This is a genomic window from Erwinia sp. Leaf53 (assembly GCF_001422605.1).
GTDB lineage: Bacteria > Pseudomonadota > Gammaproteobacteria > Enterobacterales > Enterobacteriaceae > Erwinia.
In genome coordinates, this window is the sequence record NZ_LMLK01000022.1 from 57672 (window position 1) to 173014 (window position 115343).

General features: G+C 59.4%; 96 protein-coding genes and 2 pseudogenes (2 of these 98 cut by a window edge). 44 read left to right on the forward strand and 54 right to left on the reverse strand.

What is annotated here, in order from left to right; translation table 11 throughout:
- From ASF13_RS14100 to ptuB, 4 genes are all read left to right on the forward strand, one after another.
- Positions 1–676, forward strand: partial view of a type 1 glutamine amidotransferase domain-containing protein gene (locus ASF13_RS14100; protein ID WP_056237295.1) — the 3' portion only. It extends 5 nt beyond the left edge of the window; only the last 676 of its 681 coding nucleotides appear in the window; its start codon lies beyond the left edge, outside the window; the stop codon is at positions 674–676.
- Between the two features lie 314 nt (positions 677–990).
- Complete coding sequence (locus tag ASF13_RS14105; protein WP_056237297.1) at positions 991–1923, forward strand: retron St85 family RNA-directed DNA polymerase; 933 nt, start codon at positions 991–993, stop codon at positions 1921–1923.
- Positions 1920–3575 carry a retron Ec78 anti-phage system effector ATPase PtuA gene (ptuA, locus tag ASF13_RS14110; RefSeq protein ID WP_056237301.1) on the forward strand — a complete coding sequence of 552 codons (1656 nt, stop codon included), beginning with the start codon at positions 1920–1922 and terminating at the stop codon, positions 3573–3575. Before ASF13_RS14105 ends, ptuA begins: the two co-directional genes overlap by 4 nt.
- Complete coding sequence (gene ptuB / locus ASF13_RS14115; protein ID WP_056237306.1) at positions 3572–4207, forward strand: retron Ec78 anti-phage system effector HNH endonuclease PtuB; 636 nt, start codon at positions 3572–3574, stop codon at positions 4205–4207. The genes ptuA and ptuB overlap by 4 nt, the downstream gene beginning before the upstream one ends.
- A gap of 175 nt (positions 4208–4382) precedes the next feature.
- Here the strand turns inward: ptuB and ASF13_RS14120 are convergent, their stop codons facing one another.
- Both ASF13_RS14120 and ASF13_RS14125 read right to left on the reverse strand, forming a co-directional pair.
- Positions 4383–4793 (reverse strand): cupin domain-containing protein, encoded by a 411-nt coding sequence (locus ASF13_RS14120; RefSeq protein ID WP_369814380.1) that lies wholly within the window; start codon positions 4791–4793, stop codon positions 4383–4385.
- A gap of 428 nt (positions 4794–5221) precedes the next feature.
- Positions 5222–6127 (reverse strand): LysR family transcriptional regulator, encoded by a 906-nt coding sequence (locus ASF13_RS14125; RefSeq protein WP_056237310.1) that lies wholly within the window; start codon positions 6125–6127, stop codon positions 5222–5224.
- A 95-nt stretch (positions 6128–6222) separates the two neighbouring features.
- Between ASF13_RS14125 and ASF13_RS14130 the strand changes: the two genes are divergently transcribed.
- The 7 genes from ASF13_RS14130 to ASF13_RS14160 all read left to right on the forward strand — a co-directional run bounded on the left by ASF13_RS14130 (position 6223) and on the right by ASF13_RS14160 (position 15226).
- The gene (locus tag ASF13_RS14130; protein ID WP_056237313.1) at positions 6223–7362 is read left to right on the forward strand and encodes an alanine racemase; all 1140 of its coding nucleotides are present in this window, start codon (positions 6223–6225) and stop codon (positions 7360–7362) included.
- Positions 7363–7411: 49 nt separating this feature from the next.
- Entirely contained in the window at positions 7412–8884 is a 1473-nt protein-coding gene (locus tag ASF13_RS14135) for an aldehyde dehydrogenase (RefSeq protein ID WP_056237315.1), read from the forward strand.
- A 79-nt stretch (positions 8885–8963) separates the two neighbouring features.
- Positions 8964–10295: an FAD-binding oxidoreductase gene (locus ASF13_RS14140; RefSeq protein ID WP_056237318.1), complete on the forward strand. Its 1332-nt coding sequence runs from the start codon at positions 8964–8966 to the stop codon at positions 10293–10295.
- 35 nt (positions 10296–10330) lie between these two features.
- The gene (locus ASF13_RS14145; RefSeq protein ID WP_056237321.1) at positions 10331–10723 is read left to right on the forward strand and encodes a RidA family protein; all 393 of its coding nucleotides are present in this window, start codon (positions 10331–10333) and stop codon (positions 10721–10723) included.
- 136 nt (positions 10724–10859) lie between these two features.
- Positions 10860–11183: a helix-turn-helix domain-containing protein gene (locus ASF13_RS14150; protein WP_056237324.1), complete on the forward strand. Its 324-nt coding sequence runs from the start codon at positions 10860–10862 to the stop codon at positions 11181–11183.
- Positions 11184–11299: 116 nt separating this feature from the next.
- Positions 11300–12487, forward strand: coding sequence for an MFS transporter (locus ASF13_RS14155; RefSeq protein WP_056237329.1), 1188 nt, complete (start codon positions 11300–11302; stop codon positions 12485–12487).
- A 471-nt stretch (positions 12488–12958) separates the two neighbouring features.
- Entirely contained in the window at positions 12959–15226 is a 2268-nt protein-coding gene (locus tag ASF13_RS14160) for an FdhF/YdeP family oxidoreductase (RefSeq protein WP_056237332.1), read from the forward strand.
- A gap of 217 nt (positions 15227–15443) precedes the next feature.
- Here the strand turns inward: ASF13_RS14160 and uraH are convergent, their stop codons facing one another.
- Together uraH and uraD are read right to left on the reverse strand one after the other, a co-directional pair.
- Positions 15444–15779, reverse strand: coding sequence for a hydroxyisourate hydrolase (gene uraH, locus ASF13_RS14165; RefSeq protein WP_056237335.1), 336 nt, complete (start codon positions 15777–15779; stop codon positions 15444–15446).
- The gene (gene uraD / locus ASF13_RS14170; protein WP_056237337.1) at positions 15776–16276 is read right to left on the reverse strand and encodes a 2-oxo-4-hydroxy-4-carboxy-5-ureidoimidazoline decarboxylase; all 501 of its coding nucleotides are present in this window, start codon (positions 16274–16276) and stop codon (positions 15776–15778) included. The genes uraH and uraD overlap by 4 nt, the downstream gene beginning before the upstream one ends.
- 538 nt (positions 16277–16814) lie before the next feature.
- On the opposite strand from uraD, the gene hpxO reads away from it, so the two are divergent.
- Entirely contained in the window at positions 16815–17969 is a 1155-nt protein-coding gene (gene hpxO, locus ASF13_RS14175) for an FAD-dependent urate hydroxylase HpxO (protein ID WP_056237341.1), read from the forward strand.
- 139 nt (positions 17970–18108) lie between these two features.
- Here hpxO and ASF13_RS14180 read toward each other — a convergent pair whose 3' ends face one another.
- A complete protein-coding gene (locus ASF13_RS14180) occupies positions 18109–19026 on the reverse strand; it encodes a LysR family transcriptional regulator (RefSeq protein ID WP_056237344.1) in 918 nt (305 codons plus the stop codon).
- Between the two features lie 117 nt (positions 19027–19143).
- Here ASF13_RS14180 and hpxD point away from each other — a divergent pair, with 117 nt between their 5' ends.
- Together hpxD and ASF13_RS14190 are read left to right on the forward strand one after the other, a co-directional pair.
- Positions 19144–20175 carry a molybdenum cofactor-independent xanthine hydroxylase subunit HpxD gene (hpxD, locus tag ASF13_RS14185; RefSeq protein WP_056237347.1) on the forward strand — a complete coding sequence of 344 codons (1032 nt, stop codon included), beginning with the start codon at positions 19144–19146 and terminating at the stop codon, positions 20173–20175.
- A gap of 9 nt (positions 20176–20184) precedes the next feature.
- Complete coding sequence (locus tag ASF13_RS14190; protein ID WP_056237349.1) at positions 20185–21147, forward strand: PDR/VanB family oxidoreductase; 963 nt, start codon at positions 20185–20187, stop codon at positions 21145–21147.
- Between the two features lie 182 nt (positions 21148–21329).
- Here ASF13_RS14190 and ASF13_RS14195 read toward each other — a convergent pair whose 3' ends face one another.
- From ASF13_RS14195 to ASF13_RS14220, 6 genes are all read right to left on the reverse strand, one after another.
- Positions 21330–21887 (reverse strand): C40 family peptidase, encoded by a 558-nt coding sequence (locus tag ASF13_RS14195; RefSeq protein WP_056237352.1) that lies wholly within the window; start codon positions 21885–21887, stop codon positions 21330–21332.
- A 613-nt stretch (positions 21888–22500) separates the two neighbouring features.
- Positions 22501–22932, reverse strand: coding sequence for a PTS sugar transporter subunit IIA (locus ASF13_RS14200; protein ID WP_056237358.1), 432 nt, complete (start codon positions 22930–22932; stop codon positions 22501–22503).
- Positions 22929–24365 carry a sugar porter family MFS transporter gene (locus ASF13_RS14205; protein WP_056237359.1) on the reverse strand — a complete coding sequence of 479 codons (1437 nt, stop codon included), beginning with the start codon at positions 24363–24365 and terminating at the stop codon, positions 22929–22931. The genes ASF13_RS14200 and ASF13_RS14205 overlap by 4 nt, the downstream gene beginning before the upstream one ends.
- Before the next feature lie 401 nt (positions 24366–24766).
- Positions 24767–27910: an efflux RND transporter permease subunit gene (locus ASF13_RS14210; RefSeq protein ID WP_056237361.1), complete on the reverse strand. Its 3144-nt coding sequence runs from the start codon at positions 27908–27910 to the stop codon at positions 24767–24769.
- Between the two features lie 115 nt (positions 27911–28025).
- Positions 28026–28376: a helix-turn-helix domain-containing protein gene (locus tag ASF13_RS14215; RefSeq protein ID WP_056237364.1), complete on the reverse strand. Its 351-nt coding sequence runs from the start codon at positions 28374–28376 to the stop codon at positions 28026–28028.
- 148 nt (positions 28377–28524) lie between these two features.
- On the reverse strand, positions 28525–28779 hold the full coding sequence (locus tag ASF13_RS14220) for a YdgH/BhsA/McbA-like domain containing protein (protein WP_056237366.1): 255 nt from the start codon (positions 28777–28779) through the stop codon (positions 28525–28527).
- Positions 28780–29063: 284 nt separating this feature from the next.
- On the opposite strand from ASF13_RS14220, the gene ASF13_RS14225 reads away from it, so the two are divergent.
- Positions 29064–29957 (forward strand): LysR family transcriptional regulator, encoded by an 894-nt coding sequence (locus tag ASF13_RS14225; RefSeq protein WP_056237370.1) that lies wholly within the window; start codon positions 29064–29066, stop codon positions 29955–29957.
- 219 nt (positions 29958–30176) lie between these two features.
- Here ASF13_RS14225 and ASF13_RS14230 read toward each other — a convergent pair whose 3' ends face one another.
- A complete protein-coding gene (locus ASF13_RS14230; RefSeq protein WP_056237372.1) occupies positions 30177–30536 on the reverse strand; it encodes a helix-turn-helix domain-containing protein in 360 nt (119 codons plus the stop codon).
- 101 nt (positions 30537–30637) lie between these two features.
- On the opposite strand from ASF13_RS14230, the gene ASF13_RS14235 reads away from it, so the two are divergent.
- On the forward strand, positions 30638–31492 hold the full coding sequence (locus ASF13_RS14235) for an SDR family oxidoreductase (protein WP_056237376.1): 855 nt from the start codon (positions 30638–30640) through the stop codon (positions 31490–31492).
- Positions 31493–31637: 145 nt separating this feature from the next.
- On the opposite strand, the gene ASF13_RS14240 is transcribed toward ASF13_RS14235, so the two are convergent.
- Positions 31638–32411: a MurR/RpiR family transcriptional regulator gene (locus tag ASF13_RS14240; RefSeq protein ID WP_056237379.1), complete on the reverse strand. Its 774-nt coding sequence runs from the start codon at positions 32409–32411 to the stop codon at positions 31638–31640.
- A gap of 529 nt (positions 32412–32940) precedes the next feature.
- On the opposite strand from ASF13_RS14240, the gene ASF13_RS14245 reads away from it, so the two are divergent.
- The gene (locus tag ASF13_RS14245) at positions 32941–34371 is read left to right on the forward strand and encodes a glycoside hydrolase family 1 protein (protein ID WP_056237382.1); all 1431 of its coding nucleotides are present in this window, start codon (positions 32941–32943) and stop codon (positions 34369–34371) included.
- Positions 34372–35453: 1082 nt separating this feature from the next.
- Here the strand turns inward: ASF13_RS14245 and ASF13_RS14250 are convergent.
- Entirely contained in the window at positions 35454–36281 is an 828-nt protein-coding gene (locus ASF13_RS14250; RefSeq protein WP_056237386.1) for a sugar phosphate isomerase/epimerase, read from the reverse strand.
- A 352-nt stretch (positions 36282–36633) separates the two neighbouring features.
- Here ASF13_RS14250 and ASF13_RS14255 point away from each other — a divergent pair, with 352 nt between their 5' ends.
- A complete protein-coding gene (locus ASF13_RS14255) occupies positions 36634–37557 on the forward strand; it encodes a substrate-binding domain-containing protein (RefSeq protein WP_056237390.1) in 924 nt (307 codons plus the stop codon).
- 83 nt (positions 37558–37640) lie between these two features.
- Here ASF13_RS14255 and ASF13_RS14260 read toward each other — a convergent pair whose 3' ends face one another.
- Positions 37641–40739 (reverse strand): multidrug efflux RND transporter permease subunit, encoded by a 3099-nt coding sequence (locus ASF13_RS14260; protein WP_056237391.1) that lies wholly within the window; start codon positions 40737–40739, stop codon positions 37641–37643.
- A 504-nt stretch (positions 40740–41243) separates the two neighbouring features.
- On the opposite strand from ASF13_RS14260, the gene ASF13_RS14265 reads away from it, so the two are divergent.
- From ASF13_RS14265 to araC, 5 genes are all read left to right on the forward strand, one after another.
- A complete protein-coding gene (locus ASF13_RS14265; protein ID WP_072166405.1) occupies positions 41244–42218 on the forward strand; it encodes a VirK/YbjX family protein in 975 nt (324 codons plus the stop codon).
- 165 nt (positions 42219–42383) lie between these two features.
- On the forward strand, positions 42384–44360 hold the full coding sequence (locus ASF13_RS14270; protein ID WP_056237397.1) for an autotransporter domain-containing esterase: 1977 nt from the start codon (positions 42384–42386) through the stop codon (positions 44358–44360).
- A gap of 137 nt (positions 44361–44497) precedes the next feature.
- On the forward strand, positions 44498–46531 hold the full coding sequence (locus ASF13_RS14275) for a beta-galactosidase (RefSeq protein ID WP_056237401.1): 2034 nt from the start codon (positions 44498–44500) through the stop codon (positions 46529–46531).
- The gene (locus ASF13_RS14280) at positions 46528–47949 is read left to right on the forward strand and encodes an MFS transporter (protein ID WP_056237404.1); all 1422 of its coding nucleotides are present in this window, start codon (positions 46528–46530) and stop codon (positions 47947–47949) included. Before ASF13_RS14275 ends, ASF13_RS14280 begins: the two co-directional genes overlap by 4 nt.
- A gap of 86 nt (positions 47950–48035) precedes the next feature.
- The gene (araC, locus tag ASF13_RS14285) at positions 48036–48911 is read left to right on the forward strand and encodes an arabinose operon transcriptional regulator AraC (RefSeq protein ID WP_056237407.1); all 876 of its coding nucleotides are present in this window, start codon (positions 48036–48038) and stop codon (positions 48909–48911) included.
- A gap of 307 nt (positions 48912–49218) precedes the next feature.
- Here araC and ASF13_RS14290 read toward each other — a convergent pair whose 3' ends face one another.
- From ASF13_RS14290 to zinT, 3 genes and pseudogenes are all read right to left on the reverse strand, one after another.
- Positions 49219–49377 (reverse strand): type I toxin-antitoxin system Hok family toxin, encoded by a 159-nt coding sequence (locus tag ASF13_RS14290; RefSeq protein ID WP_056237410.1) that lies wholly within the window; start codon positions 49375–49377, stop codon positions 49219–49221.
- Positions 49346–49438, reverse strand: a pseudogene (locus ASF13_RS25235) (DUF5431 family protein); the annotation flags it as partial. The pseudogene ASF13_RS25235 and the gene ASF13_RS14290, both read right to left, overlap by 32 nt.
- Before the next feature lie 252 nt (positions 49439–49690).
- Entirely contained in the window at positions 49691–50338 is a 648-nt protein-coding gene (gene zinT / locus ASF13_RS14295; protein WP_056237412.1) for a metal-binding protein ZinT, read from the reverse strand.
- A 291-nt stretch (positions 50339–50629) separates the two neighbouring features.
- On the opposite strand from zinT, the gene ASF13_RS14300 reads away from it, so the two are divergent.
- The 5 genes from ASF13_RS14300 to ASF13_RS14320 are packed head-to-tail and all read left to right on the forward strand — an operon-like array spanning position 50630 to position 57472.
- Positions 50630–52453, forward strand: coding sequence for an iron ABC transporter permease (locus ASF13_RS14300; protein WP_056237416.1), 1824 nt, complete (start codon positions 50630–50632; stop codon positions 52451–52453).
- Position 52454: 1 nt separating this feature from the next.
- Positions 52455–53567, forward strand: coding sequence for an ABC transporter ATP-binding protein (locus tag ASF13_RS14305; RefSeq protein WP_056237419.1), 1113 nt, complete (start codon positions 52455–52457; stop codon positions 53565–53567).
- Positions 53564–54667 carry an ABC transporter substrate-binding protein gene (locus ASF13_RS14310; protein WP_056237422.1) on the forward strand — a complete coding sequence of 368 codons (1104 nt, stop codon included), beginning with the start codon at positions 53564–53566 and terminating at the stop codon, positions 54665–54667. Before ASF13_RS14305 ends, ASF13_RS14310 begins: the two co-directional genes overlap by 4 nt.
- A gap of 53 nt (positions 54668–54720) precedes the next feature.
- A complete protein-coding gene (locus ASF13_RS24960; RefSeq protein ID WP_056237427.1) occupies positions 54721–56307 on the forward strand; it encodes an inositol monophosphatase family protein in 1587 nt (528 codons plus the stop codon).
- The gene (locus ASF13_RS14320; protein WP_082502356.1) at positions 56294–57472 is read left to right on the forward strand and encodes a substrate-binding domain-containing protein; all 1179 of its coding nucleotides are present in this window, start codon (positions 56294–56296) and stop codon (positions 57470–57472) included. Before ASF13_RS24960 ends, ASF13_RS14320 begins: the two co-directional genes overlap by 14 nt.
- An 87-nt stretch (positions 57473–57559) precedes the next feature.
- Here the strand turns inward: ASF13_RS14320 and ASF13_RS14325 are convergent, their stop codons facing one another.
- From ASF13_RS14325 to ASF13_RS14345, 5 genes are all read right to left on the reverse strand, one after another.
- Entirely contained in the window at positions 57560–58813 is a 1254-nt protein-coding gene (locus tag ASF13_RS14325) for an MFS transporter (RefSeq protein WP_056237429.1), read from the reverse strand.
- A 60-nt stretch (positions 58814–58873) separates the two neighbouring features.
- Positions 58874–61957: a beta-galactosidase gene (locus ASF13_RS14330; RefSeq protein WP_056237431.1), complete on the reverse strand. Its 3084-nt coding sequence runs from the start codon at positions 61955–61957 to the stop codon at positions 58874–58876.
- Positions 61958–62118: 161 nt separating this feature from the next.
- A complete protein-coding gene (locus tag ASF13_RS14335; RefSeq protein WP_056237434.1) occupies positions 62119–63201 on the reverse strand; it encodes a LacI family DNA-binding transcriptional regulator in 1083 nt (360 codons plus the stop codon).
- A gap of 200 nt (positions 63202–63401) precedes the next feature.
- Positions 63402–64286, reverse strand: a complete 885-nt coding sequence (locus ASF13_RS14340; RefSeq protein ID WP_056237436.1) for an Abi family protein — start codon at positions 64284–64286, stop codon at positions 63402–63404.
- A 259-nt stretch (positions 64287–64545) separates the two neighbouring features.
- On the reverse strand, positions 64546–65823 hold the full coding sequence (locus ASF13_RS14345) for an MFS transporter (protein ID WP_056237439.1): 1278 nt from the start codon (positions 65821–65823) through the stop codon (positions 64546–64548).
- Between the two features lie 444 nt (positions 65824–66267).
- On the opposite strand from ASF13_RS14345, the gene ASF13_RS14350 reads away from it, so the two are divergent.
- Positions 66268–66789 carry a hypothetical protein gene (locus ASF13_RS14350; RefSeq protein WP_056238385.1) on the forward strand — a complete coding sequence of 174 codons (522 nt, stop codon included), beginning with the start codon at positions 66268–66270 and terminating at the stop codon, positions 66787–66789.
- Between the two features lie 176 nt (positions 66790–66965).
- Here ASF13_RS14350 and ASF13_RS14355 read toward each other — a convergent pair whose 3' ends face one another.
- Positions 66966–67889 (reverse strand): LysR family transcriptional regulator, encoded by a 924-nt coding sequence (locus ASF13_RS14355; protein WP_056238387.1) that lies wholly within the window; start codon positions 67887–67889, stop codon positions 66966–66968.
- 227 nt (positions 67890–68116) lie between these two features.
- Here ASF13_RS14355 and ASF13_RS14360 point away from each other — a divergent pair, with 227 nt between their 5' ends.
- From ASF13_RS14360 to ASF13_RS14370, 3 genes are read left to right on the forward strand one after another with little or no spacing between them, the layout of a single operon-like run.
- Entirely contained in the window at positions 68117–68668 is a 552-nt protein-coding gene (locus ASF13_RS14360; protein WP_056238391.1) for a hypothetical protein, read from the forward strand.
- Entirely contained in the window at positions 68665–69036 is a 372-nt protein-coding gene (locus ASF13_RS25365; RefSeq protein WP_056237440.1) for a putative T6SS immunity periplasmic lipoprotein, read from the forward strand. The genes ASF13_RS14360 and ASF13_RS25365 overlap by 4 nt, the downstream gene beginning before the upstream one ends.
- On the forward strand, positions 69036–69518 hold the full coding sequence (locus tag ASF13_RS14370; RefSeq protein ID WP_056237445.1) for a type VI secretion system tube protein TssD: 483 nt from the start codon (positions 69036–69038) through the stop codon (positions 69516–69518). Before ASF13_RS25365 ends, ASF13_RS14370 begins: the two co-directional genes overlap by 1 nt.
- Positions 69519–69864: 346 nt before the next feature.
- Here ASF13_RS14370 and ASF13_RS14375 read toward each other — a convergent pair whose 3' ends face one another.
- From ASF13_RS14375 to ASF13_RS14400, 6 genes are all read right to left on the reverse strand, one after another.
- Entirely contained in the window at positions 69865–70830 is a 966-nt protein-coding gene (locus ASF13_RS14375; RefSeq protein WP_056237448.1) for a sugar-binding transcriptional regulator, read from the reverse strand.
- 118 nt (positions 70831–70948) lie between these two features.
- Positions 70949–71803, reverse strand: coding sequence for a phosphogluconate dehydrogenase C-terminal domain-containing protein (locus tag ASF13_RS14380; protein WP_056237451.1), 855 nt, complete (start codon positions 71801–71803; stop codon positions 70949–70951).
- Between the two features lie 4 nt (positions 71804–71807).
- Positions 71808–72617, reverse strand: coding sequence for a sugar phosphate isomerase/epimerase (locus tag ASF13_RS14385; RefSeq protein WP_056237452.1), 810 nt, complete (start codon positions 72615–72617; stop codon positions 71808–71810).
- The gene (locus ASF13_RS14390; protein WP_056237456.1) at positions 72614–73393 is read right to left on the reverse strand and encodes a triose-phosphate isomerase family protein; all 780 of its coding nucleotides are present in this window, start codon (positions 73391–73393) and stop codon (positions 72614–72616) included. Before ASF13_RS14390 ends, ASF13_RS14385 begins: the two co-directional genes overlap by 4 nt.
- Before the next feature lie 2 nt (positions 73394–73395).
- Positions 73396–75141 carry a dihydroxyacetone kinase family protein gene (locus ASF13_RS14395; protein WP_056237458.1) on the reverse strand — a complete coding sequence of 582 codons (1746 nt, stop codon included), beginning with the start codon at positions 75139–75141 and terminating at the stop codon, positions 73396–73398.
- A 2-nt stretch (positions 75142–75143) separates the two neighbouring features.
- Positions 75144–76475, reverse strand: a complete 1332-nt coding sequence (locus tag ASF13_RS14400; protein ID WP_056237461.1) for an MFS transporter — start codon at positions 76473–76475, stop codon at positions 75144–75146.
- Between the two features lie 99 nt (positions 76476–76574).
- On the opposite strand from ASF13_RS14400, the gene ASF13_RS14405 reads away from it, so the two are divergent.
- The 3 genes from ASF13_RS14405 to ASF13_RS14415 all read left to right on the forward strand — a co-directional run bounded on the left by ASF13_RS14405 (position 76575) and on the right by ASF13_RS14415 (position 79100).
- Positions 76575–76814 (forward strand): hypothetical protein, encoded by a 240-nt coding sequence (locus tag ASF13_RS14405; protein ID WP_056237462.1) that lies wholly within the window; start codon positions 76575–76577, stop codon positions 76812–76814.
- 93 nt (positions 76815–76907) lie between these two features.
- Complete coding sequence (gene rpiB, locus ASF13_RS14410) at positions 76908–77366, forward strand: ribose 5-phosphate isomerase B (RefSeq protein ID WP_056237465.1); 459 nt, start codon at positions 76908–76910, stop codon at positions 77364–77366.
- A 333-nt stretch (positions 77367–77699) separates the two neighbouring features.
- Positions 77700–79100: a bifunctional diguanylate cyclase/phosphodiesterase gene (locus tag ASF13_RS14415; RefSeq protein ID WP_056237467.1), complete on the forward strand. Its 1401-nt coding sequence runs from the start codon at positions 77700–77702 to the stop codon at positions 79098–79100.
- Between the two features lie 45 nt (positions 79101–79145).
- On the opposite strand, the gene ASF13_RS14420 is transcribed toward ASF13_RS14415, so the two are convergent.
- Both ASF13_RS14420 and ASF13_RS14425 read right to left on the reverse strand, forming a co-directional pair.
- The gene (locus ASF13_RS14420; RefSeq protein WP_056237471.1) at positions 79146–80543 is read right to left on the reverse strand and encodes a cytosine permease; all 1398 of its coding nucleotides are present in this window, start codon (positions 80541–80543) and stop codon (positions 79146–79148) included.
- Between the two features lie 516 nt (positions 80544–81059).
- Positions 81060–82010, reverse strand: a complete 951-nt coding sequence (locus ASF13_RS14425; protein ID WP_056237474.1) for a sugar-binding transcriptional regulator — start codon at positions 82008–82010, stop codon at positions 81060–81062.
- Between the two features lie 365 nt (positions 82011–82375).
- On the opposite strand from ASF13_RS14425, the gene ASF13_RS14430 reads away from it, so the two are divergent.
- The 3 genes from ASF13_RS14430 to ASF13_RS14440 all read left to right on the forward strand — a co-directional run bounded on the left by ASF13_RS14430 (position 82376) and on the right by ASF13_RS14440 (position 85162).
- Complete coding sequence (locus tag ASF13_RS14430) at positions 82376–83206, forward strand: transketolase (protein ID WP_056237476.1); 831 nt, start codon at positions 82376–82378, stop codon at positions 83204–83206.
- On the forward strand, positions 83199–84152 hold the full coding sequence (locus ASF13_RS14435) for a transketolase family protein (RefSeq protein ID WP_056237479.1): 954 nt from the start codon (positions 83199–83201) through the stop codon (positions 84150–84152). Before ASF13_RS14430 ends, ASF13_RS14435 begins: the two co-directional genes overlap by 8 nt.
- Before the next feature lie 428 nt (positions 84153–84580).
- Positions 84581–85162: a TetR/AcrR family transcriptional regulator gene (locus ASF13_RS14440; RefSeq protein ID WP_056237481.1), complete on the forward strand. Its 582-nt coding sequence runs from the start codon at positions 84581–84583 to the stop codon at positions 85160–85162.
- Between the two features lie 119 nt (positions 85163–85281).
- On the opposite strand, the gene ASF13_RS14445 is transcribed toward ASF13_RS14440, so the two are convergent.
- The 8 genes and pseudogenes from ASF13_RS14445 to ASF13_RS14480 form a co-directional block, all read right to left on the reverse strand.
- Complete coding sequence (locus ASF13_RS14445) at positions 85282–85677, reverse strand: hypothetical protein (RefSeq protein ID WP_056237483.1); 396 nt, start codon at positions 85675–85677, stop codon at positions 85282–85284.
- A gap of 247 nt (positions 85678–85924) precedes the next feature.
- The gene (locus tag ASF13_RS14450; RefSeq protein WP_056237485.1) at positions 85925–86686 is read right to left on the reverse strand and encodes an N-acetylmuramoyl-L-alanine amidase; all 762 of its coding nucleotides are present in this window, start codon (positions 86684–86686) and stop codon (positions 85925–85927) included.
- A 128-nt stretch (positions 86687–86814) separates the two neighbouring features.
- A pseudogene (locus tag ASF13_RS25370) lies at positions 86815–87698 on the reverse strand (esterase/lipase family protein).
- Positions 87699–88032: 334 nt separating this feature from the next.
- A complete protein-coding gene (locus ASF13_RS14460) occupies positions 88033–89658 on the reverse strand; it encodes an ABC transporter ATP-binding protein (protein ID WP_056237487.1) in 1626 nt (541 codons plus the stop codon).
- Complete coding sequence (locus ASF13_RS14465) at positions 89651–91177, reverse strand: Sapep family Mn(2+)-dependent dipeptidase (RefSeq protein WP_056237490.1); 1527 nt, start codon at positions 91175–91177, stop codon at positions 89651–89653. Before ASF13_RS14465 ends, ASF13_RS14460 begins: the two co-directional genes overlap by 8 nt.
- Before the next feature lie 22 nt (positions 91178–91199).
- Positions 91200–92093 (reverse strand): ABC transporter permease, encoded by an 894-nt coding sequence (locus ASF13_RS14470; RefSeq protein WP_056237493.1) that lies wholly within the window; start codon positions 92091–92093, stop codon positions 91200–91202.
- Positions 92090–93052 (reverse strand): ABC transporter permease, encoded by a 963-nt coding sequence (locus ASF13_RS14475; RefSeq protein ID WP_056237498.1) that lies wholly within the window; start codon positions 93050–93052, stop codon positions 92090–92092. The genes ASF13_RS14470 and ASF13_RS14475 overlap by 4 nt, the downstream gene beginning before the upstream one ends.
- Positions 93053–93117: 65 nt before the next feature.
- Entirely contained in the window at positions 93118–94704 is a 1587-nt protein-coding gene (locus ASF13_RS14480; protein WP_056237500.1) for an ABC transporter substrate-binding protein, read from the reverse strand.
- Between the two features lie 407 nt (positions 94705–95111).
- Between ASF13_RS14480 and ASF13_RS14485 the strand changes: the two genes are divergently transcribed.
- Positions 95112–96155 carry an LLM class flavin-dependent oxidoreductase gene (locus tag ASF13_RS14485; RefSeq protein WP_056237504.1) on the forward strand — a complete coding sequence of 348 codons (1044 nt, stop codon included), beginning with the start codon at positions 95112–95114 and terminating at the stop codon, positions 96153–96155.
- A 256-nt stretch (positions 96156–96411) separates the two neighbouring features.
- On the opposite strand, the gene ASF13_RS14490 is transcribed toward ASF13_RS14485, so the two are convergent.
- Positions 96412–97794 (reverse strand): aldehyde dehydrogenase family protein, encoded by a 1383-nt coding sequence (locus ASF13_RS14490; protein WP_056237507.1) that lies wholly within the window; start codon positions 97792–97794, stop codon positions 96412–96414.
- Positions 97795–97930: 136 nt separating this feature from the next.
- Between ASF13_RS14490 and ASF13_RS14495 the strand changes: the two genes are divergently transcribed.
- Complete coding sequence (locus ASF13_RS14495) at positions 97931–98800, forward strand: LysR family transcriptional regulator (protein WP_056238395.1); 870 nt, start codon at positions 97931–97933, stop codon at positions 98798–98800.
- A 100-nt stretch (positions 98801–98900) separates the two neighbouring features.
- Here the strand turns inward: ASF13_RS14495 and ASF13_RS14500 are convergent, their stop codons facing one another.
- Positions 98901–100388, reverse strand: coding sequence for an aldehyde dehydrogenase family protein (locus ASF13_RS14500; RefSeq protein WP_056237510.1), 1488 nt, complete (start codon positions 100386–100388; stop codon positions 98901–98903).
- 90 nt (positions 100389–100478) lie between these two features.
- Complete coding sequence (locus tag ASF13_RS14505; protein ID WP_056237513.1) at positions 100479–101075, reverse strand: TetR/AcrR family transcriptional regulator; 597 nt, start codon at positions 101073–101075, stop codon at positions 100479–100481.
- Positions 101076–101259: 184 nt separating this feature from the next.
- On the opposite strand from ASF13_RS14505, the gene ASF13_RS14510 reads away from it, so the two are divergent.
- From ASF13_RS14510 to ASF13_RS14520, 3 genes are read left to right on the forward strand one after another with little or no spacing between them, the layout of a single operon-like run.
- A complete protein-coding gene (locus ASF13_RS14510) occupies positions 101260–102318 on the forward strand; it encodes a sugar phosphate isomerase/epimerase (RefSeq protein WP_056237514.1) in 1059 nt (352 codons plus the stop codon).
- Positions 102315–103217, forward strand: coding sequence for an alpha/beta fold hydrolase (locus ASF13_RS14515; RefSeq protein ID WP_056237517.1), 903 nt, complete (start codon positions 102315–102317; stop codon positions 103215–103217). The genes ASF13_RS14510 and ASF13_RS14515 overlap by 4 nt, the downstream gene beginning before the upstream one ends.
- Positions 103207–104193 carry an alpha/beta hydrolase gene (locus ASF13_RS14520; RefSeq protein ID WP_056237520.1) on the forward strand — a complete coding sequence of 329 codons (987 nt, stop codon included), beginning with the start codon at positions 103207–103209 and terminating at the stop codon, positions 104191–104193. Before ASF13_RS14515 ends, ASF13_RS14520 begins: the two co-directional genes overlap by 11 nt.
- A 138-nt stretch (positions 104194–104331) precedes the next feature.
- Here the strand turns inward: ASF13_RS14520 and ASF13_RS14525 are convergent, their stop codons facing one another.
- Positions 104332–104580 carry a hypothetical protein gene (locus ASF13_RS14525; protein ID WP_056237523.1) on the reverse strand — a complete coding sequence of 83 codons (249 nt, stop codon included), beginning with the start codon at positions 104578–104580 and terminating at the stop codon, positions 104332–104334.
- 32 nt (positions 104581–104612) lie between these two features.
- Positions 104613–104870 (reverse strand): YdgH/BhsA/McbA-like domain containing protein, encoded by a 258-nt coding sequence (locus ASF13_RS14530; protein WP_056237527.1) that lies wholly within the window; start codon positions 104868–104870, stop codon positions 104613–104615.
- Positions 104871–105155: 285 nt separating this feature from the next.
- Between ASF13_RS14530 and ASF13_RS14535 the strand changes: the two genes are divergently transcribed.
- The gene (locus ASF13_RS14535; RefSeq protein ID WP_056237530.1) at positions 105156–105818 is read left to right on the forward strand and encodes a TetR/AcrR family transcriptional regulator; all 663 of its coding nucleotides are present in this window, start codon (positions 105156–105158) and stop codon (positions 105816–105818) included.
- 96 nt (positions 105819–105914) lie between these two features.
- Here ASF13_RS14535 and ASF13_RS14540 read toward each other — a convergent pair whose 3' ends face one another.
- The 9 genes from ASF13_RS14540 to ASF13_RS14580 all read right to left on the reverse strand — a co-directional run.
- Complete coding sequence (locus tag ASF13_RS14540; protein WP_056237532.1) at positions 105915–107384, reverse strand: catalase; 1470 nt, start codon at positions 107382–107384, stop codon at positions 105915–105917.
- Positions 107385–107661: 277 nt separating this feature from the next.
- Positions 107662–108453 (reverse strand): transporter substrate-binding domain-containing protein, encoded by a 792-nt coding sequence (locus ASF13_RS14545; protein ID WP_056237536.1) that lies wholly within the window; start codon positions 108451–108453, stop codon positions 107662–107664.
- 19 nt (positions 108454–108472) lie between these two features.
- Entirely contained in the window at positions 108473–109141 is a 669-nt protein-coding gene (locus tag ASF13_RS14550; RefSeq protein WP_056237538.1) for an amino acid ABC transporter permease, read from the reverse strand.
- A 23-nt stretch (positions 109142–109164) separates the two neighbouring features.
- Positions 109165–109896 (reverse strand): amino acid ABC transporter ATP-binding protein, encoded by a 732-nt coding sequence (locus ASF13_RS14555; protein WP_056237540.1) that lies wholly within the window; start codon positions 109894–109896, stop codon positions 109165–109167.
- 874 nt (positions 109897–110770) lie between these two features.
- Positions 110771–111583 carry a MetQ/NlpA family ABC transporter substrate-binding protein gene (locus ASF13_RS14560; RefSeq protein ID WP_056237542.1) on the reverse strand — a complete coding sequence of 271 codons (813 nt, stop codon included), beginning with the start codon at positions 111581–111583 and terminating at the stop codon, positions 110771–110773.
- Positions 111584–111601: 18 nt separating this feature from the next.
- Complete coding sequence (locus ASF13_RS14565; protein ID WP_056237545.1) at positions 111602–112270, reverse strand: methionine ABC transporter permease; 669 nt, start codon at positions 112268–112270, stop codon at positions 111602–111604.
- Positions 112263–113288, reverse strand: a complete 1026-nt coding sequence (locus ASF13_RS14570) for a methionine ABC transporter ATP-binding protein (protein WP_056237547.1) — start codon at positions 113286–113288, stop codon at positions 112263–112265. The genes ASF13_RS14565 and ASF13_RS14570 overlap by 8 nt, the downstream gene beginning before the upstream one ends.
- 489 nt (positions 113289–113777) lie before the next feature.
- Positions 113778–115043 carry a 3-oxo-tetronate kinase gene (gene otnK / locus ASF13_RS14575; protein ID WP_369814381.1) on the reverse strand — a complete coding sequence of 422 codons (1266 nt, stop codon included), beginning with the start codon at positions 115041–115043 and terminating at the stop codon, positions 113778–113780.
- Positions 115040–115343 carry the 3' end of an aspartate/glutamate racemase family protein gene (locus ASF13_RS14580; RefSeq protein WP_056237554.1) on the reverse strand. 368 nt of this gene lie beyond the right edge of the window, so only the last 304 of its 672 coding nucleotides appear in the window; its start codon lies beyond the right edge, outside the window; its stop codon occupies positions 115040–115042. Before ASF13_RS14580 ends, otnK begins: the two co-directional genes overlap by 4 nt.

Consider the following 115343-nt stretch of genomic DNA (forward strand, 5'->3'; position numbering starts at 1 on the left):
AATTTTAATGGTACTGACGTCACACGCCGAGCTGGGCAACACCGGCAAGAAAACCGGCTTCTGGCTGGAAGAGTTTGCGGCCCCTTACTTCGTGTTTAAAGATGCCGGTGCCGAGGTGGTGCTGGCCTCGCCGGCCGGCGGCCAGCCGCCGCTGGATCCAAAAAGCGACCTGCCGGAGTTTCAGACGCCAATGACCGAGCGCTTTAAGGCCGACAGCGCGGCGCAGCAGGCGCTGGCAAATACCGTCAAGCTGGAAACGATTAATCAGCAGGATTTTGACAGCGTATTCTATCCCGGTGGCCACGGTCCGCTGTGGGACCTGGCAGAATCGGCCACCTCGATCGCGCTGATTGAATCCTTTAACCGCGCCGGCAAGCCGATTGGCTTTGTCTGCCACGCACCGGGCGCGCTGCGCCACGTGAAGGCCGCCAACGGTGCGCCGCTGATTCAGGGCAAACGGGTCACCGGCTTTACCAACGGTGAAGAAGCCGCGGTGGAGCTGACAGACGTGGTGCCGTTCCTGATCGAAGACGAGTTTATCCGGCTGGGCGCGCACTACCAGAAAGGCCCGGACTGGGCACCTTTCGTGCTGGAAGACGGCAACCTGATCACCGGGCAAAACCCGGGAAGCTCGGAAGACGTGGCTAAGGCGTTGCTGAAGCAGGCTTTTGCCTAAGCAGGCATCATAAACAAGCGGGTAAAATAATTAATGGGTTAGACCACACTTTAACAATAACCCATTGAATAATATAATTAAAACAATGTTGTTAACTGACTCTGTGTAAGTTAAACTTGTTCAACTCTTTAGCGTGGACGTATTACGTCTAGTCGGGTGATTAGCCAGACTCTAACTTATTGAACGCATTTGGGGTTGCGAAAGTGTCGCACCCCTCACTCGTTCCTCCCTCGGGTTGCGACACTTTCGCTTCCTCCAGTAAAGAGTTGAAGCCGGCAGAGTGTATTCTGCCGGTTTTTTTTACAGGTAACGTTATGTCGGTAATCAATGGGCTGGCTGGGCTATTAAATCAGAGCGAACTGGACGTTGTCTTGTACCTGCAGAGCGCATCCAGAAAGTACAAGGTGTACAAAATCCCCAAGCGGACCACAGGATTCCGGATTATTGCCCAGCCTGCAAAAGCACTAAAAGACTATCAGCGTGCCTTTCTCCAGCTTTACCGTCTGCCTGTTCACAAATGTGCGATGGCCTATCAGAAAGGGAAAAGCGTGCGGGATAACGCACTGGTGCATGCGCAAAATTCGTTCCTGCTTAAAACAGATCTGGAAGACTTTTTTAACTCGATTACGCCTGACATTTTTTGGGAGAGCATCGAGCGTTCCCCATCAGATACCCCGCAAATCAGTGCAGAGGACAAGGGCTATGTTGAGCACCTCCTGTTCTGGCAGCCAGCGAAACGTAGCAAACGCTTGATATTGAGTGTAGGCGCCCCATCCTCCCCCGTTGTATCAAACTTTTGTCTTTATGAATTTGACAACCTGATCAGCGAATTTTGTCTGCCTCTCAATATTGCCTACACACGATATGCTGATGACCTGACGTTTTCCTGTAATACACGTGATGTGCTGGGTGTACTCCCGTTAATAATCGAGAAACTTCTCAACAAACTCTATCGGAGAAAGCTGAGGCTCAATCGTGCCAAAACCGTTTTTTCCTCCATGGCGCACAACCGTCATGTTACGGGTGTTACGATCAACAATGAAGGCGAGCTATCATTAGGCAGGGAGCGTAAACGCTTCATAAAACATCTGATTAATCAGTATCGATATGACATGATAGATGAGGCTGACAAAGCCTATCTGGTAGGCCTGCTGGCTTTTGCAAAACATATCGAGCCTGAATTCATTCTCAGAATGAACAGAAAGTACACGACTGAACTGATGGAACGTATCAGGAGGCAACAATGACAAAACAGATCGAGCGTAATGCTAGGGGGGGGAACCTGCTCTCAGCATTCGAACTGTTTCGGCAAGCAAGCAACGACAGTATGCCAGAGCATCACGATAACGCCGAAGAGTGGTTCGAACTTTGCTGGAAATATCTACAAAATGGGGGGGATACTCGGGATGGGGTATATCGTCCTGAAAATAATTTTTGCCTGCGCTCAATGATATTAACGGATTTTAGGCGTTTCTCACACCTGCCTGTAAGATTTGAAGAAGATTTGACAATCATTATCGGCAGCAACGGACAGGGCAAGTCCAGTATTCTCTCTGCGATTGCTAAAACACTGAGCTGGTTTACAGCAAGTATTCTTAAAGAAGATGGCAGTGGGCAGAGACTGAATGAATTCTCGGACATCAGGAACGGTTCTGAAAATCAATTTACCGACATCAGTAGTCATTTTTCTTTTGGTAAGGGTCTGAAAAACATTCAGCTCAGGCTATCAAGATCTGTGCCAGGTGCGGCCCAGAAACGAGACAGTGAAATCAAATCAGCAAAAGAAATCGCAGATATCTGGCGGGTGGTCAATAACAAATTCACCATTAATTTACCTGTATTTGCATTTTATGGTGTAGAGAGATCATATTCCTTTACTAAAAGCAGAACGAAATTTGAGAAACGGGAAGACAGGTTTGACGCATATACTCACGCACTGACCGGTGCTGGCAGGTTCGATCATTTTTCTGAATGGTTTATCTCTCTGCATAAGATAAGTGGAGCACAGAAAATTGCAGATCTCCACCAGTTACAGGAGCAGGTTAGTTATCTAGAGAAAGCGGTAATTACGGGGATCAGCGCAGTAAAACCGTTGCTACAGGAGGCGCAAGAAAAGCTTAAAGCTGCGCTTACTGAATATGAAGCAAAGGGTTCAAATGACACGCTGTCAGCGGAAATAAAGATGGGCATCGTATCCGATGCCATCACTTCTATAGTACCCAGTATTAGCAGGATTTGGGTAGATACTTCGACAGGTTCGGATATCATCAGGGTCATCAATGATCAGCTTAATGTTACTGTAGACCAGCTATCCGATGGTCAGAGGGTATTCCTCGGCCTGATAGCGGACCTGACACGACGCATTATCATGCTAAATCCATTACTGAGCAATCCGTTGGCAGGCCAGGGGATTGTTCTGATAGATGAAATTGAGCTGCATCTTCATCCTAAATGGCAGCAGGAAGTCATTCCCAACTTAAGATCTGTGTTCCCCAACATCCAGTTTATTATATCCACACACAGCCCTATTGTTTTATCAACAGCGGACAGACGTTGCGTACGAGAATTTACAACAAATCTGGCTGGTGAAGACCAAATTCTTGACATGCCTTCTATTCAGACAAAAGGTAGTGAAAATTCAGAAATTCTTGAACAGGTTATGAATGTATTTTCATCTCCACAAAACATCGCTGAAACACATTTACTGAGTGAATTTGAAGCATCGTTAACTGCTGATGAAGATAACCTAAGCCAGGATTCTCAGGATCTTTATAATAAAATCCAGTCTCATTTTGGTCTGCAAAGCTCCCAGAAACATAAGGCAGATAGTTTGATGCGCCTGAATAAATTAAAAAATAAAATCAGGAGATCAAAATCTGAGGGGAAAAATCAAGGATGAAAGCGCTAGTTCGCCCCTTGCCCGGACCACAGCATCTCAATGACTTCACTGGAGGGTTACATCATTGGAACTGTGCTACCAAATCTGAAATATGGCCATTTTTAGAAGAAATGCAGGGGAGTTTCTGTGCCTATTGCGAATGCTTTCTTGACAAAAGGCATATTGAGCACTTCAGAACTCGAAATTCGCATCCTGATCTTACTTTTGACTGGAGTAATTTATTTGGTTCATGTTGCGGTAAGTTACGTTGTGGGACGTTCAAAGAAAACGGAGCAGGAACCTATAATCCAGATCACATCATTAAGCCAGACATCGATAACCCTGATGACTATCTTTTATTCCTTACAACAGGGAAAGTGATACCCGCTAAAGGTCTTCATGGTCAGAAACTGATAAAAGCACAAGAGACAATCCGTGTTTTCAACCTCAATGGTGACTCTGCTTTGTTTGGCCGTAGAAGTACTGCGCTGAAATTAGAGTTAAAAAATATTCTGGCGTTGAATGACGAGGAGAATCATATTCCCGAGACGGAATTTCTGGAACTACTGCAGTCAGAAATTGAAGATGTTGAGCAGAGAGAATTTAGCACCGCATTGCGACACGGCTGGCGTTTTAATGATGCTTATGAATAATATTAGGGTCCGTAAATTCAAACACGATTATAAAAACTGAAGCCACTGCAGAAGTGACTTTTTCAGACTTTCTGGTTAACCGCTTCCAGAGAGTCTGTAACGTTCTTTTCCCGATAAATCAGTCTGCAAATACCACCAGCTCTGTGTTGAGGGTCTTTTTCACGCCCACCAGCCTTCAGGACTTCACCGGTGAGGCGTACTGTTCATCGCTGACCTGCTCCAGCCAGTCGACGACTTTACCCTCCTGCGCTTCGGCGATGGCAATATGCGTCATGCTGGTTTCCGGCGCGGCCCCGTGCCAGTGCTTCACGCCCGCCGGGATCCACACCTGGTCGCCGGGGCGGATCGCCCGCAGCGGGCCGCCCCACTCCTGTACCAGGCCTGAGCCGGCGGTGACGATCAGCGTCTGGCCCAGCGGATGGGTGTGCCAGGCGGTGCGCGCTGCCGGTTCAAAGGTAACGGTCGCCCCGCCGATGCGGGCAGGTTCGGTGCCCTGGAACGGCGCGTCAATGCGCACCGTACCGGTAAAATAGTCGGATGGGCCTTTAACAGAGGGTTTAGCACCCGCGGCGTTAATAGTAATCATTGAATTATTCTCCTGAGCTGAAACGGCTGAGACCGAAAGCGCGAGTGACAAAGCAGCGGCGGCAAGTGTCTTCATGCGGGCTCCGTGATTCAGAGTTAAGGGCAACTTGCCGGGTCAGCGGCTGCGGACGTGAAACTGAGTCAAGCGTATAGAGAAATAGAGGGGCTGATAAGAGGGTCAAATAAGAATGGGTATATGAACAGTATTCAACAATGACCGGCGAGAACCTGAATGACCTGCGCACCTTTACGTTACCTTCCCTGAGCGAGAAATCGGCCGGTACGATGCGCAATAGCCCCCAGGACCATGCGATTAACGCCGTGCTGTAGCCGCATCTTCGCGGCTACCGTCTCAATGACGCCAGCCGTCGTCAGGTCGCCCCGGCGCTGTCGCTGGTGATTGAGGCGCTGCGGTATCAGGGGTGACGGTTACTTCTCCCACGACGGCGGGTTGAAACTCTCTTTGAGGAAGTCGAGAAACTTCTGCACCCGCAGCGGACGGGCGTTTTCACGCAGGCTGGTCAGCGCCACAATATCCGCTTCCGGCAGGCGATAATCCGGTAACAGATGCACCAGGGTGCCCTGCTCAATTTCTTGTCTGATATCCCAGCCGGAGCGGATCATAATCCCCCCTCCGGCGAGCGACCATTTTTTTATGATGCGCCCGTCATTGCTGGAGAGCCTGGGGGAGATGCGGATGGCGTATTCGCGATCGCCTTTTCTGAACTTCCAGCGGGTCACATCTTCCGCATTTTCCCGGATCACCAGGCAGCTGTGGTGACGGAGATCGTCCGGGTGTTGTGGCGCCCCCGCGCGGGCAATATAGGCCGGTGAAGCGCAGAGATAGCGTCGGTTTGAGGCCAGCCGGGTGCAGTGCAGTGAGCTGTCGCGTAAATGGCCGATATAAATCACCACGTCCCACTTATCGGCGAGCATCCAGTTAGGCGCATCCGACAGGGTTAAATCCACCATCAGGCCAGGATGCTCATCGGCATACCCGGCTAACAGCGGGGCCACGTATTCGTAACCGAAACCGAGCGGAGCCAGCACCCGTAGCGTGCCGCTCACCTGAGAACGGGTGTTATCCACCACGTCCTGCAGCGCATCGATGTCGCTGAGTATCCTGGCGGCCCTGTCGAGCAGTATCTCCCCTTCATCGGTCAGAATGATTTTTCTGGCCGGACGAATGATCAGCTTCACGCCTAACTTGCTCTCTATATTTTGCAGACGCTGGGTCACCGAAGGCGGGGTGATATCCAGAAATCTGGCCACGGCGCTGAGCGTGCTGCTGCTGGCAACGGTATGAAAGAAACGCAGGTCATCGCTGTTTATCATTAGGTTTTAGCCTAATCAGTAATTGGGTTTGCTCGCATTGTAATCACTTTTTTGCGGTGAGAACATAGCGCTATTAGCCCGGAGGATCTCTGAAAATGAACAACAGCCCGCTAGCCGACCCGATGATGACGCCGTACCTGTTGCTGGATAAAGACCGCTTTCAACGCAATATCGATCGCCTGACTACCCGCATCCAGGCGCTGGGATGCCAGCTGCGCCCGCACCTGAAAACCCTGCGTTCTCTCGAGGCCGGGGCGTACCTGCTTGAACACCGGCGTTCGCCAGCCACGGTCTCCACGCTGGCAGAAGCCGAGGCGTTCGCTTCGGCGGGGTATGAAAACCTGCTGTATGCCGTCGGCATCTCGCCCAACAAGCTCGGCCGGATTGCCGCGCTGCGCCGGCGCGGTATCCAGCTCCACCTGCTGCTCGACAGCGCCGAACAGGCGCGAGCGATTGTCGGCTACGCACAGCAGCACAGCGTGGCCTTCTCGGTTTTCATTGAGATTGACTGCGACGGCCATCGCGGCGGGATCCGCGCTGACGCCCCGCAGCTGACCGGGATAGCAGAGTATCTGCACCATAACGGCGTCGAGGTCTCCGGCGTGATGACCCATGCCGGCGAGTCTTACCACGCCCGCTCGTGGGATGAAATCGCCGCCGCCGCTGAACAGGAGTGCGCGGCGGCCACCGCCGCCGCTGCGCGCCTGCGGCAACGGGGAATTCCCTGCCCGGTGGTCAGCGTCGGTTCCACGCCGACGGCACACGCGGTCAGCAGCCTGGCCGGCGTAACCGAAGTGAGGGCCGGCGTGTTCTCCACCTTTGATCTGTTTATGTCCAACGTGGGCGTCTGCAGCACCGAGGATATCGCCCTGTCGGTGGTCACTTCGGTGATTGGGCATAACCACGAAAAAGGCTGGGTGTTTGTCGATGCGGGATGGATGGCCCTGTCACGCGATCGCGGCACCGCCACACAGCGCAACGATTACGGTTACGGCCTGGTCTGCGGCAGCCAGGGAACCCCCCTCGATCTGACCATCGCCAGCGCGAGCCAGGAGCACGGCATTATCGTTATTCCGCCAGACAGCGCCTGGCAAACCACGGACTTTCCGACCGGCACCACGCTGCGCATTCTGCCCAATCACGCCTGCGCCACCGCCGCAATGCATCACCATTACCAGGTGATCAGCGCGCAGGAGAACAGCGCAGAAGTCTGGGAGCGTATTACCGGCTGGTAACCGCGCCCTGCCCCATCACGCTTATCATCGTTAACAGGAAGGTATTCTCATGTCTGATTTTGATCCGGAAAAATTAACGTTCTCATCGGGTAACTACATTAACGGCGAATATATCTCAGCGCCGGGCGACAGCCTCGGCGTGAAACGCCCCTCAGACGGCCAGCTCTATGCGGAGATCCATCAGGCCGACGCGCAGACCGTCGATGCTGCGGTCAGCCTCGCCGAAGCCGCCCGCATCAACAGCGGCTGGTCGGCCTGCTCACCGCGTGAACGAGCGGCGGCGTTGTTCCGCTGGGCCGATTTAATCGACGGCGACAGTGAGTATCTGGCAAAACTGGAAGCCGTTGGCTCCACCCGCCCGATTACCGACGTGATTAATCATGAGGTGCCGTTCACCGCCGCGGCCATCCGTTTCTACGCGGAGTGCGCGGACAAATACAGCGGTGACGTCTTACCAACCCGCAAGAACAGCCTGGGAATGCTGATCAATGAGCCCTATGGCGTGATAGGCGCCATCACGCCGTGGAATTTCCCGCTGTCAATGGCCTCATGGAAATGCGGCCCGGCCCTCGCGGCCGGCAATGCGGTGGTGCTTAAACCCTCTGAGCTGACGCCTTTTTCCACCGCCCGGCTGGCAGAGCTGGCGGTAAGGGCCGGTATTCCGGCCGGCGTACTCAACGTAGTGCAGGGCAGTGGACAGACCACCGGAAATGCGCTGGTCACCCATCCGCTGATCCGTAAGGTCTCTTTTACCGGTTCCACGGTCACCGGTGCCGCGATTATGAGCCAGGCGGCGCTGCACGGCACCAAACCGGTCACGCTGGAGCTGGGCGGCAAAAGCCCGCAGCTGGTGTTTGATGATGCGGGCGATATTGACGAGGTGGCCGACCGTATTTTCCAGGGCTTTACCGCTAACGCGGGTCAGGCCTGCGTGTCGGGCACCCGACTAATCGTGCAACGTGGCATTGCGGCAGCGCTGACCGAAAAACTGATAGCCTTATGCCAGCAGCCGCAGCCCGGCATGACCTGGCAAGCCAGCAGCCGTTACTCACCGCTGATCGACCAGCGGCAGGGGGAAAAAGTCGCGTCGATCGTTGCCGCCTCTGTCGCACAGGGGGCTGAAATTCTTGCCGGCGGTCAACGCTTTGAGCATCCCGGCGACGGGTGGTTCTGGCAACCGACGCTGCTGGCGAAGGTTGCCTGCGATAACGTTGCCGTCCAGCAGGAGATCTTTGGCCCGGTCCTGACCATTCAGGTCTTCGATGATGAACACGAGGCTATCGCGCTGGCGCGCCACGACGTGTTCGGGCTCTGTGCCGGGGTGCATACCCTGAACCTGCCACGGGCCATGCGGCTGATCAACGCCCTGGACGCCGGTACCGTATGGGTGAACCGCTACCGCAGAACCCACGACTTTATTATCCCCACCGGCGGTTTTCAGGGATCGGGCATGGGTAAAGACCTCGGCCGTCAGGCGTTTGAAGCCAGCATGCGCCAGAAAAGCGTGCTGATCGATTTCTGAACGGAACCAACAACGACCGATCCCGACGGCTACAACGTCGGCTGGCGACTGACTGAACAGAAAAGCGGAGAGAACGGCTATGCCGGCACATTTACGGTTCGTACAGGACAGCGTTCACCTTCCCGACAGCGCCGACGTGGTGATTATCGGCGGCGGGATAGTGGGAGCAGCCTGCTGCTGGGAGCTCACCCGCAAAGGATATCGGGTGGTGGTGGTTGAAAAGGGCTGGGTGGCGGCGGAACAGTCCGGCCGCAACTGGGGCTGGTGCAGACAGCAAAACAGGGACGAGCGGGAACTGCCGCTGATTATCCACGCGCTGCAGCGCTGGCGAGAGCTGAACGAAGAGACCGGTGAAGAGCTGGGATTCCGCGCCAGCGGCCTGGTTTACGCCACCCGCAACGAGCAGGATATCCGCCGCTGGGAGAGCTGGAACGAGATGGCCAGCCAGTACGGCATCCGCAGCCAGATATTAAATGGTACGCAGGCGAAGCTGCTGACGCCGGGCAGCACCAGCGACTGGCGCGGTGGCGTTCACTCACCGGATGACGGCCACGCCGACCCGTCGCTCGCCGCACCGGGGCTGATGAGAGCCGCGATCCGGCGCGGTGCCCTGCTGTTTCAGCGCTGCGCGGTTCGCGGCCTGGATATCTCATCGGGTAAGGTCAGCGGGGTGATTACCGAACGGGGGCTGATCAAAACTCAGCAGGTGGTGTGCGCTGCCGGGGCGTGGTCCTCCTTATTCTGTCGCCGGCACGGCATCGACCTGCCGGCCGGTAATGTGATTGGCAGCGCGCTGCGCACCCATCCGGCCGATGCGATCATTCGTGGCCCCTTTTATACCGATGCCTTTTCATGCAAACCGCGGCTCGACGGTGGCTATACGCTGGCACTTTCAGGCGCAGGCCGGCTGGAGCCAGGGCTGCAGAGCCTGCTCTATGCCCGGCAGTTCTACCCGCTCTACAAGGCGCGCAGGATGAACCTCAGCCTTAAACTGCGGGCCGCCTCGTTTTATCAGGGGCCGGAATCCCTGGCCCGCTGGTCGATGGATGCCGTTTCGCCGTTTGAAAAAATGCGCGTTCTCGATCCCGCAGTATCAGCCGGCGTGGTTGACGCCGCGCTGGCGGCGATCGGCAACGAGTTTCCCGCGCTGAAGGGGCTGCGCGTCAGCCAGTCCTGGGCCGGCGTCATTGACTGTATGCCCGATGACGTACCGGTCATTTCACCGGTGCCGCAGCTGCCGGGGTTAATTTTGTCCACCGGCTACAGCGGCCACGGATTTGGCATTGGCCCCGGCGCCGGGCGCTTAACGGCCGACCTGGTGACCGGCGATCCACCGATCGTCGATCTGGCCCCTTTCAGCTATTCGCGCTTTGCCCGCGGAACGCGGCCTGACGCGCCCGGCATGATGTGATCGTGTGTCATCCTTAAGCAAAATCTGAGGTCACCATGAACGACGATATTCAGACGATAAACCGCCACGACGTAGCGAACGTCGGCCATTACTCCCACTGCTGTGCCGCGCAGGGCCTGATCTTTGTTTCCGGGCAGCTGCCGGCCACCGATGCCGGCGACATGCTGAGCGGTGAATCCTTTGCCCGGCAAACCCGGCAGGTGTTCCACAATCTCGATCGCTGTCTGCAGCAGGCCGGCGTCTCGGCTGAACGGCTGGTGATGGTGCGGGTTTACCTGAGCGATATCCATCACTGGGATGAATTTAACCGGCTGTATGCCGCCTGGCTGCCGCACAATAAGCCGGCCAGAGCCGTGATCGCCGTGTCCCGGTTGCATCATGGCGTGGCCATTGAAATTGAAGCCATCGCCGCGGCCGGCAGCCGTTAAAGAAGGAAAGCGATAGCCTTTCGAGGCATGTTTAAACATTACCTCTACGTCAAAAATGGCGTTGCTGCTTTTTTAATATCCATTTTAACTCTGTAATATTGGGTGTTAACCGCCACTTACCGGATTAAGACCCAATATGCTGGATTTATCTCTCACCCGATCGCAGGAGGTCGTCAGGCTGCTGTGTGGTGGGCTACGCAAAGAGCGCCTCAGCCAGCAGATGACTCAGTCAGAGGTTGCGCGCCGCGCCGGGGTGGGCGTAAACACCGTTTCTAACCTTGAACTGGGCCGCAGCGTCGGCGTCGAGAATCTTGTGCGGGTAGCGATGGTGCCAGGGCGCGGCAAGGAGCTGGAGGGGCTGTTTATGCCAAAAATCGACAGTCTTGCAGACCTGCAACGCTATGAGCAAAGCACCACCCGGCAGCGGATCAGGAAAACGTCACGTGCCGATAGCTGTTAATGAACTCCGTTCATAAGCCCATTTCTGTTTTTGTCGGTTATCATTCTTCTTTGTTACCGCTACCCTGAACAGCAAACGGGCGTTCTGCCCTGTCTGTCTGATTAAGAGAAACAACATTGACCACCCCAATTCCTGCAGCGACCACCGGGGCCTTATCCCCACGGCTGGTTTTATTACTGGCGCTCTCCGGTGGCATTGCCGTCGGCAACCTGTACTGGGCGCAGCCGCTGCTCAATACCATCGCGGCCTCTTTCGGCACCTCGGCCAGCGCCGCCGGCACGCTGATCACCGCAACCCAGCTCGGCTACGCCCTAGGGGTGCTGTTACTGGTACCGTTGGGTGACACCTGTAACCGGCGTAAACTGATCCCGCTGCTGATGCTCTGCTCCTCCGCCGCGCTCGCCGCCAGCGCGCTGGCACCCGGGTTTGGCTTCCTGCTGGCGGCGTTAAGCCTCGTCGGCATCAGCACGGTGGCCGGGCAGCTGATTACGCCGCTGGCCAGCGAGCTGGCGGCACCGGCCGAGCGCGGGAAAATTGTCGGCACCATTGTGTCGGGCATGCTGACCGGCATTCTGTTATCACGCACCATCAGCGGTTTTCTGGCGGAGTGGCTGGGCTGGCGTTCGATCTACTTCTGCGCCGCCGCCTTAACCGCCGCGCTGGCGCTGGTCCTCTATCGCCGCCTGCCCGATGACGCCGCGCGTCCGCGGATTAGCCTGCCGCGGCTGCTGGCCTCGATCGTCACCCTGGTCCGCCAGAGTCGGGCGGTGCAGGTTACGCTGCTGCTCGGTTTCGCCGCCTTCGCCACTTTTACCCTGTTCTGGACCGGGCTGACCTTTTTGCTCAGTGCGCCGCCGTGGTCATATAGCCTCAGCCAGATTGGCTTAGTCGGGCTGGTGGGGCTGGCCGGTGCGCTGATCGCCCGCCGGGCAGGCTGGCTGCACGATCGCGGCTATTCGGTACCGGCGTCCGGCGCGGCGCTGCTGCTGGCTATCGTCTCCCTCGCGGTAAGCGCCGCAGGGGCTGGCAATATCCTGCTGATCCTGGCAGCGGTGCTGTTTTTTGATATCGCCATTCAGGCGCTTAACGTCCTGAATCAGACCCGCCTGATGGCACTCAATCCGGATAACCGTAGCCGCATCAATACCGCATTCGTCACCTGCAATTTTGTCGGCGGTGCCGTGGGTTCGGCGCTGGCGGGTACGCTATGGCAAACCGGGGGCTGGATGCTGTTAATGGCTGCGGCGATGGTTCTGTTGAGCGCGGCGTTTTGCGTGTGGTTTTTCCAGCGGAACCGGCTGTAACAGCCCCCCGACTACGCCGGGTAAGCGGTAATACGCTGCGCTGCGCGCCGGAACCGCCAGCACTGCACTGCACGTTACCGCTTACCGCTTACCGCTTACCGCTTACCGGTCGGTATACTGGCGACAGGATTAACAATCAACGACCGAGTGTAAAATCGCATTCTATTTAAGAGATTAACTCTCTAACGGCATTCAGGCATTCAGGCATTCAGGCATTCATAAATGAAGTTTAAATAATAAACTAAACACCAAATCTAAGACCTGTAACCTTTTACAACAAACTATTACTCCCATATTGAAAGTGTTAACGCATCGAACACCCGCCACACTATTACAAAATTCATGGCTACTATTGATCCTGTACCCGCGACAGATCCTGTTTCACGTCTGAGCAGAACTTCTGGAAACCTAACCAGGCCAGACGACGATCGGCGCAGCGGTTTTTTAACTTACTGTGAGCAATCAACAGCCATGAGCAAACATAAAAGACAGGTTCCCGGGGTTCATCCCTACGACGGCCCGGCGGGCGGATGGGGTGCCCTGAAGGCGACGGCCATCGCCGTGCGTAATGAGATGGAGACGGTCAAAGCACCCGCCACGCTGTTACGTACCAATCAGCCCGACGGCTTTGACTGCCCCGGCTGCGCCTGGCCGGACAAGGCGCACGGTTCAACCTTTCAGTTTTGTGAAAACGGCGCGAAAGCGGTCACCTGGGAAGCCACCAGCAAACGCGTGACGCCGGCTTTTTTCAGCGAAAATACGGTCGCCGGTTTATTAAAGAAAACCGATCACCAGCTGGAGGGATTCGGTCGGCTTACCGCCCCGCTGCGCTACGATGCCGACAGCGATAAATACTGTGAAGTGAGCTGGGATGACGCGTTTGCAGAGATAGCGTCCACGCTGAACAGGCTGCAGCCGCAGGAAGTGGAATTTTATACCTCCGGCCGGGCCTCTAACGAGGCCGCGTGGCTGTTTCAGCTGTTCGCACGGCAGTACGGTTCAAATAATTTCCCCGACTGCTCGAATATGTGCCACGAACCGACCAGCGTCGGCCTGCCGCAGTCGATCGGTATTGGTAAAGGGACGGTGCAGCTTGACGACTTCGATCGCACCGAACTGCTGATCTCAATTGGCCATAATCCGGGCACCAACCATCCGCGCATGATGGGCACCCTGCACGAGCTTTCACGCCGCAACGTGCCGATTATCGTCTTTAACCCGATGCGCGAGCGGGCGCTGGAGCGCTTTGCCGATCCGCAAAACGTCGTTGAAATGGCCACCTACGGTGCGACCGAGATCGCTTCCACCTACTATCTGGTTAAGGCCGGCGGCGATGCGGCGGCCCTGAAGGGCATCGCTAAAGCGGTGATCGCGCTGGATGCCGCCACGGGTGCCGCCGTCGACCGCGCCTTTATCGCGCAGCATACCGAAGGGTATGAAAATTTTGTCGCCGACGTGCAGCTCACCCGCTGGGAGACGATCGAAACCGAATCCGGCCTCACCCGCGAACAGCTGGAAGAGGTCGGCCGGGCCTATGTAAAATCTCAGGCGACCATCATTACCTACGGCATGGGCATTACCCAGCACCCTCGCGGCACCGAGAACGTACGGCTGATTGCCAACCTGCTGCTGATGCGCGGCAATATCGGCAAACCCGGTGCCGGTATCTGCCCGCTGCGCGGCCACTCCAACGTGCAGGGCAACCGTACGGTAGGCATCACCGAGAAGCCGTCGGCGGCGTTTCTGGACAAGCTGCAGGCGGTATGCGGGTTTTCTCCGCCGCGGGAACCTGGCCACGACGTGGTTAAGGCGATGGAGTCCGCCATCGGGGGGCGTTCTAAGGCGCTGATCTGCCTCGGCGGCAACCTGGCCGTGGCGATGCCGGATCCGACCCGCTGCTTCCCGGCGTTTAAGGCGCTGGAGCTGAGCGTGCATATTGGCACCAAGCTCAACCGTTCCCACCTGCTGACAGGCAGGCAGTCGTTTATTCTGCCCTGCCTCGGACGCACCGAGCGTGACGTGCAGGCGGAAGGGGAGCAGTCGGTAACGGTGGAGGATTCGATGTCGATGGTGCATGCCTCCAGCGGCAAGCTTAAACCGGCATCTCCACTGCTGCGCTCGGAACCCGCGATTATTGCCGGCATGGCGGAAGCCACGTTACCGGACTCGCCCACTGAGTGGAAAAGGCTGATTGCCAACTATGACCGCATCCGCGACCTGATCGAACAGACGGTCAGCGGCTTCGATCGGTACAACCAGCGCATCCGTCAGCCGGGCGGTTTTCAGATGCCGCTGCCGCCGCGCGATCGCCAGTGGCCGACGCCATCCGGTAAAGCCGTGTTCTCGGTCTATCCGGGCGTTGAGGAGGACCCGCCGGCGGACGGTGAAAACGTACTGCGCTTAATAACCCTGCGCAGCCACGACCAGTACAACACCACCATTTACGGGCTGGACGATCGCTACCGCGGCATCTTCGGCCGGCGTGACGTGCTGTTTATGAATGAACAGGACATGCTGGAGATGAATATTGAGCATGGCGATGTCGTCAATCTGGACACGGCGCTGCCCGGCCACAGCCTGCGCCTTGAGGGGATTACCGTGGTCGCCTACGCCATCGCCAGGGGCACGGTGGGCGCCTATTATCCCGAATCCAACGTGCTGATCCCGCTGGACTATATCGACCCGCAAAGCGGTACCCCGGCCTATAAATCCGTGCCGGTGCGGGTTTGTCCAATCTGAATTGAGTGAACGCTGCCCCCTGGATCTGACAGGGGGCGAACGATTAGTGATTCACTGCGAGTAACATCAGCATCGTATTTGAGGAACCTGCCTTAGAAACTCTTTTCACAGTTTATGCACGTTAGTCGCATCAGGTCTTTTCGGGCCGGCTACAGGCGTAAACACAACCCGGTCATGCAGGTTATAGAGCACCAGGCCACCTGACATGTTGATCCCTTTAGTTGCCGCGGTAGGTAGACCAGCCGCCGGGGGCGATCACAAACGGCAGATGATAGTGACCCTGCCCGGCCTCCAGCATCACTTCGATCTGCGCCTGCACAAACGGCGTGCTGATGTCACGTTGCCTGAACCAGTCGCCGGTTTCCGCCGTTAGCCGGTAGCGGCCCGGCGGCAGCTCCTGCGTACAGAAACGGGCAATGCGCCCGTTGTCGTCGGTCTGCTCGCTGCCGATCGGACTGTAGCCGTTCGGCTGATAATGCTCCAGCCGTACCATGACGCCAGCGGCGGGCCGCCCGGTGGAAATATCCAGAATATGACTGCTCAGGCTGCTCATGCGTTAATCACTCCTTCCAGACGGATCAGGGTTATCTCAGTTAACTGGGCCAGCGCTTCGGCGGTCTCCTGCGCCGGGCTGTTGTGCAGGCGACGCCGTAGTTCCTGCAGCATCTGCTCGCCGCTGCGCCCGCGGGCGCGGATCAGAAAGACATGGCCAAAATGCGCCTCATAGCGGGCATTCTCCTGGCGCAGCGCCTCGGCCAGCGGCGCGTTCGCCGCATCCACCCCCGCCTGCTCCTGCCTGGATAGCGCATGGTGTTCATCCGCGCCTGCCGGTTTGTCACCGATGCGCGGGTGCGCGCTCAGCGCCTGTTGCAGCTCCGCCTGCTGCCAGCGGCTGGCCGCCTGATGCGCCCGTTCCAGCAGCTGTTGCCGCCCCGCGTAAGGCCGGGCGCTGACCAGTTCACTGACCCACGCGGGGATCGCCACGCACGGGCTCAATAGTGCGGCCGCCTCAGCATGCGACAGCTGATTAAACTGACCGAGTGTGACCATCCTGATCTCCCTGGATTATCGTCGATCCCGGCGGGTACAGCCGGGAACGTCATGTGAAGTATATGGCCAGCGGGAACGGTGAAGAAAAAGTAGAACAGGTGCCCTCCAGAATCCCGCTGGTAGTACGTAGCTGAGCAGTTGCAGTTGCGGGCTGTAGTTATCTGCGGTCTGTAGACGACAGGTTCTGCACAGCGCCTCGACCTGACGATTCACAGGAGATTGCACAAAGCAGGCCAAATCGGATTTACCGGGAATAAATGCCTTTGCATTCCAAATATTTACGTATTATATCAATTGGTTAAATCATCCGTCACCTGCGCCAGAAAGCAATAACCCTCACCCACAGATGAAACTATAAATTCACCCTGGTCTTTAATGGCTGCTTTTGATTCAAAAAAAAGCATCCCGATGGGGTTTTGCACCCTTCTGGTGCCAGGCAATCGTTCCGACTTGCACGGCGCCGCTGATATCGCCCCCCCGGCAACGTGGTACGCAAATTGCTGGGTAGCCTTATCGGGTTGAAGAGAAGGATCGAAAGATGAAAGCACTGGTGATTGGCGCCAGCATTGGCGGCATTAGCGCGGCGGCCGCGCTGGCACAGGCGGGTATCGACTGTGAGATCTTCGAAGCGGTAGCGGAGATTAAACCGGTCGGGGCGGCCATCTCGGTATGGCCGAACGGCGTAAAGTGCCTGCAGCATCTCGGGATGGGCGCGCTGATAGAGACCTTTGGCGGCCCGCTGCGGCATATTGCCTACCGCGACGGCTTCCGCGGCAGCGTGCTGACCGAATTCAGCCTGGGCCCGCTGACCGAACGGGTGGGTGCCCGCCCCTGCCCGATTGCCCGCGCCGACCTGCAGCGTGAAATGCTGGATTTCTGGGGCCGCGAACGGGTGCAGTTTGGCAAACGGGTGGTGCGCGTTGAGGAGCAGGACGACGGCGTCACCGCCTGGTTCAGCGACGGCAGCCACGCCAGCGGCGACCTGCTGATCGCCGCCGACGGCAGCCGTTCGGCGATCCGCCCGGCGGTGCTCGGCCGCACCCCGCCGCGCCGCTACGCCGGTTACGTTAACTGGAACGGGCTGGTGACCGTCGATACCGCGATCGCGGCGGCCGACGGCTGGACCACCTTCGTCGGTGACGGTAAGCGCGTGTCGGTGATGCCGGTCTCCGACAACCGCTTCTACTTCTTTTTTGACGTGCCGCTGCCCGCCGGGCTGGCGGAAGACCGCAGCAGCCTGCGTGACGATCTGCGCCGCTACTTCGCCGGCTGGGCCGCGCCGGTGCAGCGGCTGATCGCCGCGCTGGATCCGGAGACCACCAACCGCATTGAGATCCACGATATCGACCCGTTTGAGCGGCTGGTGCGGGGGCGCATCGCGCTGCTGGGTGACGCCGGCCACAGCACCACGCCGGATATCGGCCAGGGCGGCTGTGCGGCGATGGAGGATGCGGTGGTGCTGGGTCAGGCGTTTCAGCAGCATACGACAGTCGCCGACGCGCTGGCCTGGTACGAAGCGCAACGCGTCGAACGGGTGCAGGACCTGGTGCTGAAAGCGCGCAAACGCTGCGACGTCACCCACGGCAAAGATCGCCAGCTGACCGACGCCTGGTATCGCGAACTGGCGCAGGAGAGCGGCGAACGGATTATTAACGGACTCTGCGACACCATCCAGGGCGGGCCGCTGGGCTAAAACCCGCTGCGGTGACAGGTAACAGGTAACAGGTAACAAGTGAGTGTGCCCGCACCGGTAACGCGCCAGGCTAAACCGGTGTCGACCCTCGTTCGGGAGCGGCGGCGGCATCGCTCAGCCCAGATCGACCTGACGCCCCTCAGCTCACGTGCGGCTGATGTAGTCCTTCAATCACCTTCGTCAGCTGCTGGATCGCCTGCTGCGCCGCGCGTGACAGCTGCCGCGCGGGGGCCACGCACAGCGCCAGCGTCAGCGGCCGCAGCCGGGCGTGGCTGAGCGGCACAAACGCCAGCTCACCGCGCGCCAGCTCCGGCAGGACGTCCAGCTTACTCAGCACCGCCACCCCGCTGCCCCGCGCCACCAGCGATTTAATCAGCCGCACGTCGTTGCAGCTGATCGGGTTGCCCGGAGCCAGATCGTGATGGCGGTAAAGCATCGCCACCCGTTCATGCACCATCAGCGGCGGGCCGGGCAGGATATGACGCCAATCGCTCAGCGCCCCCGGCGACAGGCTCTCCGCCCCGGCCAGCGGATGGTTCGCAGGCATCACCACCCCCATCGCCAGTTCGGCAAACGCCATCACGCTCAGGCCCGCCTGCCCTTCCGGCTCCAGCACCAGGCCAAAATCCAGCTGCGCGTCGCGGATCCGCTGGCTGATGCTCTGGCTGTCGGCCACCTGCAGATCCAGCGCCAGCCACGGCCAGCCGGCGATGATCTCCGCCAGCGCATCGGCGATCGCCCCGCCGGATAACGCCTGTACCAGCCCGACGCTGACCGAGCCGCGCTTCAGCCCCTGCAGCTCGTCGAACTTTTGCCGGGTGACGCGGAACTCGCGCTGCCAGCGCAGCAGATCGCCGTACAGCAGCTCGCCGGCGGTGGTCATGCGCAGCCCCTCCGGCAGCCGTTCAAACAGCGGCGTGCCCAGCTCCTCTTCCGCCTGCAGGATCTGCCGGTTGATCGCCGAAGCAGAGATATGCAGCCGCTCCGCCGCGCGGCGCAGGCTGCCGCTGCGCGCCACTTCGGCAAAGTAAAGGGCAAAACGGGAAAACGGGCTCATCGGTGACCTGTACGCATTTTTGCAACACCTGATTGAATTAATGCTGATGGATGCGTACACCCTATTATGACCACAATAAGCCTGCAACTACTATCGTTAACCCCGGCAGGTATCACTATGACGAAAATCACGCCCCCCGCGCACTGCACCTTTGAACCCGACGACTGGCTGCGCCTGGCGCGCTACTGGCACCCGGTGGCCCGTTCCGCCGACGTCGCCGCGGCCCCGGTCAAAGTGACGCTGCTGGACGAACAGCTGGTGATTTACCGCATCGGCGGTGAAGCGGTGGTGGCACGCGACGTCTGCCCGCACCGCGGCGTGCCGCTGACCCTCGGCTATAACGATGAGGAGGGCATTATCTGCCCGTATCACGGGCTGCGTTTTGGTGCCGGTGGCCGCTGTAACCGCATTCCCTCGTCACCTGACCAGCCGATCCCGGCCAAACTCAACCTGATCAACTACGCGGTGCAGGAGCGCTGGGGGCTGATCTGGACCTGCCTCGCCCCGGACGAGGAACATCCGGCGGCGCTGCCGACGATGCCGCACTGGGACGACGCCGGTTTTCAGCAGATCAACTGTCCGCCGTTCGAGGTTAACGGCTTTGCCGGTCGCCAGGTGGAGGGCTTCCTCGATGTGGCACACTTCGCCTGGGTGCATACCGACACCTTTGCCGACCCGGCCAACCAGCTGGTGCCCGACTACCATCCGCAGGAGACCGACTACGGCTTCTTCGCCGACTACTGGAGCAGCGTCAGCAACTACGCGGCCAACTCCGGCCGGTCGGCTCCCGCCGGTTTTCAGTGGCTGCGCCACTTCGAGATGCATCTGCCGTTTACCGCCACGCTGACCATTCACTTTCCCGGCAGCGAGCGGCTGGTGATTATGAACGCCGCCTCGCCGGTCTCCGCGCGGGTGACGCGGATGTTTGCCCCGATCGCCCGCAACCTGGATCTGCATATTCCGGTCGCCGACGTACACGCCTTTAACCAGCGGGTGTTTGAGGAGGATCGCCTGATGGTGGAGACACAGCGCCCGGAACGCCTGCCGCTCGATCTGAGCATGGAGGCGCATATCCCGGCGGATCGCAGTTCGATCGCCTACCGCCGCGGGCTGAAGAAGCTCGGCTTCGGCGAGTTTTTCCTGGTCTAAGGGGGCAGCATGGAGACAACGCTGAAGGTGGTGGTGGACGGCATCTGGCGCCAGGGCAGCCACAGCCTGGCGGTCAGCCTGGCCGCGGCGGACGGCGGCGAGCTGCCGGGCTGGCAGCCGGGCGCGCATATCGATATGCAGCTGGCCAGCGGGCTGACCCGCCAGTATTCGCTGACCGGCAGCCCGCAGCAGAGCGGGCGCTATCTGGTGTGCGTGGCGCGCGACGCGCGCTCGCGCGGCGGCTCGCGCTACGTGCATGAGCAGCTGCGGCCGGGACAGACGCTGACCATCTCCGCGCCGCGCAACCTGTTTGCCCTGCAGGAGAGCGGCCGGGTGCTGCTGCTGGCGGCGGGGATCGGCATTACGCCGCTGTACGCGATGGCTGAACGGCTGGAGGCGCAGGGCCGCCCGTTTGAGCTGCACTACTATGTGCGCAACCGGCATGAGGTGGTATTCGCTGAGGCGCTGACGCGGGCGTGGCGGTACGGCAGCTGCACGCTGCACGTCAGCGCCGAGGGTGACAGCGCCCGCAAACGGCTGCCGGCGGCGCTGCGGCAGCCGGACGGCCACCTTTACCTGTGCGGGCCGGCGGAATTTATGGCGGCGGTGACCGCAGCGGCGCAGGCGCACGGCTGGCCCGCGGACTGCGTGCACAGCGAGGCGTTCCGCCCGGCCGAAGCGGCGGCCGGCACCGCATCGCAGCAGGCGTTCAGCGTGACCCTCGCCTCATCCGGCCAATGCTGGCCGGTGCCCGCCGGGCAGACCATCGCCCGCGTGCTGCTGGCTAACGGCGTCGACGTGCCGCTCTCCTGCGAAATGGGCATGTGCGGTGCCTGCCTGACCCGGGTGGTCAGCGGCGATCCCGATCACCAGGACAGCGTACAGTCGGCGGCGGAGAAGAGTGCTGCCGAGCAGTATATCGCGCTGTGCTGCTCGCGCAGCCGCTCGCCGGAGCTGGTGATAGATCTGTAGTCACCCGGCTACCGCTGTTCCTGGCGGAGCGGGAAGCTGCGAGCATCTACGGACAGACTATGGTGACATGAGGCGGCAGAAATAACGTTGCCGTCTGGTAAACAAGCCAGTCAAGCCGCCTTCAGTGACAGGGTCACAGGTTTGTGTCGCTGCGGACTGCTGCGGCTGGCTTTTGCACTCATTCAGCCATTTTTGGCAATATGCTGCCCTTCACGATTCAGGGTGATCTGCCCGCCCATCTCCTTCGGCAGCCGTCGCGCCTGATAGTAGACTTTTTGCCAGTAAGGGTTATCCAGCGACGAGCGCATTACCCCTTTACTGACCGACGCGTGCAGGAAGTTGCGCGAGGTATCATAGAAGCCAACGTGCATGCCGCCGTCGATGCGGAAGAACACCAGATCGCCGGTGCGCAGCTGGCTCTCTTTCACCGGCTGGCCCATCTTCAGCAGATCGCCGGTGTTCATCCGCTCAACCGGCAGATTGAAACGATCCTTCAGCGTGCGCCAGACAAAGCCGGAACAGTCAACGCCGTTAAGGTTGGTGCCGCCCCACTGATAGGGGGTGTCCTGCCAGGTGTGCATCTGATCGTGCAGCGCGGCCAGCACCGGGATCAGGTCCTGCTGGGAAGCATCTTCAGCCTGGGGTGCGGGTGTGGACGATGCGGCCTGTTGATGATGTGCACAACCGGCCAGCGTCAGCAGGCCACAGCAGAATAAAAATCGGATTGCTCTTAAATTCATAATTAAATCAACAGGTAAGAAAGAGGTTTAATTTCGTGGACTTATAACACCGAATCCGCCCCGGCAACATCATGCACCTGCCCCTTTACACATATTTACCTTACCGGCGGTCCGTCAGCCCGGGATGGTGCAGATTCAGTATCTGAAATTCTGCGCGCTCCCTTCTCCCACCGACGTAAAAGGGAAAAGCGGGCTAATCATCTGAGACTGTGACGGCAATAAGGGTAATGGGAGTAAAGGTTTACGCAATACCAGCATCAAGCGTAGTCAAGGATCGCCGCGTGGTGAAGCAGGGTCCACTAAAAACCGCCGGGAAAGAGTGCAAATATCCGGGATAGTGTGACGGGTCAAGAGTGCTGCGAGGATTGCGATTGCCGGGATACCCGGATTATCTGGCTGACTGGCAAATCGGGAGGCAGTGCAGGTATCAGACTATCAGGCCGTGAGGCCGTGAGGCCGTGAGGCTGTGAGGGTTGTGAGGGTTGTGAGGGTTGTGAGGGTTGTGAGGGTTGTGAGGCTGTGAGTTCTGAGCGTTTTTTAGGTTCTGTGCGTTCTGTGCGTTCTGTGGGGATTATCCCCCACGCAGGCACACGGCCAGTGTGGGGGATTGCGGTTACCTGCGGTTAAGAATGCGCAGGAAGTCCTCTTTTCCGGAGATCAGCGACAGCGCGTTAGCGATAATCTCATCGCTGAACACCGACGCCACGTCCTTCAGCACGTCGATATGCTCTTTCTCTTTCGCCGCCACGCCAATCGCAATAAACATCACGTTGCTGCGGTCCCAGATAACGCCATCGGGGAACTGGAAAATCTCTACGCCGGTTTTCAGGATAATGCCGGTTTGCGATTTCGGCAGGTGCGGCAGCGTAATGCCGTTGCCTAAGAAGGTCGACACCTGGCGTTCCCGCTCGTCGAGAAACGCCACGCACTCCTGGCTGACGTAGCCTTTAGCCTTAAACTCCCGGCCGACCATGGCGAGGACTTCGGCCTTGTTTTTCGCCTGGCATCCAAGATGCAGGTTATCGGTGGTGATGGTCTCGATCATACTCTTTCTCCGCCTGATGAGGTGTTGATAGCGGTTTCACTGCCCGAAGAGAGCTCTTCTTCCAGCTGCTCCAGTGACTTATTGGCCGTTTCCGGCAGGGCTTTCACCACAAAGATGATGGCCAGGTAGTTAATTACCGCAAAGATCAGGAACACCGGCCCCAGCCCCAGCTTGGCCTGCAGCAGCGGGAACAGGTAGCTGACGATGGCGTTCATCACCCACATAAAGAACACCGAGATACCCATCGACAGGCCACGTACCTTGAGCGGGAACAGCTCTGCCAGCACCACCCAGGTGAGGAAGCCCAGCGTCGCCTGCATCACGCCGACGAAGAGCGCCCCGAGCAGCCAGATCACCGTTGCCTTCAGATCGCCGACCAGCAGATAGTCCGCGCCGGCAATAATCAGGTGCAGGGTGGCCATCAGCGCGAAGCCGTAAACAATCAGGGTTTTTCGTTTGAAACGGTCCACCAGATACAGCACGCCGAAGATCATCCCGCCGACCGAGAACACGCCGTTAAGCACGTTAGCAACCAATGACATTTTCTCCGAGAAGCCGGCGCTTTTCAGGATTTCGGTGCCGTAGTACATAATCACGTTCACGCCGGTGGTTTGCTGTAAGGCCGCAAAGGCCATGCCCACCAGAATCAGTTTAAACAGCCATGGCGTATTCAAAATAATCGATACGGCGCTTTTCTCGTGCAGCTTCTGCTCTTTTTCCGCCTTCATCAGCGTCAGAATATCTTCATACTCTTTAATCGCGCGTTGTTCAGGGCGGATCTGTTTCAGAATCGTCAGCGCTTCCTCATTTCGCCCTTTACTCATTAACCAGCGCGGACTTTCCGGAGAGCGCAGCATGCCAATCAGCAGGAAGATAGCCGGCAAAGCCTGCACAATCAGCATATAGCGCCAGACATCAGGCAGATGCCCAAAACCAAAGCCGATAGCTGCGTTGATGGCGAAGGCGGCCAGCTGGCCGACCACAATAGCCACTTCGTTTAAACCGGTGAGCCGACCGCGCATCTCGGTGGGGGCAACTTCAGAGATAAACGTAGGTGCGGTAACGGAAGCACCGCCAACGGCATAACCGAGCAGGAAGCGCGCCAGCAGCAGGCTGGTAACGTTTGGTGCAACGGCTGAAAGTACCGCGCCACCAAAGAACATGACGGAGAGCCAGATCAGGTAGGTACGGCGGCCGAAGAAATCCGCCAGTTTTCCCCCGCAGACGCTGCCGATGGCGGCACCGATCAGCAGGATCCCCATCACCAGCCCTTCTGTTTCCGGCGTTAGCGCCATATTGCTTTTCAGGGAAGAGAACGCCCCGTTAATCACCCCGGTATCATAGCCAAACAGTAAACCACCGAAGGTGGCCACTAAGGTTATCTGATGTAATCGCTTTCTTTGCTGCGGATTGAGACTCATCGCTAACGACATGTTTTTACCCTTCGTGTAAATGATCCGTCAAAAAAATTTACGTTCTGGTAACTAACATATCAGCAAATTTGAAATTAAAATTCTACTGTCGTCACACAATGGCGATTTGATTTCAAACTGGGCGCATTTACAAACTTACATCACCGCACTCAACTCAGGCATTAGATGCTGATAATGATGGTTTTTACTCCATAATAACCTGAGTATTACTGTGTCCTTTCTGAAACAAGTGAAAAGTTGATTTCAGAGCCCGCCTTTTTTACAAAACTTTTATTTCATATTGTGGCGCGTAGTGGAAAACTTGCTTTGCCGCTGTCGGGCAATATCGTTACCGGGCAAGGGCTGCCCGGTAACGGAGGGAACATTACCTGAAGGAACGGGAGGAGCGTGTCGCTAACCGACTATGCCTTATCATCCTCGTCGTCCTCGTCATCACACACACGCCCGCCAAAGCGGTTACGCACTACCACAACGAACAGCGGCACAAAGTAGATCGCCAGCAGGGTGGCGGCGACCATGCCGCCGATCACCCCGGTGCCTACCGCATTCTGCGCGCCGGAGCCGGCCCCGGAGCTGATGGCTAACGGCAGCACGCCGAGGATAAACGCCAGCGAGGTCATCAGGATCGGCCGCAGACGCATGCGTGCCGCTTCCAGCGTGGCTTCCACCACCCCTTTGCCCTCTTTCTCAATCAGATCTTTGGCAAACTCAACGATCAGAATGGCGTTCTTCGCCGACAGTCCGATGGTGGTCAGCAGCCCCACCACAAAGTAGATGTCATTATTCAGACCGCGCAGCAGGGTCGCCACCAGTGCGCCCAGCACCCCGAGCGGCACCACCAGCATCACCGAGAACGGGATCGACCAGCTCTCATACAGCGCGGCCAGACACAGGAACACCACGATCAGCGACAGCGCGTACAGCTCCGGCGCCTGCTGGCCCGACATCCGCTCCTGCCAGGACATGCCCGTCCACTCATAGCCGATACCGGGGGGCAGCTGCTGCGCCAGGTGTTCCATCAGCGCCATTGCCTCGCCCGAACTTTTTCCCGCCGCCGGTTGCCCGAGAATTTCCACCGCCGACAGGCCGTTGTAGCGCTCAAGACGCGGTGAACCGAACACCCACTGCGCCGTGGAGAAGCTGGCGAAGGGCACCATCTTGTCGTTGCTGGCGCGCACGTACCACTGGTTGAGATCCTGCGGCATCATGCGGTACGGGGCGTCACTCATCACGTAGACCTTTTTCACCCGACCCGCATCGATAAAGTCATTGACGTAGTTACCGCCCCACGCGATGCTCAGCGTAGCATTGATATCGGCGAGATCCACCCCGAGCGCCAGCGCTTTTTCCTCGTCAATATTCAGCCTGAACTGCGGGCTGTCTTCCATACCGTTAGGACGTACCGCGGCCAGCGTCTCGGGATGCTGCCGCGCCAGATCCAGCAGGGTATTGCGCGCGGCAGTCAGCTGCTGATGGCCGAGTCCCGCCTGGTCGATCAGCTCAAAGTCAAAGCCGGTGGCGTTACCCAGCGCGATAATCGGCGGCAGGTTAAAGGCCACCACGTTACCGTCAATAATCGCGCTGAACGCCTTCATTGCGCGGCTGACGATGCCGTCGACCTTGTTCTCATCGCCCGCACGCGCGGACCAGTCTTTCAAGCCCACAAAGGCGATCCCGACGTTCTGCCCGCGGCCGGCAAAACCAAAACCGTTGACCGTCAGCACGTTCTCCACGTTATTTTTTTCCGCCGTCAGATACCAGTCACTGACCCGATCCAGCACCGCCTGGGTACGCTCCTGGGTGGCACCGGCAGGCAGGATCGCCTGGGTGGCCAGTACCCCCTGGTCTTCCGAAGGCAGGAACGAGGTCGGCAGGCGCATAAACAGCACCGCCATGCCGACCGCCAGCACGCCATAGATCGTCAGGAAACGACCGCTGCGGTGCAGCATCCGCCCGACGGCATGGCTGTAATGGTCGGCGCTCTGGTCGAACCGGCGGTTAAACCAGCCAAAAAAGCCACGATGCTGGCCGTGGCCGCCCGTCTTAACCGGCTTGAGCAGGGTGACGCACAGCGCAGGGGTGAGGATCAGCGCGACCAGCACCGACAGCACCATCGCCGACACGATGGTAATTGAGAACTGACGATAGATAACGCCGGTACTGCCGCCAAAGAACGCCATCGGCACAAATACAGCCGACAGCACCAGCGCAATCCCCACCAGCGCGCCCTGAATTTGTCCCATCGATTTGCGGGTCGCGGCCTTCGGTTTCAGCCCCTCTTCCGCCATGACCCGCTCAACGTTTTCCACCACCACGATCGCATCATCCACCAGCAGACCTATCGCCAGCACCATACCGAACATCGTCAGGGTGTTGACTGAGTAGCCAAAGGCATCGAGGATCGCAAAGGTGCCCAGCAGCACCACCGGGACGGCAATCGTTGGGATCAGCGTGGCGCGCAGGTTCTGCAGGAACAGATACATCACCAGGAACACCAGCACGATCGCCTCTGCCAGCGTCTTAACCACCTCATGGATAGAGATCGTGATAAACGGCGTGGTGTCATACGGGTAGACCACCTTCAACCCCTGCGGGAAGTAAGGTTTAAGCTGTTCAATTTTGGCACGGATGGCGTTAGCGGTGTCGAGGGCGTTAGCCCCGCTGGCCAGCTGAATACCCAGCGCCGAGGCCGGTTTACCGTTAATTTTCACCACGAAGTTGTAGTTTTCACCGCCACGTTCAACGCGCGCCACGTCATGCAGCCGCACCTGCGAACCGTCCGCGTTGACCTTCAGCAGAATATTGCCAAACGTCTCCGGCGAGGTCAGCCGCGTCTGGGCGATAATCGAGGCGTTAAGCTGCTGCCCTTTTACCGGCGGCGCACCGCCCAGCTGGCCGGCCGCCACCTGCGCATTCTGCGTTTCAATCCGTGCGATCACGTCAACCGGCGTCAGCTGATAGGTGTTGAGTTTGCCGGGATCCAGCCAGATACGCATCGCATACTGCGAACCAAACAGGGTGGTATCCCCTACGCCGCTGATGCGGCTGAGCGGATCCTTCAGGTTGGTCGCCACATAGTCAGCAATATCTTCCATGCTCATGCGGCCGGTTTCATCATAGAAACCGGGCACCAGGAAGAACACGCTGGAGGATTTACGCACGGTAATGCCCTGCTGCTGCACTTCCTGTGGCAGCAGCGGCGTGGCCAGCTGCAGCTTATTCTGCACCTGGACCTGGGCAATATCCGCGTCGGTGCCGTTTGCAAATGACAGCGTCAGTTGCAGCGTGCCGGAGGCGTCACTGGTGGAAGACATGTACATCAGCCCGTCCAGCCCGCTCATGTTTTGCTCAATCACCTGGGTGACGCTGTTCTGCAGCGTGGCCGCATCGGCACCCGGATAGGTCGCACGTACCTGCACCGCCGTCGGGGCGACGTCAGGGTACTGTTCTACCGGCAGTTTCGTAATCGAAATCGCCCCGGCCAGCATCACGATTATCGCCAGTACCCAGGCAAATACCGGCCGATCGATAAAGAATCTGGACATCAGTTGTTGGTTCCTGTGAGCGCTAAAATAGCCAGCGCACAGAATAAATCCGCAGGCATCAGTGCCGCATGATAGAGCATTATTATTTTCTCCCGGAGACCGGTAACAGATATATTTAAAGTAGAAGGGTGATGCAGGGAGTATTCAACCGCCGATAAGTGGCGGGTGGAACCTGATATTTTTTTGCGAACGAGCGGGTAAATGACTGCTGGGAGTCGTAGCCATATTTAACGGATATGGTTATGACCTTCTCATTACTGCTTATCAGGTCATCCGCCGCCAGCGTCAGCTTACGGTCGCGGATATAATTTCCCAGACTGACGTGGGTGATGCGATAGAACATCCGCTGCAGGTGCCACTTCGAGTAACCAGAACGCAGTGCGACATCATCGATTTTCATCGGGCTGCGGATATTGTTGTCTATCCATTGCAGCAGTTCACAGATAATCGTTGTTTGTCTGTCCATTCTCACCCCGCCTGATTACAGATGCTGCAGATAAATAAAGATGATACACATGCGCAGAATCTTTGATTATGCGCAGAAAAATCAGACGTCCGAAGGTTATTGAACGGACAGTGTTATACCCGCAGGAATATTTCGTCTTTGTCCCGGCCTATTTGTAGATTTCAGCCACACCCTGCATTTTATTTTCGCCACCGGCGGCGATAATTTTCATCGAACCGGCCCCTTCCCGCTCTGCTTTAACAGCCAGCTTGCGGGTCAGGTTGTCCAGCGAGTATGCACCGCTGGCGGAGACCACGCCGATTTTGGTTTTACCGGCGGCGTCATTCACCAGTTCGACGGCAAACGCCGTGTTAAGGCTAAACAGCGCGGTCAGCGCCATAATGGCAACGGAGTATTTTTTCATAACAACCTCTCAGATAAGTCGTACCGTCAGAGGCGTCTGACAGCCGGGCAAAGAGTATCATTGCGAGTTGCACTTTATTAGCGGGGGAAAGCTGATAGGCTTTATGATTAATAATCATTAATAACCTCAAAAAACACGCTAAGGTAGCCGGGGTGAGGTTCAGGAGCTGATGCGCATCACACAAAACAGGCTGCCGTTGCAGGATTCGTGAAAATTTCACATATATTTCAGTTTATGTATATCGGTCAGGTTGAAGTCTGGCTCTCATTGACAAAGGCGTACACATGCTCAGAGAAAATTTTAACGACCTGATCTATCTGGTGATGGTCGCCCAGGAGCGCAGCTTTACCCGGGCTGCGGCGAAGTTAGGCGTTTCTCAGTCGGCCTTAAGCCACGCGATCCGCGGCCTCGAAGAGCGTTTAAACACCCGTCTGTTAACCCGTACCACCCGCAGCGTGGCCCCGACCGAGGCCGGGGAAAACCTGATCCAGAGCGTCGGGCCGATGCTGCTGGATATCGAGAAAACGCTGCTGCAGCTGACCGACAGCCAGGGCATTACCGCCGGCACTATCCGTATTACCGCCGGCGAACATGCGCTCTCTTCCACGCTGTGGCCGCTGCTGAAACCCTTCCTGCAGCACTATCCGCAGGTGAAGGTGGAACTGTCGGCGGATAACTCGCTAACCGATATTGTTAACGGCCGCTTCGACGCCGGCGTCAGGCTCGGTGAGCAGGTCGAAAAGGATATGGTGGCGGTGCGGATTGGCCCGGACTGGAAAATGGCGGTGGTCGCCTCCCCCGACTATCTGCGGCAGCACGGCACGCCCGCCACGCCGTATGAGCTGCAGCAGCATAACTGTATCAATATGCGGCTGCCGACGATGGGCGGCTTGTACAGCTGGGAATTCAGCAAGGACGGCAAAGAGATCAACGTTAAGGTTGAAGGCCAGCTGGTGTTTAATAACCTTGCGTCGCGGGTCGATGCGGCGCTGTCCGGCATCGGCATCGCCTGCGTGCCGGAAGACTGCGTGGCTGAACACGTGGCTACCGGCCGGCTGGTGTCCATGCTCGGCGACTGGTGCCGACCGTTCAGCGGCTATTACCTCTATTATCCCAGCCGCCGGCAGCATACTCCGGCCTTTGCAAAACTGATTGAGGCGGTGAGATATCGCGGTTGAGGACCACCCCGCCGCGCCATGACCGCAAACACTCAGCCGATACTGCGCGGTTTTGCTGCATGCTGGCCGGTGGCCGGGCTGCAGAAGTGAGCAGGCAGCAGGTCTGCATGGCTCGGGATCCAACGGGTAAATGTCACCCCGCGCAGCGCCAGCGGGACGTGATCGACAGGGCTGAAGAAGAGCGCCTGAGGGTTGCAAGGGCAGCCGACCGCTGAGGGGTCACCGGCCAACAATCCGGTGCACGTTGCTCTCCAGCCAGTCGGCCAGCCCGGTGACCTGGCCTTCCACCTCGTGGCCAAGCGGCGTCAGCCGGTACTCGACGTGCGGCGGCACCACCTCCCAGGCAATACGCTCAACAAAACCGTCCTCTTCCATATAGCGCAGGGTCTGCGCCAGCATCCGTTCGCTGACGCCGCCAATTTTGCGGCGCAGTTCGCTAAAGCGCAGCGTGTCGTCGCGCAGCGCCAGCAGAACCAGCACGCTCCAGCGGCTGGTAATGCGTTTGAGCACGTCGCGGGACGGGCAGTTGACGTTCAGCAACTCGCCGCGTTGAAATTTTTCACTGAGGTTTTCAGACATTTATCCTGTTCTCTGCAAACTAACATTTCTGTAAGTACTTACTAAAAGTTAGTTTATCGTCCACACTCTTTCCACACCAGATAAAACTGAAGGAGTTAACGATGATTGCGATTACCGGTGCCACCGGCCAGCTGGGCCGTTTGGTGATTGATGCCTTACTGAAAAAAATCCCTGCCGCTGAAATCATTGCCTTAGTCCGCTCGCCGGAAAAAGCCGCTGACCTGCAGGCACAGGGCGTGACGCTGCGCGTGGCCGACTATAACCAGCCTGAAACGCTGGCCGGCGCCCTGACCGGCGTCAGCAAGCTGCTGCTGATCTCCTCCAGCGAAGTCGGCCAGCGCGTCGCGCAGCACCAGGCGGTGATCGACGCGGCCAAAGCGGCGGGCGTCGACTTTATCGCCTACACCAGCCTGCTGCGGGCAGACACCACCCCGTTGGGCCTGGGCGTAGAGCACCGCGCCACCGAGGCGCAGCTTAAGGCGTCGGGCATCCCGTTTGCGCTGCTGCGCAACGGCTGGTACACGGAAAACTACGCCGCCAGCATTGCGCCGGCGCTGGCGCATCACGCCTTTATCGGCGCGGTCGGTGAAGGACGCATTGCTTCTGCGGCACGCGTGGATTACGCCGAGGCGGCGGCGGAAGTGCTGGTGCGCGACGGCCAGGGCGGTAAGGTGTACGAGCTGGCCGGTGACGACAGCTACCAGCTGGCCGATTTTAGCGCGGAGATCGCCCGCCAGTCCGGCGAGCAGGTCGACTATGTCAATCTGCCGCAGGCCGAGTTTGCCGCCGCGTTGAAAGGTGCCGGGCTGCCGGATGGCCTGGCGGAGATGCTGGCCGACTCTGACGCCGGCGCAGCACAGGGCGGGCTGTTTGACGACAGCCGCACGTTAAGCGGGCTGATCGGCCGGCCAACCACGCCGTATGCTGAGGTGATTAAGGCCGCGCTGAAAGGCTGATGTTTTTCGCTGGCCGGTCAGTACAGGAAACGCCGCCCGGCCAGTGCGCAGTTTCTGCACCAGCCAGCGGGTTGACTAAGCAAGTCATCAGCCACTCGCTGGTTTTTACTGCGCTGGTCTGACCGGCGGCGCGGGGCCGTGGCTATCACGGGTTACGCCGGGCTTTCTGGCTGTGCGGTTCAGGGTGGGCTGTCACCGGCTGGCTCATCACCGCCTTACTCAGCGATTCAATAATATAGATCACCGGCATCTGGCTGGTGATGTTGATCACCTCTTCAATGCGCGTCTGCTTCATAAAGTAACAGAGCTGCGAGTCGGCCATCTGCGCCAGCGGCGAGCGGATATCGCTGGTGATGGCGATCACTTCACAGCCGGAGCTTTTCAGCTTAGCGGCGATCTCCAGCGTCGGCGGTGACTCTCCGGAGACCGACAGCACCAGCGCAATATCCCCCTGCCACGCCGAGGCCGACACCGGAAAGGTGGCATCGTCGATGTAAAAACACATTTTTCCGGTGCTGGAGAGATAGCGCGCGCCGTACTTGGCCATAATTCCGGAGATACCGGTGCCGACGAAGACGATGTTCTTTTTGCTTTTGATTTTCTCCGCGCAGCTGGCGATGGCGCGATCCATCTCGTCGTTGTTGATCAGGGTGAAAAAGCCCCGCGCTTCTTGCGCCAGGTCCACCGCGCTGCCCTGCGGATGCGTGTCCAGATAAGCCTTTAACCCCCGCTTAAAATCACTGTAGTTTTTGTAGCCCACCTTGTGGCAGAAACGCAGGATGGTGGTGGTGGAGACGTCGCAGGCGGCGGCGAACTCGCGGATGGTCATATAGCCGAGCGTGGCGTAATTTTTAATCAGATAGTCATAGACTTTGAGGTCGGTGTTGTTGAACTCCCTGACCCGCTGCAGATCGATCATGCTGCTCCCTGGTGCTTATCAGCTGCGCCGTAAAACCCATTCTTCAGGACGGGGAGGTGGTCAACACCCGCTGAAGTGAGCGCTTATCATAAGTCGCGCTTGTTTTTGTGACAAACGTATTTAATTTTTCCAAATGAAAATAAATTTTTTACATTCAAAAAAAAGCGATCTAAATAAAACCCTCAGCAACACAAACAAAATGTTTTTTTGAAAGCGCTATTTTTCACCATAAAAAACAGGGTGTTTTTATTACGATCTGTGACGTTTTTTATCTGTGACAACAATCACACAAGGGTCGCTAACCAGCTGTTTTTACTTGATGTAAAAACCTGGTCATGCCACCGTATCACTATCGACCGCATAGCAGAATGTATTTATCAGCAACGATTAAATTCTTTAACCGGCGATCGTGGCGAATGGAATATCACTAACAACGTGTGTTCATTGCTATTTCACCATCGGTCTGATACACGCCGCTTATATTCGCACAACGTCGGTTTAACCCGTTCATCCTTCAGGAGACAGCGTGATGACTTATCAATTTCCGGAAAACTTTTTATGGGGAGCCGCCACCGCCGCCAACCAGCACGAAGGCGGCTGGCAGGAGGGCGGTAAAGGGGTCAGCATCTGCGATATCTACCGCGGCGGCGATCTGCACACCGCCCGGGTAGTAACGCCGGAAATCCAGCCGGACGTCTTCTACCCGAACCACCACGGCACCGACTTTTACCATCGCTACGAAGAAGATATCCGCCTGCTGGGCGAGATGGGGCTGAAGTGCTTCCGCTTCTCCATCGCCTGGTCACGTATTTTCCCCGAGGGAACCGAACAACAGCCGAATGCCGAGGGGGTGGCGTTCTATGACCGGGTGCTGACCGAACTGGAAAAATACGGCATTGAGCCACTGGTGACGCTGTCACATTACGAGATGCCCTACGGGCTAACCAAAGCCTTTGGCGGCTGGGACAACCGCGAACTGATCGGCCATTTTACCCGCTACGCCGAAGCGGTGATGAGCCACTTCCGCGGCCGGGTGACCCGCTGGCTGACCTTTAACGAGATCAACATACTTACCCTGCCGTTCGGCGCGTTCCTCGGCGGCGGTATGATCTTCCCTCAGGGTGAGGACTCGCCGCAGCGCCGTTACCAGGCGATGCACCACCAGCTGGTCGCCAGCGCGCTGACGGTGAAAAAAGGCCATGAGATCGACCCCAACAACCAGCTGGGCTGCATGATTGCTTACCTGACCGCCTACCCGCGCACCTGTTCACCGCAGGACATGCTGTTACAGCAGCAGTGGAACGAAGAACACAATGCACTGGCGGGTGACGTTCACGTGCGCGGTCACTATCCGGCATGGGCACAGCGCTATTTCCGTGAAAACAACGTTACCCTGCAGCAGCGGCCTGAGGATGCGGAGATCCTGCGCGACGGCGTGGTGGATTTCTACAGCTTCAGCTACTACAACTCGGTGTGCGTCGGCGAGAGAGGCGAGAACGACCAGATCAGCGGCAACGGCCATATTGACGCGCTGGATAACCCGTACCTTAAGGCCAGCGACTGGGGCTGGCAGATCGACCCGCGCGCGCTGCGCTGGGTGCTGAACGGCCTGTCACAGCGTTACCCGAACACGCCGCTGATGGTGGTGGAAAACGGCCTCGGCGCGCTGGACGAGGTGGCGGCAGACGGTGCGATCCACGACGATTACCGCATCAGCTACCTGCGCGATCATATTGCTCAGCTGGGCGAAGCGGTGGCCGACGGCGTAAACGTGATTGGCTACACGCCGTGGTCGGCGGTTGATATCGTCAGCGCCGGCACCGGCGAGTACCGCAAGCGCTACGGTTTTATCTATGTTAACCGCCACGATGACGGCACCGGTGACTTTGCGCGCAGTCTGAAGGATTCGTGGTACTGGTATCGCGGAGTGATTGCGTCTAACGGGGCCGATCTGGCGTAAGTCGCTGTGGGGTTGGCACCCGGCTTACTGGGGATTGGCTTCAGGGCCGGGACGCTTTCGGTTCAGGTGTCTGGCCTGGCGGGGGGTAGCTTCCAGGCCGGGTCGCTTTAAAAACGGTGACGGGCTTATCGGGGGGGATATCCGGAACGCGGACACGCTGTGAATGCGTCCCTGCACGCTCGGCGTCGCGCATCCCTGCGCGCCGACGGTCCGCTTATCCGGATATCCCCCCCGATTGCCTTTCATCTGTTGTGTCGCTGCTCTAAAACCTTTGTACTGGACTCAGCACTAAGCACTAAGCACTAAGCACTAAGCACTAAGCACTAAGCACTAAGCATATAAAATCCATCCTTAGCCGCAACACTTTCCTCTAACGATTAATCTGAGCCTAAAGCCCTGCCTGTAACCGCAACGTAAGTGCCAGCAAGGGAGGCCGTTGGCGAGCAGGTTAGCCGGGCGTATGCCGCACGGATGCGGCATCCGAGCCTCCAGGGATGGATTATTTTTTAAAGCCCGTACTTTTGGGCTTTAAAAAATTAACGGCGCCCCGGCGTTCTGTCGCCAGCGGCCGAACCCGAAACCAGTATATGAAGCGATGCCTTTAAGACAGCAAAACAGTAGCTTACAAGGGAGGCCGCTGGCGAGCAGGTTAGCCGGGCGTATGCCGCAGGACGCGGCATCCGAGCCTCCAGGGATGGATTATTTTTTAAAGCCCGGACTTTTGGGCTTTAAAAAATTAACGGCGTCCCGGCGTTCTGTCGCCAGCGGCCGAACCCGGAACCAGTATATGAAGCGATGCCTTTAAGACAGCAAAACAGTAGCTTACAAGGGAGGCCGTTGGCGAGCAGGTTAGCCGGGCGTATGCCGCACGGATGCGGCATCCGAGCCTCCAGGGAAGGATTGTTTTTTAAAGCCCGTACTTTTGGGCTTTAAAAAATTAACGGCGTCCCGGCGTTCTGTCGCCAGCGGCCGAACCCGGCACCAATTCATGAAGCTATGCCCTTAAAGCAGCAACGCAAATGCCAGAGAGTGAAGCCGTTTGCGGGCAGCTGGCGGGTAGCAGCTGGCATCTGACGCGGGGGTTACTGCACCCCGTACTCCCGCAGGCTGTCGCGGCACGATTTCGCGATATCGGCGAGGTCCCACTCCCAGTGCTGCGGGCTGAGCAGCTCCGGGCACCAGCCGCCCCGATAGCCGGTTTCCCGCACCGCCGCCAGCCAGGCCGGAATATCCACATCGCCCTGCCCCGGCGCGTAGTCGCGCTGCACCCACTCATCCCAGGCTTCGCCCGGACGCGCCGCGCGGCCATCGCAAAAGTGCACGCCGTAGATCAGATTAACATCCATCGCCGCCACCTCTTCCGGCCGGGTGTTACCGCCCGCGTGCAGGTGCCAGAAGTCAACCACCAGGCCGACGTTGTCGCGGCCGCAGGCGGCGATCATATCCAGCCCCTGCTGCAGCGAGTTGAAGGCGGTAAACGCCACCACTTCGATCTGGAACTTCAGCCCTAAGGGTTTACCGATATCGGCGATCGCGCAGATATTTTCACGCAGGATGGCGTTGCGTTCTGCTTCCGGCAGGTGGTCCAGCTCGGTCAGCGCCATGATCTGCACCACCGGGCAGCGCAGCTCTACCGCAGCTTCGCAGATGCGCGCGGCTTCACGCAGCAGCGCCTCACGCTCCTCCGGCCGGTGGCGGCCAATGCGTTTCAGCGCGTTGATGCAGGTGATCTCAACCTGATTTTCCGCCATCAGCTCGCGGAAGCGGGCATAGCTGCCGCCGTTCTCCAGATAGCGGTACAGGTGTTCGGGCAGCAGTTCCAGCCCGTCAAATCCGGCTTCACGCGCCAGCCGCAGCTGGGTAACGGCGTTGCTGTACCAGACAGAGACGCCGTGCAGAGACAACTTCATGTTCGCTCCTTGATGCCGGCCAGCCGCTGAGCGCATCCACGACGCGCCCCGGCGGCTGGCCGCGGTTGAGTAAGCCTGTGCCGGCACGTATTACGCACCTGCGCGGCGATTATGTGATCAGATGCACCCGGGTGCAAACTGCATTTTGCAACCGGGTGCGATTTAAATCAATTCTGTGAGCATGATTTTATTTCTGAAATGAGGCCAATTGACTAATTTTCCATCATGGCAGAGATTCAGGTTAACAGCATGTTGCCATATGCGACGTAATGTTAATTATCCGGGCTGCTCTCATTCTTTCTTGCACCCGGGTGCATAAAAACAAAACCAACTGACCTGACAGGAAATAACAATGAAAAAATTCAAGTGGTTACTGATACTCATAAGCGCCCTCAGCGTATTCACAGCCCAGGCAAAAACCTATATGGTCGGCGTGGCGCTGGCCAATCTGGATCTCAACTTTGTCTCAATCCTGCGCAGCCAGATGGAGAAGCAACTGAACGAGAAAGGGGTTAAGAGCCAGTACGCCGATGCCAAAGGGGACGTGTCGCTACAGATCCAGCAGGTCGACGACTTTATCAATCAGGGAGCCGACGCCATTATCCTCAACCCGGTGGATACCCAGGGCGTGCTGCCGATTATCAGGGCGGCGCAGAAGGCCAATATCCCGCTGGTATTTGTTAACCGCAGGCCGGAAACCGCGCTGACCGGTAAGGTCGCCTACGTCGGTTCTGACTCCGCCGTCAGCGGCAAAATGGAGATCGAGGCGCTGGCGCAGCGGATGAATCATAAGGGTAATGTGGCGATCCTGATGGGCTCGCTGTCGACTGAAGAGGCGCGTCAGCGCACCAAAGCGGTGGAAGACTTTGTCAGCGCCCATCCGGGCATGAAGGTGGTGCAGAAGCAAACCGCCAACTGGCAGCGCAATGAAGCGGTGGATAAAACCCTCTCCTGGCTGCAGGACGGTAACCAGATTGACGCGATAGTTGCCAACAACGATGAAATGGCGATCGGTGCCATCATGGCGCTGGACCAGCTGAAGAAGAAAGATGTGCTGGTGGCGGGGATTGACGGTACGCCGGACGCGCTGCAGTTTGTTAAAAACGGCAAACTGGCGGTCACCATCTTCCAGGACGCCAAAGGTCAGGCGATCGGCGCGGTCGACGTTGCCCTGGCGATGCTGGCCGGTAAGAAAACCGAAGTCTATAACTGGGTTCCTTATCAGACCATTACCCAGGCCAATCTGCAGGAGTTTAGCGATAAAAACCTGAAGTAGACCCTCATCCGCAGGCGGCCATTCCGGTATGGCCGCCGTGCAGGTTTACGCCTTTATCCGCCGTAGCGCAGCAGGCAGCAAATTCAGCGCCGGCGGGTCAGCTTCGCCGCCATCTTCGTCACCGCGATAAACAGCACCGGTACCACGAAGATCGCCAGCAGCGTGCCGCTGATCATCCCGCCAAACACCCCGGTACCGATGGCGTGCTGGGTGCTTTCGCTGGCACCGGTTGCCAGCATCAGCGGCACCACGCCCAGCGTAAAGGCCAGCGAGGTCATCAGGATTGGCCGCAGGCGCAGGCGGGCGGCCTTTACCGTGGCCTCCAGCAGCGGCGTACCCTGTGCGTGCAGCTGCCGGGCGAACTCGACGATCAGAATGGCGTTTTTGGCGGACAGCCCGATCAGCGTAATCACCCCCACCTTAAAGAATACGTCGTTAGGCATCCCGGCGATCCAGACGGCAGCCAGCGCGCCTGCCAGTCCGGCCGGTACCACCAGCATCACCGCCACCGGCACCGACCAGCTCTCATACAGCGCCGCCAGCACCATAAACACCACCAGGACAGACAGCGCGGCCAGCAGCGGCATCTGCGCGGCGGTGTCGCGCTCCTGCAGCGAGCTGCCCGTCCACTCCAGCAGGTAACCTTTCGGCAGTTCTGCCATCAGCTGCTCCATTTTGGCCATCGCCGCGCCGCTGGAAGCCCCCTCCGCCGCGCCGCCGGAAATTCTGACCGCCGGATAGCCCTGAAAGCGGTTCAACTGCTGCGGGGCCTGGGTCCAGCCGGCGCTGGCGAAGGCGGAGAACGGCACCATCTCGCCGCTTTCGTTTTTCACATACAGCTTTAATACGTCCTGCAGGTGCATACGCCAGCCCACGTCGGCCTGCACGATCACCTGCTGGACGCGGCCGTCATCGGTGTAGTCGTTGACGTAGTAAGAACCGGTCGCCGCGGAGAGCGTCTGATTGATCTCCTCAAAGGTGACGCCCAGCGCCTGGGCTTTTTCACGATCCACGTCCAGCGCGGCGCTGACGCCTTCCGGCAGACCGTCGATATAGGCATACGCCGCCACGCCGCTCTGATTGGCCAGTTCGGTTAACTGCTGCGCCGCCGCCATCAGCGCGGCGTAGCCGTGGCCAGCACGATCCTCAAGCGCCAGCGTAAAGCCGGATGAGGTGCCCATCTCCGCAATCGCCGGCGGCATCAGGCTCATCACCGTGGCGTCAGGCTGTTTGCTCATCTCTTCCTGCACGTAAGCGGCTTCTCCGGCGGCGGTCGCGCCCTGACGCTGGTCCCACTCCCTGAGGGTGGTAAACGCCATCGCGGTATTCGGGCCGGAGCCGGAAAAACTGAAGCCAAATATCGACAGGTTGCTCTCCGTGCCCGGCCGCCCGGCGACCAGCGATTCCAGATGGCCGACCACCTCACGGGTGCGCTGCTGGGTCGCGTCCGACGGCAGCTGGATGGAGGTCATAAAGTAGCCCTGATCCTCGTCCGGCAGGAACGCCGAGGGCAGCGCCCGCCAGGCAAACAGCAGCACCACGCACAGCACGCCGTATAAGGCCAGCACCCGGCCACCGCGCTTTAGCGTGGCGCGCAGGCCGGACTCATAGCCGGCCGTCAGACGGTTAAAACCACGGTTGAAGCCGCCAAAAAAGCCTTTCTTCTCATCAGGATGTCCGTTTACCGGTTTGAGAAGCGAGGCGCACAGTGCCGGCGTCAGCGTCAGGGCCAGAAACGCTGAGATCAGGATCGACACCGCCATCGACAGCGTAAACTGGCGGTAGATAATCCCCACCGAGCCGCTGGCAAACGCCATCGGGATAAACACCGCGGTCAGTACCAGGGTAATACCGATAATCGCCGGAGTGATCTCCTGCATCGCCTGCTGCGTGGCCTGCTTTGGTGACAGACCCTGCTGCGCCATCAGCCGTTCAACGTTTTCCACCACCACGATGGCGTCATCGACGATGATGCCAATCGCCAGCACCATGCCAAACATGGTCAGCACGTTGATCGAAAACCCGCTGAGCAGCATCACGGTGAAGGTGCCCATCAGCGCCACCGGCGCGACGATGGCCGGAATAAAGGTGTAGCGCAGGTTCTGCAGGAACAGCAGCATCACCAGGAACACCAGCACCATTGCTTCCAGGAAGGTGTGGATCACTTTTTCAATCGACAGTTTGACGAACGGCGCGGTATCGAAGGGCACCGAAAACGCCATATCGTCCGGCAGCACGCCGTTCAGCTCCGCCAGGCGCGCACGCACGCCGGCGGCGGTGCTCACCGCGTTGGCACCGGGCGACAGCTGTATGGCCGCTGCCGTTGACGGCTGGCCGTTCTCGCGAATGGCAAAGGCATAGCTCTGCAGGCCCTGCTCCACCCGGGCCACGTCGCCGAGGCGCACCCGCGCGCCGTTGGCCTGCGCTTTCAGTGTAATATTGCGGAACTCCGCCAGTGAATGCAGCTGCCCGCGCACGGTCAGTGGATAGGTGACGCGTTGCCCTGCCGCCGCCGGCTCATCCCCCACCCGGCCGGGTGAGATCAGCGCATTCTGCGCGCTCAGCGCGGCAATCACCTCAGAAACCGACAGGCGATAACGGAACAGCTTGTCCGGATCCAACCAGACCCGCATCGCCTTTTCGGCACCGAACAGCTGCACTTTTCCGACGCCGGGCACGCGCTTCAGCTCGTCAGAGGCATTACGGGCAAACCAGTCGCTGAGATCCGCCTCGCTATGGCTGCCGTTGGGGGACTTCAGGCCGACCAGCATTAAAAAACCGGAGCTGGCCGCTTCGACGCTGAGGCCATTCTGCCGCACCGCGGCGGGCAGCCGCGACTCCACTTCTTTAAGTTTGTTCTGTACGTCCACCTGCGCCAGCTTGATATCGGTACCGGGACGGAAGGTGATGGAGATACTGGCGCTGCCGGACGTATCGCTGGAGGACTCAAAGTAGAGCAGGTTTTCCACGCCGGAGAGATCGCGTTCCAGCAGCGAGATGACCGAGGTATTCATCGTTTCCGGCGTAGCGCCCGGATAGCTGACGCTCACCGAAAGCTGCGGCGGGGCCACCGAAGGATACTGCGCCACGGGAAGCTGCGGAATGGCGATAACGCCGGAAAGGACGATAAAAAGAGCCACCACCCAGGCAAAAACAGGGCGATGAATAAAGAACTGCGGCATCGGTAATTTCCTTTCGCGTTACCACGTGTTAACAAAAAATAAAACAGATATGAATCCCTGTTTTGCACCTGTCTGACAGGACACAGCACGAAAGGTTCATGTTACGCTATTTTTTAATTAACGAAAATGACTTCACGTTGATCCTGTTTTACCCTGTTCACATCCCCTTTGCGGTTTTATCCTTATTTAAAATTCATTCAGACGTCTGCGGCGTTTTTTTATTTTTGCCGGATTTCCCAATGAATCATAAACAAAGTGGAAACGCCTTAGTACTTCCCTGAAAACCCCGGACCCAACGTCGCAATTCGATTACTTCCAGAAAAAACGAAATTTAATATCGCATTACCGGTCATTGATGAATCATTGATAATCGCTACGCATAATCGGTTTACACCGTCGGGTCGCTTACACCGATGACGCCCACCCGATTAAAATGCGTCACGCAGTCTGACAGACTTTCCTGAAAAGGAGGTCATGCGCTGCGTTGAAATTAAGGTTAACTCTATGTCGCAACTCACAGATATCAATACCCTGCCCGCGCTGCCCACTACGCCGCTGGCCCTTTTTATCGCCTTGTGCAGCGGGAAACTGATCCCCCATTCCCTGTGGCAATCCCCGAAGTTTCGCCGTAAGTATCTGTTGCGCGGACTATTGTTGCCGGTACCGACCTACACCCTCCTGACCATGCTTACCCGTCACCCGCACTATGAGCAGTTGCTCTCTTCACAACCCCGTCTGCCGTGCCGCAACCACCGCCCCTATCTGACCAACCGCCTGGGCAGGCAGGCGGGCGCACGGGCGGTAATCCTGCATTATCAGCACATTACCGAACGCCTGGGCGTAACTCTCTTTGCTCAGCACCTTGGCGGAGCGGGGCTCTGCCTTGCGCAGATCGCCGCGAAAGACGAGCAGCGTTATGTAATGAGCCTGATCTCAACGCATACCCTCGATCGCGAAGGCGAAGCGAGCATTATATTACGGGACGCCGCCGGGCAGCTGCTCTGTGAGCTGACCTTTACCCTTTGTCAGCACCACGGGCAATTAACCCTGATGATTGGCGGCCTGCAGGGGCCAAATAACCCGGACGCCCAGCAGATCGTGCAGCAGGCGACCAAAACGCTGTACGGACTGTTCCCGAAAAGAGTGGTATTCGAAGCGCTGCTCCAGGTCAGTAAATGGCTTGACGTGAAAGCGATCTGTGCGGTTTCAAACGCCACCCATGTCTACCGATCCCTGCGCTACGGCAGCCGAAAAAAACTGATGCACGCGGATTATAACGACTTCTGGGAAATGCTCGGCGGCACGGCGACCGCCGAAGGCTATTATTCACTGCCTGCGGCGATCCCCCGCAAAGAGATGGAAGAGATCGCCAGTAAAAAACGTTCTGAGTACCGCAAACGCTATGCGCTGCTTGACCAGCTCGAACAGGATATCAGGCAGGTGCTGCCGCGGCCGCTATCCACTCACGTGAACGCTTAGCCGACGTAACGTTTCAGCCGCCCACCCACCCGTTAATTCCCTTTGAAAAGACGCCTGCCATCACGTTTCTCAGAAATGGCGGCGTCCGTCATGGAAAATTAAACTATCTCGTATAGAAGATTAAGTAGCGCTGGTTCAGCAAAAAATACCGAAAAAGAGGCTCGTATGATCGTAACGCATCAATCACTTCGTTTCAGCAGCCTGGCCATCTTCCTCGCCCTTACCGCCCCTGCCTGGGCATTTGATTCGCTAACGGTGTTTGGCGACAGCCTGAGCGATACCGGCAACAACGGGCGCTGGACATGGAACAGCAGCCAGAACCCGCTCTACGATGAACAGCTGGCCAGCCATTACGGGCTGACGTTAACCCCTTCAGATGCCGGCGGCAGCAACTATGCTGCCGGTGGTGCCACGGCGGTGGCCGCGCTGAACGCCACCGATAACAGTGCGGCTCAGGTCGCCGCGTATCTGAGCCAGAACGGCGGCCGCGCCGACGCTAACGGCCTCTATATTCACTGGATCGGTGGCAACGATCTGGCCGCCGCCGCGACGCAACCGGCGCTGGCGCAGGGGCTGGCGGTGAACAGCGCCACCAGCGCCGCGGGCCAGGCCGCCAGCCTGCTGGATGCCGGCGCGGGGCTGGTGGTGGTACCTAACGTGCCGGATATCTCTGCCACCCCAACGCTGCTGGAACTGGTGTTGACGACAGGGCTGGGGGCAGCGGCAGCGCCGGCTATCCAGGCCGCGTATGCGTCACTGAACGCCGCGGCGACGCCAGACCTCGCCAGCCGTCAGCAGGCGATCGATCGCTCACTGCTGGCCGCTGCATCGGTCGTCAGCGGCAATTCCGCCGTTCAGCAGGCTATCGCCGCCCAGCTGAGCGCCGCTTACGCCACCGCCGCCCAGCAGGCTTCTGCGCTGACCGGCCTGTATAACCGTACCGAAGAGGCGGCGTTGCAGCAGCACGGCGGTAACATCGCGCTGGCCGACATCAACGCCGTGTTCCGGGAGCTGCTGGACGACCCGCTGGCGTTTGGCCTGACCAACACCGCCGGTATGGCCTGCCCGGCCGGCGTGGCCGCCACCGACTGCACCACCAGCACCAGCGGCTTCAACACCGCGCAGGATTATCTGTTTGCCGACCATTTCCACCCCGGCCCGCAGGTACACGACATTATCGCCCGGTACATTACCTCAATTGTTTCCGCCCCGCTGCAGGTCACGGCGCTGAACCAGGGCACGCTGGCGATGGTTAACGGCAGCCGCAGTACCCTCGATAGCCGCTATCAGCAGCTGCGTCAGAACCCGGCGGCCACCGGCGCGCTCGGCGCGTTTGGCGGCTACAGCGGCGGTTATCAGCGCTATCGCGATAACGGAGAAAACGGTTCCGGCAGGGGCAATGCCAACAGCCTGACGGTCGGCGTCGACTACCAGCTGAGCGACAATCTGCTGGTCGGAGGCCTGATCGCCGGTTCGCTGGACAACCAGCGCCCGGACGACCGCTACCGTTATGATGCCCGTGGTTTCCAGACCGCGTTGTTCAGCCAGCTGCGGCTGGGCCAGGCGTGGATCGCTGGCGACGTGCACTATCTGTCGGCGGACTTTGCCAATATTCAGCGTGATATCACCCTAGGACAACTGACGCGCACCGAAAAAGGCGAGACCAGCGGCAGGCTGTATGGTACGCGGCTGACGGCAGGCTACGACTTCGCGGCGACCGACTGGCTGACCACCGGGCCAACGCTGCAGTATGCCTGGGACTATGGCCACGTGCGCGGCTACAGCGAACAGGGCAACAGCAGTACGTCAATGCGCTTTGGCGACCAGAACGGCCACTCGCAGATCGGCAGCGCGGGGTGGCGTATTGATGCCCGCGCGGGTACGATCAATCCCTGGGCACAGGCCAGCTGGCGTCATCAGTTCGGCGATGACGTGTACCGCGCCAACGGCGGCCTGAAATCCACCGCGCTGACCTTCACCCGCGTCAGCGAGAAACAGGATAAGGACTGGGCCGAACTCTCCGCCGGGGCCACTATGCCGATCTCGGACAGGGTGTCGGCGTTTGCAGCGATTGCACAGACCGCCGGGCTGAGCGACGGCAACCAGACCCGTTATAACGCCGGTATCAGCGTAAAATTCTAATCAGCAAAATGTGATGAGCCTCATAGCCCGGTCCCCGGAGCATATTTCTCTATGTTCATGGCAGCTTATTTTATCTTTGCGCTTTTCATCCCGGCTAACGTACCGCAACTGTGTACGAGAACTAACGGGGATGAGAGATGGAAAAGCTGTTATACGGTGTGGCCTATTATCGTGAGTATCTGCCGGTAGAGCGGCTGGATGAGGACATCCGGCTGATGAAAGCCGCCGGGATCAACGTGGTACGCATTGCCGAGAGCACCTGGAGCACCTATGAACCGCGCGACGGCGAGTTTGATTTCAGCAGCGTGCTCACCGTGCTGGAACGGATGCATGCTAATCAGATCGCGGTGATTATCGGTACGCCAACCTACGCACTGCCCGCCTGGCTGGCAAAAAAACATCCGTCGGTGATGGCCACCACCCCACAGGGAGTCAATAAATACGGCCCGCGGCAGAAGATGGACATCACCAGCCCGGTCTATCTGCGCTACGCCGAGCGGATCATTCGCCAGCTGTTGCAGGCTACCGCGCAGCACCCGGCGGTGATCGGTTTTCAGGTGGATAACGAAACCAAGTATTACGACAGCTGTGGCGAACACGTGCAGCGCGGCTTTATTCAACAGCTTAAACAGCGTTTTAACGGCGATCTGCAGCAGCTCAACGCGGCGTTCGGTCTTGACTACTGGAGCAACCGCATCGATGCGTGGGAAGATTTCCCGCCGCTGGAAAGCACCATCAACGCCAGCCTTGGCGCCGCGTTTCAGCACTATCAGCGCCAGCTGGTCACCGATTTCCTCGCCTGGCAGGCGGCGCTGGTGCGCGAGTACCGGCAACCCGCGCAGTTTATCACCCATAACTTCGATTTTGAGTGGCGCACCTGGTCTTACGGCGTGCGCGGCGAGGTCGATCACTTTGCGGCGTCAGAAGCGCTGGATATTACCGGCGTGGATATCTACCACCCCAGCCAGCATCAGCTGACCGGTGCCGAAATCGCCTTCTGCGGTGATATCGCCCGCACCACCAAAGATGCCAGCTACCTGGTGCTGGAGACCGAAGCCCAGGCGTTTAAAAACTGGACCCCGTATCCGGGCCAGCTGCGGCTGCAGGCCTTCAGCCATATCGCCTCCGGCGCCGGGATGATCGGCTACTGGCACTGGCATTCGCTGCACAATTCGTTCGAAACCTACTGGAAGGGGCTGCTCAGCCACGACCTGCAGCCCAACCCGGTGTATCGCGAGGCGCAGCAGATCGGCGCGGAGCTGGCACGGCTGTCACCCCAGCTGGCCGGCCTGCAAAAACCCAACCGGGTAGCGCTGCTGGTCAGCAACGACTGCCTGACCGCCATCGACTGGCACCCGTATCAGGGGCATCAGTTTGGCCGTCACAGGGAGCATCAGTACAACGACCTGTTCCGCCGCTATTACGACACGCTGTACCGGATGAACGTTGAGGTGGATATCCTGACGCCGGACGACCCGCGCATTGAGCGCTATCAGCTGCTGGTGGTGCCGCTGCTGTATGCGGTAACGGACGAGGTACTGCAGCGTCTGAACCGCTTTGTCGCCGAGGGCGGCCATATCCTCTATTCGTTTAAATCGGGATTTGCCGACGCCGACCTGAAGGTGCGTCATGAACGGCAGCCGGCCATTATCCGTGAGACGATTGGGGCCAGCTATCAGCTGTTCGTTGAGCCGCATGAGGTCACGCTGCAGTCGGAGGTGCTGGATCTGCCGCCGCAGCACGGCGAGGTCAGCCACTGGATGGAGCTGCTGGAGGTGGATAACGCCGGAGCAGAGGTGTGGGCGCGCTATCAGCACCCTTACTGGGGAAAATACGCCGCCATCGTGCACAACCGCAGCGGCAAGGGCAGCGCCACCTATATCGGCTGCGACATCAGCGAAGCGGCGCTGCAGGCGGTAATGACCCGTCTGCTGCCGCAGGCCGGCGTGCACGACGTGAGCGGTCATCGCTTCCCGCTGGTGGTGAAGCACGGCGTGAGTCGTACCGGTCATTCACTGATGTTCTATCTCAATTTCTCGGCAGAGCCGCTGAGCGTGGCGTGGCCGGCCGCCGGCCGTGAGCTGCTGAGCGGCCACAGCGGACGGCACGGTGAGACCCTGACGCTGGCCGACTGGGGCGTGGCAATCGTTGAACTGGAGAAGCAGGCATGACGCAATCAACTCTGCCGGATGAGCTGCAGCGCATTGGCCTGAAGGAGCGGCTGGCCTTTGGCATCGGTGACTATGGCACCAATCTGACCTACACCATGATGGTGACCTTTCTCGCCTATTTCTACACCGACGTGGTCGGCATCTCCGCGCTGCTGATCGGTTCGCTGATGTTCTTCGCCCGCGTGCTCGACGGGATTATCTGTATCTGGGTCGGCATCCGCATCGATAAAACCCGTTCACGCCTCGGCAAGGCGCGGCCGTGGGTGCTGTGGACCGCGGTACCCTTTGGCCTGTCGGCGTTTTTAATGGCCACGGTGCCGGACGTCAGCTACGGCCTCAAGGTGGCCTACGTTTGCGTTACCTACCTGCTGGCCAACGTCTTTTTTACCGCCAACAATATCGCCTACGGATCGCTGCTGGCGCTGATCACCCGCGATCCCTATCAGCGCGGCATTCTCAGCGTATTTCGTAAAGGGCTGTCCACCTGCGGATCGCTGACGGTGGGGGTGCTGACCCTGCCGCTGGTGGCGCTGTTTGGCGACAGCCACGCCTCATGGGTGATCGTTTTCGCCATCTTCGGCTTCTTTACCGCGCTGCTCCTGCTGCTGACCGCCCTCGGCACCCGCGAACGCATTGAGCCGGTGAGCAAGGATAACAGCCAGCGTATTACCCCCCGCCAGGTGGTCAGCTCGATGCTGGCGAACCGCTACTGGCTGATTATGTTCTTCTATCTGCTGATCACCTTTACCGGCTTAACCGCGCTCTCCGCCGTCGGCGTTTACTACTCGAAGTATATTCTCGACGACGTGTCGCTGATCGCCTACATCAGCATGGCGCAGTATATTCCCGGCCTGCTGACGCTGCTGATTATACCTTTCCTGCTGAAAAGGCTGGGTAAACGCCGGCTGGCGATGCTGGGCCTGCTGGTCAGCTCGCTGGCCTACCTGCTGCCGCTGCTGGGTAAACAGGACGCGCTGTTTGTGATTATCGCGACCGCCATCCGCAGCGTCGGCTTCTGCGGCATCGGGGCGACCATGTTTGCGCTGCTGGCAGATACCATCGACTACGGCGAGTGGCGCACCGGGCTGCGCATCGAAGGTATCCTGTTCAGCGCCGGCACGCTGGGGCAGACGCTGGGTATGGGGCTGGGCACCGCCAGCGTCGGCTGGATCCTCGGTGCCGCCGGCTTTGTCAGCGGCGGCAGCACACCGCAGCCGGCCACGGTGGTCGAAACCATCGAGTTTCTGTTTATCTTCTTCCCGCTGATCCTCGCCGCGCTGAACCTGCTGCTGCTGTGGTTCTACCGGCTGGATGAGATCTACCCGCAGGTGGCGGCGGACCTCTCCGCCGGGCGCTACCAGCAGGGCGTCAGCGGCACAGCGGTATCGACCGGAGAGCAGTTGCCCGGTCAACCGTGAGCGATAGCACAAAAGTAACCTGCGGCCTCCGGTGAGACGGGGGCCGCGGCTATACTAGCCGCACTTACTTCCGCCGGATGCCGCCGATGACCGCGTCAGACAACGCCGAGCTGTTAAACTTCTCCCCGCTGATGAAGCGCTTTACCTTTAACGCCTTTATGGTTTCCGGCTTTACGCCTATCACGCCCGGCAGCAAGCTTGACTGGTTTATTCACCGCCCCAGCGGCATGAAGGGTTATATGCTTAATCTGACCCTGAAAGGCCGTGGCGTGATCCATCACGCCGACGGGCAGTTTTGCTGCAGTGAGGATGAGATGCTGCTCTTTCCACCCGGGGTGATCCACCATTACGGTCGCGCCAAAGAGAGCCCGGCGTGGGATCATCTGTGGATCTATTTTATCCCGCGCCCCGGCTGGAGCGACTGGCTGCGCTGGGATCGCTACCAGGGCCAGATTGGACGCACGGCGCTTGATGCGACCGCCAGCCGGCAGATGGCGCTGCTGTTTAAAGAGGTGATCCGTTGGAACGCGGCGGCGGAGCCGCTGGCCGAGGCGCTGGCGATGAACACGCTGGAGCGGCTGATACTGCAGACTTTTCAGCTGCAGCCCGCCAGCAACCGGCAAAACCGCGACCCGCGCATCCAGACGGTGTGCCACTACATCAATGAACACCTGGCCGAGGAGACCCGGGTAGAGCAACTGGCGCGCATGGCTTTTATCTCCACCTCGCGGCTGGCGCACCTGTTCCGCAAAGAGATGGGCACCACCCTTTCCGCCTGGCGCGAGCAGCAGCGCGTCTCCCGCGCCTGCGATCTGCTGCAGCAGACGCAGCTGTCAATTGCCCAGGTGGCGCGCGCGGTCGGCTATGAAGACCCGCTCTACTTCTCGCGCATCTTCAGCCAGCACCGCACGTTAAGTCCACGCGAATACCGTAAAAAGTTCGATCAGGCACCGCTGTTTTGACCGGTGAGGATGATCCGGAAGCGTGGCATTACAGAAAAGGAGGCGCCAGGCTTAAAGATCACTGGACAGCGAAGTATAAAGACGCTGAGACAGAAAAGCGGAGAGAATGGCTAATGGCTAATGGCTAATGGCTAATGGCTAATGGCTAATGGCTAATGGCTAATGGCTGCCGGGTGCCGGGTGCCGGGTGGCAGGATAAACCTGACGGAAAAAGGGCCCTGAGTTCCCTCAGAGCCCTTTGTAAAAGCGCTTGCGCTGCCCGCCACATCAGTGACCGAAAGGCGGGGTTACCCCCGCCAGTGGTTCGCTACTTACCCGGTTCGCAGGTCATCATCGCCGCCACCTCCCTGAACGGATCCCGGTAGCGGATCTCACACAGCGATTTCCGCATCAGAAACGTGAATATTAACAGCGTTAAACACAGCGTTAATACGCACCAGAACAGGGTGCTTTGCGGCAGTTTCATGACCTTCTTCTCCTTGCCTTGCGGCAGGTAAGAGGATACCCTGATGTTGCGTGTCATACAGGGGCCTCGGGGTTAATGAGAATTAACTTCGGGGCTTTTCTGCATCTGCCTCACGCACATCAGCACTGCTGCCGACGACCTGAAGCAGAAGCCTCAAGCGCCGGGGTCATTATACTGCCATCTGCCTGTTCATACCTGACGATTAAGCCAGGAATCTGTCCAAAAACATAGTGTTACGGCAACGCGTTAATCGCCTCGCCCACGGATTATCGGCCCTCTCCGCCCTGGCGGAACTGCCGTTTCGTCAGAGATATCAGTGGTGCAGCATCTCGTCAACCACCTGCGCATCGTTCAGCTGATAAGGATAGTAAGTCGGCCAGTTGTCCATCTCTTTCAGCAGCGCTTCCTGAGAGGTATTTCCGGTGAAGATATGGAAATGCGCGGACTTGCGTGGGCCGATGGTGTGGTCGCTGAACTGCACAAACTTCGGTGCGCTGCTGCGGGCATCTTTGCACTCGAACAGGTAGCGCACGCCTTTTTTACCGGAGGCGTAGGTCAGAATTTTGTAGCCGGCGTAGTCGTAGCGGCAGGCGCTGCTTTTGTCGCCGCGATGGAACTCCATCACGCCGTTTTCGATACCCAGCATATCCACATCGGTGGCGTAGCCTTTGCGATAGTACTCTTTGAATTCTGCCGCCGTTTTACTGCCGTCCTGCTTAGCCTTTTTCTCAAACACCGGATCCAACGCCCCCTTCTGCAGCAGCGGATAAACCGACTGCCAGACGCCTTCCCAGTCGGTCAGCGCGCGGTCTTTCACGTCTTTATCCGCAAATACGCCTGCCGCCGCCTGGGTTTCAGCCGCGGTCAGCGGCTTGCCGTGATCGTGATGGCCATGGGCCAGCGCCTGATAGCTGAAGCATAATGTTCCCAGAACCACTGCCAGTTTTGTTACCTGTACCAAGGGGGGATCCTCTCTCTCTGTTATTTTATGTTACGTTATAACATATTGTGATGCATTTCAATCAAAGTTCCTCGATCGTCTCTAAAGTTCAGTACCGCAACGTCCTGCTGTGAAGCCGTGCGGAATGCCAGCATTGCCTGCGTGCATTAAGCCCAACCGATACACCTGTGGTTATGCCTGACTTCCTGTTTGCACTTAAAATAAAAAATGCACATATGTGCAAATGCATCGCAAAACTGTCATACGGCGTCGCTATAGTCCGCTTACTCTTTCACTGACCGAGGTCAGAGCGTGTCTTATCAAGCTGAACGCCCGACAACGATTTCCCCGTGGCAGCGGTTACGTCACGGTTTCGCCATCGCCAGCCATGAGCCGGCCAACCTGCTGGGCATGCTGCTGGTGCTGCTCTTCAGCGGATTAATTCTGGCACCGGTACTCTCGGTACTGGTGAACGCCGTGCTGGTGCAGAGCGGCGACGAGAACCGCACCGCCGCCGCAGAAGGCAGCCTCACCGCTTACTACCTGCTGCGCACCCTCACCTCACGGATGTCCGAACTGCTGCTGTGGACGCCGCTGCTCAACACGCTGACGGTGGCACTGTTTACCGTGGCCGGTGCGCTGCTGATCGGCGTGGTGCTGGCCTGGCTGGTTAACCGCACCGATCTCGCCGGGCGCAAAAGCTTCGCCACGCTGCTAATCGTGCCCTTTATGCTGCCCTCCTGGACCTTCGCGCTGGCGTGGAGCACCCTGTTTAAAAACCAGGCGATCGGCGGCCAGCCCGGCTGGCTGGAAGCAATGGGCATTCAGACGCCAGACTGGCTGGCCTACGGCGCGTTTCCGATGGTGGTAATTATGGTGCTGCACTATGCGCCGCTGGTGATACTGATGGTCGGTAACGCGCTGCGCAGGATGGACAGCCAGATGGAGGAGTCCGCACGCGTGCTGGGCGCATCGCGCCGCACTATTGCCCTGCGCGTTGTCCTGCCGCTGCTGCGCCCGGCGCTGCTCTCAGGCGCGCTGCTGATCTTCGCCGACTGCATCGGCGAGTTCGCCCTGCCCTATATTCTCGGCCTGCCGGTACACTTTGATACGCTGTCTACCGGCCTGTATCGCGCCATCGGCACCCGTCAGTCTGGCGTGGCAGCGGTGCTGGCCTCGGTGATTATGCTGATGGGGATGGTCACCCTGCTGCTGGATATGAAGATGCTGCGTGAGGCGAAACGCTTTGTCACCGTCGGCGGCAAAGGGGTAATGGAGCGCCGCCGCGGGCTGGGCAGCTGGCGCATCCTCGCCGCCGCCGCGCCGCTGGCGTTTGTGCTGCTGGGGGTGGCGATCCCGCTGCTGACCCTGTTCCTCTCTACCATCATGATCCTGCCCGGGCGCTTTAACAGCGACAACTTCACCTTTGCTTACTGGATCGGCCACAACCTCGATACCGTGGCGCTGCACAGCGGTATTCTGTTGACCGGCGAGTTCTGGCGCGCTGCGGGCAATACGCTGGTGATTGTCGGTTCGGCCTCGCTGGCCTGCGGCGTACTGGGGCTGCTGGTGGGCTATGCGGTGATGCGCTGCCACCTGCGCTGGGTCGGCACCTTCCTGCGTCAGGTGACCTTTGTGCCATACCTGGTGCCCGGCATCGCCTTCGCCGCCGCGTTTTTATCGTTGTTTGCGGTCAGCCACGGTCCACTGCCCGCGCTGTACGGCACGCCGCTGATTCTGGTGCTGGCGCTGATCGCCGAAAAGATGCCCTACGCCAGCCGCTCCGGCATCGCGGCGATGACCCAGCTGGGCAAGGAGGCGGAAGAGGCCGCTCGCGTGGCCGGTGCAGGCTGGTTGTCGCGTATCTGCCGCATCGTTATCCCGATTCAGGCCGGGCCGCTGGCCACAGCGATCCTGCTGCCGTTTATCTCCGGCATTAAGGGCGTCAGCCTGTTTATTATCCTGGCCATCCCCGCGACCGACGTGTTGACCACCTACTCACTGCGCCTGATTGATTACAACTACCAGCAGGCGGCCAATGCCGTGGTGCTGATGATCGCCCTGATTTCATGGGCCGGTACCCTGCTGATCCAGAAGATCACCGGCAGCGGGCTGGCCAGCGGACTGGAGAACTGACATGCCCTCAATTCAGCTAAGCAACCTGAGCAAACGCTATCCCGGCAGCGAGACGCCGGCGGTGAACAACGTCAGCCTGACGGTAAAAGACGGCGAGTTTTTGTGCCTGCTGGGCCCGTCCGGCTGCGGCAAAACCACCATCCTGCGGATGATTGCCGGTATAGAGCACGCCAGCGGCGGTGAAATCACCATTGGCGACCGGCTGGTCGATTCCGTGGCGCGCGGCACATATCTGCCGCCGGAAAAACGCGGTATCGGGCTGGTATTTCAGAGCTACGCGCTGTGGCCGCATATGACCGTCGAACAGAACGTCGATTTCGGCCTGCGCCTGCAGAAGCTGCCTGCACGCGAGCGCAGCGCCCGCTGCCAGGACGTAATGGAGAAGCTGCGCATCGCCGACTATGCACGCCGCTATCCGGCGCAGCTCTCCGGTGGCCAGCAGCAGCGGGTGGCGCTGGCGCGGATGCTGGCGGTTAACCCCGGCGTGCTGCTGCTCGATGAGCCACTTTCCAACCTCGACGCCACGCTGCGGCTGGAGATGCGCGCCGAGCTGAAGCGCCTGCATGCCACCTTTGGCACCACCATCATGTTTGTCAGCCACGACCAGTGGGAAGCGATGACGCTGGCCACCACCATTGCGGTGATGAGCGCCGGTGAGATGCAGCAGGTCGGCACGCCGGATGCGATTTACGCGCGTCCTGCCAACCGCTTTGTGGCGGAGTTTATCGGCACGCCGAAGCTGAATATGATCCCGCTGCATCAGCCTGTGAGCCTGCTCTCGGAACATCTGCAGCAGCGCTACCCGAGCGTTAACGGGGAGGCCTGCGCGTGCGGCATCCGTCCGGAAGAGATCGTGCTGCATGAACGACCTTATCCGCACAGCGTCGCGATGACCCTCGACAATATTATGCCCACCGGCGGCAGCTGGGTGATTGAGCTGGTCAACGGCCACGACCGGCTGTTCCACTCCACCCAGCTGCGCCCGCGCTGGCAGGCCGGCCAGCAGGTTTACTGCCAGCTGCCGGCCGATGCGCTGCACTTCTTTACCCCCGCAGGCCAGCGCCACGAGCCGGCCGCCGCCGATTTTTCACTTTTCACTCAGGAAGCAGGATGAAACAGACTCTGACCGCCCTCGCCGTTTTTGCCGCACTGACCGCCAGCCCGCTGACCCACGCACAGGACAGCCAGCTACAGGCGCTGATCGACGCCGCCCGTCAGGAGCAGCCGATTACCGTCTACGCCTCCACCGGCAAAATTGTTCAGCAGGCCAAATCCTTCAGCGCGCAGTACGGCCTGCAGGGGGTGGGCGTAAAGGCCGATGCGCCGCAGATCATTGAAATTATGAGCCGCGAAGCACAGGCCAAAAACGTGCGCACCGACGTGGCGATCGTGGAAGACGCGCCGGCGGGGATCACCCAGCTGCTGGATAAAGGCTACGTACAGAGCTGGGTGCCCGACGACCTGAAGGGCAGCATCGCCGACCGCTATCAGCAGCCGCTTACCCTGGTACTGGCCCCTAACGTGTTTGCCTATAACACCGCTCATCACGCCACCTGCCCGGTGAACAACATCTGGCAGCTGACCCAGCCGGCGTGGCGCGGCCGGGTGGCGATGCAGGACCCGGGCAGCAAGCCGGCCTACACCGACTGGTTCAGCCAGCTGGAGACCCATTATGACGCACAGATCCGCGCGGCCTATCAGCAGGCGTTTGGCAAACCGCTGCAGACGACTGAAGCTTCGGCCACCGCCGCCTGGGTCAAGGCGCTGGCGGCCAACGGCGTGCTGCTGACCCATTCCGATAACGATGCTGCCGCCGCCATCGGCGCGCCGGACGCCAAATCCGATTTTGTCGGGCTGGTCTCTACCGCCAAGTTTCGCGATAACAAACAGGGCATGACGCTGGGGCTGTGCAGTGGCATGCAGCCGTTTATCGGCTGGAACTACCCGAGCCTCGGGGTGATCGCCACCGGCAGCCGCAGCCCGAACAGCGCGAAGCTGTTTATCCGCTATCTGCTGAGCGCCGAAGGCATCGCGCCGCAGGGGGTGGACGGCAAGATGTCGACCAACCCGGCGGTCAGCCTGCCAGCGGATGAGGCCTCCGGCATTGGCGCGCACCGCGGCGAGCTGATGGAGTACCTGACCGCCACGGCGAAAGAGGACTGGCGCAGCCGCCAGGACTGGCAGGACCTCTGGAGCCTGAGCGTTAAAAAATAACCGACCGCCGCGCCGGGCGCGGCGGTTTGCTTCTTTGCAACAGGGAGTACATTTTGACTCATTTTGAGACAGAGCCGCGTGAAGCGGCGTTAAAACAGCTGATTCTGCAGGCCGGCACGACCGCACTTGCCGGTTTTAACGCGCGCCAGCCGGGCGAATACCAGCTGAAGGGCCATCAGGATATCCTTACCGAAACCGATACGCTGGTAGAGGCGCAGCTGATGCAGGCCCTGCGCGAGCGGTTCCCACAGGATCTGATCCTCGGGGAAGAGTCCGCGCAGCCGCCCGCCGACGCGCACAGCCTGTGGGTGATTGACCCGATCGACGGCACCGCCAACTTTGCCCGCGGCATCGCCCATTTCTGTATCTGTATCGCCTGGGTGCGCCACGGCGTCACCGAGCTGGGGGCGATTTATAACCCGGTCAGCGAGGAATTGTATCTGGCGCGGCGCGGCCACTACGCGCTGAAAAACGATCGCCCGCTGCGCTGCGCCGGCACCGACGACAGCCGCCGTGCCGCCTTTGAGCTGGGCTGGTCGTCACGCCACAGCCAGCGCCGCTACCTCGACGTGATGGCAGCACTGCTGAACGGCGGCGCCACCGTGCGGCGTGGCGGTTCCGGCGCGCTGGCGCTGGCCTGGGTGGCCGAAGGGCGCAGCGATGGTTACGTTGAGGCCCATATGAACGCCTGGGACTGCCTTGCCGGGCTGCTGCTGGTGGCGGAAGCCGGCGGCCGCATCGGAGTCGTGCCCGAGGATGCCGCCGGGATTTACGCCGGGCTACCGGTGCTGGCTGCGGCACCCGGCGTGGCTGCGGCGCTGGCGCAGGCCAGTGCGATCCCGCTGGCAGAGCATTCAACAAAGGATCTGAAGGCTGAACGGCATAACGTCAACGCGGCGGGCAGCGAAACAGCCCTCTTCACCGATACGCTGCCGACTGACTCTGCCAACACCGGCGGATCACCCGCCAGCCAGCGGACGGCTGCTGGCCACGCTTCCGCAGAGGGGGAGGATGCGCTGAATAACGCCGCCCGGCATTATCCTCGACCGCCGGTCAGCCTGATTGCCGCCGACCTTCCCGGCTGGGGAGTGGATATTTATATCGGCGGCTCCGACGGCGTCACCGATCTGGCCCTGCTGGACCAGCACCATATCCGCACGGTGATCAACTGCGCGGTCAATCTCGATATTGACTGGGTCAACCTTGCGGAGCCGGGCAGCGCGCCGCACCTGTTGCGCCACGGCAGCGGCAGCGTGCGCTACTACAAGCTGGGGCTGATCGACGGCGAGGGTAACGCGCCGGAGATGCTGCACGCCGGCTATCTGCTGATGCGCGCCGCGCTGCTGCAGCAGATCCCGGACAAAGCCTCCTACCGCAACCGCGAACGCGGCAATATTCTGGTCAACTGCCGCGGCGGGCGCAGCCGCTCGGTGGCGCTGGTGGCGCTGTTTCTGCATCTTGAATGCCCGCAGCAGTTTCCGACGCTGGACGCGGCGATTGCGCTGATCCGCGATAAACGTGAGCTGCACCCCGACGAGTGGTCTGAAACGCCGAAGCCATCGCTGACCCGGCTGGCAGAGTGGGCGATCGTCCGTGAACGGGCGCTGCGGGCCACGGAGCACCGCGATGACCGGGCGTGACGACGGTGGAAAGGGCCAGCCCCATGCTGGTGGATTAGCCAGTCTGGCCGATGTTGACCACGGCGACACCGGCCTGGCTCGCGCCGGTGAAACGACAGAGCAGGCCGCCCATAACGCTGGCAATAAAGGCCTGCACCACGCCGGCGCAGCGGCAGCGTGGGCCGAGGGTGTCAACGCCACAAAAGGCTTTGCCAGCGCCAGCGAGGTCGCGCGGCTGGCGGGCGTGTCGCGTTCGGCGGTGTCGCGCACCTTTACCACCGGCGGCAGCGTCTCGGCGGAAACCCGCCGCAGGGTGCTGGCCGCCGCCGAAACGCTGAACTACCACGTTAATCACCTGGCGCGCGGCCTGTCGAAGGAGGCAAGTCGCCCGGTGTGTATCCTCGGCGGCAACCTCAGTTCGCCGTACCAGGCCAGCCTGCTGGAGCACCTGACCCGCCGTCTGCACCAGGCGCAGCGGGCGGTGATGGTGATCAACACCGATGAGGGCGCGGAGAGCGCACGCGACGCGCTGGCGCAGACGCTGAACTACCGCTCTACCGCCACCATCGTACTTTCCGGCAAGCCGGACCGCTCGCTGATTGAGACCTGCCTGCAGAGCGGGCAGCAGGTGATCCTGATTAACCGCATGGGGGAGTTCAGCGGCGCTGACCATATTGAAATTGACTACCGGTCCACCATGAGCGAGGCCTTTGCCCTGCTGCGCGAGGCCGGACGTCGCCGGCTGGCGCTGGTCTCCTCTACCGCGCGCTCACCCAGTATGGTGACGCGGGAAGCGGGTTTTCTCACCGCCGCACGGCAGGCAGCCATTGACTGCCGGGTCGTACGGGCCGGGCCGGCCAGCTATCAGAGCGGGGTGGCCGCCGCGCGTGAACTGTTCGGCGGCGGCCAGCCGCCGGACGGCATCTTCTGCGTGACCGACCTGCTGGCCTGCGGCGTGCTGGACGTGGCACGGCACGAATATGGCCTGCGCGTGCCGGAGGATCTCAGCGTGCTGGGGTTTGATGATATTGAACAGGCGGGCTGGATTGGCTATCAGCTGACTACCTTCGCCCAGCCGCTGGCGGAGATGGCCCAGGCCGCCTGCGAGATGCTGCTGTCACCGGCAGCGTGGCCGCCGGGCAAACGGCTGTTTCAGGCGGCAGCCGTGCGTCGCAGGACGCTGTAAGCGCGCTGGATGAGAAACGCCATCCCTGGGGATGGCGTGGACGGCAGAGCAAAGGCAACCCCGGCCGGGTGTAAACCCGCCCGGCAACTACACCGCTTCGCGCGGACGTGATTTCATCCATGACAGCGGCCCCGGGCCGCTGAGGGTGAAGACGGATATCAGCGTAAAGGCCAGCGCCACCAGACCCATCACCAGGTACGCGCCCTGGAAACCGATGCTGTCATACATGTTACCGGCAAACACCGACATAAAGATCATCGCCAGCTGCTTGAAGAAGCAGAAGCACACCAGGTAGATGGTGGCCGAGAAACGCACCTCAAACTGGCTGGTGATGTATTTGAAGCAGCCGACGATCAGGAACGGAATTTCAAACATGTGCAGCGTCTTCAGCACCACCACCTCCACCGCGGTGGTGGCAAACGAGGAGCCGATAATGCGCACCGACATGATCATCCCGGCCAGCAGCAGCGCGTTCTTACCGCCGATGCGGTTAACGATCAGCGGGGCGAAGAACATCACGCTGGCGTTAAGCAGCTCGCCCAGGGTGGTGACGTAACCGAACACCCGCGTGCCCTGATCGGTGGTGGCGAAGAAGCCGGTAAAGAAGTTGGCGAACTGCTGGTCAAACACGTCATAGGTGCAGGAGACGCCGACCACGTACAGCGACAGGAACCACAGCTTTGGCTGTTTAAACAGCTCCAGCGCCAGCCTGACGTTAAACGTCGGCTGATTGGCCCCGACCGCATCCGCCACGCCGGCGGTGGAGTTTTTATCCGTACGCGAGAAGTACAGCAGGATAGCGAGGATCACCGCACAGCCGGATCCGAGCCAGAAGACAAACTGATTGTTGATGGTGAACATAATGCCGACGATCGAGGCGCACAGCGCCCAGCCCACGCAGCCGAACATGCGCGCGCGGCCAAATTCAAACTGGCTGCGGCGGCTGGCTTTCTCGATATAGGCTTCGATCGCCGGCGCGCCGGCGTTGTAGATAAAGCCCAGGTAGATGCCGCCGACGATCGAGCCCAGCAGAATGTTGGTCTGCAGCAGCGGGCCAAACACGTAGATAAAGAACGGCGCAAACATCACCAGCATGCCGGTGATCACCCACAGCAGGTGCTTGCGCAGCCCCAACTTGTCGGAGAGCAGGCCAAAAATCGGCTGAAACAGCAGAGCAAACAGCGAAATACAGGAGAAGATAATGCCGGTGTCGCTTTTGCTGATGTGGTTAATGTCGTGCAGCCAGATCGGGAAGAACGGGAAATAGGCTCCCATAATGAAGAAGTAGAAAAAGAAGAAGAAACCAAACATCCAGAAATTGGTGTTCTTTAAATAGTTCATGCTGAAGATCCTTACGCCAGTGACGGGCAGGGTTAACTTCCCTGCCCGCTGAGGATGCCGTTAATTATTCTGTGACCAGCACAGCTGATAGTGATAACGCTGCGCGCTGAGCAGATACTCCGGCGACACCGACGGGCTCCAGGAGTCATCGCCGCCGACCCCCATATGGAAGCCGTCAATATTCAGCCAGGTGCCCTTTTCCGGCAGCAGCAGGTGGCGATGGCTGGTGGCCATCAGCTGCTGCTGGCCGTAGCGGCCGATGCTGAACTGGAAGTCGCCGCGCCACTGGTGTGCGCCGTACCGCAGTTCGCGGGTGCCGCAGCGCAGGCCGTTCTCACACGGATGCACGTAAGGGGTGTGCATCTCCTCCAGCGCCAGATCCCAGCGGTCGAAGCAGGCGGAGGCCAGACGATCCGGGTAGTTTTCATGCGGGCCAAGGCCCAGCCAGCTGACCCGCGGCTGCACGGTCGCCAGCTGGCAGCTGAGGCCGATACGCGCCGGGTGCGGCGTATTGCGCGACACCTCCACGTCCACGTCAATCTGCACGCTGCTGCCGCTGAAGCGGTAAGTTTTGCGGCTGATAAACTGCGTCTGGCCCTGGTGCTGCCAGGCGTGCACGGTGGTCACCAGCACGGCGGCGGCAAGCGCTTCTGCCTCGCACTGCAGCAGCTGCGCTTCGCCCTGATAGTGGCCGGCGGCCTTCCAGCGCTCAACCCAGGCATTGGGATCGATGCGGCTGGCTTCGCTGACGCCGATATCGTTATCCAGCGGCGCGCGGGTAAACTGGTCGGCCAGCGGGCTGAGCAGCTGCGCCTGTCCGTTGACCCACTGCTGCACCAGCAACCCCTGCTGGCGGCAGATCTCCCAGCGGGTGCTGCCGCTGTCAATCGTAAAGCTCTGCTCGCTGACGCTCAGCTCTGGCGCCTGACCGGCAGGCTGCTCCGGCGTGGCGCTCAGCACCTCCGCCAGCGGCCACTGCTGCCAGGCGCTGATGTGCCCGGCGTCGGACCAGGCGGTGGCCTGCGGCTGTTGCACACGTACGGTGAGCCACAGATCGCCTGCGCTGGCGGGCAGGGTAAAGGCCGGCAGCGTAACAACCTGCGTCCCTTCCGGGCCGATATCCAGCGGCCACTCGCCGCTGGCGAGCTGATGGCCGTTCTGCGCCAGCGTCCAGTGCAGGACCTCGTTATCGCTGTGGCGGAACAGGTATTCGCTGGTGACTTCAATTTTCGGCGTTTCACCGTTCAGCAGGCGGAACTGGAAGAACTGCTGAGCGTGTTTCGCCTCGTACAGCGACGGGTGCGGCGTGCGGTCGGCAAACACCAGCCCGTTCATGCAGAACTGACGGTCGTTCGGCGTGTCGCCAAAGTCGCCGCCGTAGGCCGACCACGGCTGACCCTGGTCGTCGTACTTGATCAGCGACTGGTCGACCCAGTCCCAGACAAAGCCGCCCTGCAGGCGCGGGTAAGCGCGGAACGCCTGCCAGTATTTGTCATAGCCGCCGAGGCTGTTGCCCATCGCGTGGGCGTATTCGCAGAGGATCAGCGGACGCTGCTCGCCCGGCATCGACAGCCATTTTTTGATCGACCATTTCGGCACCGCGGGGAACGGCTGGTCCTGGTCGACGCGCGCGTACATCGGGCAGATAATATCGGTGGCCGCGCTGTTGGCCCCACCGCCTTCATACTGCACCGGGCGCGACGGATCTTCCGACTTCAGCCAGCGGTAGAGCGCGTCGTGGTTTGCGCCGTGGCCGGATTCATTGCCCAGCGACCAGATGATGATGCTCGGGTGGTTACGGTCGCGCTGCACCATGCGGGTAACGCGCTCGCTCATTGCCGGCAGCCACGTTGGATCGTCGCTCAGGCGGTTCATCGGCACCATGCCGTGGGTTTCGATATTGGCTTCATCCACCACGTACAGGCCATACTGGTCGCACAGGCTGTACCACAGCGGATGATTCGGGTAGTGCGAGCAGCGCACGGCGTTAAAGTTGTTCTGCTTCATCAGCAGGATATCTTTAATCATCGTCTCGCGATCCATCACCTGACCGTATTCCGGGTGGTGTTCGTGGCGGTTGGTGCCGCGGATCAGCAGCGGTTTGCCGTTCACCCGCAGCAGCCCGTCCTCAATGCTTACCTGACGGAAACCGACGTCGCAGGCTTCCGCTTCAATCAGCTCGCCGTCAGCACGCTGCAGCAGCACCACCGCGCGGTACAGGTTCGGCGTTTCAGCGTTCCACAGCGCCGGATTTTCAACCTTAAGCGACAGCGTAGTGCGGTCCGCGTACGCGCCGCGTTCGTCAATAATGTCGCTGCCCAGCGCGGAGGTAGCGCTGCCGACCTGGGTTTCCCCCTGCCACAGCTGCAGGCAGATGCGCAGATCGTCCGTTACGGTCCCCTGCACTCTCACCTGCGCGTCCAGCACCGAACGGCTGAAATCGTCGTTAAAGCGGGTGGTGATACGCAGGTCGCGCAGCCGCGTGGCCGGCTTGTGCAGCAGCGACACGTCGCGGAAGATGCCGCTCATGCGCCACATATCCTGGTCTTCCAGGTAGCTGCCGTCGCTCCAGCGCAGCACCAGCACCGCCAGCCGGTTTTCGCCCGGCTGTAAAAACGCGCTGAGGTCAAACTCAGACGGCAGGCGGCTGTCCTGGCCGTAGCCGACCCAGCGACCGTTGCACCACAGGTGGAACGCCGAGTTGACGCCGTCAAACACGATGCGGGTCTGTCCGTCGCGCAGCGCGTCGTCATCCAGAGTAAAGGTGTGCGAGTAACAGCCGGTCGGGTTATCGGCGGGAACAAACGGCGGATTGACCGGGATCGGATAGGTGACGTTGGTGTAGATCGGCGCGTCGTAGCCGTCCATCTGCCAGTTTGAGGGCACCCGCACCGAATCAGCATCGGCCAGATCGCCGCTTACCCAGCTTTCCGGCACCGCTTCCGGCTGTGAAAAATACGAGAACTTCCAGCTGCCGTTCAGGCTGCGGCGCTGGTCCGAATGGCGGTTGTCACGCGCATCCGCGGCGTTACGCCAGCTAAAGAACGGCGGGTGCGCCTCCAGACGGTTAATCTGCGTTACGCCGGGGTTTTCCCAGTCGCGGCGGGCCAGTACGGCGTTCAGTGAATCAGTGTTCAGGGTCATCGCGCGATCCTCAGTAAAATTGTTACTCGCTCACAATTTTTTCAACATAGGTTGCGGAAATGATGCTGTAAAGCAAACGATGCCCAATGAGTGAGGTGCCTCACAGATATCGTTATCTGAACGGATGATATGCGTGGAAAACTGCGCCCTGCGGCGGAAAATTAACCTTCCGGTTTCATCTGCGCCAGCTGGCGGGAGATCTGCAGCAGCGTATCCGCCAGCGCCTGCGGTGAGGCGGCATGGGCACCGGGAGCGCTCACGGTCTGTCGCTCCACCAGCGTCACTGATAACAGCTGGTTGCCGGTGATCGTTTCACCCTGGGTCATGCGCAGCAACCGGTCAACGCTGCTCTGCCCCAGCAGCGGGAAATCCTGCTTGACGGTGGTCAGCGGCGGAATATAGCAGGAGCTGTCTTCGGTATCGTCATAGCCAATCACCGAAATATCCGCCGGCACCCGCAGGCCATACTCGCTGATTGCCCGCATCGCCCCCAGCGCCATCTGGTCATTGGCCACCAGCAGCGCCTGCGGCACCGTGCCGCCGTTGAGCAGGCGGCTGGTTTGCTCAAAACCGGAGATGGCGCTCCAGTCTCCTTCCAGCTGCGCCAGCGGCTGCAGCTGATGCTGCGCCAGCCAGCGATGCCAGCCGGCCAGGCGCTGGCGTGCGGCCACCGAACTCTGCGGGCCAGCCAGCAGCGCGATACGCCGGTGGCCGCACGCGACCAGGCGCTCCACCCCCAGCCGCGCCCCGGCCTCATGGGAGAAACTGACGCTGTTGATCGGCGAACTGTCGGAGACGTCCAGAAACAGTACCGGCACGCCGCCGCAGGCGGCGGCTACCGTGGCGGCATCGTCATCTTCCAGCGGGAAATTGACGATCAGGCCGCTGACCCGCTGCCCGAGCAGGTTGTTGACCGCCGCCACGCAGGCCTGCACGCCGCTGCGCTCGACCATCGCGATCACCACGCTGGCACCGGCGCGGTCGGCGCGGGATTTGATCGCCGCCACGATCTGTGACGGGGCGTGCAGCGCCAGGTTGACGGTGGCCACGCCGATCAGCGCCGTCTGCTTGCCCGCCAGCTGCTGCGCCACCCGGTTGGGAATGTAGTTCAGCTCCGCCATCGCCGCTTCCACCCGTTCACGGGTGCGATCCGAGACGTGCTTTGCCTGGTTCACCACCCGTGAAACGGTCTGATAAGAGACCCCGGCGTGGTCGGCGACGTCGTACAGCGTAACGGGTTTCATAAGAGGTTCCTGATGGCGGTGGGGGTTGGCGGGTATCATGCCACAGCGAGGCGGGGGTGGCACAGGAATCCCGGCGTGTTGAAAGCTAAAAAACCGATCGGCGCACCGTACGGGCCGATCGATTCGAGTGAACTCATTACGAGGTGGGTTTCTTATTACTTGCTTAGCAATTGTGCTTTTAACCAAACTGACGGCGGGTATTAGTGCGTGTTAGCCGCATGGCCGCAACGTTCAGCAGCCAAAAATTCTGATATCCCCTTTTTACTCGCTAACGCCTCAAAACGACGATGATGGCCTTGTTGACGAAATGCGTGGTAGCGCACAGGGCTGACCCAGAGCAAACCTTCAAACATATCATTCCAGGCTCTATGCAATAAATTGAGCGACGCATTAAGCCCATACACCGGCCGGGTATAGTCCCGCTTACCCGTTTCATCCATCTCATAAAACTTCCAGACAGCCTCATGGTGAGCTAACCGATTACGGAGATCCCGAATGAGATTAAACTTTTTGTCGACAATATGCCGTGGCATGCCTGCAGGCGCACCGGGAAAAACGTGTCCGGTCAGATTCGGCCACAGCAGGCTGCGATTGCGCGGTTCATCATAGGCAGAACTCAAAAAGTGTGTCCAGAATCCGAAATCCAATCCGGAGATCACACGCTCAGCGGTAACAATCTTACCCGCCATTTTTATACGTTTTGCTACCTTACGGATGCACTCTTCTTCCCAGACCGTTTTCTGATAAAGAGGGGATCCCTGGCTGTACCGCCTGTTACCCTGCGCATCAAGCTGAAATCGTTTACCCTGACGGATCCAGACTTTATCACCCATGTAGCGGGGAAGATCAAAAATCCAGTTACTGTCGGTTCGCCAGAGGCCCTCAGCACCTGGTGGGGGATGATTGCGGATGGTATGGTCAATGGCATTGCGCAGCGAAACCTCCAGACAATGAAACAGCGGCTGCATTGAGCTGCCGAGCGCCTTATTCCAGTTATAGCTTGCCATCACCTGATCGGGCTTAAGCTTAAGTATCTCAGTATAAATTCTCAATCCTGGCTCAGAAATATAATCCTGCAGTTTCATCTTGCCCCTCCCGGGCCACAGAAACAGAATACCGATTGACGACCTTCATCGATCCCGGTAGATTCATGCTCGTGAAGGCACGGATTTCTTCGGACCCGTGCGCCTGAGTTAGTACCGGAAAAGCCACCTGTAAAGGTGGCTTTTCTCGTTTACGTTCCAGCACGACTATCTTCCCTTTTTCAGCCAGACTCTTGAAGTAAGAACCACAGCGCGGGGAGAGTTAACGCTTCGATTTGCGAACCCTGCCGCAATTTCAGATTTAATGCCGCTTCGCCGCCACTCGGTTATCCTCCGACGTATTGTCCGGCCGCACCGAAACCATAATCGCCACCGAGACAAACAGCGACACCGCCATCAGCACGAAGGAGAGGCTCGGGCTGCCGGTCAGGCCATTGAGTAACCCTACCACCCATGCGCCGGTAAAGGCCCCCAGCGCGCCGAAGCTGTTGATTAACCCCATCGAAATACCGGCCACGCTTTTTGGCAACAGCTCCGGGATCAGCGCGAAGAACGGGCCGTAAGGTGCGTACATGCAGGCGGCGGCAACGATCAGCAGCGTATAGGAGAGCCAGAATGCATCACTACCCACCAGCCACGAGCCGGTGAAAGCGAGACCGGCCACCAGCAGCAGCGGCCAGACGAACAGCTTACGATTCTGGAACTTGTCAGACAGCACAGAGACCGTCAGCATCAGCACGATCGCCGCCAGGTAAGGCACGGCGGCCAGCCAGCCGACGGAGACGATATCGCGGTTGGCACCGGCTTTAATGATCGACGGCATCCACATCATGAAACCGTAAACTCCGATACTCCAGAACACGTGGACCAGGCACAGGCAGACCACGTTGCGCGAGGTAAAGGCGGCACGGTAGTTTTTAACCGGCTTAATCTCCTGCTGTTCTGCTGCCATCGCCTGTTCGAGATCGCGCTTCTCGTTGGCCGTGAGCCACGTGACGTCAGACGGTTTATCGCGTACCACCCGCCACCAGATAAAGGCCCAGGCCACCGCCGGAATACCTTCGATGATAAACATCTCGCGCCAGCCCCAGGCCTGAATCAGGTAGCCGGAGAGAATCGACATCCACAGCACGGTCACCGGGTTGCCGAGCACCAGGAAGGTATTCGCCCGCGAGCGTTCGCCTTTGGTAAACCAGTTGCTGATAAAGATCAGCATTGCCGGCATCACCGCCGCTTCCACCACGCCCAGCGTAAAGCGGATGATCATCAGCATCGGAATATTGGCCACCAGCCCGGTGGCCGCCGCCAGCAGCCCCCACAGGATCAGGCTGACAAACACCAGCTTTCTGGCGCTGCGTTTGACCGCATACACCGCGCCGGGCACCTGGAAGAAGAAGTAGCCGAGGAAGAACAGTGCGCCGATTAACGATGAAATATTTTTGGTAATACCCAGATCGCGGTCGATGCCCGATGCAGCGGCAAAGCCGTAGTTGGCGCGGTCCAGATAGGCGAGGCTGTAGGTAATAAAGATCACCGGCATTAAGTACAGCCAGCGTTTATTCGAAAGTTTAGCGTTCATAACGGCACCCTGATATCACGTCATTGTGAGACAGCAAAGAGTTAACCCTTCCGGCAATCTCGTTTTCGGTGAAACGATTGACAGACCGGGAAAGCCGGGGGTGATGCTTTGTTACTGGTAACGTTAATCAAGCTAACACCGCACCCCGCCTCAGTGACAGGAAATGACGCGGTTTTTCAATGAACTGTGAAGGCGCTTAAAAATATTGGAACATCGCCAGTAACATTGCCGGGCATTGCGATTTGGCAGGCGGGTTTACGTCGCCGGGCGGTCAGCGGCCAGCTGATATCACGCTGGATTATCACTGGCATTTAAAATCGCGATTGGCTTGATATCTGGTCAGCGGCGATGATGGCTGTGCGCCTGCCGGTAGCCGATCTGTCAGGCCCCCACGTCGCGACACCCGAAGACTCGCAGAAAATATTAAGAGAGTGAATGATGAAAATGAACGCCATTATCTGGCCGGAGCACTATATTCCAGGCTTTACCGAAAACTTTGCCTCCAATGAAGTGATTGTCGCCGGCCTCAGCGCCGCAGAAGTCTGGCCTCTGCTGAGCCACCCGGGCGCCTGGCCGGGCTACTATGCTAACTCCGCCAATATCCGCTTTTACGATAATCAGGGACCGGAACTGAACTCCGCTAGCCGTTTCTATTTCGAGACCTTCGGGTTCCCGGTTGAAGCGCAATGTAATGAATTTGTCGCACCTGCCAACGGCCAGCCCGGGCGCGTGGCCTGGCACGGCTGGGCGGGAGAAGAAGGCACTGACCAGCGGCTTGACGTGCATCACGCCTGGCTGGTGGAAGATCTTGAGGGCGGCCGTGTGCGTATTCTGACGCAGGAAACCCAGAAGGGGAAACCGGCGGAAGCGCTGCACGCCGCTAAACCCAATCCGATGATCAACGGCCACCAGGAATGGCTGGACGGGCTGGTGGCGGCGGCACGGGCACGCGTGCCCCGCGAATAAACACCGTCTGTCACATTTACCCCACCTGCCGCCAGACACGGCGGCGACCCGTGGCCCCGGCTGACTGTTGCCCCCCGTCAGGCATGTATACCGTTCGCTGACCTGTTGCGACAGCAGGGATTCACCGTCGCCTGGCAGGGTTTAACGCCTTTGCGTCCAACGGCCAGGCACGGCGGTCAACCCTCGCCGACGCCACCTGTTACACAACTGCTGAACAGCAGCTGCCGTAGCCAGCGCTGCGCCACGTCGTGATGGCTGCGCGGGTGCCAGGCGGCGACTTTGACAAAGCCGGGGATCGCCAGCGGCGGTTCACACACGGCCAGCCCCACCATCCCGGCCACCAGTCGGGCGGGCAGCACGGCCACCATATCACTGGCACGCAGCACCTCCGGCAGGATCAGGAAGCTGTTCACCGACAGCGTCACCCGGCGCTGCCTGCCCTGCTGCGCCAGCGCGGCGTCGGTCACGCCGTGGAATCCGCCGCCGGTATAAGAGACCAGCGCCTGATCGAGCTGGCAGAAGCGGTCGAGGCTCAGCGCACCGCCCCCCGCCACCAGCGCCGGATGCCCCTCCCGCAGCACACAGACATAGTGCTCGGTAAACAGATCGCGCGCGTGCAGATCCGCTGGCGTACTGTCACGCGTGACCAGCGCTACGTCAATCTCCCCGCTCTCCAGCTGCCCCTGAATCTGCCGGTCGTCCAGCGCCACCAGCGCCACCTGAATCTGCGGTGCCAGCGTCTTCAGCGCGGCAAGAAACGGCAGCGCCACCGCCCGCAGCGCATAGTCGGTGGCCGCCAGAGTAAAGGTCAGCCGGGCGGAAGACGGGTCAAATCCGGAAGGCTGCAGCAGGCCATCGATCTCCCCCAGCAGCTGTTTCAGCGGCAGCTTAAGCGCCTGCGCGCGCGGCGTCGGCACCATGCCGTGCCGGGCACGCACAAACAGCGGATCGCCAAAATTATCCCGTAGCCGGGTCAGCATGCCGCTCATCGCTGGCTGGGTGACACCGATACGTGCGGCAGCGCGGGTGACGTTGCACTCCTCCAGCAGCACGTCCAGCGCCTTTAGCAGGTTGAGATCGAGGGTTCTGATATTGGTCATGGTGATGAGCACGGTTTATGGTAATCCTACAGCTTATATCATGTAGTGATAAAGGGTTAGCCTTTATTTACCCTGAATCTTTCTCTGCCCGTCGGTAAATACGCACTGCACATAAACGACCTTAATTTTTTTATAAAAAATTAATTACCTCAAGGATTTTCGGCAATTCCATGATTGCCCTTACCCGGCACATTGATAAAGTAGCTTTTAAAATCAAGGAGGAATGTATGGATTACTACAAAAACCCCGGTGAGGACGACGTAACAAAACCAGGCGGCCTGCGGTTGTTAAAACCCGGTGAAATTGTGCTGGCTGTTACGCTTTTCGGTTACAGCATTCACTATAATAAAGTGTGGGTACACAGAGGAAGCTATTTACCGTTCAATATTCAGGGTAATTTCACGGCGATGACGCCTAATGGCGAAATGTGGTTTCAGGAAGGCGTATATGAGGAGGATTTTTCTAGAACTTCAATAAAGATGCAACATATGTTTCTCCATGAAATGATGCATGTATGGCAGCATCAGCGAGGTATGTGGGTCAGAACACGAGGTGCTTTTTCATGGGCTGCTGATTACAGCTACAGCCTGGACAAAGAAAATCTACTTGATTACAGTCTGGAACAACAGGCCAGCTTAGTAAGTGATTATTGGGTATTACTGCATGGTGGTTTTTATCATACTAAAGCAAACATTAACTATAGGCACTACCCCTCATCTGAATCAGTAGAAAATCTGATAGAAAAATACAGGGATATTTTAGGGAGCTTTCCACAATGAAACTATCGCTGTTCACTGTCACCCCGCTGATCTTTTTATTGACAGGTTGCCCAGGCGAGGGCGACAGACTAATCTACAACCACTGGAGATCGATTTATCTTTCGCCAGAGAAAGTTTGTTTTAGTGTTGACAAAAAAGACGTTCTTAAAAAATATTCACTTGAGTACATCAAAAAAATATCGAGTGAATCAGTTCTTGAATCCGGTTATGGAAACCCAAGATTATCATACCCTGAAACCTGCTTTGATATAAAATTAAAGACGGGATACAAATACTACGCCTACTACATTTTGAATGACACTAAGTATCGTTATGTTTTTTTCATAGATAACAACTGGAATGTATTCAGCATGCAAAGGAGTCTCTAATGTCTTTACCCGCTTATCTTTTCTTATACAATGAAAATGGTGTACTTATCAAAGGAGACTGTCTGTTAGCAGGCAGGGAAGGCGCAATCGAGATCATGAGCAGCAGTTATGCTGTATCTCTTGGCGTGGACGCTCACAGCGGAAGTATCACCGGAACACGTATGCATAAGCCTTTTATCATTCACAAATATATCGATAAGATTTCGCCTTATCTGGCAATAGCCGTGTGTGAAAGCCGCAGGTTGCAGAAAGCAGAGATGCGATATTACGCCACTAACGACTCCGGGCTGGAATATGAAATCTATCGCGTAGTGCTGGATGATGTCGTGGTGATGTCGGTTGAAGCTTCACACAGCTATATTGCAGGATCGCGGCACCCCAATATGTTAGAAACCGTAGCCCTGAGGTTCAGGGGCATCACCTGGCACTATAAAGAAGGAAACATTCAGTACAGTGACTCATGGATGAAAAAAACAGAGTGATGCCCGCTTAAGAGCTCCGCTGACACGTTTATTCCACAGGTAAGCCCCGATACGCTGTTCAGTCACGCCGTTGTTGGTCAACGCACCGTAGCTCCGCAGACGAGCGACGGAAATTGACGTCTCAATGGCGGCATAGTCTTGTGGTTGCAAAGTCCAGCTCCCTGATGGTAAAGTTTTATGTAATGAACACGTATGTTATTCCCTGTTCCGACATAATACATGCGCAGAAAGTGGTCAGGCACCTGAATTAAGTAGGGTGTTTGTCCAAACAACAAAAGCGCCTCTGGCGCTTTTGTTGTTTACAGGGATGGTTTACGCCGCTCAGGCCACAGTTCCATGTGGCCCCCTACTTCGTCATATTCAAAATCGTGCGGATATTCTGCGCAGTCGTCGCGATAATATCGATAGCACCGGTGCGCAGCGCGCCGAGGATTGCCATCGCCTTGGTGTTTTCGGAAGCGATAGCAATAACGCAGGGGATTTTGCGGAGCTCGTCGATGCTGACGCCGATCACCCGGTCGTTCATTACCGTATCCACGTGCTGGCCCTGCGAGTTAAAGAAGTCATAGCCCGCCACGTCGCCGGTAACGCCCTGGTTGAGGCTGGCGTCGATAATCTCGTGCGGCGTAAACCAGCCCAGCTTCACCATATAGCTGTTCTCGTTCATATCGCCGATGCCGACCAGCGCGATATCGGCCTTACGGGCGCGATCCAGCGTCTCTTTAATGGTGCCGTTCTGCATAAACGCCTCTTTTAACGCGCGGTTTTCCACGTAGGCCGGGGCGTAGAGGGTTTCACTGATGCCGCCGAACTTCTTCGCCAGACGGCGGCTGATGTGGTCGGCGTTAATCGCATCGCCGGGGCGGTGGGTGCCGCCGATGCCGCTGATAAAGTGGCAGTTGCGCGTCGGTACCTGGCCGGGGTGATCGGCCACCGCCGCCACGTTACGTCCCTGCCCCACCGCCACCACCGAGTTCTCTTTTAACGTCTGCTCCAGATACCCCGACACCAGCGCGGCAACCTGGCGCCGCTGCTCATCGGCGTCCTGCAGGTCAAGGGCGATCAGCGCCCGCTGCATCTGCGGAAAGCGGTCGATCAGCTGCTGTTCCAGACCAGTGCTGAACACCGGATGGTAACGCACGGTGATCTCAACGATGCCTTCTTCCTTTGCACGTTTCAGCAGCCGCCCGACCTTGATCCGCGAAATACCAAACTTGCGCGCGATCTCTTCCTGAGTGATTTCATCCTGGTAATAGGCAACGGCGATTTCGGTCAGCAGTTCCAGGTCCTGAGAGGGCGTCTTTTTTTCCATGCGCGAGGTCCCGCAACGTATGGCCTGACTGAGCTCAGGCGGTTCTGGAAGGATTTATATCATTGATACGGTTCATATCGCCAGGCATTGGCGATATGAACCGCAGGGCGGTCACAGATTAACGACGGATGGCGTCAATCTTCAGCATGCGGGCGATAACGATGTCGAGCTCTTTCTGATCGAAGATCTGCTTCCAGTCCGGCTTAACGATCTTCTCACGGCCGTACTCCATGGCGATCATGCAGGCGTCAGAGAACGGGTTGGTGGCGCGGAAGGCCACCGCCAGCGCGATCTGGATATGGCCGTAGAGCATCGCTTTGGCCGCTTCTTCCGGCACGCCGCTGTGCTTAACGGTCTCATCCAGCGCCTCTTTCATAAAGGCGCCGACCATACAGGCCACGGTTTCCACCAGCGTCGGCTCCAGGTAGGCCAGCTGGGTGACGGTCACCCAGTGCACTGCTTCCACCGGGCCGTACATCACGCTGATTACCTTACTCAGCTCCGCGCGCTGTGCGTCGCTGCCGGCTTCATAGGAGGCCGCCACGTGCTGGATGGCGGCGATACCGCCAAAGGCGTCGGCGTGCTCTTCTTTAGTGTAGCGCTCCAGAAACACCGACGGGTGGCACGGGTGCGCCACCGCGTATTCGATCCCGTCGCGCTGGGCAATCAGGTTGGCGTAGGCGGCGGCCGGATCCAGCGTCAGCAGGATCGCGCCCGCTTTCATCTGCGGCACCACGCCTTCAGAAACCTTACCCAGTACGATATCCGGCACCGCCAGGATCACCACGTCACTGACCGGCACCACCGAAGCAGCGTCAGACAGCTCACGCCCCTGGGCGATCACCTGCTCCTGCGCCTTCGGCGAGTTCTCGCAGTAGAACACCTGATAGTCGCTTTTCTGGAAATTGGCAGAGATACGCATGCCCATTTTGCCGCCGGCACCGATCACGGTGATGGTTTTCAGTACGCTCATTTCATTACTCCTGATCTTGTTTACTACGTAAGAATTCAACGGTGCGCAGCGTCCACTCGGCTTCCCGCTGGCAGGTCAGTTCAGCATCGTCCTGCCACGGCAGCCAGTGCTCTACGATTTGGTTAATGCCTTTTTCCGCCGGGCGCACCGCGGCGATCATCCGGTCATAGTCCAGCAGCCCCTCTCCCATCGGGCAGCCGGCGTAGGTGAAACCGACCCAGCCGTCGCGGCGGGAAAAGGCGAAATCTTTAATGTGCAGGTTGCCGACCCGCGCGGCGGTGCTGGCGATGGTCTGCTCCGGCAGCTCAAGCCCGGCCACGCAGTTGGCGGGGTCAAGGCAGACGCCCAGCCACGGCGACGGGAAGCGGTCGATCACCGACATCATGTCGGCGGTTTTAACCTGCTCGTAGGTCTCCAGGCACAGGCGCACCTGCTGGCGTTCAAAGGCCGGCAGGATCTCCGCTATCAGCTGCGCGGCCTCCTCCAGCGACGGGCGGTGGCTGGCGGTGTGGAACATCGAGCGCACCACGCGGGCACCGAGGATCTGCGCCATATGCAGGTAGCGCTGCAGGTGGGCGGTGCCCAGCCCGCGGGTGCCCAGTTCGAGGGTGATGTTCAGCGCGTCGGCCTGCTGACGCAGCTCCTCCAGCTGCGCGTCTGACCAGCTTTCGATCGCCGGGTAGTCGCAGATCTGAAACACCGGTACGTCAAGCGCGGCGGTCTGCTGCAGCATCTGCAGCAGGCTCAGCGGCTGCGGCACCTGCGGCGACATGCGCCAGAAAAAGGCGTAGGTACTGAGTCCGATCCGGCTCATATACGGCTCTCCGCTAACAGGGCGCTGGCTTCATCAACAATCTGCGCCAGCGCCTGAGGATCGTGGGCAAAACGCCCGAGGAACAGGCCGTCAACGTCGCGCCCCAGCCGCTGGATCAGGCCGGGACCGGCGCTGCCGCCATAGATAATCTGCAGGTCAATGCCCTCCGGCGTCGGCAGGTCGCGCAGGCCGGCGCACACCGCGCGGATAAAGTCGTCCGGGGCCGGCTGCGGCGCACCGATCGCCCACTGCGGTTCATAGGCGAAGAACAGCGTGCCCTTCGCGCCTTCCCGCGCGGCATCGGCCAGCGCTTCACCCAGCTGCTGCTGGCATAACGCAACGGCCTCTGCCACTTCGCCCTGCTGCTCTTCACCGATGCACAGCACCGGGCTTAACCCGTGACGCAGCGACACCGCCACCTTGGCGGCGATCTGTGCGGCATCCTCGTGGAAATGGCGGCGGCGTTCGGCGTGGCCGATCTCCGCCAGGCTGCAGCCCAGCTCGGCCAGCATGCTGGCGCTGACTTCACCGGTCCAGGCACCGTTCTCCGCCTGGCAGACGTCCTGCCCGCCAACGCGCACCGGCGTACCGGCAAAGATCGCCGCAACCGCCGGGATGGCCGGATAGGCGGGCAGCACAAACAGGCCGACCTCGCCGGACCGGATAGCCGGATGGCGCTGGGCCAGCGCGGCCACTTCACGGCTCCAGTCGAGGGTCTGCTGATAACCGAAATACATCTTCAGGCTGACGCCCAGCCAGATTTTTGCCTGTGACATGCTCAGACTCCGTGCGTCGTGGTGGCCTGCGCCAGCAGCAGCCGGCCAACGGTGTTGACGATCATCGCCAGCGACACCGCACCGGCGTCCGGCGTGCCCAGGCTGCGTTCCGCCAGCGGACGGGCGCGGCCCATCTTCGGCAGCAGCTGCGCGGTGGCCTGTGCGGCCTGCTCCGCCACCTGTGCCGCCTGCAGCCAGGCGTCGGTCAGCGAATCCCCGGCCTCCACGCGCTGGTTCAGCGTATCGCTGAACGGCACCAGCACGTCGACCATGGTTTTATCCCCGACGCGGGCTTTACCAAAGTGCTGAATGCCCTGCTGGGCGGCGCGCACGCCGCTCGCCACGCGTTCGGCGCTGGGGGCCTGCCGGTCGCCGATGGCCGTACCCAGCGCGGTCAGCGCCACGCCCCACAGCGCGCCGGAGGTGCCGCCAGCCTTATCGGCCCAGGCATCCGCCGCGCGGCACAGCAGGGTGCCGGCACCGGCCCCTTTCGCCGCCACCTCACGGGCTTTCTCCACCGCGCCCAGCACGCCGCGCTCCATGCCGATGCCGTGATCGCCGTCGCCGGCCACCGCGTCGATATCACCGAGTTTTTCCGCGTTCTCCTGCAGCAGCGTCGCCACCGCCTCCAGCAGACCGAGCACGCGCTGCGCGCTCTGCTGCGATTCGGCGCTGGCGGCCGGCAGCGCCTCTTCCGCCTGGACTTCACATTCGGTGGCGCTCAGCGGTTCAGCAACGATCGCGCTGCCTTTACGGTAGGCCGGGGCGTTGGCGGGGGCGCACCAGAAGGTCTCCAGCTCGTCGTCCAGCCACATCAGCGTCAGCGAGGCACCGGCCATATTAAAGCTGGTGACAAACTCGCCGACGTCCGGCTCCACCACCTGCAGTTCCGCCGCCGCCAGCAGCTGCGCCACCCGGCGATAAACGACGAACAGCTCCTCATACTTCACCGAGCCGAGGCCGTTTAAGATCGGCGCCACGCGCTGACCGGCCACCGATGCGACGCCCGGCGGCAGTTCGCCGAGCAGGCGTTCAACGAAAATTTCCGCCAGTTCATCTGCGGTCGGCACGTCGGTCTCTTTAATGCCCGGCTCGCCGTGTATCCCGAGGCCCAGCGCCATGCGGCCGCTGGCCACTTCAAACAGCGGGTGGCTGGCCCCCGGCAGCGTGCAGCCGGAGAAGGCCACGCCGAAAGAACGGGTGCGGGCGTTAGCCCGCTGCGCCACCTGCAGCACGCGGGCCAGATCGTAACCGGCTTCGGCCGCGGCGCTGGCCACCTTAAACACCGTCAGATCCCCCGCCACGCCGCGGCGCTTTTCACGTTCGTCGACGCTGGCGCTGGAGATATCGTCGGTCACGGCCAGCAGTTCGCAGGGGATGCCTTCGCTGCGCAGACGTTCACAGGCCTGGCCAAAGTGCAGCACGTCACCGGCGTAGTTGCCAAAGGTGAGCAGCACGCCGCCGCCGTTGTCCGCGGCGCGCGCCACGTTGTAAATCTGCTGGGCAGACGGTGAGGCGAACAGGTTACCCATCGCCGCACCGTGTGCCAGACCTTGTCCAACCAACCCGGCGAACGCCGGGTAGTGACCGGAACCGCCTCCGACAATCACCGCCACGCTGCCGGGCTGGCTGCGCGTGCTGCGCACCACGCCGCCGGGCACCTGGCGTACTTTGTCGGCATTCGCCGCGACAAACCCTTCGATCAGTTCGGAGGCGAAAGCTGAGGGCTGGTTAAACAGGTACGTCATTATTATTGCTCCTGTGCGATAGAGGCCGGCTGAGGCTGGCGGCTGCGGTTCAGTAACACCATCAGCACCGCTGACAGCAACATGAATCCGCCGACCACAAACATCGGCACGGTATAACTGTGGGTGGCGTCGTGCAGCGCGCCGGTGATATAGCCCGCCGAGAAGCCGGCCACGTTGCCCAGGGTGTTGATCAGGGCAATGGCGGCGGCGGCGGAAGCACCGGTCAGGAACTGCGTCGGCAGCGTCCAGAAGTTCGGCAGCGCGGCAAAGATTGAGCTGGCGGTGATCGCAATCACCAGAATGGTGGTAAACGGTGAGTCCATGTACAGCGCCAACGGCACGCTGACTGCGCCGGTCAGCGCCGGCAGCGCGATATGCCAGGTTTTGCAGCCGCGACGCGAGGCGTCGCGTGACCAGAAGAACATCACAACCGCGGCAATCAGGTACGGCACGCCGGTCACCAGCCCTTTTTCCATCACGTTAAAGGTGGTGCCGAACTGCTGCTGGAAGCCGCCGATGATGGTCGGCAGGAAGAAGGCCAGCGCGTACAGGCCGTAGATAAAGCCGAAGTAGATCAGGCACAGCACCCAGACGCGGCCCTGGCCGATCACCGAACGCACGCCCTGATGGCCTTTGTGCTGTTTGGCGTTGTGCTCCGCCTCCAGTTCGCGGCTCAGCCACTCTTTCTCATCACTGGTCAGCCACTTCGCCTGGCGCGGTGAGTCCACCAGCCAGAACAGCGCCACGATACCGATGATAATCGCCGGCAGGGAAACGCCCATAAACATCACGCGCCAGCCTTCGAGTCCGAACAGGCCGTGCTGCTCAATAAAGGCGGCGGCCAGCGGCGCACCAAACACCACGGTCAGCGGCTGAGCAAGGTAGAACAGCGACAGGATCTTGCTGCGGTGGCGTGCCGGAACCCACATGCTCAGGTAGAGGATCGCGCCCGGGAAGAAGCCGGCTTCGGCGATACCCAGCAACACGCGCAGCGTGTAGAGCCCCTCCACGCTGCTCACCCAGGTGAACAGCAGCGACACGATGCCCCAGCTGATCATGATGCGCGCCAGCCAGCGGCGTGCGCCGAAGCGGTGCAGCGCCATGTTGCTCGGCACTTCCAGCAGGATATAGCCGATGAAGAAGATGCCGGAGGCCAGCCCGAACTGTACGGCGCTCAGGCCGAGATCCTGGGTCATGCCGTTCGGTCCGGCGAAGGAGATCGCCGTACGGTCGAGGAAGTTGATAAAGAACATCAGGGCGACAAACGGTACCAGACGCCAGGAGATCTTACGGATGGCGGATTTTTCCACCGCGGTCATAGCTTGCTGAGTCATAACGCACCTCCATTCAGGGCGCGACGAGAGGGTATTGATGGTGTTGGCAACGCTTGCGCATTGTCGGTGCAGGTAGTCAGAGCCGGAATCAGGTAACGCATGTTCGAGTCCTCAACGGGTCTTTTGATCATTGATATTGTTATGCGAACAAATGAACACTACACGGATAAATGCTCGTTACTCAAGCGCAGCATTCAAAACTGTGAGCAGGCTCAAATGAATGAAATTTTGCGTTCATACGCCGATAAATGGCGCGCACCGCGGCACGGCGGGGCCAGAACGGCGAATGGCGACGGGCTACCGCCCGGCAACACAAAAAAACAAATGATTATCCATTGAACATATGAACGATTTTATGGCAGGCTTACCGATAACAGCTTTAGCCTGCATGCGATGCAGGTACAACGCCTAACCTGCAGGAGAGTTCACCCGATGAAAACCATTGCGATTGGTGCCGACGATGCGGCAATTGAGTTCAAAAACCTGATCAAACGTCATCTGGAAGAGAAACAGTACGAGGTGCTGGATTACAGCAACGATGCGCAGAACGACCGCCCGATGTACCCGGACGTGGCCTGGGCGCTGGCCAGTGCGATTAAGGACGGCACCCACGATCGCGGTATCCTGCTGTGCGGCACCGGCATCGGCGTGGCTATCGTGGCGAACAAAGTGCCGGGCGTGCGCGCGGCGCAGTGCCACGACACCTTTTCCGCCGAGCGGGCGCGTAAAAGTAACAATGCGCAGGTGATGACCATGGGTGCGCGGGTGATTGGCCCGGAGCTGGCGAAAAATATCGTCAACGCCTGGCTGGCGTCTGAATTTGAGGGCGGCGGCTCTACCGCCAAGGTCGAGAAGATCGCCTTCTACGAGCAGCACGCGCCGGACGCATAAACGAGGCTGCCGGCCGGGCACGGCGCTCTGTTTCCCACGGCACGCCCGGCAGTCACACCGCGAATTTACCGTTCGTTACGGCATACGCCCTGACGGCTCTCCCGTCGGAGAGTTGAATTAACGTGGCCTGTCGCAATGACCTGTCACCCCCCATCCCGTCATTGCTCGTCGTGGTAATCTCTTCTTCACGCGCGATCAGGTCAGATCAGTTCATCTGGCGTAAAATGTATAATCACCTTAAGAACTCCCCCCGGTATCAACCGCCAGCATGGCTGATGACAGGTCGCTGGTGCGCGGTTGGTGAGACATTCTCCTCAGGATACCCAGCCCCCTATGAAACCCAGGAAAGTGTTCTTCGAGCAACGAGGATTAACCCTGTACGATAAGCTCTGTTATTTTTTCAGCGGGGGGAGTTATGAGAAAAAACTTCGCCTGACGCTGTTACTGGCCGGAATATTTACCTTCTTAATTGGTATGTATCTGCTCCATCTGAGCGCCATTTCAGGCAGCCGCCGTCTGATCGCCCTCTACCTTTTTTCTTCCGGTTTCGGGTTTTATGTCCTGTGTACGGCATTTTTGAATCCCCTGCGTATTAACCTGCTGATCGTCACCCACGGTTTACTGCTGATCCTGTTCTTAATGTATTTTGTCGATAACGAGCATGAAACTGACGCAAACTATAACTACCTGATTGCCCTGACCGTCGGCGCGTCGCTGGCGCTGCGCCACGAAGACCGCTACCTGAGCCTGGCGTTCCCGCTGCTGTGCTTCAGCTGTTATCTGTTTTTTGTCACCACCGGGGCAGAACTCGGCCAGCAGGGCCTGCAGATTGCCTTTCTCACCTCGCCGGCCTTTTACTACGTTAACAGTATTCTGCCGATGCTGGCGCTGCTGCTGACCATCTTCGTCTACCGCGGCGACTATTCGGAGGCCAAGCTGATCAAACGGGACCTGGCCGGCGCCATCGAACGAAATCAGTTTGAGCTGTTCTATCAACCGCAGGTGGACACCGCCAGACGGGTGACCGGCGTTGAAGTGTTGCTGCGCTGGCATCACCCGCGTAAAGGCTTTATCCCGCCGGATATCTTTATTCCCATCGCGGAAAAAAGCGGTTTAATCATCGTCATTGGCCGCTGGGTAATAGAGCACACGCTGGCGCAGATGGTGCTGTGGCAGCAACATCCGCCGATGCGCGATCTCTGCGTGTCGATCAATATCAGCCCGATGCAGATGATTGAAGAGAGTTTTATCAGTGAAACCGAAGCGCTGCTGAAACGTTATCCGGTTAATCCTGAAAGGGTGAAATTCGAAATCACCGAAAGCACCTTTATTTATAATGAAAAGCGCATCAACCAGATCATCAACCATTTCACGGCGCTGGGCGTGAAGTGGGCGATCGATGATTTCGGCTCCGGCTTCTCCTCGTTAAAGTCGCTGACCACCTTTCCGGTGCATGACGTTAAGATGGATAAGTCACTGGTGATGGATCTCTCTTCTAACCCGTCAGCGGCGGTGGTCGTGGACAAAATTATCGAGCTGTCCAGTACCATCAACATCAATACCCTGGCCGAGGGGATTGAGACCGAGGAGCAGTTTGAGCGGTTGAAAAAAATGGGCTGCCGCTACTTCCAGGGCTATCTGTTTTCAAAACCGGTTAATGCCGCAGACGTTGTGCACTACATCACCCTGCAGGCACCACCGGTGCCTTGTGTCGGGGCAGCCGGCCCGGTTTAGCCCGCCAGCACATCATCTGTCTGCCGGCGGTAGAGAGCCCTCCGGCTATTGCCGCCCTCTGCAAACCGGCTGCTGCCTTGTTGCCAGCCGGTAATACACCAGTGAGGTCAGCCCCAGGCTGACGATCCACGAGATATCTGCCCCGCCCAGCCAGGTTGCCAGCGGTCCGGTATAAAGCGCCTGGCTGAGAAACGGCACCTGCACCACGATGCCAGACAGGTAGCAGCCGATCGCCACGCCGTTCCAGCTGCCGTAGCGCCCGTTAACGTCGTACAGCGCCGGAATATCGACCCGTTCGTGCGAAATCAGGTAGTAGTCGACCAGGTTGATCGCGCTCCACGGCACAAACACCGCCAGCAGCAGCAGCACGAAGTTCTTAAAAAACTTCAGAAAGTCGGCGCTGGCGTACAGTGCGATCAGCAGCGACAGCAGGATGAAACCAAGAATATACGCGGCGCGCGCCAGCCCGGAGATCGCCTGCCCGCGGCGAAACGCGCTGACCACCGTCAGCGCCGACATAAAGCCGCCGTAGGCGTTCAGGCAGTTCACCGTCAGCTTGCCGGTGACGATCGCCACGTAGATCACCGCGGCCAGCCCCGGTGCGGCCAGCCCGCCGAGGAAGCCAACCTGATCGCTGAGGAAGTGCCCGCCGCAGGCGGCCACCAGCACGCCAAAGGTCATCGCCAGCTGCGCGCCGGTGACGCTGCCGAGCAGGGTCGGCCAGAATACCGCCGCGCGCGGCGTGTCGGCGGGCAGATAGCGGGAATAGTCGGCCACATACGGGGCAAAGGTCATCTGCCAGCCTGCCGCCAGCGCCACGGCCAGCAGCAGCGTCGGTAGCGTAAAGGGTTTTTGCCCGAACGCCGCCGCCACGTCGTACTGCGCAAACAGCTGCCAGGCCAGGTAGCCAAAGCCAATAATGGCGACGACGCTGGCGATGCGCCCCACCACGTGAATCAGCCGGTAGCCGACGATGGCAATCACCGCGGTCAGCGCGCCGAAAACGATCATGCCGGTCTGCGGCGCACTAAAGCCAAACAGCCTGTTGATCGCCTGGCCGGAGAGCACCGTGCCGGTAGCGGCAAAGCCGAGGTACATAATAATTACCAGCAGCAGAGGCAGCGCCGCACCGCGCACCCCAAACTGGGCGCGGCTGGTGATCATCTGCGGCAGGCCGGTACCGGGCCCCTGTGCCGCGTGCAGCGCCATCACGATGCCGCCGAGCAGGTTGCCGATTAACAGGCCGATGATTGCGGTCAGCGCCTCTGCGCCAAACACGATCGCCAGCGCGCCGTCAACCACCGCGGTGATCTGCAGGTTGGCGCCGAACCACAGGGTAAACTGGCTGGCGGGCGCGCCGTGCCGCTGGGTCAGCGGGATTGGATCGATGGTATGGGTTTCAATCAGTGGAGACGATGCACGGGATTCGGTTGAAGAGATCATTTACAGCCTCTCTCAGCGTTAATAACAGTGGCAACACGGGCGATCTGCGATAGCAGCGAACGGTGAGGAAAGAGGGCCTGATTCATTAAACACTCCTGGTAAGACTGGGAACGGCAAACCGTCAGTAACGACGCGCGACATATGTGTCATGTCATGTATATACAACTACATCGCAGGCAATACACCAGCAAGGGCGTAAAGTTGTGACCCGGTTAATGTTGTAGCTTTGTTAAGTAACTTGTCATGACATGTACAGTCAGGATTAGCAAGGTTTGTGCCAGACCGGCTAAAGGCACGCGTGCCGTGATGCCCGACGGCGGATCTCAAGCCAGCGGCCAGGTGAGAAGCAGAACAGTTGCACCGTTTTAGCGCGACCCGCACTGACGGCTTGCGTACTCAGGCAATGGCCTGGGGTGAACAGGCAACGGCCTGGGGTGAACAGGCCGGCCAGATCGGTGCTGAAGTTAAGACGAGGGACGCAGAAAGGGCCAGCCGCGTTATGACGCGCCGGCAAACTTACCCGGCAATCAGTAAGCGCGCGGTCGGATAGTCGGTGATCAGCACGTTAAGGTAGCCGCCCTGCAGCGCACCCTGGATAGCGGCGGCCTTCTGGCGGCCACCGGCCAGCGCCACCACGTGCGGGCAGTGCTTCAGCTGTTCCAGCTTGATGCCCACCGCCGGATCCTCCGAGGTTTGCAGCACCGGCTGGCCTGCGGCATCGTAGTAGTGCAGGCAGATATCCCCTACCGCGCCCCGCGCCGCCAGCCGATCGAGCATACCCTTATCGTAGTAGTTGCCGGAGTAACGCAGCAGCTGTGACGGCTCCATATCGCCGATACCCACCAGCGCCAGGGTGACGTCGTTAAACTTCTCCAGCACCTGGCGCACGTCGCTGTCGGCCTCCAGCAGATCGCGGCTGTCCACCGATCCTTCCAGCGACTGCGCGGGCAGCAGCCACGCTTTACAGCTGAGCATATCGGCCAGCCCCTGAGTGAGCATTGTCGCCTGCGCATTACCGTTAACGCCCACGCCGCCCAGCAGCTGGATCACCCCGGCCGCCTGCACGGTGAGCGGATGCAGTTCACTGACCATCGCTTTGATGGTGCTGCTCCAGGAGGAGACGCCGACCAGCTCATGCGGGCGCAGGCGCGTCTCCAGATAGTGGGCGGCGGCGGCACCGATCGCCTGACGCACCGCGCCGCCCTCTTCATCTTCCGGCACGTCGACAATAATCGCCTGCTGCAGGCCATAACGCTGCTCGATGCCGCGCTCCAGCTCGGAGAAGACGTTGGGCGGCTGCACCACGCTGATTTTAACGATGCCTTCCTTGACGCTGCGGTTAAGCGCGCGCGAAACAAACGACTGCGACAGGTTCAGCGTGCTGGCTATCTCAGTCTGCTTCATGCCTTCGTTATGGTACAGCGTGGCGATTTTCACCATCAGCCGGAGTTCATTTTGCCTGGTCATACGTCCCTTCACGTGGTTAAGCGGGCCGGGGCCCGTTTAGCGGATTATTAACATACTAACCTGAATATATATGCAACTAACGATATAAATGTGATTGAGATCGGACTTTTCGATCGCTGCTCTGGCTCAGTGTGCCAAAAATGAACACAATAGTGAATATTAAGTCTTGATGGAATATATATTCAATCAGGAATGAATCGAAGGGCACGGCGGCAGGTAACAGAGTGGTGTTGCTGACCGACGTACCAGTTAACTCAGTAGTGCCAGAGCAGGATGCAGCAGCTTAAGTACGCTCCGTTGCCATGGCTATACTGTACAACCATTGAATAAATATTCAATAACGAATTTGTATTCAGGAGGGCACCATGAATTCCTACGCACTCGACGTGCAGGACCTTGAGAAAAGAGCCCGGTCGATCCGTCGCCGGATTATTGAACTGAACGCCAACAGCCCGGCGGGCGGGCATACCGGTGCGGACCTCTCTCAGGTGGAGATCCTGACCGCACTCTACTTCCGCCTGCTGAACTGCGCGCCGGATCGTATTAACGATCCCGAGCGTGATATCTACATTCAGTCGAAGGGCCATGCGGCCGGCGGTTATTACTGCGTACTGGCGGAAGCCGGTTATATCCCGGTTGAGTGGCTGCCGACCTATCAGCACGCCGACTCACACCTGCCCGGCCATCCGGTGCGCCATAAGACGCCGGGCGTCGAGCTGAACACCGGCGCGCTGGGCCACGGCCTGCCCGTTGCGGTCGGCCTGGCGCTGGCGGCGAAGAAAGATAACAGCCCGCGCAAAATTTTCGTGGTCACCGGCGACGGTGAGCTGGCAGAAGGCAGTAACTGGGAAGCCGCGCTGGTCGCCGCCCACTACGGCCTGGATAACCTGATTATCATCAACGACAAGAACAAGCTGCAGCTGGCCGGTCACACCCGCGACATTATGAATACCGACCCGCTGGCGGAAAAATGGCAGGCGTTTGGCTTCAACGTCACCGAGTGCCAGGGCAACGTCATGCAGAGCGTGGTGGACACGCTGGAGAACCTGCCGGCCAACGGCAAACCGAACGTGGTGATCGCCAATACCGAAAAAGGTTTTGGCATCTCCTTTATTCAGGGCAAGCCGGAGTGGCATCACCGGGTGCCGAAAGGCGAAGAAGTGCAGCTGGCGCTGGAGGAGCTGAAAGATGAGTGAGAAAAAACACCTGGCCACCGTGATGGTCGAAGCGTTAATCGACGCGGTTAACGACGGCGTGGACGTGGTGCCGGTGGTGGCTGACTCCACCTCTACTGCCAAAATCGGCCCGTTCCTGAAGGCGTTTCCCGGCCGTACCGTTAACGTCGGTATTGCCGAGCAGGTGCTGGTGGGCACCGCCGCCGGCCTGGCGCTGGGCGGTAAAGTCGCCGTTACCTGTAACGCCGCCCCGTTCCTGATTTCCCGCGCTAACGAGCAGATCAAAGTTGACGTCTGCTACAACAACACTAACGTCAAGCTGTTCGGCCTGAACGCCGGGGCCAGCTACGGCCCGCTGGCCAGCACCCACCACAGCACCGACGATATCGCGGTGATGCGCGGCTTCGGCAACATTGAAATTTATGCGCCATCCTGCCCGGCCGAGTGCCGCCAGATTATTGACTATGCGCTGCGCCACACCGGGCCGGTCTACATCCGCCTTGACGGTAAAGACCTGCCGGTGCTGCACGATGAGCAGTATCAGTTCACGCCGGGTAAAATTGACGTGCTGCGCACGGGTAGTGACGTGGCGCTGGTGGCGCTGGGTTCGGCGGTACATGAAGCGGTGGATGCCGCCGCTCAGCTCAGCGAGCTGGGTATTCAGGCCACGGTGGTCTCCGTGTCGTCGGTTCGCCCGTGCGATACCGCCGAACTGGCCCGCGTCATCGGCGACATTCCGCAGGTGATCAGCGTGGAGGAGCACAATATTAACGGCGGCGTCGGCAGCCTGGTGGCCGAAGTTATCGCCGAAAACGGCCTGCGCGCTCGTCTGAAACGACTGGGCGTCACCGACGGCGGTTACGCCATTGCCGGCGACCGTCAGTCCACCCGCGTCGGGCTGGGGATTGATGCCGCCAGCGTGCGTGATACCGCCACCGCGCTGGTGAAGGGTGAGAACCGCGCCTGAAAATGACCGTTGAGTAGCTTAATATTTCAGCACTGCGACGTCTGAGCATGAAACCCCGCCATCAAGGTTGCGGGGTTTTTTATTGTCCGGATCGGAAGAACGGGAGCCGGAGCATGTTGCAGCGGACTGCGTGAGCTGAATCTTTGCAGGCCGCATAGCGGATACTGATGATGTAATTTTACAGCAGGCCTGCCGCCAGCGTCCGGTTACGGCTTCCTGAAGCTCTGCGTATTGAGGAAATTCCCTGTGCTGATTTTTCTGTATACGATAGCGATCACAGCCGCTTAAAATGATTACTGTAAAGTAACTTTACGCGCAATTTTCCCTGCAAAAAGGCGTGACGTCGCGCGGTTGATCCTGCCTGTGGCCGTGTTCAGGCCGCGACGAAAGATAGTCTGCGCACTGATAACTGGCTGAATGTAGAAATAATGATGAAAAAAAACCGCCGCGAAACCAAAGGCGAACGCACCCGTGAACGGCTGCTTACCGTAGCGGCAAAGCTGTTTGCCGAACACAGCTTCCACGGCACCCGCATCAGCGACATCGTGAAGGCCGCTGGCGTAACACAGCCCAGTTTTTACAGTTATTTCAGCACCAAAGAGGTGATTTATCAGGAACTGGTTTCGCGCTTTGACGCTGAACTGGAGGAGCTGGTGGTCTCCATGCTGATTGACGCGTCGCTGCCAAAGGAGGACGTGCAAAAAAACATCATTAACAGCTTTCATCGCTATCTGGAGTTCTTCACCACCCACCGCCACCTGACCCGCATCAGCCTGTTCCAGCAGCCGCAGGGGGAGGCTACCCGCAATAACCTGCTGAAGTGGATTTCACGCAATATGCGGCTGGAGCAGGAGCGTGGATTTTTCAGCACGGACATCTCTACCGCGGTGCTGGCCGCCTGCTATCTTGGCGTGCTGATCCAGACGCTGCTGGAAGATCCGGCTGAAGCGGCGCTGGCGGCGATTGCACAGGAACGCGGAAAATTTCTCTATGGCGGGCTGACCTTCTGAGGCGACTCCCGTCCGGGGTGGGAAAAGTTGCCGGATTCCCGACCACCTTCCCATTTGATATCACCGGGTATTTCTGTGATCCTGCCTGAGCGAAGTTTTTTTTTATTATTCCTTCCCGGTTAACCGCAGTCATTTTTATTAACGCTTTCACGCAAAGCGTTAAACTTCCATTTAGTAATGACATCTGCTTTCAGTACATTAACGTCTAATGTATCAAATTTCTTAAGATCGTCATCCCGGAGAAGTACTCCTTTATGGCGCAAGCCACAGAATGCGTACATTTTACTCTCCGGGGTAGATGCACGATCGGAAAGGATAATTTCAAAGATCCTGACTGCGTTTTCGCTGGAAAGTGCTTCTTCGTATAGTTTTTGCTGTGCCATAATTTTCGGATAAAATCCGTTATAGCCCATTGAGAAAACACTGACTTTGCTCAGGTCACTTTCCATGTTCGCCGCAAAGCATTTCACGCACAGAAAGATCGCTATCAGGAAAAAAAGCGCTGGATTGCTCATACCCTCTCCGTAGAATCATAAATAATTCAGGACTGCAAAAAACGTATCAACAGCAGCACGCTTTTTCAAAAAAATATGTGTCTTTAAGCATCACCGGAGAAAAAAATTATTTCACATGAATTCCCATATCGCTGCCGTGCTGATAGCGCGATATGGAAATTCCCTCAGAAAAACCTGTACTGCAGGTTCAGAATGTTTTGGATGAAGAGAGTCAGATGTCGAATCAACCCTCTGCCACCTTGATTAATTAAAAGTACTTTTCCACTAAAGCCCAGAGAATTGCGGTGGTTTCCCCATCCATACAGCCGCAGTAGTTCGATGGCCGGAAATGCAGCTGAAACGCCCTGATCAGGTTCTGATAACCTGCCGGAGTGGTTGCCCCCGAGGTGTCATAACCATATTTCTGCAGCTTTGCGATAATATCTGCCTGCTGCGGCAGCGTATTGCAGAACTGCGTCTGATACTTCTGTTTCGTGGCATCGTCGTACCAGGCACCGACTCCCGCATCATAAAGCGCTTTCCACGGAAAGAGCGCCCCCGGATCGCTCTTTCTGCCGGGCGCGATATCGCTGTGGCCGACCACGTTAACCGGCGACAGATCCGGATAACGCTGGATAATATTGAGCGCCAGCTGTTTCACCGCCTCAATCTGTTGCGGATTGTAGGGTGGGAAAGTGAACACGCCGTTATTTTCCGTTGCCAGATTGACAATCTCAATACCAATTGAGGTGTCGTTAAGGTTTCTGCGCCCTGCCCAGCTGCTGACCCCGGCGTGCCATGCCCGTTCGTTCTCATCGACCAGATTGAAAATCTTCAGCGTTTTATAACCGGCAGCGATCCAGGTCGCTTCCGAGGGATCGGGGATCAGATAGTGCACGCTGGTTGCCTTACCCGTCAGGCTGGTGACGGAATCGCGAAAGTTTTCCGCCGTATAGTGCAGAACCAGAAAACGCACCCGACGGTTAAAGCCGGCTATTGAGCGATAAGTATTGTAGTCAATGGTATACATAACTTACTCCTTGTTGAGTTAATGCTTTTTTATCCTGCTCGTTAAGTTTATGCGTTACAACACACAATGTTTTAATTTATGTATCATGACGTAACGTAAAATACTGGCGATCGGACCGCTGCCATACTTTATAGCCCTTTTGATTTCAGACGCGCCATATGGTCAACAAACAGTTTAACCGGGTCAGTGCTGCAGGTAACAACGCCGGCAATTTGATTAACGGCATCCATATGATCCATGGAATAGTCTGAGCGGATAACTTTACCGAGGTGCGTGCTGTAGCGCCCAACCAGGCCATCGTTCTGAGCGTGTTCTTTGGTGAAGAAAAATGAGAGCGCAACCAGTGCAATATGTATCGGATCAATATTATTAAGACCCTGTTCAAATGGGTTGTAATCTATCACCCCACCCCAGGAATAATAATAGACGCCATTCTCAAATTCCTGACCCTCACCACCGAATTTCGCGGGTAAGCCCTGCGGGTATCTGGCATTAAATCTGGCCACCCCTTCAGTGGTGAGTGCATCAAGCGCCGCCACACTGTCCTGGGGTAAACAAGGGTGACCGGTGATGACAGACAATACCGAACCCAGCGCATTCATCACCGCACTGACAATGACTTCAGGAAGGTGGCCGGGTTTGACCGCCAGACGAACCAGACCGGCGATCTCTGAACCAAAGTTGACGCCACATACTGACGTAACCGATGCCGTCAGTTGCGGATGGGTTGCAGCAACATAGCGGCTGGTCAGAGCGCCTTGGCTGTGACCTATCAGATTGACTTTTTTGCACCGGTTTTCTGGAGCACCTGTTTTACAAATTGTAGCAGTTGCTCACCGCGTACTTCATTACTGTTCTCAGCGGATAAAGAGGCAGTAAATACCGTAGCACCTGCCTTTTCTAACGCGCTCTGAATACCAAAAAAATAGGGGTAGACTCCGGCGATTTTATTAAAACCATTGAATCCATGAACGAGGATAATCGGGTACTGTAATTTAGTGAATGCTGACATAACTAACCACCTTAGATCGCTAATCTGACTATAAAATCAAATTAGATTTTAAGCACTATGACAATCCAGACATGTAATTGCCGCTGTATAACTTTTGAGCAACAACGACAATATAACAATCACCGGATTTGTTTTTTCATAAAATGCCAAATTTTATGTGTGGTTAGATGAAAAACATTAAAATTAAAGACGAGCGTTTTAAAACAACACAAAAAACTCATTGATTAAATATCAGGCCATCAACAGGTTAAACGCTCTCTTTTTTAAATTTTTACTTTATTCCAGACGCAGGATTCAGAATTTTCAGACCTGCGCCTAATTTCTTTCAGGAACCTCACTGCTGTTCTCTTTCCGCCCGCCGCCCCCGCTGATACGCCGGGTCAGGCCGTGGAATGCTGGCGATCAGGCTGCGGGTGTAGTCGTGCTGCGGCTGGCTGAAGATCGTCCGGGTACTGCCCTGCTCCACTATCCGCCCCTGCTTCAGCACCATCACGGAATGACACAGGCTGTTAATCACGCCGAGATCGTGGCTGATAAACAGGCAGGCAAAGTGGTACTCGTCGTGCAGATCGCGCAACAGCTGCAGGATGCTTTGCTGGATGGAGACGTCCAGCGCCGAGGTCGGTTCATCGGCAATCAGCAGTTGTGGCTTCAGCGCCAGCGCACGGGCGATGGCCACCCGCTGGCACTGACCGCCGGAGATCTCGTGCGGATAGCGCTGCTGCCATCCGGCAGGAAGCCCGACCTGATCCAGCAGCGTAGCCACCCGCTGCGCGACCTCCCGCGCGCTCAGCGAACGGTGGGTGGTAAGCGGCTCGGCAATTGACTGGGCGAGCGTCAGGCGCGGGTTAAGCGAACTCAGCGGGTTCTGGAATACCGCGCCAATCCTGTCGCGGGGGTCGCTGCGTCTCCCGGTAAGCGGCTCACCGTTAAAGCGGATACTGCCACTCTCTGCCGTGGCGGTGCCCAGCAGCGTGCGGCCAATCGTTGTTTTTCCGGAACCGGACTCGCCCAGCAGCCCGAGGAATTCACCTTTATGCAGTGAAAAGGAGACACCGTGCACCACCTCCCGGCGGCGGCCGAAACATTCACGCCAGGCGATCGTCAGATCCCTCACCTCAAGCAGCGGGACCGCATCAGTCAGCGCCGCGCGTGCGTCCGGCCCGTCACTGCCCGGCTGCGCCGCCAGCAGCTGACGCGTATAAGGCTGTTCGGGGGCGGCAAACAGCGCGTCCACCGGCTGCGTTTCCACCACCCTTCCCGCACGCATTACCACCACCCGCTGCGCAATATCGGCGACCACGCCAAGGTCGTGCGTGATCAGCAGAATCGCCATGCGGTACCGCCGGTTCAGACGGTGCAGCAGATCGAGGATTTCGCGCTGGGTGGTGACGTCCAGCGCGGTGGTCGGTTCATCGGCGATCAGCACTGCTGGCCTGCCGGCAAGCGCGATGGCGATCATAATGCGCTGCAGCTGGCCGCCGGAAAACTGGTGGGGGTAGTGCTGCAGCCGCTGCTGCGCATCAGGAATACTCACCTGTTCCAGCAGCATAAGCGCCTGCTGACGGCGCTGAGCGCGTCTGAGCGCGGGCTGCGCCGCCGCCAGCGCCTCATCCAGCTGGCTGCCGATGGTGAAAACCGGATCGAGCCCCGCCGCCGGGTCCTGAAACACCATCGCCACCTCACGGCCGCGCAGCGCGGTGCGCCCGGCGCGGCCAAGGCTTAACAGCTGGCGGCCGTTCAGCCGCAGGCTGCCGCTGACGCGTGCGCTGGCCGGCAGCAGGCCGGGGATCGCCTGGGCCACCGCCGATTTACCGGCACCGGATTCGCCGATCAGCGCCAGAATTTCCCCGGCCGCAAGATCAAAGCTGACGTTATCCACCGCACTGACCCGCCCCCGATCGCCCTGATAGATAATGCTCAGACGTTCAACGCTGAGCAGGGGCTGCGGATCAGACATCACCGGCCAGCCCGTCCTGCAGCCAGCGATCCAGCCGCGGCAGCGTGATGCCGTAGACGCCGAAGCCGCGTTTCAGGTTATCGAGCACCACAAATTCGTCCGGGCCGTGCGGGGAGCCATGCCCGGCGCGGATAAAGTCCGGGCGCAGGTCGGTAGCCTGTCCTTTAAACGTGCCGCCAGCGTGGCGGCTGAAGCCCGGCCCAAAGGTGATCGAGTTGGGCAGCACGCGGGCGTGGGTGGCGCCGCCCATTGAGAAGGGTTCAGAGCGGGTTTGCGCTACCGCGTCGTAGGTGTGCAGCAGCTGCTGTACCAGCGGGCTGTTTTTGTCGATATGCATCGGCGCATCGTCACGCAGCACGCGCAGCGAACCGCCAGTGGCTTCCACTGCCGTGCGCAGGCTGGCCTGCAGCGCGGCGGAGTCGGCCGCCAGCGGGTAGCGGATATCCAGCCAGAGCTCAAAGCCGCCCTCCGCCGGGATCGCCAGCCCGCCATTAAGGGTCAGTTTACCGGTGGCGGCGTCTTCGGCGGCGATCCCCGCGCCCTCTCCCCACGGGTCGGCCAGCAGCTTGCTGACCAGCTGCGCCGCGCGCAGGTCGGCAGGGTCATCCAGCAGCCCCGCGGCAAGCAGCGCGTCCAGCAGCAGCGGAATCGCATTCTGCGTGCCCTCCGGGAAGGCGGCATGGCCGGATTTGCCCTGCGCCACCAGCCGCAGCCCGCCTTCAGCCTCCTCCAGCGTCAGCACCGCACGCTGCGCCTCGCCCAGCGTCGCCAGCGCGGCGCTCACCTGCGCCCGCTGTGCAACCGGGAAGCGCAGCGCAGCGCTGGAAGGGACGGCATTTTCTGCCACCCCTGCGCGCAACCCCGTCAGCAGCGGCCCGGCCGGAATATGCAGCGCCAGGTTCAGCCCGCCTTTCTGCGCATAGTTAACCGGGAAGCCGCCATCGGTGATCAGCGAGAAGCGCGGCAACGTGCCGTGCTGCGCCAGGTAACGGATATCATTCATGCCGATCTCTTCCGCTCCGCCGTAGATAATCCGCAGTTTGTGACTGAGGGTAATCCCGAGGTCGCGGAACGCGCGCAACAGGTAGAGATCAACCAGCGCCGGGCCTTTGTTATCTGACGCGCCACGGCCAATCACAAAACCCTCCTTCTCAAAGGGTTCGAATGGCGCGTACTGCCAGTTATCCCCCGGCGGCACCACGTCGAGATGGGAGACCAGACCGATCTCCGGGACACCTTCGCGATCGTCGGCGTAGATCGATATCGCATAGCCGTCATGGTTTTCAGTGCTGAAACCCAGCGCCTGCGCCCGTGCCAGCACATGGTGAAACACCTCATCCACTGCGGCACCAAAGGGTTTGCCTGGCTGCGCCAGTTTCTCATCAGCAATGCTCGGGTGGGCGACCCACTGCAGCAGGTCCTGCACAAACTCTTCGCGGTGGGCGTCAAACCAGTTGTCCAGTTGTGCCGCCAGGCGGATCTCGTCTTCGCTCAGGTCAGGATCGGTAATATGGCTCATAGCAGACTCCGGTTTTTGAGGTTTATCGCAATGCGATATCGCGGACGGGGGCGGCCGGACGCGGGTTAAGCACCCGGCCAACACCCTCGCCAATCAGATTAATACTGAGGACCATCAGCACGATGGCCAGCCCCGGCGGCACCCACAGCCACCATTCGCCGTCGATCACCCGCAGGCTCTGCGCGGCAGAGAGCATATTGCCCCAAGACGGCTGCGGCTGTCTGACGCCAAGGCCAATAAAGCTCAGCGCCGCTTCGGCGAGAATGGCGTTGGCCACCGCCAGCGTCAGGTTGATCAGTACCGGCGCACAGGCATTTCTCAGCAGATGGCGGAGGATAATGGTCAGCCCCCCCACGCCGATCGCTTTCGCTGCCAGCACATAACCGCTTTCGCGCAGCGCCAGCAGTTCGGCACGCACCAGCCGCGCCAGCCCGGTCCAGTGCAGGATGCCGATAATAAAAATCACGTTCCACAGGCTGGCGCCCAGAATCGCCGCCAGGGTGATGGCCATGGCGTAAAACGGGAAACACATCACGATATCGATCAGCCGCATAATCACGCCGTCCACCCGACCGCCGCAGTACCCGGCCAGGCTGCCCAGCGTGATGCCAATCGCCCCCTGAAACAGCACCGCCGCCAGCGCCACAAAGATCGACACCTGGCCGCCGTACAGCAACCGGGCCAGCACATCGCGGCCAATCTCGTCAGTGCCCAGCCAGTAGACCGCATCAGGCGGTGATTCAATGGCAAACAGGTCGGCTTCATCCGGGTTGTGCCCCGTCAGCCATGGCGCCAGCAACGACAGAGCAACCAGCAGCAGCAGGATCGCCGCCCCGCTGAGAAAAAAGCCGTCGCGCAGCAACGCGGGGCGTGATGCCCGCCCCACCGGCGCAGCGTAGTCAGTTTCAGCGCTCATCGGATCCTTATGCGCGGGTCAACCGCGGCGTAGAGAATATCGGCCAGCAGATTAATCAGCAGCGTGACCACGGCCAGAAACAGCACGATGCCCATCAGCAGCGGATAGTCCCGCGCCTGGATGGCATCAAAACTGAGCCGCCCGACGCCCGGCCAGTTAAAGATGATTTCGGTCAGCAGCGTTGAGGAGAGCAGCGCGGGCAGCTCCAGGCAGAACAGGGTGATCAGCGGTCGGGCGGTGTTTTTAATCAGATGCGGAAAAATCACCCGCCGCAGCGGCAGCCCGCGGGCAAACAGCGCGCGGACAAAAGGCTGGCGGATCATGTCGTCAATCGCCGCACGCAGATAGCGGCTGAAGATGGCGATGTTCGCCACCGCCAGCGCGGCGGCCGGCAGCAACAGGTGACGCAGCACGTCCAGCAGATAGTCAGTGCCGGTCAGGGTGACGCCCAGCGTGGTGGCACCGGAAACCGGCAGCCAGCGCAGGTTCATGGCGAACAGCTTGACCAGCAGAATGGCGGTGAAGAACACCGGGATAGAGACGGTAATAAAGTAGTACAGCGCCACCAGCCGGTCGGTTTTACCGCCGCGCGCAAGGCCGATCCACACCCCGAGCGGCCAGGCAATCAGCAGGGCGATCATCAGCGAGCCGCCGGCCAGCAGAAAGGTGTTGCTCAGCCGTTCCGCGATCAGCGTCAGTACCGCCACGCCGTTCTGCGTCGAGTGGCCGAGGTCGCCCTGCAGCACCTGCAGCGCCCAGCGGCCGTACTGCTGCCACAGCGGATCGCGGTAGCCCGCCGCGCGCATCATCTCCTCTTTCTGCTGCGGCGTGGTTTCCGGCGAAATCATGCCGGCCAGTGGGTCACCGGGCTGCAGTTTGATCAGGAAAAAGACGATCAGGGAAATACCGACCAGCACCGGCACCGAGATCAGCAACCGGTGGAAGAGATAACGCAGCATCGCAGGTTCCGTATTCCGTAAATAAATAACCGCTTCCCGCCCGTCAGCGCGGGAAGTGCACAGGCTTAAGGTTGAACCGTCCAGCTGCTGACGTCAGCAAAAGGTTCATAAGCCCAGGAGTGATAATGCGTCACCCGTTTACTCAGCACGTAGCCCTCGTTGGGAATATAAAGCCAGACGTGCGGCACTTCGGTATTAATGTCCCGCAGCCAGCCGCCGACGCTGGTTTTTAACGCCGCCGGGTCGATGGTCGAATTAAATTCATCCGCGAACTTATCCAGCTGCGGTGATTTAAACCGTTCCCACCAGAAATTATTATCGTAAACGCCAGGACGGAACGTCCCCCCCATCAGCAGGCCGTCGTATTTCCGCTGGCCGTCCTGCAGGATCGACAGGGTGGCGTTAAAGTCTGCGGCGTTCAGCACCACGTTAATGCCTGCCGCCTTCAGGTTCTGCTGAATAATCGGTGCCGTGAGTTCGCGGGTGCGGTTGCCGGTCGGGTAATCGATAGTCAGGGTAAACGGCTTACCGTCTTTTTCGACGATGCCGTCCCCGTTGCTGTCCACCCAGCCCGCTTCTTTCAGCAGCGCTTTTGCTTTTTGCGGGTCGTAGGCATACGGGTTTAAGCCTGACGGATAGAACGGGCTCTGCGGACTCTCTTTGGTGTTAAACACCTGACCGTGACCGGCCAGCAGCTTGTCGACGATCGCCTGGCGGTTAATGCCATACGCCAGCGCCTGGCGCACACGGCGGTCCTGCAGCTTGCCGTTAGTGGTGTCCAGCGACAGATACTGGGCGGTGGTGCCGCGCTGCTCCTCGACGCGGATGCCGGCCTTCTGGTAAGCGGCCAGATCGCGCGGATTCCAGCTGGAGAGCTCGGCGATATCAATATCGCCGTTGATGATTTCATTCTGCACCGTCTGCGCGCTGGATACTTTGAAAATCAGCGTCTTCACTCTGGCTTTGTCGCCAAAGTAGTCGTCATTACGCTCCAGCTTAACGTACCGATCGGAGATAAATTCAACGAATTTATAAGGTCCGCTGCCGACCGGATGGCGCAGCAGCTGGCTGGCTTTGTTCCACTCTTTAACCGGCACCTTCTGCCAGATATGTTTTGCCAGCACCGGCTTATCGGCAAAGTGTGCCAGCGCACCGGAGTAAGGGGCGGTAAAGGTGAAGCTGACGGTTAGCGGATCGATCACCTTAATCCCGGACGGCGCCTGCGCTTTACCGCTATCAACGTCGTCAAACCCTGCCAGGCGCTTAACAAAATCCGGGCGATCGCGCGGAAAGTCCGGCGAGGCTTCGCTGGCGTAGGTAAAGGCGACGTCTTCGGCGGTCAGCGGCTGGCCGTCGTGCCATTTGACGCCAGGGCGCAGATGCAGGGTCAGCGTTTTACCGTCGGCAGAATAATCATATTTTTCCACCAGCGACGGCACCGGCTTCTGCTGCGGATCCAGGATAAACAGGCGGCTGTATACGGTGAAAATGACGGCGCGGTCATAATTAGAAAAATAGAGCGTGGGATGAAACGTACCGTTGGGATTACTCCAGATGGCGTAACGTAATACGCTGTTATCCTCCGCCGCCGCAACGGTGATGGCACTTATGCCAAATACCGCCAGCGCGGCAGCCTTAATTAACGCTTTCATCCCTACTCCCGATTATCTTTAGTATACAGTTGCGCATGAGCCAGCAGGCGCAAATTTCTCTGGCTGCCCGAGGAATTAACTCAGAAAAAAGAGGTAAGGCCGCACAATAATTGAAGCGGGAGGGAGTGACAAATGCTTAAAGCGCAAAACAATTGCCGGTAATTTCACGTGAATGATTTAACCGGCAGTGGCCGACCAAACCTGAATAACCCGCACCGCAGCTCTGGCGGGTAACTGCCGCGTATCGGTTCAGGGGGCGTCACCGGTCAGGAGGCGGTTGTCATTTTTTGCATATCGACTGCCGGATTGCTTATTTCCCCTGCGCCGACGGTCAGGACACACTCCATCGCAGGTCGCTCCCGGCCCGGTGGAGCACAGGCGAATACAAGGACTGCGTGGTTACTTTTATGGCAAAACTGGCAATTTCACATATCGCATTTCTCACCCCCGGCAATTACCCGGATGAAACGCCGCTGCAGGGGCTGGAGGAGACGCTGCAGCTGTTCGAACTGGGCGAGGCGCTCGGGTTTAACGGGGCCTGGGTGCGCCAGCGCCACCTCGAGCACGGCGTGTCGTCGGCCAGCACCTTCCTCGCCGCCGCCAGCCAGCGCACCCGGCGCATAGAACTGGGTACCGCGGTGATCCAGATGGGCTATGAGAATCCGTTCCGGCTGGCGGAAGATCTGCTGACCGTTGACGTCCTCTCCGGCGGGCGGCTGAACGCCGGCCTGAGCGCCGGTAAGCCTAACCATCTGGAGCTTATCGGGCCGTCGGTGTTCTTTGATGACTGGCAGCAGCAGGACTATTCGTATGGTCGCGTTAAGCAGCTGCAGGACAATCTGCGCGGCCACTATCTCGGCCCGGAGGGGGAAACTATCGTTTCGCCGGGCAACCAGCAGCGTCCGCGCCTGCACCCGCAGTCGCCGGGGCTGGCGGACAGGCTGTGGTACGGCGGCGGCTCGCTGCGTTCGGTCAGCTGGGCGGCGGCCAACGGCTTTAACCTGCTGATCGGCAACCTCACCTCCGGTGAAAATACCGATGACTACCACACCGCGCAGCTGGCGCAGCTCAAGGCCTACCGCGAGAACCTGCCCGCCGGCGCACGCCCGCCGCGCATCGCGGCAGGACGGGTGATCGTCCCCACCGACGGTGCCAGCGAGGCCAGCCGCCGCCGTTACGCCGGGTTTGCCGCCAGCCGCCACGCGCGGACGCTCGCCCCGCAGGGCGAACGCCGCACGCTGTTCTCAAAGGATATCGTCGGTAGCGCAGAGGAGATTATCGAACGGCTGGTGAACGATCCGGTGCTGCATCAGGTGGACGAGCTGCGGCTGGAGCTGCCGTATGAGTTCAGCGCGGCGGAGTACCGGCAGATCCTCACCGACTTTGCGACGCTGATCGCGCCAGAACTGGGCTGGCAGGCGCAACGGACGCCACTGACACGTATTGCCTGATATCCTTCACGCCCTGAAGGACGGGGATTCCTGCCGCGTTCAGACCGGAGCCTGCTGCTGACGGCGCAGCTGATAAGTCACAGGTCAGTCAGAAAAACACCCCAGGCTTCGCCGGCAACCGGCTCAGGTCAGGCGTTAAGGGGAAGTGATAACTCTCAGAAGGCCCGTAAATCCGCGACGTTGCCGCTGGTTCAGATGGCGGGATGTGGTTATCGTCGGAGATAAATCGGCCCCGTCGGGTGACGGGGCCGGGGTTTTAAGGTTGTTCAATCCACACCGTCTGCGGATTGGTAAACTCACGCAGGCCAAAATGCGACAGCTCGCGGCCAAAGCCGCTGTTTTTTACTCCGCCGATCGGCACGCGTGGGTCGGAGAAGCTCGGGCTGTTGATAAACATGCCGCCGGTCTCCACGCGCGACGCCAGCTGCTGCGCTTTCTCCAGATCGCGGCTCCACAGGCTGCCGCCCAGGCCAAATTCGGAGTCGTTAGCCAGCTCAATGGCGTGATCGGCATCTTTTGCCACCACCAGCGAGGCGACCGGGCCAAACAGCTCCTGCTTAAAGCTGGTCATCGCCGGCGTGACGTTAGCCAGCACCGTTGGCGCATACCAGTTACCCACGCCCGGCAGCGGCTTGCCGCCCAGCAGCAGTTCAGCGCCTTCGCGCAGGGTCGCCTGTACCTGACCGTCCAGCTCATCGCGCAGATCGTAACGCGCCATCGGGCCGATCCAGACGCCGCTTTCACGCGGGTCGCCAATTTTCATTGCCTCAACCGCGCTGACAAACTTGTCGCGGAAGGTGTCATACACCGATTCCTCCACGATAATGCGCTTGGCGGCGATACAGATCTGGCCGCTGTTCTGGAAGCGCCCGGTGATGGCGCCTTTTACCGCAGCATCAATGTCCGCATCCGCCAGCACGATAAAGGCGTCCGAACCGCCCAGCTCCAGCACGCATTTTTTGATGGCGGCACCGGCCAGCGCGGCAATCGCCGAACCGGCGCGCACGCTGCCGGTGACGGTGACCGCTTTGATGCGCGGGTCGCGGATCGCCTGCGCCACCCCGTCGTTACCGGCGTTGATCACCGCAAACAGCCCGACCGGCACGCCGGCATCCTGCAGCACCTGCTGCAGCAGCAGCGCACAGCCGATAACGTTAGGGGCCGGCTTCAGCAGGTAGCTGTTGCCTCCGAGTAGGATCGGCACCGCGCCGCGCAGTACCTGCCAGATCGGGAAGTTCCACGGCATCACCGACAGCACCGGGCCCAGCGGCAGGTAGTCAACAAAGGCTTTGTTACCTTCCACCAGCGTCGGTTCGCGCGCGATATACGCCGGGCCGTGCTCGGCGTACCAGTCGCACAGCTTCGCGCTCTTCTCCACTTCGGCCAGCCCCTGGTCGATCGGCTTGCCCATCTCGGCGGTCATCATCTCCGCCAGCGGCCGGGCGTGCTGACGGATCGCCCCGGCCATGGTGCGCAGCAGCTGCGCGCGATCGGCTACCGGACGGCTGCGCCAGGCCTTAAAGGCAGCATCCGTCTGCGCCAGCGCGGCGTCCACGTCGGCCTGGCTGGCAAACGGATAGCGCGCCAGCTCTTCACCGGTTGCGGGGTTACGGGATACGGCGACGGTTGTCTGGGTCATGATTGGCACCTTTTATCAGAGTTGACTGTGAAGTATGGCAGCCAGCGCCAGCTTCGAATGGACTTATCATAGGCTTGCGATACCTTCATGAAAAATGAATAATTAAGAAAATAACCGTACTAAAAAGAGAAAGATGATGGATCTGACCCAGCTGGAGGTATTTCGCACCGTGGCCGAAGAGGGCAGCATTACCGCCGCCGCCGGGAAGCTGCACCGCGTGCCGTCGAACGTCTCCACCCGCCTGCGCCAGCTGGAAGAGGAGCTGGGCTGCGAACTGTTTCGCCGCGAGAAGCTGCGGCTGCATATAACCGACAGCGGCCGCACGCTGCTCGACTACGCAAGGCGGCTGCAGGCGCTCGCGGACGAGGCGCGCGCCTGCGTCTCCGGCCAGCAGCCGGGCGGCATTTTTACGCTGGGGTCGATTGAGAGCACCGCCGCCGTGCGCCTGCCGCCGCTGATTTCGCGCTATCATCAGCGCTGGCCGCAGGTAGAGCTGGACCTGACCACCGGCCCGTCCGGGGCGATGATTGACGGCGTGCTGAGCGGCCGCTACAGCGCCGCCTTTGTTGACGGCCCGCCCAGGCATCCGCAGCTTGAGGGGGTGGCGGTGTTTGCCGAAGAGCTGGTGCTGATCTCGGCGCTCCATCACCCGCCGGTGCCGGACGCCGCCAGCATCTCCGGCGCGACTGTCTACGCCTTTCGCGCCAACTGCTCCTATCGACGGCGCTTTGAGAACTGGTTTGCCCGCGACGGCGCGGTGCCGGGTAAAATTTTTGAGATGGAGTCCTATCACGGCATCGTCGCCTGCGTCAGCGCCGGTGCCGGGCTGGCGCTGGTGCCGGCCAGCATGCTGGCGAGCATGCCGGGGCGCGACAGCGTGCGCGCCTGGCCACTGGCTGACGGTCAGGGTGCCGCCGAAATCTGGCTGGTGTGGCTGAAGGGCAGCAGATCGGCTAACCGTCAGGCGATGATCGGGACGTTCGCGCCGCTGCCTCAGTCAGACTGATATGCGGCATCCTGCAGGGAGGGAGATAACGCAGTCAGTCACCTTGTGACTGAAGCAGCCTGCACAACGCCAGCCGGGCAGGCTTAGTTTCGCTACAGGTTCAGTAACGCATCATCACCGATTTCAGCCGGGTGTAGTCGTTGATAAAGGCGCTGCCAAACTCGCGGCCGTTGCCGGAGCCTTTGATGCCGCCAAACGGCAGCGCCGGGTCGAGGAAGGTGTGCATGTTGATCCACACGGTGCCGGCCTGAATGCGTTCGCTGTAGCGCAGCGCTTTGCTGAGATCGTGGGTCCAGACGCTGGCCGAGAGTCCGTAAGGGGAGTCGTTGATCCACTGCAGGGCCTGCTCCTCCTGCTGCCAGGCGAGGAAGGCTCCGACCGGTCCAAAGGTTTCCTGCTGCATAATGGCGGAATCCGCGCTGCGGGCGGCGATCGCCGCCGGCAGCAGATAATAACCCTCCCCTGCCGGGCGGGTACCGCCGCAGATCAGCCGGTCGCCGTCCCGCTGCGCGGCGGCAATTAACCCCTGCACCTTTTCCAGATGCGGCGCGTTGGCCAGCGGGCCGAGCGGGCAGTCATCATCCAGCGGCGAAGCCGGCGTGAACGTCGCGAGGCGCTGGCTGAGCAGCTGCAGCACCGCGTCGATCTTGCCGGCAGGCAGGTAGAAACGCTCGGCGCTGGCGCAAATTTGCCCCTGATTGACGTAACCGGCCTCAAGAATACCGGCCACCATCTCTTCGACGCTCAGATCGTCAAGGAACAGCGCGGCATTTTTCCCGCCCAGCTCCAGCGTCACCGGAATGCCGCGCGCGCTGCAGGCGTTGCCCACCGAGCGACCGGTGGTCATCGAGCCGGTAAAACTGACCTTCGCACAGGCGGGATGGTTGACCAGCAGCGGGCCGAGGGTTTTACCGTCGCCGTTGATGACGTTAAGAATACCCGGGGGAAAGCCGACCTCCTGTGCCAGTTCCGCCACCCGCAGCAGGGTCAGCGGGGTAAACTCGCTGGGCTTCAGCACCACGGTGTTACCGCAGATCAGCGCGGCTGCACACTTCCATAGCGCAATCATGATCGAAAAATTCCACGGCAGAATACCCACCACCACGCCCAGCGGTTCGCGCACGGTGAAGGCGCGGTACTTTTCTCCGGCGAAGGAGGGGATCGACACGTCCAGCGTTTCGCCACTGATTTTTCCCGCCCAGCCGGCAAAATAACGCAGGAACGCCACCGACTGATCCAACTCCAGCCCGCGCGACAGGGCAATGGTTTTGCCGGTGCAGACGGTTTCCAACTGCGCCAGCTCTTCACGATGGGCCCCCAGCGCCGCGGCCAGCTTCAGCAGCAGGTTGCCACGCACCAGCGTCGGCGTGGCGGCCCATTCGCCGTTAAAGGCCGCCTGCGCGGCGGCCATCGCCGCGGCAACCTCTGCCGCCCCGCCGTCGTGCACCTCTGCAATGCGCCGGGCGCTGGCCGGATCGATCACCGGCCGCCGTGTACCGCTGCCGCTGCTGCATTGCCCGTTAATAAAATGGCCGTGTTCGCGCCGCAGGAAATCGCTAACCGCCGTGAGAAGTGTTGTGCTGCCCATGCCGCCTCCGTTGAATTCAGACTGGTCAGGTCATCTCAGCACCGGACGGTGGTGAAAAAAATCCCCCATACGGATGAACGGCACAAAAGATCAGTCGATCAGCAGGTTCTGTAACGGCAGCATCGCCAGCGTTATCGCCGCGTTTAGCCGCTCCCGGCTGGCTCCGTCGCGCGCCTGTACCGACAGTCCATGCAGCACGGTAGCGTAATACTCCCCCAGCGGCGGCACGGCCGCTTCCGCCCGCAACTGCCCGTCCGCCTGCGCCTGCTGCAGCCGGGCGACGATTTCAGCAGTGCGCTCTTTACGCTGCTGCGCCAGCCACGTCGCCAGCGGCTGGTTCTCCTCGCTCAGCCCGCCCGCCGCCGAGACCACCATGCAGCCGGCCGGGGGATCGCTGACGGTGTAAAGTAACACCGCCTGCTCCAGCATCTGGCGCACGGCACTGAGGATCTGCGGATGCTGCAACGCGCGCGTGGCAAATCCCCCTTCGTGCTGCTCGTAGTGGCCGATCGCCTCACGGTAGAGCTGCTCTTTTGAACCAAAGGCCTTATAGATGCGCGCCGAGGCAATGCCCAGCGCGGCCACCAGATCGGCCAGCGACGTTCCCTCATAGCCGTGACGCCAGAACAGATCTCTGGCGGTGATTAACGCCTGCTCACGGTCAAATTCTCTTGGTCTGCCCGCCATCATGGCTCCATCGTTGGGTGCTGGTTGCCGGTTATTATGCTAATTATTCAGCCTGTTAGCACCTTAATCCGCTAATAAATACGCCGCGGGATGAGCGAATTGTGCGGCACACGGCCAACAGCCGTTGCCCAGGACGCTGATTTTACCCTATTGTTTGTCAATCAACAAACAATAGGAGTTCAGTATGCAAACCATTAAGGGTCCAAGCCTGCACCTTGCTCAGTACAGCGACGACGCGTTTCCGTTTAACAGTCTGGCGGCGGTGGCCGCATGGGCGCAGGAGAACGGCTTCCGGGCGCTGCAGATCCCGGCCTGGGACCGGCGTTTTATCGATATTAATCTGGCGGCGGAAAGTCAGTCGTACTGCGATGAAATCCGCCAGATGCTGGCACGGCATCAGCTGCAAATCAGCGAACTGACCAGCCATATCTTCGGCCAGCTGATGGCGGTACATCCGGCCTATGATGCGCTGTGCGACAGTTTCGCCCCGCCGCATCTGCAGGGTAATCCCATCGCCCGCCAGCAGTGGGCGGCCGGTCAGATGCTGGCGGCGGTAAAGGCGTCGGCGCGCTTCGGGCTGACCGAACTTGGCACCTTCTCCGGTTCGCTGGCCTGGCCCTATATCTTCCCGTTCCCGCAGCGCCCCGCCGGGCTGGTAGAGACCGCGTTTGACGAACTGGCCCACCGCTGGCTGCCGATCCTTGACGCCTGCGACGCGCACAACGTCAATCTGTGCTTTGAGATCCATCCCGGTGAAGATCTGCACGATGGCATCAGCTTTGAGATGTTCCTGCAGCGCACCGGCCACCATCCGCGCTGCCGGATGCTGTTTGATCCCAGCCACTTTGTGCTGCAGCAGCTGGATTACCTCGCTTTCCTGCAGATCTACGAACCCTATATCCGCATGTTTCACGTCAAGGACGCTGAGTTTACGCCCACCGGCCGTCAGGGGATGTACGGCGGCTATCAGTCATGGGCCGATCGTGCGGGGCGTTTCCGCTCCACAGGTGATGGCCAGGTCGATTTTAAGCGCATCTTCTCTCTGCTGACGCAACAGGGTTATCAGGGCTGGGCCACGCTGGAGTGGGAATGCTGCCTGAAGAATAAGCTGGACGGTGCGCGTGAGGGGGCGGCCTTTATCCGCGAGCATATTATCAACGTCGCCGATACGGTGTTTGATGACTTTGCCGCTGCGCCGCTTGCGGCAGATGAACTGCGCGCGCTGATGGGGATCGCCTTATGAAACACACATTCTCACTGACCCAGACCGACCTGTTGCCTGACGACTGGCAGCATCGCTACCTGACGGTGTCCGGCCGCAGGCTGCATCTGGTCACCGCCGGAGAAGGGCCGCCGGTGCTGCTGCTGCCGGGCTGGCCGCAGACCTGGTACACCTGGCGACACGTGATGCAGACCCTGGCCACCGCCGGTTATCAGGCGATCGCGGTTGATCCGCCAGGCTGCGGTGAGTCTGACGCACCGGCGGCGGGTTATGACACCGGCGCGATTGCCACCATCCTGCACCAGGCGATGCGGCAGCTGGGACATCAACGCTTTCAGCTGGTCGGCCACGATATTGGTATGTGGGTGGGCTATGCGCTGGCAGCCGATTTTCCGCAGGCGGTGGAACGGCTGGTACTCACCGAAGCGGTGATCCCAGGCCTGGCCCCACCGCCACCGGTGTTCGTCGCGCCGGAAGAGAATATCTTCCTCTGGCACTTTATGTTCAACCAGCTCGACGCGCTGCCGGAAGTCCTGACCCTCGGGCGCGAACGGCAGTATCTGAGCTTTATCTTTGACCGCTGGTCATGGCGGCGAAGTGCGGTGGCGGCGGAAGTTTATATCAATGCTTACCGTGCGCCGGGCCGCCTGCAGGCAGGTTTTAACTACTACCGGGCGATACCCGAAACGGTGCGGCAGAACAGGCGGCGGGGGCAGATCCCGCTGACCATGCCGGTACTGGCGATCGGTTCCCGGCACGCCACCGCCGATGCCCCTTACCAGACGCTTCAGCCGTTGGCACCCGACCTGCAGCACGCCATCGTCGAGGACTGTGGCCACTTTATTACCGAAGAGAGCCCACAGGCATTCGGCGAGCTGCTGCTGCCGTTTCTGCAGAAAGGAGCAGGTTATGCCGCTTGATCCCGCCATCACCGCCTGGCTGGCGGCACAACCGGCCCCGTCAGCTCCGCTAACGCTGGCCGAACTCCGCCGGGCGACCGATGCCGGGCTGATTCAGCAGCAGGGGGAAGATCGGGATGCGGCCTGGCAACAGCAGCTGGCTCTGCCCGCCGCCGACGGCACGCCCCTGAGGGTCAGGATCTACGTGCCTTATGCCCGGCAGGGGGAGAGCAATCTTCCGGCGCTGGTCTGGGCGCACGGCGGCGGCTGGTCTCTGGGCAGCCTGGAGGCGTGGAACCGCCCATGCCGCCAGCTGGCAGAATCCACCGGCCGCGTGGTGCTGGCGGTGGATTACCGGCTGGCCCCCGAGCACCCTTATCCGCTGCCGCTGGAGGACTTTTACGCGGCGCTGTGCGGTATTCATCAGCAGGCTGCGGTGCTGCGCCTGGATGCCGCTCAGATTGCGGTGGGCGGTGACAGCGCCGGTGGCAATCTGGCGGCGGCGGCCTGCCTGCTGGCCCGCGAGCGCGGCGGGCCGGATATCGCCCACCAACTGCTGCTGTGGCCGGCGCTGGATGCGACGATGAGCAGCGCATCTTATCAGCAGTTTGCCACCGGCTATGGCTTAACGGCTGAGATGATGCAGGCCTGCTGGCAGTACTATGCCGGTAATGATGCCGTCAGGCATGCGGGTCACAATACATTGGACAACACCGGATACTTCCCCACGGGTCAGAACGGTGCGCGGACGTCGTCACCGCAGCCACTGTTTTCCCCGCTGGCCACTGCCGATCTGCGCGGGCTGCCGCCGGCAACGATTCTGAGCTGCGAATACGATCCGCTGCGTGATGAGGCAGAGGCGTATGCCGCCAGACTGACGGAGGCGGGCGTCAGAGTGCGCGTTGAGCGGCTGGCCGGGCAGATCCATGGGGCAATGCATATGACTGCCGTCACTGAACAGGCGGAAAAGTGCTATCAGCGGGCGGCATTTTTCTGAGGCAACGGCTTTACTGGCAGGCCGTTAAAAAAAAACGCCTGATGAAAAATCATCAGGCGTTCTAACGGTTAACGACACGCCGCCTTTAACGGAAAGGAGCAGGTCTTCTCTGGCCCGGCCGTTCTGCTGCGTGCAGTATTAACGGTCGCTAATGGCAATCCCGTTCGCTTCATTCAGCCCCCACAGGGAGGCGGTGCGTAAAGTTGCCTGACGGGGTTGTGGTTTTCCCGTCAGTTGCCCGTCCAGTGACACCAGCGTGGTGCTGCCGGTGACGTTAGACACCACCGCAGAAACCGGTGGAAGTGCCCCCGCAGAAGATGCAGCCAGGCTGGCACCGGACAGGGTGCTCAGGATGACGGCAACAAGGGCTAAAGATGTGCTTTTCATAGTTCCCCCTGATGCACCATCACATTTTGCTGTTACTGGTAAATAACCGCAGTGCCGTGCAGTTTGTTATTGCCGGATGCTGAGGTGATACGGAATGATTTTGCACCGGCCTGCTCTGCTTTTGCTGCCAGACGCGCTTCAAGAGAAGTCAGGTTAGAGGCGCCGCTGGCGGATACCACGCCGATTTCCTGCTGCTGTTCAGGCGCGCTGCTGACCTGATCGGCGGCAAAACCGGCGAAAGAAACAGTAGTCAGGGCGATGGCGGCCAGGGTCATTTTGATGGTTTTCATGATTTTATCTCGCTTTGATTCGTTGATTTAAGGTTGCCGTCGTTATTTATTAACGATCGATAGGAAAATGATAAGCAGTGCGTGGCAACCCGTCAACACCATTTTATTAACGATCGATAACTTAATGGTTAAGATACTGAATTTACGTTGAATAAAGTTAGAATTTTTTGTTCTTACTGCTGTGAAAATCTGCGAGCAATGTCACTCGACAGGCGCATATAATATTTTTATACTGATTGATAACTTAATCTTTTGTGCGCTAATGCGAAGTGAGGAGTAATGACGATGACTGAGCAGGACGCCGTAACACGTAAAGGCCGTGGCCGGCCAAAAACCTTCGACCGCGAGGCGGCGCTGGATAAAGCGCTGGAGCTGTTCTGGCGGCACGGCTATGAAGCCACCTCGCTGGCCGATCTGGTCGCCGCCACCGGTGCCAAAGCGCCGACGCTGTATGCGGAATTTACCAATAAAGAGGGGATGTTTCGCGCCGCCGTCGATCGCTACACGGATAAATTTGCCAGCCAGAGCGAGGCGCAGCTGGTCTGCCCGGAGAGCTGCGTAGCCGGGGGAATCGAGAACTATTTTCGCACCACCGCCGCCTGCTTTACCGACGGTGAAAAGCCTGGCGGCTGCTTTTTGATCTGCACCTCCACCGGCCTGTCGGCCGACTCAACCGAGGTGGCGGAGATGCTGCGTAAAAAGCATCAGGGCCAGGAGGCACAGCTGCTGGCGTTTCTGCAGGGCCGTCAGGCGGCAGGCGAGCTGGATCCGCAGACCCACGTGCAGCAGCTGGCAAGTTATCTTGGCTGCCTGCTGCAGGGCATGTCGGTGCGCGCGCGCGAAGGGGCTTCCCGCGCGGAGCTGGATGGGCTCATCGATACCTTAATGCTGCAGTGGCCGCTGCTGAGCCGGCTGGGCTGCGACGCATCAGGCACCGAAACTGACTGAATCTCCGGGCGTGTACGTTACGCCCGGTTTTTTTACCGCGGGTAGATCGCCTGCAGGCCGATTATGCCCGGGCAGCCAGGTCTGATGGCATGACCCTCAGCTGCGCTTTGCGCGTTCCGCCTGCACCTGCTGCGCGATACGGTCGCCTATCGTCCGATCGATTGCGCGCCAGTAATCAAAGGCGCGCGACAGCACCGGTTCTTCAACGCCGTTCAGCAGATGACCGCTGACGTTATTCACCAGCCGCTGACGGGCGGCGTCATCCATCACCTGATTAATCAGCGTATTAGCCTGACCTACGTCATCGTCATCGCGGCGCAGCGTGTAGGCCTGGCGCACCATCTCGCCGCTGGCCGGCCAGGCAGAATCGGTAGGATAACGCACGCCGTCGGCGGCCGGGCCGCCTTTAGAGTTCGGCGCATAGACCGGATCGCTGACCGGGTTAATCCGCATCGCACCGTCCTTGCTGTAGCTGTTGACCGGCGAGTGCGGCGCGTTGACCGGGATCTGCTTGTAGTTGACGCCCAGCCGTGCCCGGTGCGCATCGGCATAGGCAAAGATACGGCCAATCAGCATCTTGTCCGGGCTGAGGCCGATACCGGGGACCAGATTGTTCGGCTCAAACGCCGCCTGCTCGATCTGCGCGTGGTTATCCGTTGGATTACGATCCAGCGTCAGCCTGCCCACGCGAATTAACGGATAGTCAGCGTGCGGCCACACTTTGGTCAGATCGAACGGGTTAAAACGGTAGTGTTCCGCTTCGGCAAACGGCATCACCTGCATATACAGCGTCCAGCTGGGGTGCTCACCGCGCTTAATCGCTTCAAACAGATCGCGCGTATGGTAATCACCGTCCTGGCCGGCCAGCTGGTCAGCCTGCTCCTGCGCCAGGAACTCAACGCCCTGATCGGTTTTGAAGTGATACTTGACCCAGAACTTTTCCCCGGCGGCGTTAACCCACAGGTAGGTGTGGCTGGAGTAGCCGTTCATATGCCGCCAGCTTGACGGAATGCCGCGATCCCCCATCAGCCAGGTTACCTGATGGGATGACTCCGGCGACAGCGTCCAGAAGTCCCACTGCATATCGTTGTCGCGCAGGTTGTTATCGGCGCGGCGCTTCTGCGAACGGATAAAGTGCTGGAACTTCATCGGATCGCGGATAAAGAACACCGGCGTATTGTTACCCACCATGTCGTAATTGCCTTCCTCGGTATAAAACTTGATGGCAAAGCCGCGCGGGTCGCGCCAGGTATCAGGGCTGCCGCGCTCTCCCGCCACGGTGGAGAAACGCATTACCACGTCCGTTTTTACGCCCGGCTGAAACAGCGCCGCTCTGGTGTAGCGGCTGACGTCATCCGTTACCTGGAAATGGCCGAAAGCGCCGCTGCCTTTGGCGTGGGGCTGGCGTTCAGGAATGCGCTCGCGGTTGAAGTTGGCCATCTGTTCGATCAGGTAGTGATCGTGCAGCATAATCGGGCCATCAGGGCCGACAGTCAGCGAATGTTCATCGCTGGCGACCGGTATGCCAGCGTCGGTGGTGGTGGGTTTGCGGGGATCGTGGCTCATCGTTGTCTCCTGACGAATTGAAGAATCAACGGTTAAAGGTAGTTCAAACACCCACTTTTGGTGGGTGATTAGTGTACAAGCCGTTAAATAAGGCTGCCGGGCGGTGCAATCCGAGGTGGCATCACCACAAAACCATTCACCGCACGCTGCTGATACCACTGCGTCATGCGTTCCGCCAGTGAATCAGCCGTAGATAAAGCCGGAACCGGCGATCCATCGTCAGCCCGCGTAGCAGACTGTGGTTTCAGGGAACAGCGCCAGATGCATCGTCATAACGTTATCCTTTTGCAGGCTGATTGCTGACGGTAAGGTCACGCTCAAACCACTTTTCTGAAATCTTCTTCAGCGTGCCGTCGGCGCGCAGCTGTTCGATCGCCACGTCGACTTTTTTACGCAGCGCTTCACCGCGTTGATCCTTGCGGAACGGCAGCGCCACGGTTTTCTCACCGAAGGTTTCCCCCACCACCTTCAGCGGCAGGTTGCGGTGTTTAATCCGGCCCAGCAGCAGCACTTCACCGGAAACATAGGCGTCAACCTTGCCCTGCGCCACGCTGTTAATCACCACGTCAGAACCGTCAAAGGTCACCAGCCTGATTTTGTTTTCCGGATCAAATTCTTTCAGTACGTTGGCATAGTTGGAGCCGAGATCGGCGGCCACGGTCTTACCGGCCAGGTCTTTCAGCCCGTGCACGGTGGTATTGTTGACGCTCACCGCCAGCGCGGCGGCGGAGTAGTAATAAGGCACGCTGAAGTCATACTTCTCGCGGCGCTGCGGGGTATCAGCAAAGTTACCCACCGTATCCACCTTGCCGGTTTCCAGTGAGCCGAGCACCCCCACCCAGTCCGAGGTGACCCACTCAATTTTGTAGTGGATTTTGTCCGCCACTGCCATCAGGATTTCGGCGCTGAAGCCCTTCACCTGTTTGCCTTCCACAAAGTAGTGCGGATAGCCATCCGGCGTGGCGCCGACCCGCAGCACCGGCTGCTCCGCCGCGGAGTCAGCGGCCTTGTCGCAGCCGCTCAGCACGGCCAGCGCGCCGGCCAGCAGCGCAATTTTATAGCCTTTCATAACGTGATTTCCCGATGAGTCAGACGAGGTAAGGTTTGCCAACGGCCCGTTCCAGCCGACGCTGCAGCGCGCTGAGCACGATGGTCAGCGCCCAGTAGATCAGGCCGACGGCAAAATAGGCTTCAAAGTACTTCAGTGATTCGGTGGCAATCAGCTTGCCGCCGGCCAGCAGTTCGCTGACGCCGAGGGTGAAGGCCAGCGAGGAGTTCTTGATCAGTCCAATCCAGATATTACCGGCCGCCGGCAGCGCGTTGCGCCCGGCCTGCGGCAGCACGATGCGCCGCGAGGCCTGGAACCCGCTCAGCCCGGACGCCAGCGAGGCTTCCCACTGGCCTTTATCCACCGAGTCGATGGCGGCGCGAAACACCTCGGCCAGATAGGCGGCGCTGTTCAGGCTCAGCCCGATAATCACCGCCCAGGTGGCGTTCAGGCTGTTCATCGCCGGAAACAGCTGCGGCAGGCCGAAGTAGATGATCAGCAGCTGCACCAGCACCGGCGTGCCGCGAAAGAAGGAGATATAAACCTGAGCGAAGACGGCCAGCGGCCGCGCGCCCCGCAGCAGCACCGCCAGGCCGATGCCCAGCAGCGTGGCCAGCACGATGGAGAACAGCGCGATATACAGGGTGACCGGCAGGTACGTCAGCAGCTGGGGGATCAGCGCCAGCATATAGTTCACATCAAAATTCATCAGCAAAACTCCCTTTTACCGGCTCAGGCAAACTCATGAAGAAAACGGTGCGCGCGGTGGTGCGCGCCGGCGTCAAACAGCTGGTCAGGGGCACCCTGTTCGATGATACGGCCCTGATCCATAAAGAAAATTCGCTGGGAGATGTCACGGGCGAAGCGCATTTCGTGGGTGACGATCAGCATGGTCAGCGCACGCTCCGCCAGGCTGGCGATCAGGTTAAGCACGTCGCGACGCAGTTCCGGGTCAAGTGAGGAGGTCGGTTCATCCAGCAGCAGCGCGGCCGGCTCCAGGCTCAGCGCACGGGCAATGCCCACCCGCTGCTGCTGCCCGCCGGAAAGGGTGACCGGATAGGCGTCGGCCTTATGCGCCAGCCCCACCTGGTCCAGCAGCTCCCTGCCCCTTGCTTCAGCATCACCGCGTGAAAAACCACGGCCGTAGATCAGCACTTCAGTGATATTTTCCAGCGCGGTTTTATTGCGGAACAGGTTGTAGTGCTGAAACACCATCGCGCTCTGGCGACGAAATTCTGCGGTGCCGCGGCGCGTTAAGCGCCCGGCGTCGATCTGCTTATCGCCGATCTGCAGCTGGCCGCTATCCGGTTTCACCAGCAGGTTGAGGCTGCGCAACAGGGTCGATTTACCGGAACCGGACGGGCCGATAATGGAGACAACTTCGCCCCGCTTCACGCTGAAGTTAATGTCGTTAAGCGCCTGGTAATCTTTGAATTTTTTATTTAAACCGCTAACGCTGATCATTGAGTTTTCCGCCCTTTTCACATGAAATTCAGTGTAACGCGGGCAAAAAAACAGGACGAATGATTAAAAAATATATGGTTAACCGGGAGATGGGTTAAGGCGAGAGGTCAGCGGACAGGACCCACGGTGCGCCGCAGTCAAAAGAGCAGGCAGGGAAATTCAGGGCGAAAAAAAACCCGACCTGGTAAGACGGGTTTGATTTCTGTTCCTGCTGTGGGTGGTGACCACGTCAGAAACTGTGCCACAGGCAATTTCAGCAAGAGGGTGATATTTTAGTCCTGAACCTGGTGCTGTCAATCTGTAAACCTCATCGAAGTGATGAAGCATGCTAATTGTCACGTGGGTAATTATCGCTATGATGTGCTGGCTGAGAAATGTAAGTCATGGCATTCAATCGGGTGGCAAAGCGTCAGGCGCTCAGATTTTCCCGTTCGGCAACAGGTGGTGCTGTCCGTTCTGCCTCCACCCCGTTGAGTGCCACAGACAATTTCAGCAAGATACGCGTCGTGAGGGAGACCCAAAGGCATAAGCGACGTGTGGCACTCTCCGCGTGATGGAGAACGCCCAAGTGATTAATCTGGCAACCATCCTGGTAACGTTGCAGATCGTTTACGTTACCCTGCAGATTATCGTTGCAGTCAGGCAACTGACCGGAAGCCCGTAAGAGCCAAAGGGACTTGAAACAAGGCGGGGGCGACCACCCCTGCCTTTTTTCGTGGAGTGTGGGAAATTCAGGGGGCGAAAAAAAACCGACCCGGTAAGACGGGTTTAATTTCGGGTCCTGTTATGGGTGGTGACCACTTCAGGCGTTGTGCTACGGGTATCTTCTTGCAAAAGTAAGCCTACCCCCGCCATCGATTGTGTCAACAGGTTATCAGTTGTTAACCGGGATCACCGCACCTTTGTACTTGGTGCGGATCCACTCCTGAATAGCTTTCGAGTGCAGCACGTCGACCAGCGCCTTGATGTCCGGCTTGTTCTCGTCGCCGCGGTGTACGGTGATGATGTTGGCGTACGGGTTGTTTTCACCGCTTTCGACGGCGATGGGATCTTTCACCGGGTTCAGGCCGGCGTCGATGGCGTAGTTGGCGTTGATCACCACCGCGTCGCCTTCGTCGTTGTTATACATCTGCGGCAGCAGCGCGCCTTCCACGTTCGCCAGGAACTTCAGCTTTTTCGGGTTTTCCACCACGTCGCTGATGCGCGCGTCAACCTTGCTGACGCCCGGCTTCAGCTTGATGACGCCGGCTTTCTCAAAGATCGACAGGATACGCCCCTCTTCGGCTACCGCGTCACGCATAATGATTTTGCCGTTCTGCGGCAGATCCTGCAGCGATTTGTACTTTTTAGAGTAGATGCCAATCGGCTCGATATGGATCGCACCGGCGCTGACGAAGTCATAGGTTTTGTCGCCCGCGTGATCTTTCAGCACGCTGTTCAGGTACGGGATGTGCTGGAAGTAGTTGGCATCGATATCACGGCTGGCCAGCGCGGTGTTCGGCAGGATGTAGTCCTGGAACGGTTTGATCTCCAGGTCAATGCCCTGCTTCGCCAGAATCGGTTTAGCCTGCTCCAGAATCTCCGCGTGCGGTACGTTAGAGGCGCCCACGGTCAGCGTGTCTGCCCATGCGCTCAGGCTCAGGGCTCCCAGGGTGGCCGCAGCCAGCAGCGTCAGTGTTTTTTTCATGTTTTAAGTTCCTAAAAGTTAACGTTTATCGAGCCGTGTAGTCAGTACATCACCTAAAAACTGGATAATAAACACGATCACCAGAATCATCACCGTTGCCACCAGCGTCACGTCCCCGTGGTTGCGCTGGAAGCCCTCAAGGTAGGCCAGGTTGCCGAGGCCGCCGGCACCGATCACCCCGGCCATCGCGCTGTAGCTGACCAGCGCAATTAGGGTGACGGTAATCCCGGAGACCAGCGCCGGCGAGGACTCCGGCAGCAATACGCGGAAAATCAGCGTGCTCAGGCGTGCCCCCATCGAACGCGAGGCCTCAATCACCCCTTTATCGACTTCGCGCAGGCCGATCTCCACCAGCCGGGCGTAAAACGGTGCCGCCCCGACGATCAGCGCCGGCAGCGCGGCGTCCGCACCGAGAATGGTGCCGATCAGCGCCTTGGTAAACGGGATCAGCAGCACGATCAGGATGATGAACGGAATCGAGCGGAACACGTTGACCAGCAGCGAAATCGTCGAGTAAATGGCCCGGTTCTGAAACAGGCCGCCGCGGGCGGTCAGGAACAGCGCCAGCCCGAGCAGAATACCGAGCACAAAGGTCGCCACGCCGGACAGCGCGGTCATATACAGAGTTTCAAGCGTGGCGTTCCACAGCTGGTCGAGCTTCAGGTGGGGAAACAGGGACTCAGACATGGCTTACCACCTCGACAGAAATTTCGTGAGCGTGCAGATCCGTAAGGATGCTCTCCAGCTGGGGACCGCTGGCCGGGACCTGCAGCCACAGCTCACCGAAGGTGCCGTTGCTGGTCTGGGTCATTTTGCCGTGCAGGATGTTGAACGGCAGCGCATATTTCAGCGTCAGTTCACCGACAACCGGCTCACGGGTGCTCTGGCCGACAAAGGTCAGCTTCAGCACGCTGCCCACCTCTGCATCCACCAGCGCCGGGTTAAACGGCGTGTCAGCATTGCTGTATTCGGTAGTCTGGCGAACGAACTGACGGGTAATCGGCTGCTGCGGATGGGTAAATACCGACAGCACTTCACCCTCTTCCACGATTCGCCCGGCTTCCATTACCGCCACGCGGTGGCAGATTTTGCGCACCACGTGCATCTCGTGGGTGATCAGCACGATGGTCAGCTTCAGCTGACGGTTAATATCTGACAGCAGGTCAAGAATGGCATCTGTGGTTTGTGGATCCAGCGCGGAGGTTGCCTCATCGCACAGCAGCACGTCCGGGCTGTTGGCCAGCGCGCGGGCGATACCGACGCGCTGTTTTTGTCCGCCGGAAAGCTGAGCGGGATAAGCCTGCTCTTTGCCGCTCAGACCAACCAGCTGGACCAGTTCAGCAACCCGGCGCTGGATGACCGCTTTTGGCGCACCGGCGATTTGCAGCGAAAAAGCGATATTCTCGCTGACGGTACGCGACCACAGCAGGTTAAAGTGCTGAAACACCATGCTGATCTTCAGCCGCGCCTGGCGCAGCGCTTCGCCGCGCGCCCGGGCAATATCCTGCCCGGCGATGATCACGCTACCGGCGGTGGGTTTTTCCAGGCCATTCAGCAGGCGGATCAGCGTACTTTTACCCGCACCGCTGTAGCCAATAATGCCGTAAATCTGCCCCTGTTCCACACGCAGGCTGACGTCGTCTACGGCGGCGATCGGGCCGCTTCGGGCGTCGAATGTTTTGGATACGTGACGTAATTCAATCATCTGAGCTCTGTTTTTCTGCCGTAAATCAGCAAAATATGCTGATTAATTAATCTGATTATCGGTCGGGAATTATCGATAGCATTAATTGCTAAGCGATAGTAAGCAGCGGTGAAATAGTTGGAAACGACTGAAATGCTATGGCTTATAACGAAATGACATATCAAGGGCGCGGAGCGGATGAACAACAGGCTTTCTGCCGACGTTTACTGACGTCAGCCGCCTGTTCCGGCCTGTGCCGGGATGAGGACCAGGATAGACACTGCTCAGCCCACGCCCACGCCCCAGTCAGAGTCAGAGTCAGAGTCAGAGTCAGAGTCAGAGTCAGAGTCAGAGTCAGAGTCAGAGTCAGAGTCAGAGTCAGAGTCAGAGTCAGAGTCAGAGCAGGTTAGCCCCCCCCTCAGGTACGCTGCAAGCAGAACACCGTGGGGAAAAGGGGAAGCCAACGTCGGGATCATTAGTGCCTGCGGGGGCCTCCCGCCTGCCGCCGTTTTACAGGCTGTTCACCGCCCGGGCGAAGAAGTCCCGCGCGCCGAAGTTGCCGGACTTCAGCGCCAGCGCCAGCGGCCGGCTGCCGCCGGAGACCAGCGCAGGCACGCCGGTGTCGATCTCCCGGCCGATGGTCAGCGCACCCAGATCCAGCGCGCTGACTACCGCGCCAGAGGTTTCGCCGCCGCCGACCACCAGCCGCCTGACGCCCGCCGCCACCAGCTGACGGGCGGTCTGGCCGAACAGGTCGTCCAGCGCGGCGGCAATACGTTCGCGGCCATACTCTTTCTGCAGCCGTTCGACGGTTTGCGGATCGCCGGACGAGTACACCAGCGGTGCCTCTCCCTGATGCATAAGAATAAATTCCACCAGCTGCTGCGGCCCGGTTGTGCCGTTCAGCACCGATTCCACCTCAATCATCAGCACCGGATGCTGCTTCTGATGCTCGTCGATTTGCCCGCGGGTTGCGCCGGAACAGCTGCCGACGAGGATCGCTTCAGCGCCGCCGAGGGGCGTAATGCCCGCCTGCCGGCCGTGCGCCCTGCCCTGAGCGATAAAGTTGTGCGGCAGCGCCAGCGCGATGCCCGAGCCGCCGGTCACCAGCGGTGCCCCCCGGCAGGCGCGGCCCAGGGTGGTCAGGTCGTGATTGCTGATGGCGTCCACCACCACCAGCGTTCGTTCTGCCTGCCCCTGCTGTGACAACGCCTCGCGCAGCGCCTCGCTGCCCTGCGCCACCTTGTGCCAGCCCAGGTGCGTTACCTTAAGCGAGGTCTGCCGCTGCAGCACCCGCCGCAGATCGGCATCGGTCATCGGCGTCAGCGGATGATGCTGCATGCCGGACTCATTCAGCGGCCGGTCATACACAAACAGGTGCCCCTGATAAACCGTCCGTCCCATCGCCGGAAAGGCCGGGCAGACCACCACGCTCCGCGCGTCAAGCTGCGCGGCCAGCGCCTCGGTCACCGGGCCGATATTGCCTTCGTCGGTTGAGTCAAAGGTGGAGCAGTACTTAAAGACGATCTGTTCACACCCCTGCGCCTGCAGCCAGCGACAGGCGGCCAGCGACTGCGCCACGGCCTCGGCGGCCGTGAGCGAACGGCTCTTCAGTGCGATAACCCCCGCCTCAACCCCCGCTGCGGCCGGGGTGGACGGCACGCCCAGATACTGAACGGTGTGCAGCCCGCCCTCACCCTCCAGCCCTTTTGACAGGGTGACAGCGATATCGCTGGCCCCGGTAAAATCGTCTGCAATCACGCCAATTAACATCATTTCTCCTCGCCACAGTGGTTAACAGTGGCCTTAATCAGGCTGACGGCGGCGTGTGGCGCGGTCAGCACCGGGATGCTGACCCGGCTGCGTACCGCCTCAGCCGCATTAGAGGTTGAAAAGTGCGCCAGCATGATCACGTCGCAGTGCGCCAGTTCGTGCGCCCGATCGGCCACCAGCCGGTTATGGCTCTCACGGTCACCTTTGCGCAGCAGATCGATGGCGTCCGCCACCAGCACCGTGGTCAGCCGTGCCTCACTGCCTGCCTGCGCCACAAACTCCTCAAATTCGGCGGTCATTGTC

Bases quoted from the DNA above. Each gene is read 5' to 3' on its own strand.
- ASF13_RS14105 (WP_056237297.1), top strand. From the start codon at position 991: ATGTCGGTAATCAATGGGCTGGCTGGGCTATTAAATCAGAGCGAACTG.
- ptuA (WP_056237301.1), top strand. From the start codon at position 1,920: ATGACAAAACAGATCGAGCGTAATGCTAGGGGGGGGAACCTGCTCTCA.
- ptuB (WP_056237306.1), top strand. From the start codon at position 3,572: ATGAAAGCGCTAGTTCGCCCCTTGCCCGGACCACAGCATCTCAATGAC.
- ASF13_RS14120 (WP_369814380.1), bottom strand. From the start codon at position 4,793: ATGATTACTATTAACGCCGCGGGTGCTAAACCCTCTGTTAAAGGCCCA.
- ASF13_RS14125 (WP_056237310.1), bottom strand. From the start codon at position 6,127: ATGATAAACAGCGATGACCTGCGTTTCTTTCATACCGTTGCCAGCAGC.
- ASF13_RS14130 (WP_056237313.1), top strand. From the start codon at position 6,223: ATGAACAACAGCCCGCTAGCCGACCCGATGATGACGCCGTACCTGTTG.
- ASF13_RS14135 (WP_056237315.1), top strand. From the start codon at position 7,412: ATGTCTGATTTTGATCCGGAAAAATTAACGTTCTCATCGGGTAACTAC.
- ASF13_RS14140 (WP_056237318.1), top strand. From the start codon at position 8,964: ATGCCGGCACATTTACGGTTCGTACAGGACAGCGTTCACCTTCCCGAC.
- ASF13_RS14145 (WP_056237321.1), top strand. From the start codon at position 10,331: ATGAACGACGATATTCAGACGATAAACCGCCACGACGTAGCGAACGTC.
- ASF13_RS14150 (WP_056237324.1), top strand. From the start codon at position 10,860: ATGCTGGATTTATCTCTCACCCGATCGCAGGAGGTCGTCAGGCTGCTG.
- ASF13_RS14160 (WP_056237332.1), top strand. From the start codon at position 12,959: ATGAGCAAACATAAAAGACAGGTTCCCGGGGTTCATCCCTACGACGGC.
- uraH (WP_056237335.1), bottom strand. From the start codon at position 15,779: ATGAGCAGCCTGAGCAGTCATATTCTGGATATTTCCACCGGGCGGCCC.
- uraD (WP_056237337.1), bottom strand. From the start codon at position 16,276: ATGGTCACACTCGGTCAGTTTAATCAGCTGTCGCATGCTGAGGCGGCC.
- hpxO (WP_056237341.1), top strand. From the start codon at position 16,815: ATGAAAGCACTGGTGATTGGCGCCAGCATTGGCGGCATTAGCGCGGCG.
- ASF13_RS14180 (WP_056237344.1), bottom strand. From the start codon at position 19,026: ATGAGCCCGTTTTCCCGTTTTGCCCTTTACTTTGCCGAAGTGGCGCGC.
- hpxD (WP_056237347.1), top strand. From the start codon at position 19,144: ATGACGAAAATCACGCCCCCCGCGCACTGCACCTTTGAACCCGACGAC.
- ASF13_RS14190 (WP_056237349.1), top strand. From the start codon at position 20,185: ATGGAGACAACGCTGAAGGTGGTGGTGGACGGCATCTGGCGCCAGGGC.
- ASF13_RS14195 (WP_056237352.1), bottom strand. From the start codon at position 21,887: ATGAATTTAAGAGCAATCCGATTTTTATTCTGCTGTGGCCTGCTGACG.
- ASF13_RS14200 (WP_056237358.1), bottom strand. From the start codon at position 22,932: ATGATCGAGACCATCACCACCGATAACCTGCATCTTGGATGCCAGGCG.
- ASF13_RS14205 (WP_056237359.1), bottom strand. From the start codon at position 24,365: ATGTCGTTAGCGATGAGTCTCAATCCGCAGCAAAGAAAGCGATTACAT.
- ASF13_RS14210 (WP_056237361.1), bottom strand. From the start codon at position 27,910: ATGTCCAGATTCTTTATCGATCGGCCGGTATTTGCCTGGGTACTGGCG.
- ASF13_RS14215 (WP_056237364.1), bottom strand. From the start codon at position 28,376: ATGGACAGACAAACAACGATTATCTGTGAACTGCTGCAATGGATAGAC.
- ASF13_RS14220 (WP_056237366.1), bottom strand. From the start codon at position 28,779: ATGAAAAAATACTCCGTTGCCATTATGGCGCTGACCGCGCTGTTTAGC.
- ASF13_RS14225 (WP_056237370.1), top strand. From the start codon at position 29,064: ATGCTCAGAGAAAATTTTAACGACCTGATCTATCTGGTGATGGTCGCC.
- ASF13_RS14230 (WP_056237372.1), bottom strand. From the start codon at position 30,536: ATGTCTGAAAACCTCAGTGAAAAATTTCAACGCGGCGAGTTGCTGAAC.
- ASF13_RS14235 (WP_056237376.1), top strand. From the start codon at position 30,638: ATGATTGCGATTACCGGTGCCACCGGCCAGCTGGGCCGTTTGGTGATT.
- ASF13_RS14240 (WP_056237379.1), bottom strand. From the start codon at position 32,411: ATGATCGATCTGCAGCGGGTCAGGGAGTTCAACAACACCGACCTCAAA.
- ASF13_RS14245 (WP_056237382.1), top strand. From the start codon at position 32,941: ATGACTTATCAATTTCCGGAAAACTTTTTATGGGGAGCCGCCACCGCC.
- ASF13_RS14250 (WP_056237386.1), bottom strand. From the start codon at position 36,281: ATGAAGTTGTCTCTGCACGGCGTCTCTGTCTGGTACAGCAACGCCGTT.
- ASF13_RS14255 (WP_056237390.1), top strand. From the start codon at position 36,634: ATGAAAAAATTCAAGTGGTTACTGATACTCATAAGCGCCCTCAGCGTA.
- ASF13_RS14260 (WP_056237391.1), bottom strand. From the start codon at position 40,739: ATGCCGCAGTTCTTTATTCATCGCCCTGTTTTTGCCTGGGTGGTGGCT.
- ASF13_RS14265 (WP_072166405.1), top strand. From the start codon at position 41,244: ATGTCGCAACTCACAGATATCAATACCCTGCCCGCGCTGCCCACTACG.
- ASF13_RS14270 (WP_056237397.1), top strand. From the start codon at position 42,384: ATGATCGTAACGCATCAATCACTTCGTTTCAGCAGCCTGGCCATCTTC.
- ASF13_RS14275 (WP_056237401.1), top strand. From the start codon at position 44,498: ATGGAAAAGCTGTTATACGGTGTGGCCTATTATCGTGAGTATCTGCCG.
- ASF13_RS14280 (WP_056237404.1), top strand. From the start codon at position 46,528: ATGACGCAATCAACTCTGCCGGATGAGCTGCAGCGCATTGGCCTGAAG.
- araC (WP_056237407.1), top strand. From the start codon at position 48,036: ATGACCGCGTCAGACAACGCCGAGCTGTTAAACTTCTCCCCGCTGATG.
- ASF13_RS14290 (WP_056237410.1), bottom strand. From the start codon at position 49,377: ATGAAACTGCCGCAAAGCACCCTGTTCTGGTGCGTATTAACGCTGTGT.
- ASF13_RS14305 (WP_056237419.1), top strand. From the start codon at position 52,455: ATGCCCTCAATTCAGCTAAGCAACCTGAGCAAACGCTATCCCGGCAGC.
- ASF13_RS14310 (WP_056237422.1), top strand. From the start codon at position 53,564: ATGAAACAGACTCTGACCGCCCTCGCCGTTTTTGCCGCACTGACCGCC.
- ASF13_RS14320 (WP_082502356.1), top strand. From the start codon at position 56,294: ATGACCGGGCGTGACGACGGTGGAAAGGGCCAGCCCCATGCTGGTGGA.
- ASF13_RS14325 (WP_056237429.1), bottom strand. From the start codon at position 58,813: ATGAACTATTTAAAGAACACCAATTTCTGGATGTTTGGTTTCTTCTTC.
- ASF13_RS14330 (WP_056237431.1), bottom strand. From the start codon at position 61,957: ATGACCCTGAACACTGATTCACTGAACGCCGTACTGGCCCGCCGCGAC.
- ASF13_RS14335 (WP_056237434.1), bottom strand. From the start codon at position 63,201: ATGAAACCCGTTACGCTGTACGACGTCGCCGACCACGCCGGGGTCTCT.
- ASF13_RS14340 (WP_056237436.1), bottom strand. From the start codon at position 64,286: ATGAAACTGCAGGATTATATTTCTGAGCCAGGATTGAGAATTTATACT.
- ASF13_RS14345 (WP_056237439.1), bottom strand. From the start codon at position 65,823: ATGAACGCTAAACTTTCGAATAAACGCTGGCTGTACTTAATGCCGGTG.
- ASF13_RS14350 (WP_056238385.1), top strand. From the start codon at position 66,268: ATGAACGCCATTATCTGGCCGGAGCACTATATTCCAGGCTTTACCGAA.
- ASF13_RS14355 (WP_056238387.1), bottom strand. From the start codon at position 67,889: ATGACCAATATCAGAACCCTCGATCTCAACCTGCTAAAGGCGCTGGAC.
- ASF13_RS14360 (WP_056238391.1), top strand. From the start codon at position 68,117: ATGGATTACTACAAAAACCCCGGTGAGGACGACGTAACAAAACCAGGC.
- ASF13_RS25365 (WP_056237440.1), top strand. From the start codon at position 68,665: ATGAAACTATCGCTGTTCACTGTCACCCCGCTGATCTTTTTATTGACA.
- ASF13_RS14370 (WP_056237445.1), top strand. From the start codon at position 69,036: ATGTCTTTACCCGCTTATCTTTTCTTATACAATGAAAATGGTGTACTT.
- ASF13_RS14375 (WP_056237448.1), bottom strand. From the start codon at position 70,830: ATGGAAAAAAAGACGCCCTCTCAGGACCTGGAACTGCTGACCGAAATC.
- ASF13_RS14380 (WP_056237451.1), bottom strand. From the start codon at position 71,803: ATGAGCGTACTGAAAACCATCACCGTGATCGGTGCCGGCGGCAAAATG.
- ASF13_RS14385 (WP_056237452.1), bottom strand. From the start codon at position 72,617: ATGAGCCGGATCGGACTCAGTACCTACGCCTTTTTCTGGCGCATGTCG.
- ASF13_RS14390 (WP_056237456.1), bottom strand. From the start codon at position 73,393: ATGTCACAGGCAAAAATCTGGCTGGGCGTCAGCCTGAAGATGTATTTC.
- ASF13_RS14395 (WP_056237458.1), bottom strand. From the start codon at position 75,141: ATGACGTACCTGTTTAACCAGCCCTCAGCTTTCGCCTCCGAACTGATC.
- ASF13_RS14400 (WP_056237461.1), bottom strand. From the start codon at position 76,475: ATGACTCAGCAAGCTATGACCGCGGTGGAAAAATCCGCCATCCGTAAG.
- ASF13_RS14405 (WP_056237462.1), top strand. From the start codon at position 76,575: ATGTTCGAGTCCTCAACGGGTCTTTTGATCATTGATATTGTTATGCGA.
- rpiB (WP_056237465.1), top strand. From the start codon at position 76,908: ATGAAAACCATTGCGATTGGTGCCGACGATGCGGCAATTGAGTTCAAA.
- ASF13_RS14415 (WP_056237467.1), top strand. From the start codon at position 77,700: ATGAAACCCAGGAAAGTGTTCTTCGAGCAACGAGGATTAACCCTGTAC.
- ASF13_RS14420 (WP_056237471.1), bottom strand. From the start codon at position 80,543: ATGATCTCTTCAACCGAATCCCGTGCATCGTCTCCACTGATTGAAACC.
- ASF13_RS14425 (WP_056237474.1), bottom strand. From the start codon at position 82,010: ATGACCAGGCAAAATGAACTCCGGCTGATGGTGAAAATCGCCACGCTG.
- ASF13_RS14430 (WP_056237476.1), top strand. From the start codon at position 82,376: ATGAATTCCTACGCACTCGACGTGCAGGACCTTGAGAAAAGAGCCCGG.
- ASF13_RS14435 (WP_056237479.1), top strand. From the start codon at position 83,199: ATGAGTGAGAAAAAACACCTGGCCACCGTGATGGTCGAAGCGTTAATC.
- ASF13_RS14440 (WP_056237481.1), top strand. From the start codon at position 84,581: ATGATGAAAAAAAACCGCCGCGAAACCAAAGGCGAACGCACCCGTGAA.
- ASF13_RS14445 (WP_056237483.1), bottom strand. From the start codon at position 85,677: ATGAGCAATCCAGCGCTTTTTTTCCTGATAGCGATCTTTCTGTGCGTG.
- ASF13_RS14450 (WP_056237485.1), bottom strand. From the start codon at position 86,686: ATGTATACCATTGACTACAATACTTATCGCTCAATAGCCGGCTTTAAC.
- ASF13_RS14460 (WP_056237487.1), bottom strand. From the start codon at position 89,658: ATGTCTGATCCGCAGCCCCTGCTCAGCGTTGAACGTCTGAGCATTATC.
- ASF13_RS14465 (WP_056237490.1), bottom strand. From the start codon at position 91,177: ATGAGCCATATTACCGATCCTGACCTGAGCGAAGACGAGATCCGCCTG.
- ASF13_RS14470 (WP_056237493.1), bottom strand. From the start codon at position 92,093: ATGAGCGCTGAAACTGACTACGCTGCGCCGGTGGGGCGGGCATCACGC.
- ASF13_RS14475 (WP_056237498.1), bottom strand. From the start codon at position 93,052: ATGCTGCGTTATCTCTTCCACCGGTTGCTGATCTCGGTGCCGGTGCTG.
- ASF13_RS14480 (WP_056237500.1), bottom strand. From the start codon at position 94,704: ATGAAAGCGTTAATTAAGGCTGCCGCGCTGGCGGTATTTGGCATAAGT.
- ASF13_RS14485 (WP_056237504.1), top strand. From the start codon at position 95,112: ATGGCAAAACTGGCAATTTCACATATCGCATTTCTCACCCCCGGCAAT.
- ASF13_RS14490 (WP_056237507.1), bottom strand. From the start codon at position 97,794: ATGACCCAGACAACCGTCGCCGTATCCCGTAACCCCGCAACCGGTGAA.
- ASF13_RS14495 (WP_056238395.1), top strand. From the start codon at position 97,931: ATGGATCTGACCCAGCTGGAGGTATTTCGCACCGTGGCCGAAGAGGGC.
- ASF13_RS14500 (WP_056237510.1), bottom strand. From the start codon at position 100,388: ATGGGCAGCACAACACTTCTCACGGCGGTTAGCGATTTCCTGCGGCGC.
- ASF13_RS14505 (WP_056237513.1), bottom strand. From the start codon at position 101,075: ATGGCGGGCAGACCAAGAGAATTTGACCGTGAGCAGGCGTTAATCACC.
- ASF13_RS14510 (WP_056237514.1), top strand. From the start codon at position 101,260: ATGCAAACCATTAAGGGTCCAAGCCTGCACCTTGCTCAGTACAGCGAC.
- ASF13_RS14515 (WP_056237517.1), top strand. From the start codon at position 102,315: ATGAAACACACATTCTCACTGACCCAGACCGACCTGTTGCCTGACGAC.
- ASF13_RS14520 (WP_056237520.1), top strand. From the start codon at position 103,207: ATGCCGCTTGATCCCGCCATCACCGCCTGGCTGGCGGCACAACCGGCC.
- ASF13_RS14525 (WP_056237523.1), bottom strand. From the start codon at position 104,580: ATGAAAAGCACATCTTTAGCCCTTGTTGCCGTCATCCTGAGCACCCTG.
- ASF13_RS14530 (WP_056237527.1), bottom strand. From the start codon at position 104,870: ATGAAAACCATCAAAATGACCCTGGCCGCCATCGCCCTGACTACTGTT.
- ASF13_RS14535 (WP_056237530.1), top strand. From the start codon at position 105,156: ATGACTGAGCAGGACGCCGTAACACGTAAAGGCCGTGGCCGGCCAAAA.
- ASF13_RS14540 (WP_056237532.1), bottom strand. From the start codon at position 107,384: ATGAGCCACGATCCCCGCAAACCCACCACCACCGACGCTGGCATACCG.
- ASF13_RS14545 (WP_056237536.1), bottom strand. From the start codon at position 108,453: ATGAAAGGCTATAAAATTGCGCTGCTGGCCGGCGCGCTGGCCGTGCTG.
- ASF13_RS14550 (WP_056237538.1), bottom strand. From the start codon at position 109,141: ATGAATTTTGATGTGAACTATATGCTGGCGCTGATCCCCCAGCTGCTG.
- ASF13_RS14555 (WP_056237540.1), bottom strand. From the start codon at position 109,896: ATGATCAGCGTTAGCGGTTTAAATAAAAAATTCAAAGATTACCAGGCG.
- ASF13_RS14560 (WP_056237542.1), bottom strand. From the start codon at position 111,583: ATGAAAAAAACACTGACGCTGCTGGCTGCGGCCACCCTGGGAGCCCTG.
- ASF13_RS14565 (WP_056237545.1), bottom strand. From the start codon at position 112,270: ATGTCTGAGTCCCTGTTTCCCCACCTGAAGCTCGACCAGCTGTGGAAC.
- ASF13_RS14570 (WP_056237547.1), bottom strand. From the start codon at position 113,288: ATGATTGAATTACGTCACGTATCCAAAACATTCGACGCCCGAAGCGGC.
- otnK (WP_369814381.1), bottom strand. From the start codon at position 115,043: ATGATGTTAATTGGCGTGATTGCAGACGATTTTACCGGGGCCAGCGAT.